We start from the raw sequence: 114205 nt of genomic DNA on the forward strand, positions 1-114205 counted from the left end.
GACGGGGAGGAGCGCAGCGGGTGACTTCACAGGGTCGGTGTCAGCTGCTCAATGTCAGAGGCATGATCTTACGACGCAGCCAGACGGTCTTGGTGCCTCCCACGGAGATCCGGGTCCGGGCGAGCTCCCATTTGCCGTACTCCGCCTCATCATTGAGTTCCTGGAGACTGACAGATCGTGGGGTTTCTCTGGAGAACGAGACCTTGCGAAACTCATAGGCCATGCTGGGACGCTGACGCTTCATAGGCCCACTGTAAACGATCTGGGCTAGTGTTGATCATATGCCCGTCATCGTTCTCCTCCGGCACGGCGTCTCCAGTGCGAATACGGCAGGGATCCTCGCCGGACGCGCTCCCGGCGTGTCGCTGACTGATCAGGGTGTCAGCGCTCTTCGCGACACCCTGCAGATGCTTCCGCAGCGCCACTTTTCCCGCCTGTTGCATTCGCCCCTCATGCGATGTGAGCAGACGGCTCAGATCGCGGCGTCTGCGGTCACCGCCGACTCTGTTGCCGCCGTCGATGACCTCATCGAACTCGATTACGGCGAATGGACCGGGCGGAGCCTGAAGGAACTCGGCAGCGAAGAGCTGTGGAAGACCGTCGTCGAGAGTGCTTCGCAGGCGCGTTTCCCCGGTGGGGAATCCATCGCCGAGGCGGCCGATCGTGCCGTGTCACAGGTGAGAACCGTCGTTGACGAGCTCCGCGCAGAAGAGCGCAGCGACGAGGAGAAGCGCGGCCACAGCACAGAGGATCGTGAGGGCAGGGCCGAACGTTGGGCGCTGCTCGTCTCCCACGGCGACATCATCAAGGCGATCATTGCCGATGCGCTGGCGATGCCTCTCGATGATTTTCAGCGAATAAGCGTTGCCCCGGGCTCCTTCACCGTCATCGACTTCTCGGGGCCACGGCCGGTGCTGACGGCGATGTCGGTCACCGCCGCCGGGCTCTCCGAAGGGAGCGCGCCCGGAGGCGGCGGACTGCGCTGAAGCTCAACCGAGCCAGCCAGCGCCGATCAGCCTGCGCCAATCAGGTGGCGGCGACCAGCCTGCGCGAATCAGGTGGCGGCGAGGACTCCTGTGCCCAGCAGGATGTAGAGCACGATGCCCAGTGCCACGCGGTACCAGACGAAGATCGCGAAGGACTTGGTCTTCACGTAGCCGAGGAACCAGTGGATGACGAGGAGTCCGAGTCCGAAGGCGATGATGGTGGCCAGGATCGTCGGTCCCCAGCCGATGACCATGTCGTCGGTGTTGCCGAGCGTCTGGAAGACGCTGTAGAAACCGGATCCCAAGACCGCTGGAATGGCGAGCAGGAATGAGTAGCGGGCAGCTGCAGGACGGTCGAAGCCCATGAAGCGTCCGGCCATGATCGTACCGCCGGAGCGTGAGACGCCGGGGATGAGCGCCAGCGCCTGGGCGAAGCCGTAGGCGATGCCCTGGCCCCAGCTCATGTCCTCAAGAGTGCGTTCCCTCTTGCCCACCCAGTCGGCGAGGCCGATGATGAGTCCGAAGACGATGAGCATGGTGGCGGTGATCCACAGACTGCGCAGGGCGCCCTCAATGGCGTCCTGGAACAGCAGACCGAGGATGACGATCGGAATCGAACCGACGATGATCAGCCAGCCGAGCCTGACTTCGGGGTCCTTGCGGTCGTGCTTGCCGACCAGCGCCTTGCACCATTTGGAGATGATGGAGACGATGTCGCGCCAGAAGTACACGACGACAGCCGCCTCGGTGCCGATCTGGATGATCGCGGTGAAGAACGCGCCCGGGTCCTGGCCCGGCAGCATGAACTCACCGACGATGCGCACATGCGCAGAGGACGAGATCGGCAGAAATTCTGTCAGTGCCTGAACGATTCCAAGCACAGCTGCGACCAGCCAGTCGTACATGCGTCTCCTTGAGAAAGTGGGGTGGGAACGAAACCACGGTAGTCGCCGAATCAGGTAACCTCAACAATCATGAAGCATCAACGCCTCGGCAGAACCGGTCTTGAAGTCAGCGATGTGGGTCTCGGCACATTCGAGTGGGGGCACCGAGTCGACGCCCCAGTCGCACAGCGACTCGTCGATGAGTACGTCGACGCTGGTGGGAACCTCATTGAGCTTCCCAGTTCGGGAGTGCACGCGGCTCAGGTGATGTCTCAGCTGAGCCTTCCTGAGCAGATCGTGTTGGTTGCCCGAGTGGGCGTGTCCATGAGTGAGTCATCCCACATCGAGGTGGGTCTGGGCAGGGCTCGGATCCTCAACCAGGTCGATGCCCTGCTCAATGCCACCGGACGCTCCCACATCGACATGCTCATCCTCGATGTCTTCGACGCTGAGGTGGAGAAGGCAGAGACCGCCTCGGCGATCGATACCCTGCTGACATTGGGCAAGATCCGCTACGTCGGCGTGTCCCACCACGCCGGTTGGGAGTTGGCGGAGATGCGCGGAGCAGGTCTGCCGATCGCCTGCGCGATCGCCGAATACTCCCTGCTCAACAGAGAGGCAGAGCACGATCTGCTGCCGGCTGCGAACTACGCAGGTGTGGGACTCATCGCCGGTGCCGGCCTGGGCAGGGGAGTGCTGAGTGACAAATATCGGCGGGGCACCCCACAGGACTCACGCTTCGCGGCGGGTGAACTCACCGACTATGTCGGGGCCTACCTCGATGACCGGGCGACACGGGTGCTGGCTGGAGTCCGCAAGGCTGCTGCGGCATTGGGAGTGACGACGACGGACATTGCGCTGGGGTTCAACAGATACCAGGGAGTCGCGTCGTCATTGGTCTCGGCCCGCACCCCTGAGCAGTTGGCTCAGCTGCTCAGCAGTGACATCGAACTCGAACCCGAGATCGCCGAGGTGCTCGACCAGATCTCCTGAGGTCGCGGCCGGTTCGCACCCGACTCAGTCGTCTTCGTCATCCTCGTCGATGGCGAAGTCACCGTCGAGTTCGTTGTTCTCGTCGTCCTCCTTGGCGTCTTCGACATCGTCGAAGAGCTCAAACGGAGTGACCTCGTCGTACGCGGTGTAGATCGCGTCTTCATAGATTTCGAAGGCGTCGGCCAAGGCCATGTAGGCGGCTTCGACACGGGGGTCTTGGTCTCCATTGCGGTGTGCGGATGCAGCGAAGTGTTCACCCACTGCTTCGAGGAATGCGTCCAGGGCCTCACGAGGATCAGTGCTCATGACTCAAATGTATCCCAGGGAAGTCGGACATGTAAGTCTTTGAACTAGGCTGAAGGCATGGCAGCTTTGTACGACCACCCCACCCCAGATCGATTCGTCGTCGGCACGATCGGTCTGCCCGGCGAGCGAACGTTCCTCTTACAGGCGAAATCCGGAACTTCGCTGACCACAGTGGTGGTCGAGAAGGAGCAGGTCGAAATCCTCGCCGATCGCGTCACCGAACTTCTCGATATGGTCATGGTCAAGGATCCCGCGGCGCGAGTGCCCCAGTCTGCGATCGACGAACGCATCGACAACGCTGGACTCAACGTCCCGATCGAACCTGAATTCCGGGTCGGCACCATGAGCCTGGGCTGGGACACGGTCGCCCATGAGCTTGTGGTCGAATGCTTCGAACTCACCGAGGAGGATGCTCAGACGGGCACCTCGGCAGAGCCGGATGACGATGAAGTCGAACGAGAGGTGCTGCGCATCGTCCTCGACGCCGCCGGCTCCCGCGAGTTCGCCCGCCGTGCCGATCAGGTCGTCTCCGCCGGTCGCGGCGACTGCCCCTTCTGCTCGCTGCCGCTGGAGCCCGAAGGGCACCTGTGCCCCCGTGCCAACGGCATCGCCCGCGTTTAAGAGAGTCATGCACGAAGCTTTCGTCCAGCAGGCCCTGGAACAGGGCACCTGCACCGTCATGGGAGCGATCCCGCGGGCCAGCAACGACACCCGTCTCGTGGTCGTCGACCACGTCGGCACCCACCTCAAAGCCGTCTACAAACCGGCATCGGGAGAGCGCCCGCTGGCAGACTTCCCACCGCATAGCCTCTCGCTGCGCGAGGTGGGGTCCTACCGGCTGAGCGCTCATCTCGACTTGAACGTGGTTCCGCCGACCGTCCTGAGGAGCGACCTGGGAGCGGGGCCAGGGTCGCTCCAGGCCTATGTCGAGGACGCCGGGGATGATGACGCCGTCGCCCTCACCGGGGTCGACTCCATCCCTGCCGATCACACTCCGATGTTCGCCCTGCGAACCGAGGACGGCACCGATCTGGTGCTGTCCCACGACACGCGGGAGGGGCTGCGGGCGATCGCCTTCTTCGACCTCCTCGCGAACAACGCAGACCGGAAGGCGGGCCACATCATCACCGGCAGCTACCTGCCGGGCAGCGGTGCGGCCAGCATCGGCACCTACGGCATCGACAACGGTCTGACGTTTCATGCCGAGGAGAAGGTGCGCACCGTGCTGTGGGGTTTCTCTCATCTGTCGTTCAGGGTCGAAGAGATCGACGCTCTCGACGAAGTGGTCCGAATGCCCACGGAGCTGCGGACCGTGTTGGATGAGTGTTTGGAAGAGACAGAGATCGAGAGCCTGCGCGCTCGGGCGGAGCGTCTGGGAGAGTCCGGAACGTTCCCCGATCCGCCGCAGGATCGGACCGTCATTCCCTGGCCGCCGATCTAGAGGCAGCACCGCCCGAGACCGGAGGTGCCGTTCTGCCATGACTCGGTTAGGCTGGTCTCCGTGAAGTCATGGTCCGAACCTCAGCTACCCCGCCTCACCAGCTCCGGAAAGGTGCCGACAGTCTTCGACACCGGAACCCGGAGCCCACGCAGACTCAAAGGGCGTGACCAGGCGGCCGGTCTCTATGTATGTGGAATCACCCCGTACGACGCCACCCATCTTGGTCACGCGGCGACCTATGTCGCCTTCGACCTCTTGAACAGGGTGTGGCGCGATGCGGGGCTCGACGTTGTCTATGTGCAGAACACCACCGATGTCGATGACCCCCTGCTGGAGAGGGCCGACGCCACCGGAGTCGATTGGCGTGAACTCGCGGAGTCCCAGATCGAACTGTTCCGCGAGGACATGGCGGCGCTGCGCGTGCTTCCGCCGCAGAACTACATCGGCGTCGTGGAGTCGGTCGAACAGATCGTCGCAGCCGTCGAGGACCTCGTTGAATCGCGGGCTGCCTACACCCTCGACAACGGCGACGTGTACTACCGCGTCTCAACTCCGATCAATCCGCCCTTCGGCAGCGTCAGCCACGATGACCGGGCCACGATGGCCAAGCTCTCGGCCGAGCGCGGCGGCGACCCGGAGACACCGGGCAAAGACAATCAGATCGATCCTCTGCTGTGGAAGGCCGCACGCGAGGGCGAACCGTCGTGGGACGGCGGGAAACTCGGGCCGGGACGTCCGGGCTGGCACATCGAATGCACCGTCATCGCCAACAACTACGCGGGACTGCCCGTCGACGTTCAGGGCGGCGGCAGCGACCTGGTGTTCCCGCACCACGAGATGAGCGCGGCTCACGCAGCGGCGTGGAAGCAGACACCGCTGGCCCGGACCTATATGCACACAGGCATGGTCGGCTACCAGGGCGAGAAGATGAGCAAGTCCAAGGGCAACCTGGTCCTCGTCTCGAAGCTGCGCGAACAGGGCGTCGACCCGATGGTCATTCGCACAGTGCTGCTGTCCAACCACTACCGCAGCGACTGGATCTTCACCGACGATCTGCTCGAATCCGCCTCAACGCGACTGCAGGCGTGGAAGCATGCGGCAATGTGCGAAGCCGAATGCCGGGAGGGACTGCGCGGACACATCATCGGTCTGCTGCGTGAGTCTCTGGCCGATGACCTCGACAGCCCCCGTGCGTTGGGAATCCTCGACGAATGGGCCGAGCACTATGCGGACTCACCCGCTGCCGAGACCGCACCGGTGTGCGGTGACCGGGTCGCGGACGCTGTCGATGCCCTGCTCGGCCTCGACCTGCACAGCTGAGGCGGAGCCCTCCACTTCTCGCGACCGTTACTTCTCGCGACCGCGTTTGCGCAGGTAGCGTTCGAACTCGGCGGCGATCGCATCGCCGCTGGCTTCGGGCAGCTCCGTGGAATCGTTGAGCTGTTCGAGTCCCTTGAGCAGCTCGACGAGGTGCGGGTTGTGTGCGACCAATTCGTCGGCACCGAGCTCCCATGCGCGGCTCTCCTCCTCAAGGATGGGAATGTCGATCTCGAGTCCCGTGTACTTCTCCACCGCTGAGGCCAGGGCCAATTCCGCCTTGGGCGAGGGGGAGTCGGTGAGATAGTCGGGCACACCAACCCAGAGGTTGATCGCGTGGCGTCCGCGCCTGTCGCATTCGACGCCGAGGAGGCCGAGGATGCCGATCGGTCCCGCATAGCCGTTGACGTCGATGTTGAGATCTGCGGCGAGCACTGCATCCTCTGTGTTCGCGACGACAGGCAGAGGACGCGTATGGGGGACCTCCGCGTGCAGACCTCCGAGCAGGACCACACAATCCTCGGCGGTGACCTGGGACAGGATGAGCGAGAGGAACTCGCGCCACTTCAGTCCCGGCTCATGTCCCTGGATGACGGTGACCGGCGTGCCCAGATGCTGCCCCCGGTGGACTTCGATTCCCGGCCACGCGATCGTGGCTCGGCCCGTTTCGTCCCGAACGATCTCAGGCTCTGAGAATCTGAACTCGTAGAAGCCGTCGGTGTCCAAGATCTCACTCTCGTCCAGGCGCCATGACTCGATGAGATCCTTGACCAGTGAACTGGCGGCCTCGGAGGCATCCGCGTCCTGTCCCTCGAAGGCGATGAACACGAGTGCCCCGGACCCTGATGGAAGAAAAGTCATGCTTCAACATTACGCTGGAATCATGACTAATCCTGCCGCAGTCCTCTGGGACATGGACGGAACTCTGGTTGATACGGAACCGTATTGGATCAGAGCCGAGACCGAACTGATGAACGCGCACGGCATCAGCTGGAGCGAAGAACAGGGTCTGGAGTTCGTGGGCAACGATCTTCTCACCTCCGCCGCGATGATGCAGGACGCCGGACTCGACCTTCCAGCCGCGGTCATCGTCGACACTCTCCTCGACGAGGTCGTCGCGAAGATTGAGGAAGCAGTGCCGTTTCGTCCCGGAGCTCTCGAGTTCCTCGCTGCGATCGTCACCGCCGGCATTCCCTGTGTGATGGTCACGATGTCCTACCGGCGACTCGCCGAGGCGGTCATCTCAGCATGTCCGGAGGGCAGTTTCGTCGGCCTCATCTCCGGTGACGAGGTCACCGCCGGCAAACCCGATCCAGAGCCCTATCTCAAGGGAGCGGCGCTGCTTGAGCTCGACCCGGGAGCCTGTGTGGCGCTCGAGGATTCGAAACCCGGCCTCGCCAGCGCAGAGGCGGCTGGCACCATCGCCATCGGCATTCCCCATCTGGTTGCGCTCGAGGAACGTCCCGGTCGGATCCTGTGGTCGAGCCTCGAAGGGCGCGGAATTGCTGATCTGAGAGAACTCACATCCCGACAATCCGTGTGATCTCCGGGGTCGGCGGGGGAGTGTTTCCCCACGCGGGGCACAGCGGTTTGAACGTGCACCAGTTGCACAGCGGTGACTTCTTCGGACGCCAGCGGTCCGCCTCGGCGGAGGCGATGATGTCCTTCCAGATCGATTCGATCTCGAACTGCGTGCGTTCGATGTCACTCATCGTGGGGTGAGACTTGAGGATGCTCTGCGACCCCAGGTACATGAGCTGGAGCGTGTGCACGAGCTCACCCGTGAGGCGATACTCGACGAGGGCGTAGAAGCCCATCTGGAAATGGGCCTCCCTGCCGTACTGGGGTTTGGGCTGCTTTCCGGTCTTGTAGTCGACCAGACGCTTCTCACCTCCCGGTGCGACATCGACGCGGTCGATGAAGCCCCGTAGCTCGAGGCCGTTGTCGAGTCGCGTGCGCACGTACTTCTCCGTCTCATCGGGCTCGAGGTGCTCCGGGAACTCGAGCGTGAAGTAGGCCTGCAGCAGCTTGCCCGCAGTTGTGAAGAATGTCTCCTTCTCGCTGTCATTGCCGAAGATCTCGAGCACAGCCGGGTCCTTCTCGACGAGCTCGTCCCAGCTGGGACGAAGCAGAGACTCGGCGACATCCTGCGTCCGCTGTGCGGCGGGACGTTCGAAGAGCTTCTCAAGGACGGAATGGACCACGGTCCCTCTGAAAGCGGCCTGCGAAGGCGGTTCCGGAAGCTTGTCGATGCTGCGGAATCGAAATTTCAAGGGACATTGTACGAAGTCGTTGGCCCGTGAGGGCGAAAGACTGATCAGCTCGGCCATGTCACCACTGTAACGACTTGGTCTGACACGACGCGTAAGACCGCGGTGGCGAGCCTGTCGCTGATAGGCTGAGTGGACCCGACCCCAAGCTAGAGGAACTCCATCGATGGCCGCGAAAAAACACCAGACCGGTGCCTCTTCGGGCTTGCGCCTGGGCACTGTTCTCGGCGCCCCGGTGATCCTTGCCTGGTCCTGGTTCCTCGCCGCCATCGTGATCACGATTCTGTTCGCCCCGTGGGTGAATACCGTCCGGCCCGACCTCGGTGTCTGGGCCTGGTTCGTCGCGTTCGCGTATGCGGTTCTGCTGTTCGGCTCGGTATTCCTCCACGAACTGGCGCACGGTGTCGCCGGACAGTTCTATGGACTCAAGGTCGCCGCGATCGAGCTCAATATCTGGGGCGGGTTCACAAGGTTCGAACCTCAGGCGGATAATCCGCGTGACAAGGCCGCGCTGACCAGCTTCGTCATCTCCATCGTCGGTCCGATCGTCAACATCGTCTTGGCCCTGTTGGGCTGGTGGTGTCTGAGCGCGGTCTCACCGACCTCGGTTCCGTGGCTCCTGCTCATCGCAGTCACTTTCGCGAACGTCGCACTCGGTGCCATCAACCTCCTGCCCGGAATTCCGCTGGACGGCGGGTGGGCGCTGCAGGCCCTGATGTGGCGCCTGACAGGTTCGCAGTACCTGGGAACGATCGTCGCCAGCTGGGTCGGTCGAGTCATCGCCATCGGCTTCATCGGCTGGTCTGTCATCACACCGCTGCTGGCAGGTGAGCGCCCTGACCCGCTGACCGTGGCGTGGATGTCGCTGATCGCCATCATGCTGTGGTTCTCCGCAGGGGACGCTGCGACTCATGCGAAGCGAGCCCGGAAGATGGAGACCTACGATCTCTCGCAGGTCATCCAGCCTGCCATCGCAGCAACCTGGGACGCGGATCTGGCCGACACACTCGACTATGCGAACACGCTGGGCAATGCCAAGGAACGCACCCTCATCGTCGTCCTCGACCAGAAGGGCCTGCCCTACGGGCTCGTCGACAGGCATGCGGCAGCCGGCCGTCTGGCCGAGTCGCTGGACCAGGTGCCGGCAGGCGAAGTAGCCAGGCCCCTGGCTGGGTGGATCGGAGTCCCTAAGGACATCACGGCACCACACCTGCTTGAGTCTCTGACCCATCGCCCCAAAGCACAGTTCAGCCTGGTCATGGACGAGAACACTCTCGTCGGCGTGATCGATCTGCAGGAATTCTTCGACGAGCTTCTCGCAGCCTGAACCGGGTGTGCTGAGACACTTCTCATCAGCGTAGAGTGGACGCATCATGACTGAGGCAAGCCATACCGAACCCGACCGGGCCCTGAAGATCGGCGAGAAGATTCAGCTCACCGACCCCAAGGGCAGAATGCACACGATCGTGCTGGCTCCCGGAGAGCTGTTCCACACGCACAAGGGACTCATCGAACACGATGCCATCATCGGTCGCACCGAGGGAATCATCGTGGCGAACACCGGGGGCATCGATTTCCAGGTCTTCCGTCCGCGCTACGAGGACTTCGTCCTGTCTATGCCCCGCGGGGCAGCGGTCGTCTATCCCAAGGACTCGGGGCTCATCGTCACCCTCGGCGATATCTTCCCCGGTGCAGTGGTCGTAGAAGCCGGCGTCGGCTCCGGAGCATTGTCCATGGCTCTGCTGCGGGCAGTCGGCCCCACAGGCAGGCTCCACTCCTTCGAACTCCGCGAGGAATTCGCCACCATCGCAGCCGGGAACATCGCAGACTTCTTCGATGGTCGACCCGAGAACTGGTCCGTCACCGTCGGTGACCTCTCAGAGGAACTCCCGCAGGCCTATGACGACGGCACCGTCGACCGGGTCGTCCTCGACATGCTCACTCCCTGGAATACTCTGGGAGCCGTGAGCGGGGCCCTGGCGCCGGGCGGAATCGTCATCGCCTACGTCGCAACCGTCCCGCAGCTCTCACGTTTCGTCGAGGCGGTGCGCAAGACGGGCTGCTTCAGCGAACCGGAGTCGATGGAGGCGATGGTCAGAGGTTGGCACGTCGAAGGACTCGCAGTACGACCGGATCACAGGATGATCGCTCACACCGGCTTCCTGGTCATGGCGCGCCGCATGGCTCCTGGGGTTCTTCCGCTGGAGAAGAAGAAGCGCCCCCAGGGGGCACCGGCATCGACAGAAGACGTCGACGCATGGACGCAGCCCGAAGTCACCGCCGAAGCTCTCGGCACGAGAGTCGCCAACGGCAAGAAGCTGCGGCGCGTGATGCGTGAGGCGGGAAAGCGTTTGGACCGCACCGAGCCCACCGAGGCCGATTCCAGCCGAACAGGATCCGCCGAGGCGAACGACGAAGAGCCAGCCAGCCAAGCCTCGAACACCCCCGGGTCGAAGGAGGACCAATGACCGAAACCACGACCGAAGTCAAGCGACTGCGCGAGGACACTGCGTCATTGCGCCAACAGCTCTTCAGCGCCGGGAAACGCAATGAAGCCCTGTCGAAGACCCTGCGCACAGCACGCGATGAGCTGAACCGGATCAAAGAGGAGGCCCGCCGACTGACGGAGCCGCCCAACAACTGGGGCACACTCATCGCTCTCGGCGAGTCGGGGCTGAGCGCCGACGTCATCGTCGGCGGCCGCAGAATGCGCGTCGCCGTCGGACCCGAGGTGGAGCCGGCACACCTGCGTGCCGGTGCAGATGTGCTGCTCTCGGAAGGTCTTGTCATCATCGGGACCGGGTCCTTCGCCCCGGTCGGCTCCGTCGTCAATGTGCGCGAATTCGTCGACGACACCCGGATCCTCGTCGGCGCTCCCGGCGACGACGAACAGGTCTTCATCCTCGGCGGGGACCTCGTCGATTCCGGCCTGCGCGTCGGTGATGCCGTGGTCGTCGATACCCGCACACACTATGCCCTGCAGGTCGTTGAGAAGCCGGAGGTCTCTTCGCTTCTGCTCGAAGAGGTCCCGGACATCACCTACTCCGACATCGGTGGACTGGCCGATCAGATCGGCCAGATCAAGGACGCAGTGGAACTGCCCTTCGAGCACCCGCAGCTCTACACCGAGCACGGTCTCAAACCGCCGAAGGGCATCCTGCTCTACGGCCCTCCCGGCTGTGGCAAGACCCTGATCGCGAAGGCCGTGGCCAATTCTCTGGCCGACCGGACCGGTGCCGGTCAGTCCCGCAGGACCTACTTCCTCAACATCAAGGGCCCGGAGCTGCTCGACAAGTACGTCGGCGAGACTGAACGTCAACTTCGTCTCATCTTCGCCCGGGCCAGGGAGAAGGCTTCGGCAGGATTCCCCGTCGTCGTCTTCTTCGACGAAATGGAGTCCCTGTTCCGCACCCGTGGTACCGGCAAGTCCTCGGACGTGGAGACGACCATCGTGCCGCAGCTGCTGACCGAGATCGACGGTGTCGAACAGCTCGACAACGTCATCGTGATCGGCGCATCGAACCGCGAAGACCTCATCGATCCCGCAATCCTGCGTCCGGGTCGCCTCGATGTGAAGATCCGCATCGAACGTCCCGATGCTGATGCGGCTCGCGACATCTTCGAGAAGTACCTCACCGCAGAACTGCCCCTGCATGCGAGCGTGCAGACCGGTCATGAGACCCCCGCCGAGGGAGTGTCGGCCCTGATCTCGTTCTGTGTCGATCGCATGTACGCACTGTCACCGGAGAACGAATTCGTCGAGGTCACCTATGCCGACGGTGCGAAGGAAGTTCTCCACTTCGCGGACTTCGCCTCCGGAGCCATGATCCACAACATCGTGGACCGGGCCAAGAAGAGTGCGATCAAATCGCTGCTGGAAACCGGTGAACGCGGTCTCCAGCCGAAGCACTTCGAAGAGGCCATCGCCGAGGAATTCAGCGAGCACGAGGATCTGCCCAATACGACGAACCCCGACGAATGGGCGCGGATCTCCGGTCGCAAGGGCGAGCGGGTGACACATCTGCGGATGATGCACCTGGACACGACGCGTGGAGCTCCTGCGGTTCCGCTCGAGAAGGATATCGCCGAGGTGTATCCGAACTCAGACCTGGTCTGAGCCGGCTCTCCGGCCCTGTCCGGTATGGCCCTGCCTGTTCGGTACGGCCCTGTCCGGTATCGATCAGTGTCGGCTGCGGATCAGCGGCGGCGTCGGCGAGGGCTGGTGCCGCCGCCGGTCACGGCCGTGGCGATGAGCCGCCACCCGACCAAGGTGATGAGGTTGAGGCTGGCAGCGACGACGATGAATGGTCCTTCTGTTCCCGCGCCCGTGAGCGCACGGAGGACCATGCCGACCAGCACAGTGATCGCCCACACGGCAGTTCCCGTCGCCAGCGGCGCAATCGGACGATCCCAGACAGCCGACAGCAGCCAGGCGATGCCGAGTCCGGCCAGGAACGGCCACGCTGTGGTCAGAAGCCCCTGGGGCTCGAAATTATGAGAATGTGTGTAATGACCGATGATGGTGAATAGGACAACCAGGACGAGGTCGACGATCAACGCGATCGGGAGATGAGATTTCTTCGCAGCCACGTCCCTAAGTCTAAACGTTAGAGGGAGTTCAGATGCTCAGTGTCCACCGTGTGATGGGTTCCGAAACCGAGTTCGGACTGAGCCAACCGGGCAATCCGGGAGCGAATCCGATGCGTGACTCGGCGCGCGTCGTCGACGCCTATGCGGGACCCCGCGGACTCAGGTCCTCACAGAACTTCTGGGACTTCGCCACCGAATCGCCACTCGCGGACGCACGCGGCTTCTTCATGAACGTCGCCGACGCCGACATCTCCCAGCTCACCCACATGCCCCAGGAATCCGTGGAAGCACAGTACCTGGCCAATGTCGTGACCGAGAACGGCGCCCGCTACTACGTGGACCATGCCCACCCCGAATACTCCTCACCGGAGGTGCTGACTCCGCGTGATCTCGTCACCTTCGATCGTGCGGGAGACCTGGTGGCACTGGCCTCGGTGCGCAGGTTGGAGGCCACGGATGAACCCGTCAACCTCTACAAGAACAACACCGATTCGAAAGGGTCCTCCTACGGCACCCACGAGAACTACCTCGTTGATCGGGCAGTGGATTTCGATGACCTCGTCGCCGGACTGATCCCGTTCTTCGTCAGCAGGCAGATTCTCTGCGGGTCCGGACGCGTGGGCATCGGACGCGAAGGTGAGACCGCAGGCTTCCAGATCTCCTCGCGCGCGGACTTCTTCGAAGCGGAAGTGGGCCTCGAGACCACACTGCGCAGGCCGATCGTCAACACCCGCGACGAACCCCACGCCGATCCGGCCAAATATCGTCGGCTGCACGTCATCATCGGCGATGCCACAATGGCCGAGCCGGCGACGCTGGTCAGATTCGGGTCGACCTCACTCGTGCTCGGCCTCATCGAGGCAGGACTCGTCCCCAAGCTCGAACTTGCCGATCCGATGCAGGCCCTGTGGGACGTCAGCCATGACCTGAGCCTGAGCACGAAGCTGCCCATGTCCGACGGCACCTCGATGACGGCTCTCGAGATCCAGAACGCCTATTACTCGGCCTGCCTCGAACACGCCGGCGATGACGCGGACACCACCGAGGTTCTCAGCGAGTGGAAGAGATTCCTCGACGGCTTGGCCACCGACCCCCGCAGCCTGTCCGACTCCATCGACTGGATTGCCAAATGGGTGCTGCTCGAAGGCTACCGGACAAAGGAGAACCTTGACTGGGACCATCCGAAGCTCGCGCTCATCGACGTCCAGTACCACGACGTTCGGCCCGAGAAGGGGCTGTTCTACAAGCTTGAGAAGGCCGGCCGGATCCGACGGCTGACGACTGATGATGAAGTCGAAAGGGCCGTGGTCTCCGCGCCCGACGGAACCCGGGCCTACCTGAGATCCCTGGCCGTGACCCGATTCTCGGACTCACTGGTGGCAGCGAGCTGGGACTCGCTCGTCCTCGACGCCGGAGAGTACGGAATCGTGCGTCTGCCGATGAGCGAACCGCTCAAGGGCAACCGTGAACTCCTCGAGGACAGACTGGCTGAAGTGCACGACTCACAGGCACTGCTGCAGGCACTGGGAGTGGATAGACTGACAACGACGAACGATGAAAGAGGTGCGAAATGAGTTCGCAGGAACAGGTTCACAGAGACCATTCGGCCGGCGGGGGAGAACCACCCGCCGAACCGCCGGAGGCTGTGCAGGGACAGATCAACACACAGAACGTGGATTCGATCCTCGACGAGATCGACGGAGTCCTCGAATCGAACGCAGAGGAGTTCGTGCGCAATTTCGTCCAGAAGGGCGGCCAATGAGATGTCAGGATTCTCTCCTGCATTTCTGAGTTCGACGAGCAATTCGTTCGTCGAACTCGCCCGGGCTGTGGCACCCGAAGCGCTGCCGACCATGGCCGGGCATGACCTGGGGCATCTGGCCCCGGAAGGCACGACGATCATCTGCTTCCGCACCGCCACAGGCATCCTCATGGCAGGAGACCGGCGCGCGACGATCGGGAACATGATCGCCTCCCACTCCATGGAGAAGGTGCGACCAGCCGACGATTTCTCGGTCATCGGCATCGCCGGAACCGCGGGACTCGCACTCGATCTCATTCGTCTCTACCAGCTCGAACTCGAACACTACGAGAAGATCGAAGGTGCCCGCCTGTCGCTGGGCGGCAAGGCTAACCGTCTGGCATCGATGCTGCGAGGAAACCTGAACTTGGCCCTGCAGGGGCTGTCCGTCGTTCCGCTCTTCGCCGGCGTCGACGAAGCGACTCCTGCCGGGCAGATCTTCAGCTTCGACGTCACCGGCGGCAAATACGAAGAGCATCGATTCCATTCGATCGGCTCCGGATGCGGCTACGCGCGTGGGGCGCTGAAGAAGCTGTGGCAGCCGGACCTTGACACCGATGCTGCGATCTCGGTGGCCGTTGAAGCCCTCTTCGATGCCTCCGATGATGACTCGGCCACCGGTGGCCCGGACTTCGTCAGGCAGATCGCACCGACGATCCTCACCGTTGACCTCGAGCACGGGGTCGTCGAGATCCCTTCGGCCGACGTGATGTCGATTGCCACTGAGGTCATCGATCGGCGGACCAGGAAGGCACAGTCATGAATGAGGCACGCCCATGAGCCAGGCACCGTTCTACGTCTCACCCGAACAGCTGATGAAGGACCGGGCCGACTTCGCCCGCAAGGGCATCGCCCGGGGACGGTCGGTCGTGGTGCTGCGCTACGACGAAGGCATCCTCCTTCTGGCAGAGAATCCTTCTCCGACGCTGCACAAGATCGCCGAGATCTACGACCGCATCGGCTTCGCCGCAGTCGGCAAGTACAACGAGTTCGAGACGATGCGCCAAGCCGGTGTGAGGTACGCGGATCTGCGCGGATATTCCTACCACCGCAGCGATGTCACCGCGCGGGGGCTGACGAACGCATACGCGCAGACGCTGGCCGGGGTCTTCACAACCGAGTCGAAGCCCTTCGAAGTCGAACTCGTCGTCGCTGAGCTCGGACTCACCGCCGAGACCGATCAGCTCTACCGGCTCAGCTACGACGGCTCCGTGATGGATGAGACCGAACATGTGGCGATCGGGGGACAGGCCGATGACATCACAGCAACGCTGAAGGACCTGTCCACCTCGGTGCTGCCGCTGCGAGAGGCCTTCGACCATGGTGTGCGCGCTCTTGCCACCGCAGCATCCGGCACATTGCCGACCCAGGACCTCGAGGCAGCCGTGCTCGATAGGAATGCGAGCGGACACCGTACATTCAAACGACTCAGTGACGCCATGATGGCGCAGCTGCGGGAGGACTGATGGCCAGAATCTACGGACTCGAAACCGAATACGGGCTTGCCCATTCGGCAGGCGAGGGTGACCGACGCATCGGTCCGGAGGAGATCGCACGCTATCTGTTTCGACCCATCGTCGAATGGGGACGTTCCTCTAACGTGTTCCTGCCCAACGGTTCCCGGCTCTACCTCGACGTCGGCTCCCACCCCGAATATGCGACCGCCGAATGCGATAATCTCAGCGATCTGCTCACACAGGACCGGGCGGGGGAGTCCTTGATGATCGACCTGTTGAACCAGGCACAGTCGAGCATCGAGGCCGATGGACTCGGTGGTCGCATCCACATGGTCAAGAACAACACGGATGCGGCGGGGAACTCCTACGGCTCCCATGAGAACTTCCTCATCCGCCGCAACCTCGATTTCAATCGTCTGACCACGGTGCTGCTTCCCTTCCTCGTCTCCAGACAGCTGCTGGTGGGTGCCGGTGCAATCATCCCCGCACAGTCGTCCTTCCAGCCCGACGTCGAGGCGAACCGAGCAGACATGATGTTCGGACTCTCGGCACGTTCTGATGTGATGTGGGAAGGACTGTCCTCGGCTACGACCCGTTCACGCCCGATCATCAACGCTCGAGACGAACCGCACGCAGATGCGGAGAAGTACCGTCGTCTCCATGTCATCGTCGGTGATTCCTCGATGTCGACAGCCACCTCGGCGCTCAAGATCGGCTCGGCCGTCCTCATGCTCGACCTCATCGAACAGGGCGCACGCATCCCCGAACACGGTCTGCGCCACCCCGTGCGCGACATCCGCCTCGTCGCCAGGGACCTCACCGGGTCGGTGCGGCTCGAGCGCACGGACGGGACGGCGATCACCCCGCTGAACCTGCTCACCGACTACCGTGACCGTGCTCAGGTGCTCGTGCAGAAGGGAGACCACAGCCTCGGCGACGATGGGATGGCCGAATACGTCATCGACCTGTGGACCCGGATGCTCGAGGCGATTGCAGCCCAGGACTTCTCCGCCGTCGACCATGAGATCGATTGGGTGATGAAGAAGACGCTCATCGACCGGGCGATGGCCCGCGGCATCGACGACCTCACGGACCCGCGGATCTCTCGCCTCGACATCGCCTATCACGACATCACCCCCGATACCGGCCTGTTTCCCAAGCTGGAACGCTCAGGTTTGGCGAAGAACCTGGTCGCCGCCGAGGCACGGGAGAAGGCGAAGGACGTCCCACCGGCGTCCACCCGGGCAGCCATCCGCGGAGAATTCGTCCGTGCCGCCCATGCCGCACGCCGCGACTACACCGTCGACTGGGTGCATCTGCGACTCAACGACGAATCCGGCCGTGCCGTGGCGCTGAAGAACCCCTTCGAGCCCACGCACCCGCAGGCTGAAGCTCTCATCGCGGGCCTGTAAGATTTTCGCTTGTAAGATCTCAGTGATCTGGTCTTGAACGAAAGGAACCACGTGCGCACCAAAGTGCTCGCCGTCATCGCGGCCGCCACACTTCTGCTGTCCGCCTGCGGACAGGGCGAGGAGGCGGAGGACACGACAAGCGCCCCGCCCTCGGTCTCGGCCGAGGACGCGAAGTCGACCAGCCTCGACGACATCACGGTCGAAGGCAAGGTAGGTGAGAAGCCGAAGGTCAGCTTCGACGCACCCCTGGTCGTCGACAAGACCGGAGACACCATCATCAGCGAGGGCAAGGGCGACAAGGTCGCAGACGGTGAACAGGTCACCGCACAGATGACCCTGGTCTCGGGCACGACCGGCAAGCAGATCGAGTCGAGCTACGATTCGAAGTCACCGGCCGGGTTCCCGATGGACAAGAGCCAGATCTCGGAGCAGCTCTACAGCGCACTCCTGGACACGAAGGTCGGATCGCGCGTGCTCATGTCGCTCAACGGCAGTGCGCAGGAGGGCCAGCCGGCGCAGACCCTCGTCTACGTCATCGACATCGAGAAGACGACGAAGCCCCTGACCCGTGCCGAAGGCAAGAAGGTCGATCAATCGAAGAACCCCGTGACGGTGAAATGGGCCGACAACGGTGAACCCTCGATCTCGAAGCCGAAGGGCAAGGCTCCGAAGGAACTCGAATCGTATACGACGATCGAAGGCGACGGGCCGAAGGTCAAGGAAGGCCAGAGCGTGGCCGTGCACTACTCCGGCTGGCTCTGGGACGACAATTCGAAGTACTTCGACTCAAGCTGGCAGGATGGACGCGGACCCTTCGCCGTCGACCCAGTGGGCCAGGCCCAGGTTATCGATGGATGGAACGAAGGACTCGTCGGCGCAAAGGTCGGCAGCCAGATCGTCCTCGTCATCCCACCCGACAAGGGATACGGAGAACAGGGCAGCCCGCCGAACATTCCCGGCAATGCCACCCTCGTATTCGTCATCGATGTCCTCTCGGCCCAAGGCTGAGGACCTCTCGGCCCACGGCTGAGATCACAGACACCACAGAACTACGACTTAAGGAGACACCATGAGCAAGCAGAAACCAGTCGTCGATTTCCCCGGGACTGAGGCTCCGACCGAGCTCGTCATCGTCGATGACATCATCGGTGACGGCGCCGAGGCTGGTCCCGGCAATACCGTGAGCGTGAACTACGTCGGCATCGCCCATTCGACCGGTGAAGAGTTCGACGCCTCCTACAACCGCGGCACACCGCTCGAGTTCCGCCTCGGTTCCGGCATGGTCATCTCCGGTTGGGACCAGGGCATCCAGGGCATGAAGGTCGGTGGCAGGCGCACCCTGCAGATTCCCCCGCACCTGGCCTACGGCGACCAGGGCGCCGGCGGCGTCATCAAGCCCGGCGAATCCCTGATCTTCGTCTGCGATCTGGAGAACGTGCGCTGAGACCAAGCCACTCTGCGCTGAGACGCAAGCAGTGAATCGGCTGCCGAGACTCAGATCTCGGCAGCCAATCTGCCCGCCGCGGCAGCAGCGAGAAATGCTGCTGCATCGGCGGGCAGTTTTCGTCCCATCGTCGACAGGCCCACCGGCGAGGACTTGAGCCCTGACCACAGACCCTCCAGGCTGACGCTGACCTGTTCATGCATGTGCAGCATCGGCAGCTGTGCGGCCGCGACCTCGGCCACGACGGAGGGGTCGGTCTCCATCTCAGCCCGGTCAGCCTCGGCGAGGGTGGAGAAGTCCGGAACCGGAATCGTCATTCCGGGGCGGGCGATCTCGGCCAGCGAGGTCAGAGAATGGTGGGAGACTCCGAAATGCCTGCCGCGGGCATCTGCATTGGACATGCGCAGGACGCCGATAGGGGTCCCACCCAGCAGAGCAGCCGCATTGAGGTGCTCACCGGTGACAAGGCCGGAATATCCGTATTTGGTTCCGGTTCCCAGATTTCCCGGCCCCTGCGCGACGATGGCGATATCGGCACCGAGGACATGTCTGGCGGCGAGCAGACCCGTGTGAATCGTCACAGCCTCAAGATCGGCGCCCCAGGATTGGCCGGTGCTGATGGATCCGTGCAGCCAGCCTGCGTCCTTCAGTCCGGCCGCTGCCTGGGAGAAGCTGGCGGGCAGAGCCGCACCGTCGCTGAGGACATAGGCGATGCGGAGCTCGGGATTGACCGTGCGGATGCCGGCGATGATGGCGGGAAGAGCCGAATGCAGATCCGCGACGAGCACGGGCATCCCACCCAGAGACTCTTCCCTTGCGAGGGTCTCATGGTGCTCAGATTCCTGATCATCGACGCCGAGGACCATTGTCTGCAGAGGGGAGTAGCGGTCCTTGACCAGATGCCCTGGCCCCTCAGCAGGGTCGGCCGGCAGTGCATCGGGCAGAGCCACGACGAGACCGAAACCACCGGTGCCCAAGCGTTTGGCCAGAGCCGAGACATTGAGCAGAACCGTGCCCCCGACCTGCGGATGCCCGACCGCCTCGGTATAGGCGACTGCCTTGATGCTGGTGATCGTCGTGCCCGGCAGAGCCTGGTCAATATCGGCCTCGACCTCTGTGTATCCTGGCCGGGTGGAGCGAATCGTGGTCACGGTTCCTCTGCGCCAATGAATCATGGTCCTAAGACTATCGCCCGCATTAGGTTACGGTGGAATTGTGAATACACCCCGCCCCAGCAGACAGAGACAGCAGACGGAACGTCTGATGAACCTGCTGATCGCTCTGAGAGCCGCCCGCGGATGGGTCTCGCGGAAGACTCTGATGAGCGCCATCGACGGCTATGCGGGACTTGACGACATCGCCTTCGACCGCAAGTTCTCCCGCGACAAGGAGCTTCTGCGGCACATGGGGATCACGATCGCCACTCGCGCCGAACATGACGCCTACTCGGATGTGGGGGAGACGGGCTACCGGATCTCAGCCGACGACTACGCGATGGACGACGTTGAGCTCACGCCCTCCGAAGCGGCCGCGGTGGCAGTTGCCGCACAGTTCTGGTCCGACACCGAACTCGGTGAGTCCAGTGCGCAGGCTCTGACGAAGCTGCGCGCCCTGGGCATTGACCTGACCGAGGCAGGACCTGGGCACGTCGAAGCCAATCAGGGGCCCGCAGCACGCAAGCTCGGCAGTGCGAACTTCGCCACTGCCCTCCACCACATCAACGCCCGTGAGGCGATCAGCTTCAAGTACCACAAGCCCGGGCAGAGCCCCCGCAAGGTCAAGCTCGAACCCTATGCGCTGCTTAGCCGCGGTGACAGGGTCTACCTGCTGGGCCACGACATCGACCGGCAGGCCCAGCGCACGTTCCGCCTCTCCCGGGTCGAGGGCAAGCTGACGAAGCTCGGCGGACGGGACCCCGGTGACTATGACATCCCCGCGGACTTCGCCCCACATGTGGCACTGAGCTCGAGCACGGAGATGGCTGTCGTCGCCGAGGCGAAGCTGCGCATCCGCGCCCACCGTGCGGACCCCCTGCGCCGACGACAGGTGCGCACGGAAGATGATGCCGTGATCATCGAGTTCACCGATGCCGCATCCCTGGCCGCAGAGATCGTGAGCTTCGGTACCGCCGTCGAGGTGCTTGCCCCGGTCGAACTGGCCCAGGCTGTCGATGACCGACGGCAGACAGTCAGAGAGTCCCTCGAACGACTCGGAGGTCGCAATGTCCTCAGCGCGTGAACGACTCACCCGGCTGCTCAGCCTGGTCCCGTATCTCGATGCCCACCCGGGAGCCGACCTGGAGGAGACCGCGGCCTACTTCAACATCGATTCGGACACCCTCATCGATGACCTGCAGCTCCTGTTCGTGACAGGTCGACCCGGCCACATGCCCGATGACCTCATCGACGCCAGCTGGGAAGGCGGGAAGATCTACATCTCCAATGCGGAAGAGGTCTCCGTCCCTGTCCGACTCAGTGCCGAAGAGGCCGGAGTCCTCGTGCTGGCCCTCGAACTCATCGACACCCTGCCCGGGCTCGACACCGAGGCGGTCCGGACGGCGGCGTCGAAGCTGCGACTGGCTGCGGGGGAGAACCTCCACACGCCCGTCGAGGTCAGCCCCATCCCCGCGGACGAGGAGCTGATGACGTTCCTCAAGCAGGCGATCGACACGGAATCGGCGGTCGAGATCGACTACTACGTCGGTTCCCGAGATGAACTGACCCGGCGGATCATCGCCCCCAGCAAGCTGGTACCCGGGGCGGACTGGTACCTGGACGCCTGGTGCTATGCCGCTCAGGCTCCACGCCGCTTTGCCCTGAGCAGCATTCGCTCCTGGACTCCGGCTGCACATCCGCCGCTGACCGTCAGCACCTCACAGTCGAGTGCGCGGGAGGTCACCATGACGCTGTCCGCAGCGGGTGCATGGCTCGCGGATGAACTCGAGCTGAGCGAGCGTGAATACTTCGCCAACGGTGAACCAAGTGTGCGAATCAGATTCCTGGTGCACTCCGTGGACTGGTTGAGTCGATTCCTGCTGTGCCATGCCGACGTCATCACCGACATCGACGACAGCGAAGCGGTGGACGCCGCACTGACGCGACTGGGCTGAAACCGGTCCTCGCACATCGGAACCAACAGTGCGGCGAGGATGAAAGGCACAGCCACACAGCGTAGAATCTTTCAGAGCAGACAATAGTCAAGGAGTCCCCATGAAACCGAGTTTCGTGCAGATCGCGATCGTGATCCTCATCATCGTGATCATTTTCGGCGCACCCAAGCTGCCGGCGCTGGCCAGAAGCCTGGGTCAGTCGATGAAGATCTTCAAATCAGAGGTCAAGGATCTCCGTGATGATGACGAGCCCAAGAAGACCGAACCGGGCGAGCTCAACCGCGAGGCAAGCGAGAACGACAATTCGTCGACCGCCGAGGCTGCCCGACAGCCTGAGCAGGCTGCACAGGAAAAGCAGGATCCGCAGTCTCGCGAGAAGTGAAAGAGCAGCACGACCGGCGATCGTCCTCGGCGCGTAAGAAGAACCCTGAGCGGAAGATGCCCGTTGTCGGGCATCTCATCGAACTCCGGAATCGTCTCCTTGTCGCGGCGATCGCGATCGCCCTCGGTGCCGTCGCCGGATGGTTCCTCTACGATCCGGTCCTCGACATTCTGCAGGAGCCGATCCGCAGCATCCGTGCCTCGGGTGACCGGACCGCTGAGATCAACTTCGCCGGAGTCGCCTCCCCGTTCGATCTGAAGATCAAACTGTCGTTCTTCATCGGCATCTTCCTGTCCTGCCCGATCTGGCTCTACGAAGTCTGGGCATTCATCGTTCCGGGGCTGACGAAGAAGGAGAAGCTCTACTCGCTCGGCTTCCTCGGTGCCGCGATTCCACTGTTCCTCGCGGGATCGACCATGGCCTTCTTCGCCCTTCCCAACGCAGTCAAGGCACTGACGTCGTTCACCCCGGCAGGCGGCACGAACATCATCCCTGCCCAGGATTACCTGAGCTTCGTGATGGTCATCATCGTGGTCTTCGGTCTGGCGTTCGTTCTTCCGGTGCTCATGGTCGGGCTCAACATGATAGGCATCCTCTCGGCCGCACGGATCCAGAAATCCTGGCGGGTGATCGTGATGATCGTGTTCCTGTTCGCGGCCATCGCCACCCCCACTCCCGACGCATTGTCGATGTTCTTCCTCGTGATCCCGATGATGACGCTGTTTTGCGTGGCATGGGTGATCTGCGTGTTCAGCGACCGGAGACGTAAGAAGAGGCTCATCGCCCAGGGCCTGTGGGTCGACCCCGACGAACCGATTGACTGAGAGAAGCATGACTGAATCCATGAGCCCGCTCGAACCCTCGGCAGACGCTGAGCCGTTGAGTCCGTCGGCGGCCTATGCCGACTATCGAGACAGGTCGAAGAAGGCGCAGACCCCCTTGGGGCGGTTCGCGGCCAGGACCGACTTCGATCTCGACGACTTCCAGCTCGAGGCGTGCACGCAGCTGCAGGAAGGCAAGGACGTCCTCGTCACTGCGCCCACCGGTGCCGGCAAGACTCTGATTGCGGAATTCGCTGTCGAGCTGGCCAGGGACGAAGGCAAAAGGGTCTTCTACACCACCCCGATCAAGGCGCTGAGCAACCAGAAGTTCAACGATCTCATGGAAGTCCATGGTGTCGACAACGTCGGGCTGCTGACTGGTGACACCTCGATCCGGCGTGATGCGCCGATCATCGTTATGACCACAGAAGTCCTGCGCAACATGCTGTACAACGACCTGTCGGGACTCTCCGACCTCGGGTTCGTCGTCCTCGACGAGGTCCACTACCTCGCCGATCGTTTCCGCGGTCCCGTGTGGGAAGAGGTGATCATCCACCTGCCGGACCGGGTGCAGATGGTTTCGCTGTCGGCGACCGTCTCCAACGTCGAGGAGTTCGGCGCCTGGCTGCGTGAGGTGCGTGGGCCCACAACCGTCATCTCCACCTCTCACCGCCCGGTGCCGCTGGTCAACCATGTCCTCGTCGGCCACCGTATGTATGATCTGTTCACTCACCACGACTCCGACCGGATCGATCCCGCCCTCAACCATGCCACCCGGACCCATGGTGGGCCCCGCTCGAAGCGCGAACGAGCCACCCGTGCCCGATTCCGCAGGCCCAGCCGAACACAGGTCGTGTCCTCTCTGGCAGAGACCGGCATGCTGCCGGCGATCATGTTCATCTTCTCCCGAAATGCCTGCGACGAGGCGGTGGAACAGTACCTGGCCTCCGGATTCGACCTGAACTCCCGTGAAGAGAAGGTCATCGTCAATGCCGCGCTGGAGAAGCTGCGCGATGAGCTGGCCAGCGAGGACCTGGGCATCCTCGGATTCCACTCGTTCAGGGAAGGCCTTCTGTTGGGAGTCGCCGCCCACCACGCGGGGATGATCCCGCAGTTCAAACAGCTCGTCGAGGAGCTCTTCTCCCAGGGCATCATCAAGGTCGTCTTCGCCACCGAGACCCTGGCCCTGGGCATCAACATGCCTGCACGCACAGTCGTCCTCGAGAAGCTCGTGAAGTTCAACGGTGAGGCCCACGTCTCGATCACGCCGGGGGAGTACACCCAGCTGACCGGGCGTGCCGGGCGCCGCGGCATCGACAAGATCGGCCACTCCGTCGTCATCTGGCACCCCAGCTTCGAAGTCAACGAGATCGCAGGACTCGCCTCCAACCGCTCCTACGCGCTCAATTCTGCGTTCGGACCCACCTACAACATGACGGCGAATCTGCTGTCGCGGATGAGTTCGGCGGAGGCAGCGAAGGTTCTTGAGACCTCGTTCGCACAGTTCCAGGCCGACAAGGCCGTCGTAGGGCTGGCGAAGAAGGTGCGCAAGAACGAAGCGACGATCGGAGCCTACGAGAAGTCCATGCAGTGCGAGCTCGGGGACTTCGCCGAGTATGCGCGTCTGCGGCAGGCCATCAGCGATACCGAGAAGCAGGAGACTCGCACCAAGTCGAAGAACCGGCAACGTGAGATCGTCGAGTCGCTGAGTACACTCAAGGTCGGCGACGTTGTCACCCTGCCCGCGAAACGAGTTGAGGGCACTGCCGTCATCATCGCGCCCATGAGCTCCCGCGACGGAGGTTCACGGCTGCCGACGGTGCTGACCGAACAGGGCAAAGTCTGGCACCTGCGTCCCCACGAGGTGACCGAACCGCTGGCAGCACAGGGACGGGTTCGTGTGCCGAAGAAGTTCAATCACAGGCAGGCGGGGGACCGGAGGCAGCTGTTGGGCATCCTCAACGATGCCAAACACGATGGCAAGGTCGATCCAGAGGCCCAATGGGAATCCTCATCCGGTGCTTCTGGTGTCAGCTCGAGCGTGTCGGAGATGACCGCGCAGCTGCGAGCTCATCCCTGCCATGAGTGCCCGGACCGCGAGATGCACGCCAGGTGGGCCAACCGAGCGGTCAAACTGGTCAAGGAGAACGATTCGCTCATCGCCCGGATCGAAGGCCGAACGACGTCGATCGCTCTCGTGTTCGAACGAGTTCAGGATGTGCTGCGCACTCTGGGCTTCGATCCCGAACAGTCCGATATGCTGCGTCGGATCTACGGGGAGCGTGACCTGCTGGTGGCGCTGACCATTCGCGCAGGGCTGTGGGACAACCTCGTCGAACCTGAACTCGCAGCATTCGCCTCGTGCTTCGTCTTCCAATCCCGGCGCGGTGACACCCTCCATCCGGATCGTGCCCCGAGCCGCGACCTCAAGGTCAACGGTGATGAAGCAGTGACTATCTGGCGCAAGCTGTTCCAACTTGAGGAACAGCACGCCCTGTCCACGACGCAGGAACCCGACAGGGGGCTGTTCAAGCCGATGTACCGCTGGACCGAAGGCAAGAACCTTGCCGACTCCCTGCGCGGTACGGACATCGCCGCCGGAGACTTCGTCCGGTGGGCCAAGCAGAGCCTTGACCTGCTCGGTCAGGTCGCGGAGGTGGCCGAACCGGAGACTTCGGTGCGCATCCGTCGCACAATCGAAGCGATCCGCCGCGGAGTCGTCGCCGACTCCTGATCGGCAGATCGTTCCGACCTCAGCAACGGGATCTGGCTCAGCAGCGGGATCGTGATGACAGCAAAATGGGCCCGCCTTCAGAAATGAAGACGGGCCCAGATGCGTCTCAGCGCTTGACCTTCTTGACGATGTTCTCGATGTCCGAGCCGAACGCGCTCTCCGTGGTCAGATAGGTCCATGTCGACGACGGACGCTTGAGTCCGTGCGATTCCAGATCGATTCCGGAATCCGTGAACTCTGCCTCTTCGACCGTCGACGCTGAATCCTCGATGACGTCGGACCAGAATGAGGAGAAGACTCGGATGGACTCCGTGTTGAATGCCTCATGCGGCTTTTCACGTGCGAAGGTGCGCAGATGGATGCCCTCACGCAGATCGTTGAGGAACGCGAGGTGGTCGACCCAGCGTGCGTCGAGATGGAACAGCATCACTTCGCGCAGCGTCGCGTCGACGAGCTCCTGCGAATGCTCGTCCGCCAGATCCTTCGCCACATCGCCGAGGCGCCCCTTGAGTTCGTCGATGGCCTCATCATCGACACGCAGCTCTTGGCGTCGAGCGAGGACGAGGTCACGCTGCTTGGCCATGAGCTCGTTGAACTTCCAGGTGTCGCGGTGCAGCGCCGTGTTCTGACCTTCAGCGACGCGCTGAGCGTGTTCGACGAGACTCAGCGCCCGCTTCGACTCGATCCACCCGGTCTCATCTCCTTCGGAGACGAAACGTTGGATCTCCGGGACACGAGTCAGCAGCTCATCTTCGAGGCTGGTGAAGAACACGGACGTTCCCGGATCGCCTTGGCGCCCGGCGCGACCGCGCAGCTGGTCGTCAAGACGTGAGGATAGGTAGCGCCCAGCACCGATGACTAGGAGCCCGCCGGCATCGGCGACGCTGTCATCGGCCAGGCGGATATCGGTGCCGCGTCCAGCCATCTGGGTCGACACCGTCACCGCACCGGGGGCACCGGCAGCCGCGATGACCTCAGCCTCGAGCGAATCGTCCTTGGCATTGAGAACGGCAACATCGATGCCGCGATCGATCAGCCGAGCTGCCAGCGATTCGCTTTCCGCCACCGAGGACGTGCCGATGAGCACGGGACGACCCTTGGCATGGTTGTCGGCAACCTCGTCGACGATCGCGCGTTCCTTCGACTCCTGATACGTGTAGAGCCTGTCAGGTTCGTCGTTGCGGATGACGGGCAGGTGCGTGTCGACGGGGACGATCTCAAGGTTGTAGAACTCGCGCAGGTCATCGCCGACAGCCAGTGCGGTTCCCGTCATACCGCAGACGGTCTCGTAGCCGTGGATGAGCTCTTCGACGGTCATCTGGTCGAGGATCTCACCGCTTTCAGTGGTGCCGACGCCTTCCTTGGCCTCGACGGCTGCCTGCAGTCCGTCTGGCCAGCGCTGCAGTTCGGCCACACGCCCACGGGAAGCCGAGATGAGTTTGACCCGTCCGTCGACGACAAGATAGTCAACATCGCGCTTGACCAGGGACTTCGCATACAGGGCGAGGTTGACCGCAGCGAGATCGGACGCGTCTTCACCGAAGAGCTCGACGTCGAGTTCAGCTTCGACGCGGTTGATTCCGTCGTCTGTGAGCGAGACCGCTTGATGATCCGGGCTGATCTCGTAATCGATGCCGGGCTCGAGGGTCTCGACGAGTGCCGCGATCGCAGCGTTGGCGTCTTCGACGCTGGCCGATCCGGCGAGGACGAGCGGGACACGAGCTTCGTCGATGAGCACAGAGTCAGCTTCGTCGACGATGACGACATCACGATCCGGGACGCGAATCTGGTCGTCATCGGTGACGAAGCGGTCGCGCAGCACGTCGAAGCCGACCTCCGTCACCGAAGCATAGAGAACCTCAGCACCATAGCCTTCGCGTCGCTCGGACTCACTCTGAGCACCGGAGATCGATGCCGACTTGACACCGAGGAGGTCGAAGAGGGGCTTCATCCAGGTGCGGTCGCGAACAGCGAGATAGTCGTTGACGCTGACCACGTGGACTCGACGACCCTGGAGAGCGTAACCGGCTGCAGCGAGAGCGCCGACGAGGGTCTTGCCCTCACCGGTGGCCATCTGCACGATATTGGCCTGCAGCAGTCCCACCAAGCCCTTGATCTGCGTGTCATAGGCGCGCTCGTCGAGAGACCGTTCGGCAGCCTCACGAGCCAACGCACAATAGCGAACGAGATTGTCCTGCGCGGAGCCTGAGGTGAAGATGTCGGCAGCGGCCTCTGTCAGCTCGCTGTCATCCATCTTCGCGTACTCACGACTCGCGGCCGCCATATCGTCAGCGGCCCTATCGAACCATCCCGTGGCTTTGTCGGCCTGTGCGCCGGGTCGGTTGAGCAGTCGTGAAAAGAAACCCATTATCGTCCTTCGTCGAGTGATGGTCGCAATTGATTCTATCGTTCAGGCCATGGGCCAGGAGCCATCGACGACGGCCTCGGCGTTGCCCTTTCTGCGCAACCAAGACTGCAGGTCAGCGGCCTGTGCGCGTTTCCAGTCGCCCTGGGCGGACATGATATCGGCCCGGGTCAGATTCGCGATTTGCTCCGAGCTCTCGGCCAACGCTCGGGAAATGTCCAGGGCGGCAAGGGCATCCGCTGCGGCGTCGTGGGCGTCGAGCAGGGTAACCTTCCACCGTTTGGCTGTCTCCGTGAGAGTCCGTTTGCCACGACGGAACTGCTCGATGCGCTTGTCCAGGACAAATGTATCGACGATCGTCGGCAGCAGTGCCGCAAAATCGATATGGGGCTGATGACGTTTGACTTCGGCCGCCATGACGCTGAGGTCATAGACGATGTTGTGGCCGACGACGACGGCGCCTTCCGATCTGAGATCTGACAGGACCGTGCAGAGCTCGGCGACCACCTCTGCCACCGGGGCGCCGTTGGCTTGGGCGAATTCGGTGGTGATTCCATGAACGGCTCGCGCCGGTTCGGGAATTTCGACGCCAGGGTCGGCCAGCCAGGTGCGTGAGTTGTCGACGGATTCGACGAATGCAGCAGTCACGATTCTGGCAGTCGACGGGTCGACACCGGTCGTCTCGAGATCGAAACCGACCAGCCGCGACTGCGACCAGGAATCGGCGGTGGATGAGCTCGGAACCGACGCGGCCGAAGGCTGCGGAGCAGGTGCCTGGATCGGAGCGATCGTGCTTGTGCCGGTGGCCATGGGGGAGGGCCGTCCCGATGCCTTCGCGCCCGAATCTGTGTCGGCGCTGCCGAGGGCCGCGATGAGGTTGTCGACCGAACGGCGGATGTTCTGGCCACGGGCTGCCATCTCCACCGCAGGGCGATCAAGTTCGCCGGGCACGGACTCGAGATCGAGTCCATGAGCGACATCGGTCAGGCATCGCATGACCTCGATGGTCTTGTAGAGCGTGTCCTCCTCTTCGATCAGCGTGGCCGCTCGTTTGGGGCTGAGACCACCGGTCTTCACACCGGCCTTTGCGGCCTTGATGATCGATGCGAGGGAACCGAAGTTCGAGAGCAGCGTCGCTGCGGTTTTCTCTCCGATCCCCGGTGCACCAGGCAGACCGTCCGAGGGATCGCCGCGCATCGCGGCGAGCTCACGGTATCGGGTTCCATCGGGCACACCATAGGCCTCGGGCAGATCTGCCTGGGTGATGGCCTCCCACTCTCCGCCCTTGCGTGGTCGAAGCACACTGACGTCTGCGGCCGCATCGATGAGTGCGAGCAGATCACGATCGGGGGAGACGACGACTACAGGGGTGCGCGACTGGGCGGCCATGGTCGCGATCACGTCATCGGCTTCGGTCCCGTCCACCTCGGCGATGGGGATTCCTGCGGACCGAAGAACACGAGTCATGATCGGCAGCTGCACAGCCAGCTCGGGCGGGATCTCCGTGCCTGCTTCGGCATCTTTGATCCGGGCCGCCTTGTATTCGGGCATGATCGCGGTTCGGAAGGCTGGCCGCCAATCCGCGTCCATGGTCGCCACGACTCGTGGGGAGTCGAATCGGCGGATCATCTGCGCGATCGCATCGAGGACGCCGCGCACAGCATTGACCGGCTGGCCCTCGTCATTGACGATCGAATCGGGGACCGAGTAGAAGGCACGGTAGTACAGGGCGGGCGTATCGATCAGAACCAAGGGCTTCACACTCGTTGACGATACCCGACACCCCTGACTCGAGTGCAAAGACGCGGACACGGAGGTGTAGCCTATCGGCTGTGACTATGTACTTTGGTGGAGATGTATACAGCAGTGTCGACCCCTTTGCGACCGCCTTAGGCACGAAGGACGGGAAGGTCTCGTTCATCGGTTCCGATGAGGCAGCACTTGCATCGGAGCCCGACGCAATCAACCTCGACGGGGACTTCCTCACCCCCGGTTTCGTTCACGCGGGGCTGACTCTTCGCGAGGGCGGCCCCGACGGTGACCAGCTCGTCGAGTCCGGTTTCACCCACGTGCACGTCCTCGGTACCGCTGAGGCCGTACGGGACTTCAGCGAACGCGCGCCCCGGACTCTGAGGATCGTCGCGTATCCCGAGATCGGCGCCGAGACCGCTCCAGCGGCGGACCCGACCACGGACAGAGCGAGCATCGCTGCGCTCGACTTCCTCCGGCTCGAGACGTTGCCGGAGATGGCCCTGTACATCCAGGTCGAGTCGAACCAGCGCCTCGGCGAGGTCCTGGACCGTGTGCGCGACCATGCCGCACTGGCACAGCGCAACGGATACCGTCTGCTGCTGAACTTCAGTGTCGACGAGGACTTCATCACGCCGCTGGGCTACTCCGGCATCGCGATCACCCTCGACCCTGCGCAGCCGCAGCCTTTGGCCCAGCTGCTGTCGGCAGGTGCCCAGGTGTCGTGGTCTGACTCACAAGGTTCACCGTGGGCGACTGTGCGCTCGGCCGTTGTCGGCGAGAACGGAATCGGAGCTCGCGCAGCGTTCAACGCAGCCACCCGGTTCGCTCACCGTGCCGCTGGCAACCCGGACGGTGGAGTCCTCGCCCCTGGAGCCGACGCAGACTTCGTGCGCTGGCAGGTCGAACGACTCGTCGTTCAGGTCGCAGATGCGCGCGTTGCCGCGTGGAGCACCGATCCGCGTTCGGGCACACCCGGACTGCCGGAACTCTCACCCGACGTGGTGCTGCCGACTCGCATAGCACTCAGCGACGATGCGTAGAGCCCGTCGACGCGGTGACCCTCGGCCCTGATCGCAAGATTCAAGACGACACGCCGAGAAGCGAAGTATTTTTATTATTCTGTCTTGCGTCTGACCTGGAGATTTGAACATACGCCCAGGTCAGAGCGATTTTGCAAAGATCACGGCAGCCACTAGATTCGTTGTTGACATTCCACAGCAGCTGGGATGGAGCCGGCACTCTCGTCATTAGATAACTCGTTTCCCAACGTGGTCCGAAGGCGAGGGTGTCGGCTCATATTTTCCGTCCGGCGCGGCGTATCGTTGTGGCCGTGGTTTCTAAGACTCTGGTCGTCATTCCGACCTACAACGAACGACTCGCTCTTCCTGTGACACTGGCCGGTCTGTTCGAGAATCAGCCCGACGTCGACGTTCTCGTCGTCGACGACGGCTCACCCGACGGCACCGGTGACTGGGTCGATGAGCAGGCGCGCACCGATCCACGTCTGCATGTTCTGCACCGCAGTGAGAAGTCCGGTCTGGGGATGGCCTACATTGCAGGATTCGAATGGGCGCTGGAGCGCGACTACGACATCATCTGCGAGTTCGACGCCGACGGATCTCACCGTCCCCTGGACCTCGGGCAGCTTTTGGCAGTGGCCCAGGCGGGACATGCCGACCTCGTCATCGGCTCGAGGTGGGTTCGGGGCGGGGCGATCGTCGACTGGCCCCGCTCCCGCTTCTTCCTCTCCCGCGGAGCCAACATCTACGTCAATGCGGTCATGGGTCTCGGGGTCAAGGACGCGACTGCAGGGTTCCGTGCGTATTCGCGACAGGTACTGGAGGGCCTCGATCTCTCCGGAGTGCAGTCTCAGGGCTACTGCTTCCAGATCGACATGACCTACCGCACGGTCGAGGCCGGATTCCGTGTGGCCGAGGTTCCCATCGTCTTCGTCGAACGCGAACTGGGCGAATCGAAGATGAGCGGATCGATCATCTCCGAGGCATTCACCAAAGTGGCCGGTTGGGGTCTGACCCGCCGCAGACGACAGGCTCGAGGCGTCATCGAGCGACTCGCTGCTCGCAGCTCGGCTTCCCGAGGGCGCTGAGTCAGCTCCGGGCAGTCAAGAAGGGCGGGGTGCAGGTCCGATGACCTGCACCCCGCCCTTTTTGCTCAGGTGTGCTCGTGCGATTCAGTGCAGAGGCCCTCAGGCCTGCGCAGGAACCTCACCGCGGCGAACGGCAAGTCGCTCATCGAGCAGAACCTGAAGTTCGTCGAAGGAGCGGCGCTCGAGCAGCATGTCCCAGTGGGAGCGCACATGCTTGCCCGGCTCGCCATCGGGCTCGTTCACGCCGACACGGGTGCCGACGCCGTGGATGCCCGAATCCCAGGTGGAGGGAACTTCGGCCTCGATCGAGAAGGGAACCTTGAACCGGGTTCCGTCTTCGCACTCGAATTCGACCATTTGGCGAGGCGCTGGTTCGACGCCCTCTTCCGTTTCCAGGCTGCGTGAGCCCAACTGTGTTCCGCGGAGACTGCGTTCGCTCATATCTCTCTCACCTTCCGACTCGACTGCAGACGTCTCATACGAAAGAACAGTCTACCGTCTGCGCCTATTCCCAGCACTCAGGTCCGAACTGCGAGCTCGCGCAGCCCCGCCGGAACGTCGTCGGTGACGATTCCATCGACATCGAGGTCGAGGAGGGCGCGCATCGACGCCGGGTCATTGATGGTCCATACATGAACCGCCAGACCCGACCGGTGAGCCCGGGACACGAAGTCCTCGGTGATGACGGGTACGCCCTTGAAGGACATCGGAACCTGCAGCGAGTCGAGGCCGACCGGCAGGGGACAGGGCCCGGACTCGGCCACACCGGGCAGCCCTCCCGCCGCAACCAGCGCGGATTCCAAGACTCCCGCCGAGGTTCGGACCCCCGGCAGGGCCTGTCGCAGGCGGCGCAGGGTCGAAGACGAGAATGAAGCAAGCCGGATTCTCCCTTCGGCGTTGAGGCTGCGGACGAAGCGAACCATCGGCGCAATGCTGCGTGCAGCCTTGACATCGATGTTCCACGCCGCCTCCGGAATCGACTCGAGGAGAGCAGACAGTCGGGGCAGATGACCACCGGCCAGGAGTTCGACGGAGTCGAGTTCGGTGGCGGTGAGGTCGTGGATGCGGTGCGGACGATCGGCAATGCGGTCCAGGTCGGCATCATGGGCTGCGAACAGGACGCCGTCGGCCGAGGCGTGGACGTCGGTCTCCATCCACCGCACACCTGCCCGATGGGCGGCGGTGAATGCCTCAAGAGTGTTCTCACTCATACCGGGCCACTTCCCGCCTCTGTGGGCGATGATCTCTGCCTGAGAATTCATGGTCCAATCCTATGTTGCTGTTGACCTCGGAGTCGGGGTCGACAACTATGGAGACATGAGCCGAACACAAGATCCGATCGAACCTGATTACGTCATCGATTCCACTAAGAGGACACCGACCGAGAAGGCGCGTTCGGCCGCCACCAGAGCCTACGGTGCGGCCAGCAGCAGTGTGAGGAACGCTCGCGAGGCGACGTCGGGTTCCCGCCTCATTGAAACGACCGAGGCGAACGTGAAGAAGGCGCTGGGCAATGTCTCCCATGCCATCGACGATGCTGTGCGCAGTGGGAAGGTCGAACGTGCTTTCGACAAAGCACAGGAAACAGTGACCACCGGCGCCGATGGCATGCGGAGACTGGTGACGCGCAAGTCGAAGTGATCTGATACCCATCAATATGGCACGCTCATGGAGCGTGCCGTATTGCTTTTGTAACAGTTTCTTAACTACACTGTCTTCAGGTAACGATCCGATAACTTGGAGCCAGTGTTGAGGTGCACTCGATCATTGAGTCTCCGGTTGCCGAAACACCGGCCAATGACTACGAGGATTCACTGTGGGAAAACACTCTTCGCCCCGTTCGACAACGACGGGCTCGCTCTTCTCTGCGCTCAAGGCACCTAAGAAGAAGTCTGGACGGCATTCGCCCCAACAAGCCGATAGCGCTGGCAACACCGCAGGGGGAGTACTGGCATCGGTGCGTTCACGCCCGGTCCTCTCCGCATTCATCGTTCCCACGGTGGCGACCGCCGCAGTCGTGGCCTCCAGCTTGGCGATGGTCCCCGACAGCACGAGCGGTGGCCAGCAGGTCGTTGCTGAGGCCCCCGTCGTCGCGGCAGCCGAAGCGACACAGTCCCCCGACGAGTCCCTGGCCAAAGCGAAGAAGCAGGCCAAGGAGAAGCCGGGCACGATCACTCTCGAGTCCAAGATCGAGACACCGAGCCCGACCCCGACCGAGTCCGCAACCAAGGACACCGAAACGAAGGACTCGGCAAGCAAGGATTCGACGAGCGAGGATGCCTCCACCGGCGGCTCAGACTCGAAGGAGCCGACGCCCGATGCCAACGACGATCCCTCGAAGTCCGGCGACTCCGCAGGTCAGTCCGGTACCTGCCCGATGTCGTACTACGGCGGAGGCGACGGATTCGATGGTCGAAAGACAGCCAGCGGCGAGCCATTCGATACCAACAAGCTGACCGCAGCGCATAAGTCACTGCCGTTCGGCTCGCAGGTGAAGATCACCAACACAGCCAACGGAAAGTCCGTGACGGTGCGCATCAATGACCGTGGCCCCTATCACGGCAGTCGCTGCATCGACCTGTCCAAAGCGGCCATGGAAGCGGTCGGCGGGGTCGGAGCCGGGCAGATCAACGGCAAGTACGAGGTTCAGTAAACGTCGTTCTGATTCCTCAGGAGCCGTTGCATACAGCTGTGCGACGTGCTTGCTCGCGCAGCGCCGTACGGACATCCAGAGGTGATATCACCTCGACCCCGCCAATGGTGATCAGCTGCGATACAGCGACATCCAATGGCTCCATCGGCAGGTCGACGACAATTGCTCCCTCTGCTGAGGAGGCACCATCTGCCATCGAGGCGGCCTCGATCGCCTCGTCCGTGATTCGACCGGGAACCGCACGTCGCAGATCGCCGAGGCTGTCGTTGGGTACCCGCAGTTTCACCGTCGCAGATCGGATCGAACGGTCGAATTCGATCTGAGACCTCGCCCAGTAGTCGCCGAGGTGGAAGCCCGGCGGGCGTGAGACTGAGACGTAGTGCAGTCTGATCTCAGTGATGCGCGAGACCCGGTAGGTCCGTGGCCTGCCACCAGGGGTCTGTGCGGCCAGATACCAGCGCCCTGCCTTGACGACGAGTCCCAATGGTATGACGGTGCGAATCAGGCAATCCCTGCCGTTTGCGTAGTCGAATCGCAGACCCCGGTGCGAACGCAGTGCCGCCACGATGACTGAAAGCTCATCCGGGCGCTCGTGTGTCATGAACCAATCTGGCCCGTCGATGAGCACATCCGATGAGAAGACTGAATCTGTCTCGGAGAGGATCTTCTCCCGAGCGGTCGCCAGCTCCCCGGAGTACCCGAGATCAGCCGCAGCGAAACCTCCGATGAGCACGGAATCCAGCTCATCACGGGTCATCCCCGACAGGGGAGAGGTCCAGGACCCGAGCAGACTGATACCACCGCCCGGACCGGACTCCGTCACGACGGGAACTCCCATCCGAGACAGATCACCGAGGTCGCGATAGACAGTGCGCTGCGTGACCTCGAGGCGAGTCGCCAGACACGCAGCAGTGATGGGCACAGACCGCTCGCTGAGGATGACGATCTCCGACACCAACCGTGCTGCCTTCATACCCACCAAGAATAATCATGGACACTGACATAGCGTGTCAGCGATTGCACGAGAAGGTGTCACCATGACTTCTCACAACGAATCGACCGCATCCCAGTCCGCTCCTCTCAACCAGCGGTCACTCCCCGACCGAGTGGCACTCGTCGCCGGCGCCACACGCGGTGCCGGACGCGCCATCGCTCGGGAGCTCGGTCGAGCCGGTGCCTTCGTGTACTGCACCGGACGATCAACCTCGACTCGGCCCTCCGACTACGGCCGGAACGAGACCATCGAGGGCACTGCCGAACTGATACGCGCAGAAGACGGCCGCGCCGAGGCGATCGTCTGCGATCACCTGCAACCGGCAATGATCGACGAGGTGGTCCGGACGATCGATGAGCAGCATGGACGACTCGACATTCTGATCAACGACATCGGAGGAGAGGCCTATGTCTCCTGGGGCGAAAAATTCTGGGACACCGACTTCGACTCCGGAATGCGGCTGGTGAATGCAGGACTGCTCACGCACCTGAACACGGCGCACGCCGCCTTGCCACTGCTCACTCGCAGACCCGGAGGTCTGCACATCGAGATCACCGATGGAACGTACGAGTTCAATTCCTCGCACTACCGGGAGAGCATCTATCTCGATCTGACGAAGACCGGCGTCAGCCGACTGGCATTCGGGCTCGGCCACGAACTGGCGGAATCGGGGTGCACAGCCGCAGCGATCACTCCCGGCTGGCTGAGATCGGAGATGATGCTCGATCTCTTCGCCACGACCGAACAGAGGTGGCTCGAGGACTCCCTCGACCCAGCACGTGAGGTGCCGCCTGCAGATTTCGCGATATCGGAGACTCCGCAATTCCTGGGACGGACGCTCGTGGCACTCGCATCCGATCCCGACCGACACCGTTTCAATACGAGAACCCTCAACAGCTGCGAATTGGGCGATCTCTATGATATCGACGATATCGATGGTTCCCGGCCGGATTCTTGGGCGTTCATGGCAGCCAAAGAGGCCGACTCGGGCGCGGACGCACGTGACTACCGCTGAAACCGATTTCGCACCGTGGCAGTCGATCCCGAACCCGCCTTGGCAGGGTGATGTTCCCTGGTTACTGTGAGCACATAAGCGGAACTTTCGAAGGAGTGCGGAATGTCGGATCGAACATGCGATGTGGTCATCGTCGGAGCCGGTCCGACCGGCCTGAGCGCGGCGAGGACGCTGCAGGCTGCAGGCAAAGACGTTCTCGTCCTCGAAGCAAGAGACAGGGTCGGCGGTCGCACCTGGACCGATCACATCGACGGGCAGATGTACGAAATCGGTGGCCAGTGGATCTCACCGGACCAGACGGCGCTGCTTCAGCTCGTCACTGAGCTGGGCAAGGAAACCTACCAGCGCTACCGGGAGGGCGACAGCGTCTACATCGCACCCGATGGCACACGCACCGTCTACAGCGGCGATATGTTCCCGGTGGGGGAGTCCACCCAAGCAGAGATGGAACGTCTGATCGCGAAGTTGGACGAGCTCGCCGTCCGCATCGGACCCACCGCCCCGTGGGAAGCCGAAGACGCGGCCGAACTCGATTCGGTGTCCTTCCACCATTGGCTCCGGAATCAATCCGACGATGAGACCGCGTGCGCGAACATCGGCATGTTCATCGCTGGGGGAATGCTGACCAAGCCCGCCACCGCATTCTCCGCACTGCAGGCAATCCTCATGGCCGCCTCGGCGGGATCGTTCACTCACCTCGTGGATGACCACTTCATCCTCGACCGCCGTGTCGTGGGAGGAATGCAGTCGGTCTCCGAGCAGATGGCAGCCGAACTCGGCGAAGGCGTCGTCCACCTGGACAGCCCCGTTCGCACAATCGAGTGGACCGACGACTCCGTGAGAGTCGGCACCGATGCGATGAACGTGTCGGCCGCCCGTGCCGTTGTGGCTGTCCCGCCGAACCTGTACTCGCGCATCAGCTACTCCCCGCATCTGCCGCGCCTCCAGCAGGTCTTCCACCAGCACCAGTCGATGGGCCTGGTGATCAAGGTCCACGCCACTTATCAGACACCGTTCTGGCGAGAAGACGGCCTGTGCGGAACCGGATTCGGTGCCGGGCAGCTGGTGCAGGAGGTCTATGACAACACCAACCACGGCGAAGAACAGGGGACGCTCGTCGGATTCATCTCCGACGTCAATGCCGATGCCATGTTCGCCCTCGACGAGGACACCCGCAAGCAGCGCATCCTAGAATCACTGGCCGACTTCCTGGGCCCGCAGGCCCTGGAACCCGAGGTGTTCTACCTGTCTGACTTCGGGGCCGAGGAGTGGACTCGAGGCGCCTATGCCACGAGCTACGACCTCGGGGGACTGCACCGGTGGGGACGGTTCCAGAACGATCCAGTCGGCCCCATCCATTTCGCGAGTTCGGACATCGCAGCACACGGTTACCAGCACGTCGACGGTGCGGTCAGAATCGGGCAGGACACTGCCGAAAAAATTCTGAGCACCTGAAATCACCCCTGAAAGGTTGAGCTGATGACCTCGGCAACTCCATCTCCCAGCCCGCCCGGAAGCCCGTCCGATGGCACCGGCTCGGGCCTGAGCTCCAAGGGGCTGTCCGCGGGCAAGGTCGGCGCCATCGGCGGTGCCATCATCGGCATCTCGTGCATTGCTCCTGCCTACACACTGACCTCGGGTCTTGGACCGACGATTTCGCAGGTCGGAGTCCACACTCCGGCGATTCTGCTGATCGGCTTCGTTCCGATGCTGCTCGTCGTCTTCGGATACCGCGAGCTCAACACTGCCATGCCCGATTCCGGCACCACCTTCACCTGGGCGACACGTGCCTTCGGGCCGTGGCTCGGCTGGATGGGAGGGTGGGGGCTGATCTCGGCCACGGTCCTCGTACTCTCGAACTTGGCCGCAGTGGCCGTGGACTTCCTGTTTCTGCTGCTGGCTCAGATCATCTCCGACCCCGGGATCGCCGATCTCACACGAGTGCTGTGGATCAACATTCCCGTCACCGTCCTCCTGACTGCGGGTGCCGCATGGATCTCCTACCGGGGCGTCGAAGCAACCCAGAAGATTCAGGTCTGGCTGGTGGCCTTCCAAGTCCTTGCCCTCGGCTGGTTCGTCATCGCGGCATTCGTCCACGTGTCCAACGGCACCGCCTTCGACGCGACACCGGTCGAACTCGGCTGGTTCAACCCCGCCGAGGCCGGCGACTTCTCGACCGTCGCGGCGGCGGTGTCCCTGTCGATCTTCCTCTTCTGGGGCTGGGACACCGTGATCACCATGAACGAAGAGGCGAAGGACCCACAGAAGACTCCCGGCCGCGCAGCAATGCTCACGATCGTGGCCATCGTCATCATCTACCTTGCCTGCACCGTCGCCGTCATCTCCTTCGCCGGAGTCGGCACAGACGGATTGGGGGCAGGGAATCCGGAGAATCAGGAATCCATCTTCGCGGCCCTCGCCGGACCAGTGATGGGACCCTTTGCGGTCCTCATCTCGATCGCTGTCCTCTCGAGTTCCTTGGCCTCGCTGCAGTCGACGATGGTCTCACCCTCACGCACGATCCTGGCCATGGGCCACTACGGTGCTCTGCCGAAGAGGTACGGCAACATCTCACCCAGGTACAAGTCACCATCGGTGGCCACTGTCACCTCGGCGGCGGCCGCGATCATCTTCTACGTCGTCATGCGGCTGCTGTCGGAAAACGCCTTGTGGGACACGATCACGGCATTGGGCCTTATGGTCTGCTTCTACTACGGTGTGACCGGTCTGGCCTGCATCTGGTACTTCCGCCGGTCGCTGTTTGCGGGGGCAAAGAACTTCTTCTTCAGGTTCCTCTTCCCCCTGGTCGGGGGAGTGACCCTGCTGGTGATCTTCGTGACCACCGCGATCGACTCTCTCGACCCCGACTACGGCTCAGGATCCTCGGTCTTCGGCATCGGACTGGTCTTCGTGCTGGGCATCGGCGTACTGCTTCTGGGCGTAGTCATCATGATCATCCACTCCCGCAGGCATCCCGGCTACTTCCGTGGTGAGACCCTGACCCAGGGAGTCCACGAGGGGTGAACACGTTCAGCAATGGCCATGTGCCTGTGCACCAGCTGGTCGTCCTGCGACGCGTGCGCGACCGGATCGACAGAGAGTTCGACCGTCCCCTCAATGTTGAGGAGCTCGCAGCCGGGGTGCACATGTCGGCCGGTCACCTCAGTCGCCAGTTCAGAGCCGCGTACGGTGAATCGCCCTATTCGTATCTCATGACGCGTCGGATCGAACGGTCCATGGCGCTGATCCGTCGCGGTGACCTGTCGATCACGGATATCTGTTTTGCCGTCGGATTCTCGTCGTTGGGCACTTTCAGCACCCGGTTCAGCGAACTCGTCGGACTCTCACCGTCTCGATATCGTGCCGGGGTCGTCCAAGGTGATCACGACTTGCCCACGTTCATCGTCAAGAATGTTCTTCGACCCGTCAGGAATCGAGAAGTGCCGCCCGGCGACCCGAACTAGGATGACGATCATGAATATCTCGATCAACGCCAGTTTCCTGCCCCACACCGATGCCGAGGCGTCATTGACCTTCTACCGCGACGTTCTGGGCTTCGAGGTCCGCCTCGATGTCGGATCTGGACAGATGCGGTGGCTGACAGTCGGACCCGAAGGCCAGCCTGACACCTCGATCGTGCTCACTCCCGCGATCACCGACCCGACCATCAGCGATGCCGAACGCGAGGTCATTGAGTCCCTCATGGCCAAGGGCAGCTATGCGGCCATCGTGTTGGCCAGCCCGAACGTCGATGAGGTCTTCGCCGAGGTGGAGGCCAGGGCAGCAGACATCGTGCAGGAGCCGATGGACCAGCCCTATGGTCTGCGGGATTTCGCACTGCGTGACCCGGCCGGCAACATGATCCGCGTCCAGCAGCGCGGCTGACCGGCATGCCGCATCAACCCGACAACCATGAGCTGATTCGTGTCCAGGGTGCTCGTGAGAACAATCTCAAGGACATCTCCGTCGACATTCCCAAACGACGACTCACCGTTTTCACCGGTGTCTCCGGGTCCGGCAAATCGTCCTTGGTCTTCTCGACGATCGCCGCCGAATCCCAACGTCTGATCAACGAGACCTACAGTGCTTTCGTCCAGGGGTTCATGCCCGCGATGGCGCGACCCGAAGTGGATGTGCTGGACGGCCTGACCACCGCCATCATCGTCGATCAGGAACGCATCGGAGCCAATCCGCGCTCGACCGTGGGCACGGTCAGCGACATCAATGCGAAGCTGAGAACGCTGTTCTCCCGGTTGGCTCAGCCGAATCTCGGGACGACCAATGCCTACTCGTTCAATGTGGCCTCGATCAGCGGCAAGGGTGCCGTGACCATCGACAAAGGCACCGACAAACAGGTCGAGCGGCGGACCTTCACCGTCAACGGCGGCATGTGCCCGCACTGCGAGGGAATGGGCACAGCCACAGACATCGACATCGCCGAGGTGGTCGACGAGTCGAAATCTCTCAACGAGGGCGCGATCACGATACCGGGATACAAACCCGGTGGGTGGACTGTGCGGTTCTACTCCGAGTCGGGCTATTTCGACCCGGACAAGGCGATCGCTGACTATTCAGAGGACGAACGGCACTATCTTCTCTATGCCGAGGGCGAGAAGATCGTCATCAACGGCACGAACATGACCTTCGACGGTCTCATCCCGCGGATCAGGCGTTCGTTTCTGTCCAAGGACCGCGACGCGATGCAGAAGCATGTGCGGGAGTTCGTCGACCGGGCGGTCGTATACACGCAGTGTCCCGAGTGCGCCGGCACGAGGCTGAACCCCGCGGCTCGGGGATCTTCGCTGGCAGGCCTCTCCATCGCCGACGTGTGTGCTCTGCAGATCTCTGACCTCCTCGACTGGCTGACACAGATCGACGACGGGGGAGTCGGCCCTCTTGTGAGGTCGCTGACGGCAGATGTGCAGGCCTTCGTCGACATCGGACTCGGGTACCTCTCCTTAGACCGTTCGGCTGGTTCGCTGTCCGGGGGAGAGGCTCAACGGATCAAGCTTGTGCGTCACCTCGGATCCTCGCTGACGGATGTCACCTATATCTTCGACGAACCGACGATCGGACTGCACCCGCACGACATCGCCGCGATGAACGGGCTGCTCATCGCATTGCGCGACAAGGGCAACACCGTCCTCGTTGTCGAACACAAGCCCGAGACCATCAGAATCGCCGATCACATCGTCGATCTCGGACCTGGGGCAGGAACGGCCGGCGGAGAGATCTGCTTCATCGGCAGCCTCGATCAGCTCACAGCCAGCGACACGCTCACCGGCAGGCACCTGAACGACCGATCCCAGGTGAAGAAGACAACTCGCGAACCCACCGGGCATCTCGAGATCAGGGGAGCGAAGACCCACAACCTGCGCGACGTCGATGTCGATGTGCCGCTGGGCGTGATCACCGCCATCACGGGAGTGGCCGGTTCCGGCAAGAGCACTCTCATTGCAGGATCACTGCGTCGCCGGGACGGTGTGATCATGATCGACCAGGCGGCGATCAAGGGCTCGCGTCGCAGCAACCCGGCCACCTACACTGGCATGTTCGAGCCGATCCGCAAGGCCTTCGCCAAGGTCAACGGCGTCAAGCCCGCTCTGTTCAGTGCCAATTCGGAAGGGGCCTGTCCGGTCTGCAATGGTGCCGGAATCATCTACTCCGACCTCGGAATGATGGCGGGAATGTCGGCTCCCTGTGATGTGTGTGAGGGCAAGGGATTCCAGGCAGAAGTCCTCGACTACACTCTGGCTGGCAAGAACATTCGTGAGGTGCTCGATCTGCCGGTGACTGCGGCGATCGGCTACTTTGCCGCAGGGGAGTCACGAATCCCTGCTGTCAGCAAGATCATCGGACACCTCGCCGAGGTGGGTCTCGGCTATATCAGTCTGGGTCAGCCGCTGACGACTCTGTCAGGTGGCGAGCGGCAGCGCCTCAAACTGGCTACGCATCTCTCAGGCAAAGCTGCGGACTCTGCACCTGTCATCATCCTCGACGAACCGACGACGGGCCTGCATCTTGCCGATGTGGAGAACCTGCTGGACATGCTGGATCGTCTCGCAGATGCAGGGAAGACGGTCATCGTCATCGAACACCATCAGGCGGTCATGGCCCACTCCGATTGGATGATCGATCTGGGTCCCGGTGCTGGTCACGACGGTGGCCGAGTTGTATTCGAAGGCACTCCGGAACAGCTCGTCGCCTCTGCTTCAAGGCCGAACACGACATTGACCGCTCAGCATCTGGCGGCCTATGTCTCAGGTGTTTCAGCCTGACGACGGGGGAGTCGAACTCAGTCAGGGGAGTCCGACCATAGTCGCAGCGCGTTCAGTTCGCGTTGTGGCTTCTGTGCGTCGATTCTGAGGGCTCAGGGGTGGATTCCGGTTCACTCCTTGCGTCAGATCCGTTACGGTGTATAACGGCTCGGTAACGACCGGGTTACAAAACCGAAATGCAATCGTATTACGGAGATGACACAGTGAACCTCTACAGCACAAGCCTCCGCAAGGTCGCCCTCGTTGCAGGAGCCGGCGCGGTTGCCGCCGCCGGACTGACGGGAATGAGCGGCCCGGCCCAGGCCTCCACAGGGGCTCAGTCCTCGGGCGGCGTCTGGGACAAGGTCGCCGAGTGCGAGTCCGGCGGTGACTGGCACATCAATAGCGGTAATGGCTACTACGGTGGCCTGCAGTTCTCGGAGCAGACCTGGAACGCGTTCGGCGGTGAGGGCATGCCTCACAAGGCCAGCAAGGCTGAGCAGATCGACGTTGCTCAGAAGACCCTCAAGGAGCAGGGTCCGGGTGCATGGCCGGTCTGCGGTGACGAGGCCGGCTTGACGAAGGCCAACGGCGCCGCAGATGACGGCGGCGGATCCAAGGATGACGGAAAGGTTGGACTCGGCGGCAGCTGAGTCGACAGCTGAGGCGAACGCGACTGGCTGACACTTGGTCAGCCTGACGCGCGTTCAGTAGTTCAGCACAATGACGGCCGCGGATGGCAGACGAGCCATCCGCGGCCGTCATTGATGCCTGGTTGATGTCCGATGGATCGATATGTTGGATGCGGGTGCGGCGGCTCTGATGAGTGTGCTGTTATGTGTGCTGTGGGACCGCTAGGTGCAGGCGTGTGGGTAAAGCCGATAATATACATTATGTTAAGTAAGCTCGTTCGCGACTACTCCTCGCGTCCTGCGCGAGCGCCTTCAATGATCCGCATCGTCTGCTGACGACTCCTACTGAAGCGGCTTCCGTTTGACCCCGACATTTCAGTACCAGTCGAGTGCCGGCAGCGCGTGTGTGCTGACAGTGCCGTGGTGACCGTGAGCGCCAAGTTGTCGCTGGTCAGCCATGTGCCCTTGGCCTGCTGTGCGCAGAGTTGTCGAACCCGGCGGGAACGTTCAAGCGTCGATTGACATTTTTATCGAACGTTCAATACTGTGTGTGTGATCGGCTCAACAAGCCCAAGGCCGATTGTCACGATAGTCACCACGACGCAAGGAAGCATCATGGTCTCATCCAAGCTCACCTCTCCCCCGGCCGCAGCTGCTGCACCTGGGACCGAATCGCGACGCAAGGCGTGGTCTCTGACTGCGCTGCTCGTCGTTCTGTACGTGGTCAACTACGGGGACAAAGCCGCATTCGGCATCATCGCTCAGTCCCTCAAGGATGAACTCGGCATCAGTGCAGCTCAGATCGGTCTCGTGGGCAGCCTGTTCTTCTTCGCCTTCACCGTCGGTGGATTCTTCGCCGGAGCACTGAACAAATGGCTGTCCCTGCGCACTGTTCTCATCGTCCTGTCTCTTGTGTGGGCCCTGGCGATGCTACCGTTGGTGCTCTCGGCCACGTTCGCAGTCCTAGTTGTGTCCAGAATGCTCCTCGGACTCGCCGAAGGGCCCAGTTCTGCTCTCATCCACACAGCCACCTACTCATGGCACACCCCGCAGAAGCGCGGCTTCCCCGGAGCCCTGCTGGCCAGCGCCGCCTCCATCGCCAAGATTGCTCTGGCCCCGCTGCTCGCCTATCTCTCGGTCACGTTCGGATGGCGCAGTGCGCTGATCACGATGGCTGTCATCGGTGTCGTGTGGTGCTTCTTCTGGACGCGGTACTGGGAAGTCGGCCCCTACATTCCGGCTAAGGCCGCGAAGCACGCAATCGACCCGAGTGAAGAACCGCGAGTCCCCTGGCGGAAGATTCTCCTGACCAAGACGTTCATCAGCGGTGCGCTGCTGGTCGCCAGCGTCTACGCATTGGTGACCGTGGTCCTCACGTGGCTGCCGTCGTATTTCGAAGTGGGTCTCGGCTACAGTCGCCTCCAGTCAGGTTCCATGTTGGCCATCCCGTCGATCGCCGGTCTGATCAGCCTCATCGGCGGAACTCTGCTCTCTGATCAATTGCTGGCCAGAGGCTGGTCGTCCAGGTTCGTGCGAATCATCGCGCCTTCCGTCTGCGTGGTACTCGGCGGTGGAATTCTCTGCTTCCTCCCCTCGATCTCGAACTCCCCCGGTGCAGTTGCCATCGTATCCATCGGGTATGGCGTCGGCGTCGTCGTCCTGCCACTGTGCAATGCGGCGGTCTCAGAGATCTGCCCACCCCGACAGACAGCGGGAACGCTGGGGATCTTCTTGGCGCTCATGGCCGTGGGAGGACTCGTCGGGCCCTATGTCACCGGACTCATCGTCGATGCGGCGCCGACTTCTGGTCTCGGCTACGCCACCGCGTTTCAGGCACTGGGCGTCGCCTCCGCCGTCTGTGCGATGATCACGCTCATCTTCGCCGACCCGGAGAGGGACAAATTGCTCGTACGCACCGATGGTCACGCATCGTGACACTCTGCTCAAGCGACATCAAAGCCGCTGCCGAGGAACTGTGACGCCCCCGACCGTTACTGTGGAGTAACCTAGCCTATGACTAGGGAACCATTTGAGGCGGGCCCGATGTCGCAGAATTCGACGGCCCGTACGACCGAAAGGACGATTCCATGACCGTCGACACCGCAGATTTTGGAAAGAATCTCCAGGCCTGGCAGAAGCTGCAGAAGCTGCCATTCGGCAAGTGGCTCTTCACTCAGGCCATGTGCTTCAAAGTCCCCTACTTCCGCACCGTTCATCCGCGGATCCAGGAGCTGCGCCCGGGACTGTGCCGTGTGAGTGCGCCGAACCGTCGCGGCGTCCACAACCACCTCGGCACCTATCACGCAATCGCCTCATGCAACATGGCAGAGATCGCCGGTGGCATCATGACCGAGGCAACGGTACCGCCCACGCATCGTTGGATTCCCGCCGGCATGACCGTCGAATACAAGGACAAGGCCACCACGGGCGTCACCTCGATCGCCCGGCTCGACACCATCCCCGAGTTCGGCGACGAGAAGATGGATCTGATCGTGCCGGTCGACGTCCTGGATGCTGACGGGAATGTGTTCGTCTCTGCAGAGATCACCATGTACGTCTCCAAGAAGAAGGCGCGGTAGATGGAAGAAGGCGCGGCAGGCTGGAGTCGGAGAGTGTGCCGGTCAGCGACGTGAGACGGTCAGCGGCCTGAGACGTTCAGAACTCGTTGCGCGTGCGAGGCTCCGGCGCCCGGCTCCGGCCTGGGCGCAGCGTATCCCCCTGCAGAACCCAAGTCAGCAATGAGCTCGCCGAGATGTGTGGAGATGTACTCTGCGAGCTCATCATCGATGGGCCACTTATCGCCGGTGCCGGCCGAAAGGTCGGCAGCATGGAGAGCCAGTTCGAGGATCCGCATTCGCACCAACTGGTGCCCCGTTATCCGTCCGATGCGGTGAGATACCTGAGCCCCGAGGTCGCACTCCCCCACGAGACGTCGGAATGCTCGTTCTTGTGACCAGAACGCTTCCAAGCGATCATCGCCGAGGTGGTTCTGCCCCCGTGTGGCCTCCACCTCGGCAGGTGAGCATTGGGCGAGCAGCTTCTCATAGCGCAGCCCACCGCCGATGAGGTGATTGATCAACTGTTCGTTGGTCCACTCACGGCATCCACTCGTCGAATGAAGGTTCGCACCCGAGACTCTTCTCAGCGCTGTCTCCCAGCAGATCTCTGCCCGGTCGAGATTGATGTCCACAAGCAGATCGTCCATTGCTCGATCCTTTCTCAGCGCCGATGACCTCATTTCCGACGATACTCATCGAATTCGTTGATGGCCGGCATTGAGAAGTCTATTCTCGCCAATCGGGAAGTCGCATGGAAGATCACCAAACGGAGCGCATCTCGGTATACGTTACTGACACAAGTGATGCGGACCACAACGACGTGGACCGGTCGCTGTGAGCAACTCCGACAAGGCAGTGAGGAGCCCCGCTATGGTGATGGCAAGTGGATCGGCCGATTATCTCGGCCTCGCGAATGCCCCTGTTCTCTGGATTCTGGCATTGGCAGTCATGGGTGTCGTCGTCGTCCAATCACTCATCTATATGAATGCGGTGAAGAAGAACGCCGAGTCGGCCGGCATGAGCCAGCAGGAGGTCAAGTCGGCTTTCAGAGCCGGTGGAGTTGCGGCGATCGGACCCTCGTTGTCCGTGGTCCTCGTCGCCATTGCCCTGCTGCCCCTCTTCGGCACTCCCCCGGTCGTCGTCCGCGTCGGTCTCATCGGCTCCGCGGCCACGGAGGTCGCCTCGGCCTCGATCGCAGCCGGCACCATGGGCTCGAGTCTCGGCGATGAGACATTCACCCGCGGCGTCTTCATCGTCGCACTCATGGCGATGAGCCTCTCGGGGGCCGGGTGGATGATCTCGACCTTGATCCTGACTCCGGTCTTCAAACGAAGCTCCCACAAGCTGGAGAAGGTCAATCCTGCACTGATGTCCATCATCCCCGGCGCGGCGCTGCTCGCGGCCTTCGCCGCGCTGACGTTCCGGGAACTCCCGAAATCCCCGACGCACGTCGTCGCGATCCTCGTCTCCGCCGTGGTGATGACGATCTGTCTCTTCCTCGCCAAGACCTTGAAACAGCCGTGGCTCAAGGAATGGGGACTTGGAATCTCACTTCTTGTGGGCCTGATTGCGTCCTACTTCGCCCACTATGCCGGTCTCGGCGCACCCGAAGCCTGAGGAGAACATCATGTCGAACATCATTACGTCACCCTCACACGCGGCCTTCGAGCGGACGACGACCAAGTGGGGCTCTCTCACGCTGTTCATCGGGTTCCTCATCGCCACCTCGGTGCCGTTCTACCTCCTGTTCGTTGCGGATGCGAACGTCAACCTCGGTGAGATCCTCAAGGGATTTCTCGCCGTGTTCGCCGTCTACGGTGTCTTCTACATCGTCGAGCCGCTGACCTACTTCCCGATCCTGGGGCCGGCCGGCATGTACCAGGCATTCCTGATCGGCAACATCTCCAACAAACTGCTGCCGTCGGCGATCGTCGCCCAGGACACCATCGGAGTGAAGCCAGGCACACGCAAGGGCGAATATGCCGCGACCATGGCCATCTGCGGCGCAGCGTTGATCCACGTGGCATCCATGGTGCTCTTCGTCGGAATCCTCGGCACCTGGCTGGTCTCGATCATCCCCGAGCCGGTGACGCTCGTGGCCAAGCTCTACATTCTGCCGGCCATCCTCGGCGGAGTCACGGTCCAGCTCATCGCCTCACTCAGACAGGTCAAATCCACGCTCATCGCTTTGGGCGCGGCCGCTCTCGTCATCCTCGTCCTCATTCCGCTCGTCCCGGTCTTGGCCTCAGGCGATGTTGCCATCGTCGTCATCGTGACGATCGCCATCACTTGGTTCACACGCAACAAGACCATGACCGACAAGACGGGGCCGAGCGACGGCGACAACGTCGGGATCAACTGACGATCACCTCAGCACTCAGCCCGAATACCTGAGATCATCGAAGACACCCACCGTGAAAGGACATCATGTCGCTCAATACCTCCCTCAGGGACGCCATTTCGGCCAACCTCGCTCAGACAGTCGCCGACTACAAGGACTTCCATCGCACGCCTGAGCTGTCCATGCAGGAGACTCAGACAGCCGCCACCATTCGTTCCACGCTCGAAGCACTGGGACTTGAGACCCACACCTTCGGCGGCACCGGCATCGTCAGCGTCATCGAGAACGGCGAAGGACCTGTCGTGGCCTACCGGGCCGACACCGACGGACTGCCGATCGCCGAAGACACCGGATACGACTACGCATCGACGGCGGAGGGAACACTTCCCGACGGGTCGACCACAAAGGTCATGCACGGCTGCGGCCACGACACGCACATCACCGTCGGACTGTATGTGGCCCGCTACCTCGTCGAGCACAAGGATCTGTGGTCAGGAAGCGTGGTCATGATCTTCCAACCGGGCGAAGAGACCGGCGAGGGTGCGCGGGCAATGCTCGACGATGGTCTCTGGGAATCGATCGTCAGACCGGAGGTCATCTACGGACAGCATGTGTGGCCCGGCAAGGCCGGACACATCTACGTGGCGAAGGAGACCGCCATGGCGATGTCCGACTGTCTCAAAGTCACAGTCAGGGGCAAACAAGCTCATGGCTCACAGCCTGAGAGCTCAATCGACCCGATCGTCCTCGGCGCCTATATGATCACTCGGCTGCAGTCCATCGTGTCGCGAGAGATCTCAGGCCGCGACATGGCTGTGGTCACAGTGGGCACCTTCCACGGCGGCCTGAAGGAGAACATCATTCCCGACTCCGCAGAATTCAAACTCAACATCCGGACCTTCAACGAGGAGGTGCGTGAGGTCGTCCTCAACCGCGTCGAACGGATCATCGTCGCAGAAGCTCAGGCCTCCGGAGCTCCCGAGCCGATCATCGAAGAGATGTACCGATTCCCGCGCTGTTACAACGACCCCGCAGCCACTGACCAGTTCCTCGACGTGCTCGGAGCCGAACTCGGTGAGGAACAGGTGCACCTGGACCGGGCCGTGACAGGCAGCGAGGATTTCGGAGCCTTCGGCGACGACATCGACGTGCCATATGTGTACTGGTTCTTCGGAGGGTACTCCCCCGCCAAATTCGACGGCGACGAACCACCAGCAGGAAATCACTCCCCATTCTTCGCCCCCGATGATGTCGGAACCACTCTGGAGACCGGCATTCGTGCGGGCCTGAGTGCCGTTCTCAGCACAGTTGGGAAGTGAGACGGTGAGCGAGGAACTGCGCTGGTTGTCCACGCGTGAGCTGGTGGCCAAGATCGCGAGGAAGGAGATCTCCGCCCGGGAGGCTCTCAACGATCATCTGGCCCGCATCGATGCCCTCAACCCGGCCATCAATGCGGTTATCACCCGTGATGACGAAGCCGCGCAGGCACGTGCCGGCGCGGCTGACGAGGCGTTGGCGAAGGGCGAGCCGATCGGGCCCCTGCACGGAGTGCCGATGACGCACAAGGACACACACGACACCGCGGGACTGCGCACCACCTGGGGCTCGCCCATCATGGCTGATCGCGTTCCGGACTCGGACTCGCTGATCATCTCTCGCCTCAAGGCTGCCGGTGTCAACACGACGGGCAAGACCAATGTTCCCGAATTCGCGGCGGGTTCCCACACCTTCAACCCGGTCTTCGGCACCACGGTCAACCCCTATGACACGTCCAAATCTGCGTCGGGTTCCTCCGGTGGAGTCGGCGCAGTCCTAGCCGCCGGCATCCAGGCCACTGGAGACGGCTCGGACATGGGAGGCTCGCTGCGCTCCCCCGCCTCATTCAACAATGTCGTGGGTTTCCGCCCCTCGAATGGGCGAATCCCGCACACACTTCCCGGCAACCCGTTCGCGTGGCTGGCACAGAGCGGTTTCATGGCGCGCACGGTCTCCGATGTGGCGCTGACGATGAGTGCGGCGGCCGGACCAGAGCCCGGTGGACCTCGTTCGATCGGCGAGCCGGGCAGCGTCTTCGATCTGCCCGAGTTCGGCCTGGGAGCCGATATCGAACCCGACCTCAGCGGTGTGAGGATCGGATTCAGCCCGGATCTGAACGGGCTGCTTCCCGTTGAGAGTGACGTGCACGAGATCGTGGCAGGCACAGCCGACGTGTTCGCCTCACTCGGGGCGGGCGTCGTCGACACGATCCCCAACCTCGGCGATGCCGATGAGGTCTTCAACGTCCGTCGTGCGCTGGATTTCGTCCATTCCTGGGGTCCTCTGCTCGAGAAGCATCCGGATCAGATCAAGGACTCCGTGGTCTGGAACATTGAGATGGGACTCAAGCTCACCGGCGTCGAGGTGGTCTCCGCCGACCGTGCTCGTGCCCGTCTGCATGGAGAGATCGAGCGGTTCTTCGGAGAGCACGATCTCCTGGTGCTCACCACCTGCCAAGTGCTTCCATTCGACGCGACGATCGAATATCCCACAGAGATCAACGGGGTCGGGCTCGAGAACTATCTCGATTGGATGCGGGCCCTGTGCCTCATCTCGGCCACTGGGTGCCCGGCGATCTCCGTGCCTGCCGGCTTTTCGACTTCAGGGCTGCCGGTAGGCGTCCAGCTCGTCGCGAAGCCGGGTGCTGACGTGGATCTGCTGCGCATGGCGCATGCCTTCGAAACAGCGACGCAGATCCATCGTCGCCACCCTCAGCTCTCGACGCCGATGCCCTGAGCCTGTGCGATCTGGGAGATCTCAGCAGCAAGATCGATGTCCTTGTCGGTGATCGACCCGGCATCGTGGGTGGTCAGGGAGATGTCCACGTGTGGGAACCGCAGGTCCACATCCGGGTGGTGGCCTGCGGCTTCCGCCGCGTCGGCGATTGCGTTGATGAACGCGACTCCGCTGACGAAGGATCCCGTCAGGAATCGTGCATAGAGCGCGTCGTCGGTTGATTGCCATTGCGTGAGTTCGTCGATTCGATCCTGCATGGATCCAGCTTGGCACCGGCCAGAGCTGCATGTCCATAGTCACGGCATCGGCAGACTCGCCGAATCTGCTGGGTCAGGTATGCCATGCCTCATCATTGTTTGCCGAGCCTTCCCACACTGGAACCATTCTAGAAAAGGTGTCAGGCTATGGAACATGAGGACGGAATGAATCCGTCTCGTATCGCGAAGGAGAAACATATGCACTTGAGCCCCGCTATGCAGAAGGTCCTCGGCGAGCAGGTCACCCTCGAACTCGAGGCGTCGATGGTCTACCTGCAACTGTCCATCCAGCTTGACGATCTCGACCTCCCCGGAATGACACGCTGGATGCGTGCGCAGTCTGAAGAGGAGCAGGTCCACGCCGCGAAGTTCATCCAGCACTGCCAGGATCGCGACTTCGCTCCCCAGATCGGTGACATCGCTGCTCCGAAGGTCTCGGGCTCACAGCCCATCGACTACTTCAAGGCAGCCTTGGCTCATGAGGAGAAGGTCTCCGAGTCGATCCGGAATCTGTACCGTACCGCGCAGTCGGAAGGCGACCTCGACGTCCTGCCGCTCCTGCACTGGTTCATCGACGAACAGGTCGAAGAGGAATCGACCATCTCGGAGATCATCGGTCGCCTCGACCATGTTGCAGACAGCGGATCCGGACTGCTCCGGATCGATTCCGAGCTCGGATCACGTCACCCTGAAATCAAGGCCGACAGCGAGTGACCGACAGATCCTGATCATTGACGAGTGACCGCTGGTCACAGTCGGACCTACTGAGAGCGGCCGGACCCAACTTGGGTTCGGCCGCTCTCAGCTCTCGTGGCTCTCAGCTCTCTGAGTGCGAAGTTGGTGCCTTCAGGCTCCGAGCACAGCTTGGGAGACGAGCAGGACAAAGGGAAGAGTCAGAAGCATGAGAACGGTCTGCACTGCTATGAGTGCGGCCATCAGCTCAGCATTTCCACCCAGCTGGCGGGCCATGACATAACCGGAACTTGCCGTGGCGATCGACTGGAAGATCATGGCGACCAGAGCAGGCGTGGTGGGAACGTCGAGCAGGACCAGAGCGAGCAAGGTCAGCGCAGGTAAGACGATGAGCTTGGTCACGGTGGAATTGACCATGGCGGCTACATGCGCCCGCAACGGGAACCGCCGCAGACCCGCGCCGACGCACAGCAGTCCGATCGGCAGAGCCGCAGCCGCCAGCGGAGACAGCACCGAGTCGACGACATCCGGTACTTGTGCGCCGGTGAGATTGAACAGTCCCCCGGCCGCGCACCCGATGACCAGCGGATTCGTCACGACGACGCGGAGGATCCCGACAGCGGAGCTGGGGCCGGTACGCAGAAACTCGAATCCGAGACTGGATATGATATTCACCGTGGGTACGAGGACGGCCGCGACGATGGCAGCCAGGGCACTGCCTTCAGCCCCGAACAGACTCGCCGATATCGAAAGTCCGATATACGTGTTGAAGCGAATCCCACCCTGCAGCACCGAGGTGAAGGACGGCAGGTCACGAGCCACGAACCGGCGCAGCACAATGATGAGGATCGACACGAGCACTGTCGGAGCGACGAGGCCTGCCGTCAGCCGCCAGAGCGGAACATGGGCGACGCTGACCTCGGCGACCGAGGAGAACAGCAGCACGGGCAGCAAGACGTAGTACGCGAGTTTCTCCGCTCCTGACCAGAATTCTGAATTCGTGAAACCTGGGAGTCGTTTGAGTCCGCTGCCGCCGATGATCAAGACAGCGACGGGAACAAGGGCGAGAAGAACCGGCACGAGACTCACGAGACTGAGAATTTCATGAGATGGGAATCATTTCAAAGTTGAGTGTGTTTGACTCAATGTAACGACCTAGTGAAAGGAAGCTCATGGCTACACGTTTTGACCCCATCCGTGACCTCGATCGATTCTTCTCGGAAGTGACTCGCACCCCGAATTCCACTTCGCTTCCCATGGATCTCTACCGCGATGGAGAGGTCTTCGTCGCTCGTATCGACATGCCGGGTGTGGATCCGTCCAGCATCGATGTCGACGTCGAGGATCGCACGCTGACAGTTCGCGCTCAGCGACAGTCTGAGGTCGCGGACAAGGATGTGAAATGGCTGACCCGGGAACGCACGACCGGCACCTACGCCCGTCAGCTCACCCTCGGCAACAGGGTCGCACTCGACCGGATCCAGGCTGACTACCAGGACGGCGTGCTGTCGCTGACAATCCCCGTGGCAGAGGAAGCTCGGCCACGCAAGATCAACGTCTCACACTCCAACCCGACCAGAGTCACCGAGGTCGTCGAAACCTCCCCCGCACAGGATGAGGATCCGGCAGGCGCCTGATCGACAGACTCAACCGTTGAAAGCGGGTCGCACCAGTCGGTGCGGCCCGCTTCTTCAGGTTCAGAGCTGTTGTGTCCTGAGTTTCGCTGTGGTTCGGCCGTGAGACCTGAGAACATAGGCCAGACACATGTAGGGCAGGTCAAGCTCACCGTCGAAAGGCTGTTCGACGGAGAAGTATTCATGCAGATTCGACTCGACCCGTGACCTCGTCGTCTGGTTCGAACGCAGCCAATAGGAACGGGTCCTAGCCAGGTCGACGATGCCCTCGAACGGGAGCGGCGTGGTGAACTCAACCAGCGCATGGTCGAGGAGGTCGAAGCCTGCAGGGCTCGGACGGTACGCGGGACGGTACACATCGCCGGCATGCATGATCCGACTCAGACGCAGCACCCAATCGATACGCACATCGAGCTGATTGATGAGGATGATCAGATGCCCACCGGGCCGTAGGATTCGGTCGATCTCCGCCGCAGCCGCCGCCTCGTCGAACCAGTGCCAGGCCTGTGCCACCGTGACGATATCGACACAGGCGTCAGGCAGACCCGTATCCTCTGCACTGCCCACGAGACTTCGTGCGGGATTGTTGGCCAATGCCACCTCGTCGGGATCGATGGCGATGACATTCGCACCGCGGTCGAGCAGCGCACTGCTGAGAATGCCTGTCCCCGCGCCCAGGTCACAGATCTCCAGATCGCTCCACTCGCTGCTCACCAGGTTGATGGCGGCATCGGGATACCGGGGACGCACTTCGTCATAGACGCCCGCCTGCTGGCCGAAGCTGCGTCCATGAGCTGCTTGCGCACGTGGTCTCACAGTTCGCCCACCCTGACTCGTGAAGTTGATCGATCCTGGTCAACTCTAACTTGTCGTCTTTTCCCTTCCGCCCGCGGTGCCGGCCCGCACCTCGACCAGGAAGTGACTAGGATGGTTGTACCGGTCAAACAACAGTGACAAGGAGCATCGATGTCCCCCACGTCCGAGCTGCAGGCAGAGCTGGAGAGCGCTTCTGGCGCCTATGAGGAATTCGCTTCTCGCGGGTTGAAACTCGATATCACCCGAGGCAAGCCGGCCAGCGCGCAACTCGACCTGGCGGCAGACCTTCTGACAGCCGTGACACCTGATGACGTCTTGACTCCCAGCGGAGTCGATACCCGCAACTATGGCGGTCTGGACGGAATCGTCGAGCTGCGTGAACTCTTCTCTCCGCTGCTCAAGGTCCCTGCGAACCAATTGCTGGCCGGCGGCAACGCCTCACTGACCCTCATGGCCCAGGCCCTGACCTTTGCTCTCCTGCACGGCACCGTCGGTGACTCGCGACCCTGGGGCCAGGGACCTCACAAGCTCATCTGCCCGGTCCCCGGCTACGACCGCCACTTCACGTTGGCCGAGTCGCTGGGCTTCGAACTCCTCAGCATTCCTATGGACTCCGAAGGTCCAGTCGTCGCCGAGGCCCAGCGTCTGGCAGAGGACGAGACGGTCAAGGGCATGTGGTTGGTACCCATGTACTCGAACCCGACAGGCATCACAATCACCGAAGAACGAGCGAAAGAGCTCGCGGCGATGCCGGCAGCGGCACCCGACTTCACGCTGCTGTGGGACAATGCATACGGACTCCACCATCTCCGGGACGAGCATCCCGAGGTTCTCGACATCCTCGACATCTGTGCCAAGGCCGGCCACCCGGAACGCCCGTGGATCTTCGCCTCGACGTCGAAGATCACCCATGCGGGTGCCGGTGTCTCCTTCTTCGGTGCGGGACCGGAGACGAGTGACTGGATCCGGGCGAATCTCTCGAAGATCTCGATCGGTCCCGATAAGGTCAACCAGCTGCGTCATCTGCGCTTCTTCTCCGATCCTGCGGGCGTCGAGGAGCACATGCGCCAGCACGCGAAGATCATCGCGCCGAAGTTCGATGCAGTGCTGGACACCTTGGAACGGGAACTGGGCGGAAGGGACCTGGCGCAGTGGACTGAACCGGACGGCGGTTACTTCATCACCCTGACGGCGCTGGAAGGCACCGCGGACCGGATCGTCAAATTAGCCGCCGAGGCGGGGGTCAAGCTGACCCCGGCCGGTGCCACCCATCCCTATGGTTTGGATCCACACAACAACGTCATCCGCATCGCTCCGACCATGCCGACAGTCGAAGACGTCGAACTGGCCGCGCAGGGCCTCGTGGCCTGTGTGAAGCTCGCCAGCTATGAGAAGCTCCTCGCCGGCTGAAGCCTCCGGCTCGCGATTTGCAGCCTGAATACAAAGAACTCCTGGTCGGTGCAATCACCGACCAGGAGTTCTTTGTCTGTGCTGGAGCCTCTGGTCTCAGTACTCGTAGAAGCCGCGACCGGATTTGACTCCGTGCAGGCCGGCATCGACCATGCGTGAGAGCAGCACCGGTGGTTTGGCAGCAGGATCGCCGGTCTCCGTATAGATGCTCTCAGCTGCGTACAGGCACGTATCAAGACCCACCATGTCGGCGAGCTTGATCGGTCCCATCGGGTGAGCGCAGCCGCCCACCATTCCGGCATCGATGTCTTCCTTGGTGGCAAACCCGGACTCGAGCATGCGAATTGCGCTGCACAGGTACGGGATGAGCAACGCGTTGACGATGAACCCGGGACGGTCCTGGGCCTGGACCGGATTCTTGCCGAGCACCTCGGCGACGAACTCCGTGACCGTCTCACGCACCGAATCGGAGGTGAGCACGGAGGAGACGACCTCGACGAGCGGCTGGACCGGGGCCGGATTGAAGAAATGGACCCCGAGAACGCGCTCCGGACGTGAGGTCGACTGCGCGAACCGGATGATCGGCATCGATGACGTATTCGAAGCGAGAATCGCCTCAGGATCTGTCACGACCTTGTCGAGTTCGGCGAAGATCGACTTCTTGATGTCCTCGTTCTCACTCGCGGCCTCGATGACCAGCTGACGATCGGAGAGTTCGCCGATGTCGGTGGTGAATCTCAACCTGCCGAGAGCCGCGTCACGAGCCTCGGAATCGAGTTTGCCCTTCTCGACTGCACGGGCCATTGACTTCTCGATGCGAGCACGGCCGGCTGCGGAGGCCTCGTCGTTGATCTCGCGGACGATGACGTCGAGGCCTGACTTCGCGAGCACCTCGGCGATGCCAGCTCCCATGAGTCCGCTTCCGATGACTGCGGTGCGTTGAATGCTCATCTGCTGCTCCTTCTGTTGAAGTATCTGTTCGTCATGTGTGTCACGGCTGCCTGGCGAGGAACCAATCGGAACCGCGAATGGCCTTCATCGCCTCTCGCCGACGTTCCTTAGGAAGGGTCTGAACGTAGACCTGACCGTCGAGGTGCGCGACCTCGTGTTGGAGCATCTGCGCGAAGACCTCCGTGCCGGAGAGCTCCACCGGTGAGTTCTCCGCGTCCACACCGCGCACACGAGCGAACTCGTAGCGCGGTGTGGGGAAGAACAGACCGGGAACCGAGAGACATCCTTCCTCGATGTCGCGCAGCTCACCTGCGACCTCGACGACCTCGGGGTTGACGACATACCCCGTGCGACCGTCGAGATCATAGCCGAATGCCCGCACGCCCACACCGATCTGCGGTGCCGCCACAGCGGCCCGCCCTTCCGGCAGAGACGTGTCCACGAGGTCTTGGGCCAAGGCCCTGAGCCCCTCGTCGAAGACGGTGACCGGTGCGCACGTACTGCGCAGCACCGGATCACCCCACAGGCGGATATCGCGCTCAGCCATCGATGACCACGACGAGGTCGCCGCCTTCAAGCTGCTGGACGTTGCCGATGGCGATTCGGGAGACGGTGCCCGCCGTCTGAGTGGTGATGGAGGCCTCCATCTTCATGGCCTCGATCGTCGCGACTGTCGCGCCGGCCTCGACCCGGTCCCCCTCTGCGACCTGCAGTGTGACTACGCCGGCGAACGGGCTGGCCACGTGGCCGGAGTTCGACGGATCGGCCTTCTCCGCGGTTTTGACGTCGCTTTCGACTGCATGGTCGCGAACCTGCAGCGGGCGCAGCTGACCGTTGAGGGTGAACATCACCGATCGCATGCCGCGTTCGTCGGTGCCGCTGATTGCCTGCACCCCGATGAGGAGGTCCTTGCCCTTCGACAGCTCCACCGCGTGCTCCTCGCCCGCAGTCAGACCGTAGAGGTATTCCGAGGTCTCAACGACGGACAGGTCGCCGTAGTTGGCTCGCATCTGCTCGAACTCCCTGGTCGGTCCGGGGAACAGGAGCGAATTGAGCTTGGCCTGACGTGCGGCGCCAGGCGTCTCCAAGGCAGCAGCATCCTCTGCCGGGAGGTCCTCGGAGACAGCCTTGTGTTTGCGCCCTGCCAGGGCCTTCGTGCGGAACGGCTCGGGCCATCCGCCTGGAGGATCGCCGAGGTCGCCGTTGAGGAAGCCGATCACCGAGTCCGGAATGTCGAACCTGTCCGGATTCTCTGCGAATTCCTCGGGATCGACACCGGCGCCCACGAGGTGAAGCGCGAGGTCGCCGACGACCTTGGACGAGGGTGTGACCTTGACGAGGTGGCCCAGGATCGCGTCCGCTGCCGCGTACATGCGTTCGATCTCCTCGAACCGCTCCCCCAGACCCAGCGCTACGGCCTGCTGACGCAGGTTGGACAGCTGTCCGCCCGGAATCTCGTGGCGGTAGACACGGCCGGTCGGTCCGGCCAGTCCGGATTCGAACGGGGCATAGACCTTGCGGACGGACTCCCAGTACGGTTCGAGGTCGCTGACCGCGTTGAGGCTGATCTGGGTGTCGCGTTCGGTGTTCTCAAACGCTGCCACCAGAGCCGACAGGCTCGGCTGGCTGGTGGTCCCGGCCATGGCGGCAGATGCCGCATCGACCGCGTCGGCACCGGCTGCAGCTGCAGCGTAGAGCGTGGCCAACTGGCCACCGGCGGTGTCGTGGGTGTGGACGTGGACGGGCAGGTCGAAGTTCTCCCGCAACGCCGTGACGAGTTTCGTCGCAGCGGCAGGGCGAAGGAGTCCGGCCATATCCTTGATCGCGAGCACATGGGCACCGGCCGCGACAATCTCTTCTGCGAGCTTCAGGTAGTAGTCGAGCGTGTAGAGCTCTTCTCGCGGATCGAGGATGTCGGAGGTATAGCACAGGGCAACCTCGGCGACGGTGGTGTTCGTGGCGCGAACTGCCTCGATGGCCGGTCGCATCTGTTCGACGTCGTTGAGGGCATCGAAGATGCGGAAGATGTCGATGCCGGTGCGCGCAGCCTCATCGACGAAGGCATCGGTGACCTGGGTCGGGTACGGAGTGTAGCCGACGGTGTTGCGACCGCGCAGCAGCATCTGGAGATTGATGTTGGGCACAGCAGAGCGCAGTGCTGCCAATCGCTCCCAGGGATCCTCGCCGAGGAAGCGCAGCGCCACATCATAGGTCGCACCTCCCCAGGCTTCGATGCTGAGCAGCTCCGGCGTCATCCGGGACACATGCCCGGCGACGGCCAGCAGATCACGGGTGCGCACGCGGGTAGCCAGCAGAGACTGGTGAGCGTCGCGGAAGGTGGTGTCCGTGACGGCCAACGGAGTCTGGCTCCGCAGTGCCTGAGCGAAACCGGTCGGGCCGACCTCGAGGAGTCGATCGCGACTTCCCGGCGTCGGATCCGTGTCGAGATCGATATCGGGAAGCTTCTCCCCCGGGCGAATGCGCAGGCGGGGCTCGCCATTGGGACGGTTGACGGTGACGTCGGCCAGGTAGTCGAGGATCTTCGAACCGCGATCCGCGCTGACCCGAGCGTCGAGCAGATGTGGGCGCTCCTCGATGAATGAGGTTGCGAGATCTCCGGCGATGAATGACTCATCTTCGAGCACGGCCCGCAGGAACCCGATGTTCGAGGATACGCCGCGGATCCGGAACTCGGCCAGGGCCCGTCGTGCACGAGAGATCGCCTGCTCGAAATCGCGACCACGGCAAGTGAGTTTGACCAGCATCGAGTCGAAGTGCGCGCTGACTACGGCTCCGGCGTGAACTGTTCCACCATCGAGCCGCACACCGGCACCGCCGGCAGAGCGGTAGGCAGTGATGGTTCCAGTGTCGGGACGGAAGGCGTTCGCCGGGTCCTCGGTGGTGATGCGGCACTGGAGGGCGGCGCCCTTGATTCGCATGTCCTCCTGAGCCAGGCCGATCTCAGCCAGGGTCTCCCCCGCTGCGACGCGCATCTGAGACGCGACCAGATCGACGTCAGTGATCTCTTCTGTCACCGTGTGCTCGACCTGAATGCGCGGGTTCATCTCGATGAAGACATGCTGACCCTTGCGCGGGCCGTCGGTCTCGAGGAGGAACTCGACGGTTCCAGCGTTCTGGTAGCCCAGTGCCGCAGCGAACTTCAGAGCATCAGCGTGCAGTGCGTCGGCGATGGCCGGGTCCAGGTTCGGCGCCGGGGCGATCTCGACGACCTTCTGATGACGACGCTGGACGGAGCAGTCGCGTTCGAAGAGATGAATCGCATTCGAGTCGTTGTCGGCAAGGACCTGGACCTCGATGTGACGCGGACGCTGCACGGCCTGTTCGATGAAGACCGTGGGATCTCCGAAAGCGCCCTCGGCTTCGCGCATCGCCGCCTTGAGCGCATCCTCCAGCTGTGAGGATTCGGCGACCCGGCGCATTCCGCGTCCGCCGCCACCGGCCACAGCCTTGACGAAGAGCGGGTACTCCATGGAGTCCGCGTCGGCCAGCAGCTGAGCGATGTCAGCGGAGGGACGCGTCGAGTCGAGTACGGGAATACCGGCATTGCGTGCGGCCGTCAGAGCCTGCACCTTGTTGCCGGCGAGTTCGAGCACGTCGGCCTTGGGGCCGATGAAGGTGATTCCTGCCTCCTGGCAGGCTCGCGCCAAGTCGGGGTTCTCCGACAGGAAGCCGTAGCCGGGGTAGATGGCGTCGGCTCCCGATTCCTTGGCGACGCGCAGCATCTCTTCGACGCTGAGGTACGCACGAACGGGGTGGCCTTCTTGGCCGATCATGTAGGCCTCATCGGCCTTCATTCGGTGTTCGGAGTTCCGATCCTCATAGGGGAAAACAGCGACAGTGGAGGCGCCGAGTTCGTACGCTGCACGGAATGCGCGAACGGCGATCTCTCCACGATTTGCCACAAGAACTTTAGAGAACATCTGTGTCTCTCACTTCTGTATCGATCGCCTAGAGGCGATAGTCGACGGGCTGTCGAGGAACAACTCTACTAAGTGACCCAGAGCACTCGAATACAGGGGGTCTGATTTCGACTCTGGTGCCACGCCCGGCGTGGTCGTGACTGCTCAGCCCGGTTGGATACGTTAACGTAGGAGGGTGCTTGTCCTAAGTATCAGCAGCCTCAAAGGCGGAGTCGGTAAGACGTCCGTGACACTCGGTCTTGCCTCGGCCGCATACAACCGTGGAATTCCGACCTTGGTCGTCGACATGGATCCACAAGCGGACTCGTCGACCGGCCTTGATGTCCCGACGTCGACACGTGTCGATATCGCCGATGTGCTCGCTGCCCCCAAGTCCCAGAAAATCCTGTCCGAGGCGATCATCCCCTCCGGGTGGGTGGGTGACAAGCTCGGCCAGCTCGACGTGATCTCCGGCTCCCCCAGAGCTGCGGAGTTCGATCGACCCTCATTGTCGGAAAGGTACCTCCGGCGCCTTGAAGACGCATTGAGTCGCGTCGCCAAGGGGTACCGGCTGGTTCTCATCGACTGTCCGCCAAGCCTCAACGGGCTCACACGCACCGCGTGGACGGCCAGCAATCGGGTTGCAGTGGTGACCGAGCCCAGCCTGTTCTCCGTGGCAGCCGCGGATCGTGCGCTGCGGGCGGCGGACGAACTGCGCCAGCGAGGAACCTCGGACATCCAGCCGCTGGGTCTCGTGGTGAACCGGGTTCGCGCCGGTTCGAACGAACATGACTATCGCGTCAGTGAGATGCGGGAGATGTTCGGGCCATTGGTGCTCAATCCGCCTTTGGCCGAACGTGCCGTGATGCAGCAGGCTCAGGGTTCTGCCCGCCCGATTCACACGTGGCCCGGGAAGCCGGCAGAGGAAGTTGCGACCTCATTCGACTCGCTGCTGGAACGCGCTCTGCGCTCGGAGAACATTCGTTCGCGCAACGCCCCGAAACAGTAGGACCGAAGAAGCAGCAGGCATCGAACGCCACGTCCTGTGACAGCTGGATCGTCCGCCGCTCTTCCTGCTCATTCCCTTCAGCCTCAGACTCTTCAGTCATAGGACTCTCGGCCCGTTCACGTTGGGGCATCGACAGATTTGGGCTACCTGAGGTGTTGGGATACCGATTCTGTTGTGAATCCGATTCTGCTGTGAAGCCGAGATGGCTGTCCGCGAAGTCTGATTCTTCTTGATGAATATGAGTGTGGCCCGTCCTCTCGGACGGGCCACACTCATCAATCCCCCATGGTGTCCCGGTCAGGGACTGCCCGGTATTCGGGCGATCAGCCTTTCAGCCGAGCTTCTGTGCTCTTCGCTGTGCGAGCTCATCCACTTCGACGACCGCGGAGTCATCTTCGGGAAGACGTTCGCTCGGCAGTTCGGAGAGACTGCCTTCGACCTCATTCCAGACACGCCCGACGGCAATGCCGAAGACGCCCTGTCCACCCTGCAGAAGGTCGACGACCTCATCGGGTGAGGTGCATTCGAAGACGCTGGCCCCATCGGACATCAGAGTGATCTGGGAGAGGTCCCGGACACCGCGCGAGCGCAGGTGGTCGACTGCAGTGCGGATCGACTGCAGTCCGACGCCGGTGTCGAGAAGCCGCTTGACGATCTTGAGGACGAGGATGTCACGGAAGCTGTAGAGTCGCTGGCTGCCCGATCCCGTGGCGTTGCGAATCGACGGAGTCACCAGGTCGGTGCGCGCCCAATAGTCGAGCCGGCGGTAGCTGATGCCGACGACTTTGCACACGGTCGGACCGCGGTAGCCGGCCTCTTCATCGAGGACTGGCAGATCGTCGTCGAACAACAGTCCTTGGGCGGCTGGTGGTATTGGCGTCGGCTCGACGCTTTCATGACTTGAGCGGTTCACACCGACTCCTCCTTATAGTCCCTGGGGGAAGCGAGGTCGCTTTGAAGAGCAGAGAACATAACCATTCTAGCTCTCTTCTCAGCGAACCTACAGTGGGATTCAACATCTCCAAGCTATTCTCCCGGGCCTTCCAGGACAAACACCTCAAGGTAACAATTTGTGCGTGTCGCCGTTATCGCAGTATTCGAACACGAGATTCACGCTCAGACGGACCGTTCGATATCCCTCCGGGAGTCCGCTCATTCGGTCTCGGGCTGTCCTTGGTCGTCCTTGGCGCCGGTGGATCCCTGCGGCTTGTCATCCTCAGGCTTCCGATCCTCGGCCTTTTTGGGCTTGGCGCTGGTCAGGAGCTTCGTTTTGACGGTCGACGCGTACTTGTCGACGTATTCCTGGCCGGAGAGCCGCATGATCTCGTACATGATCTCGTCGGTGACAGAGCGCAGCAGGAACCGGTCGTTCGGAAGGCCCTCGTACTTCGAGAAGTCCATGGAGGATCCGAAGACTATTCCGACGCGTCGGAACTTCGGGATCAGGCGTCCAGGGGGCTGGATCTTGTCGGTGCCGATGATCGCAACGGGAATCACTGGGGCACCAGATTCGAGGACCAGGCGGGCGACGCCCGTGCGGCCGCGGTAGAGCTTGCCGTCCGGTGAACGTGTGCCCTCCGGATAGATGCCCAGAGAGTTTCCCTCTCTCAGAACCTTGAGCCCAGATTCCAGCGAGGCTTGCGAGCCGGAGCCTCCGGCTCTGTCCATCGGCAGCTGGTTGTTGAGTTTGAAGAACCACCGGGTGACGGTGCCCTTGAGGCCGCGACCAGTGAAATAGTCCTTCTTCGCCAGATAGACGACAGGCCGAGGTGCCAGAAGGGGGACGAAGATCGAATCCATGAAGTGATTGTGGTTTCCCGCGATGATCGCAGGCCCATCAGACGGGAGGTTGTCCAACCCACGCACCCAGGGACGGAAGAGGATCCGCAGAATGGGTCCGGCCACGACTCGCTTGAGAAACCAGTAGAACACGAGCACCCTTCCCTGTTACGACTCTTTGTCGTCCTCGGACATCATATATCGACACCGTCAACGCACATTCATGCCATGCTGAACCTATGGAGATCGACTACTCACCACAATCGGTGCCGACTGCACCTTACCGGCAGATCGTCCAGGACTCTGCGTCTGCGGTGCTGTTTCTCCATGGGATCACCGGGTCTCCGGCCGCGTGGTTCCCCATCGCCCGGAGCTTGAGCCATCATGGATTCAGCGTCAGCGTGCCGCTGCTTCCGGGCCATGGCACTCGGTGGCAGGACCTCAATTCCACGCCCTGGGCCGAATGGCTCGACGCAGCGAAGGCGGAGCTTCAGGCACTGTCTCGAACTCATTCCCGGGTGGTGGTGGCCGGCCTGTCAATGGGCGGTGCCCTGGCCTTGGCGCTGGGCGCTGGGGATTCCCCTCCCGACGAGCTCGTGCTGGTCAATCCTGCCCTTTACATCGATTCCCCTCTGACACCGTTTCTGCCCGTCCTCAAGCATGTGGTTGCCTCTGTGCCGGCGATCGCCGGCGACATCGCACATCCGGATCGCTGCGAATATGCTTATGATCGCACCCCTGTTGCCGCTATCGCCTCGTTCGCTTCGGCACAGAGAACTCTCCGCGAGGACCTCTGGCGGATCGAATGCCCAGTCACTCTCTTCGTCTCCGGACGCGACGGCGTGGTCGGGCCGCGGACCCTCCGAACCTTGCGGTCGCGTCTGCCGCAGCGACCGACGATCCTATCTCTGCGTCGATCCCGGCACGTAGCCACCTTGGACAATGACGCGGGCATCATCGCCGAGGCGATCCTGGACAAGGCGACATCCGCCGATCGTTTCGCGGCAGGAACCCCCGGAACCGGGGAATAGAGACACCGAGAAGATTGCTGATAGAGAACATGGACGACGAGAAGAACGAGGACTGGCGTGATGAGGTTCCCGAGTCCGAGCGGCTCGGTGATTCTTCGCGCATCAGTGACAGTCACTGGGAGGATCTCGTCAATCAGATAGCCGAGCCCAGCGCCATGATGGGTGATATCCCTGTTGAAGAGGTCAGAGAGAGACTCGAAGAGGAAGAGGGCTGGGAGCCTGGGCCGGCGGAACCCATCGGCTGGCGCACCGCCTCACCGACTCTGATGCTCTCTGTGGTCGCGACGTTCGGCGCTGTCCTCCTGTTGGTTCTCGGTGTGATCTTCTTCCGCCCACTGCCCGGCTGGTTTCTGTTGATCGGCATTGCAGTCGGCCTCGGTGGGGCAGTCGGCCTGTTCTTTCATCTCCCGACGAACCGTTCGCCCGACGAGGACAACGGCGCCTCGGTCTGATGCCGCAGTCGAACTCCGGGCCGTCTCCTGTGTCATGGGCGAGTGAAAGACTGGGGCGCATGTCCACCCCATTCGACCGAGCGCCGTCAGCAATCGCCTCCTCGCAGCTGTCGTTCGACAGTCTTGGCACTCCCCTCCACGAGGTCACTTTCGTCATAGTCGACCTGGAGACAACCGGTACAACTGCCGGAAAGTCGGAGATCACGGAGATCGGTGCGGTCAAGATGCGCGGCGGTGAGGTTCTCGGAGAGTTTCAATCTCTGGTCAAGCCCGAGGAATCAGTGATCAGCCCGTTCGTGGCGCGACTGACCGGCATCACACACGCCATGGTCGATGATGCTCCCTCGATCCGCTCTGTGCTGCCGAGCTTTCTGGAGTTCTGCGTCGGTGCGGTCCTGGTTGCGCACAATGCTCCCTTCGACATCGGCTTCCTCCGCTCCGCGTGTGAAAAGCTCGACTACCACTGGCCTCAGCCGACCGTCCTCGACACCGTCACCTTGTCTCGGCGAGTAGTGAGTCGTGATGAGGTCCGCAATCACAAACTGTCGACTCTCGCCGCTCATTTCGGAACCGAGGTCTCCCCCGACCACAGGGCACTCTCCGATGCCAAGGCCACCGGAGAGCTGCTGCATCGGGTGCTGGAGCGATTCGGCGGCTATGGCATCACAACTCTCGAAGAGCTGGCCACGGTGCGCCAGTCCGGATGGGCGAAACGCCAAGCAAAATCTCATCTTGCCAAGGGAGTTCCGGCCGAACCAGGCGTCTACATGTTCCTCGATGGAACTCGCCGAGTCCTCTACATCGGCAAATCCGGAAATATGTTGCGCCGAGTCCGGGGCTATTTCAACGCTTCAGAGAACCGCGGTCGGATGGCTGAGATGATCACAGCAGCTCAGGAGGTCAGCTGTCTGCCATGCGCGCATGCGCTCGAGGCCGAGGTCAGAGAGATTCGCCTGATCGGAGAGCTCGCCCCGCCGTATAACCGTCGGTCGAAGAATCCCGAACGCAATTCCTGGATCGTTCTCAGCGACGAGACGTATCCGAGGTTGTCGGTCGTCCGTTCGAACACCGCATTGGAGAAGTCGCCAGCAACGCCGATGGGCCCGTTCCGGTCACGCAAGACGGCCCAAGCGGTGAAGGAGCTTCTCGACACCCTCTATCCCGTCAAACGATGCACGGCGAAGATCACCTCCGCCAATCTCGGATCGCACCGCCCGTGCGTGAGTTCCCAGGTCGGTCAGTGCGGAGGTCCCTGCGCCGGCGTGACCGACAGGCAGGCGTACCTGGCCGATATCAGCGATCTGTTCGCGGTCATGGACGGTGATTTCTCAACGCTGCGCAATCTGTGTACGCAGAGAATGTCGAGATTGGCCACCGAAGCCCGATATGAGACGGCCGCCGAGGTGCGCGATGCCATGCGTTCAGGTCTGGCTAACGCCGCACGGGCAGAGTCCGTTCGTGCTCTGCGAGATATTCCTGAGGTCCATGCGTACGCTCCGGGGCCCGAGGGAGGGTTCGATCTCGCCGTCATCCGACACGGGAAGCTGGCAGCCGCTGCACACTCCCATGGCTCGCGGGGAATCGACGAGGTCTTCGTTGCCATTCACGCGACCGCGGAATGGGTTCCTGCGCCAGGGAAGCTTCCGGCAGCATCTGACTCTCTGCCGGAAGAGACCAGGCTCCTGTCCCATTGGCTGCAGACGGCTACGCTGACCTCGATGCGGGGAGCTTGGTCGCTCTCCCGCACCGGGGCCAACTTCCACGCGCAGGAATCAGGGACGGTTGGTCTCGGCGACCCTGTGTGAGACCGCGATGAGTTGGTCGAGCTTCTGTGCACCGAGGCCGGCATCAACCGTTTCCTCTGCAATGGTCAGCTTCGCCGCCATTCGCTCAGTCAGGCTGCCCACAGCAGACTCATCGGCTGCAACAAGTGCCGCCGCTGTATTGATGAGTACGATGTCGCGCACCGCTGACTTCTCTCCGTTGAGCACCGATCGAGTGATCTCAGCGTTCTGTTCGGGCCCACCGCCACGCAGATCGTTCTTTGTGACACGTTCAAAGCCCAGGTCAAGGGCATCGAAGGTCATGTGTTCGACCTCTCCGTGACGAATCTCCCACACATCGTTGACATCGGTGTTGCTCAGTTCGTCCAACCCATCTCTGGAACGGAACACGACTGCCTGGTGACCGCGCTTGGCCAAGGTGCCGACAACCAAAGGCGCCATCTGAGCATCAGCGACACCGATCGCGGTGTGACGGGCACGGGCCGGGTTCGTCAACGGTCCGAGGATGTTGAACGCGGTCGGGACGCTGATCTGACGACGCACTGCCGCCACGAACTGCATCGACGGGTGGAAGACGTTGGCGAAGCAGAATGCCAGGCCGACTTCCTTCGCGATGATGCCCGTCTGCTCCGGGGTGATGTCGAAGCGGACTCCTAGAGCTTCGAGCACATCGGCGGAGCCGGATGCCGACGACGTTGCACGGTTGCCATGCTTGACGACGCGCCGCCCGCTCGCGGAGATGATCATCGCTGCAGTTGAGGAGATATTGGCAGTCTTCGCCCGATCGCCGCCGGTGCCGACGATATCGACCGAATCTTCAAGACCCGGCAGCGGCACGGCGTGGTCCATCATCGCGGAGACCAGACCGGCTATCTCGGCGACGGTCTCACCCTTTGTATGGTGTGCCACGAGAAATGCGGCCATTGTCACATCGGGCGTCTGACCCGACATGATCTGGTCCATTGCCCAAGCGGCGGCGGCCTCGTCGAGATCCTGCTGGTGCATGAGCGTCATAAGCAGATCGGGCCAGCTGTAGGTGGTGCCCTGGGGTGTGGTTCGGAGCCCGGAATCCTGTGTTTCCGGGCTTGTCGTACGCGGTGTCTCCGTCATCCGAATGAACTCTCCTTAAGGGACTTCCACCACCTCTGACTACGAGATGGAACTTACCTGCGGCATCCTATCCTGTCTTCGACACGCGGGGGCCAGGTACTCCGAATACGAGATTCCGGCACCAAATCAAGGTTTTCGCTACACCGTGTAGAAAAATATTCACCGAAAGCTGGGTAAAAGATGAAAACTCACCCCGAGACGAGTAATAATGGGGTTGTGTCAACTGCCACTGCATCTCAAACAGCGCCAGCACATCCGGTTGTCAATCGTCCGAATGTGACCACGGTGGGCTTCATCGTGTTCCTCGCGAGCGACCTGATGTTCTTTGCCGCGCTCTTCGCCATGTACTTCACCATTCGATCCGTCGTGCCGGAATTATGGGAGACCCAGACCGAGGTCCTCGACATTCCATACGCGCTCGGCAACACGCTCATTTTGGTGTCGTCTTCATTCACCTGCCAGCTGGGCGTCTTCGCAGCGGAGAAGTTCCGTCCCCGCCGGACGGGCTCTCTGTTCAACATCGCCAAATGGGGAATGGTCGAGTGGTTCTACCTCACCTTCCTCCTTGGCGCGGTCTTCGTCTCCGGCCAGGTGATGGAATACGCCACCCTGGTCAGCGAGGGCATCGCCATCAACAGCGATGGCTATGGTTCCGTCTTCTACCTGACCACCGGGTTCCACGGTATTCACGTGACCATCGGACTCATCTGCTTCCTGCTCGTGATCGGACGAGCATACGGAGCCAAGAAGTTCGGTCATCATGAGGCCACATTCGCGATCTGCGTGTCCTACTACTGGCACTTCGTCGACGTCGTCTGGGTGGGTCTCTTCGGAGTCATCTACCTCCTTCAGTAGTCGGCTCGAGATGCTCGGCCATTCGGACGTACAACATTTAAAGCAAAGGACGATCACGTGAAGCTTTTAGCAGATCGCCGCAGGCATCCAATGGCACTGGTTGTGCTGCTCTTGGTGGGCCTGCTGATGACTGGCGGAGCCTACGCACTCTTCACTCAGACATCGAGCGCTAAAGCAGATACTGCCAGCGCATCGGATGTCGACGAAGGCAAGAAGCTCTTCGCTGCGAACTGTGCAACATGCCACGGACTCAGCGGCGAGGGCTCGAAGGCCGGACCGGGTCTCATCGGAGTTGGTGCAGCAGCAGTTGACTTCCAGGTCGGAACCGGGCGCATGCCGCTGCAGTCCAATGGTCCGCAGGCACGCGTCAAAGAACCCCAGTTCGACGAAGAGCAGACAGCTCAGCTGGCTGCCTATGTCGCTTCGCTGGGTCCTGGCCCAGCCGTCCCTGAGGACGAAAACCTCGATGCGTCCAAGGGTGATCCTGCTGCAGGCGGCAGTCTCTTCCGCACCAACTGCGCCATGTGCCACAACGTGGTCGGCGCCGGCGGTGCTCTGACCCGAGGCAAATACGCACCGAACCTGGCGGATGTCTCCGAGAAGCACCTGTACGAAGCGATGCAGACCGGTCCGCAGAATATGCCAATCTTCAACGACGCGAACCTGACTCCCGATGACAAGCGCGATGTGATCGCCTATGTCAAAGAGGTGTCGGATACTCCCTCGCCCGGTGGTTTCAAGCTGGGGTCCCTGGGACCGGTGGCTGAAGGCCTCTTCATCTGGTTCTTCGGCCTCAGCGCAGTCATCGGACTGACAGTATGGCTGTCGTCCAGGGCAAAGTGAGTCAGTCAATGTCGTTCAGTAATCACCACGAGAAAAGACGGGGAATTCAATGACCTCGAAAGACCACTTCGGCGGCGGCAGCCAGCTCGAGGAGTTGAATGGGTTCACGAACCCTGGGCTGCCGGAACACAAGCCTCGGCTTGCTGACGAAGACCCGAAGGCCGCAAAGGTCGCCGAACGCCAGGTTGCGGCGTGGTTCGTGCTGTCGATGGTCGGAACCATCTGGTTCATCGTCGCCTACTTCCTGTTCTCTCCCGGCGAGACGATGCAGAGCATTCGACTCCACAACACCTCCATCGGCCTCGGCGCCGCGGTCGCGATGTTCTCCATCGGCGTCGGTGCCGTTCTGTGGGCGAAGAACCTCATGAGCGATCACGAGGGAATCGATGAGCGTCATGACATCGGTGGCAGTGAAGAGGATCAGGCAGTTGCCCTTGAGATCCTGCACCAGGCGAAGGAAGAGTCGGGAATCGCCCGACGTCCTCTCCTGCGCAACACGCTGATCGCGGCACTGGCCATCGCTCCCCTGCCCGCAGTCCTCGTATTCCGTGACCTGGGCCCACTGCCCGGGGACAAGCTGTTCCACACGCTCTGGGGCAAAGGCATCCGCCTGATCCAGGACCCGGGTGGCATTCCATCGGTGGAATCCGAGCGCCCGATCAAGGCAGACGACGTCACCATCGGATCGGCCTACCACGTACTGCCATCGGGCATCGGCGATGAAGAGAAGGCCGAACACCCGTTGGAGGAGAAGGCAAAAGCCGCCGTTCTCCTGATGCGCATCGATCCCAAGGAACTCAAAGAGGATCCGGATCGCAAGGACTGGTCACACGACGGCATCGTCGCCTATTCCAAGATCTGCACCCATGTCGGTTGCCCTGTCGCACTGTATGAGCACCAGACACACCACCTGCTCTGCCCGTGCCACCAGTCGACCTTCGACGTGACCGAACACTGCAAGGTCATCTTCGGCCCGGCCAAGCGTCCACTGCCGCAGCTGCCCATCTCGGTCGACAGCGAAGGCTATCTGGTCGCACAGTCGGACTTCCCTGAGCCCGTCGGACCTACGTTCTGGGAGATCAATCACCCATGAGTACTACACAACCCACAACCACCATCGGGAAGGCCGCGAACTTCGCCGAAACTCGAGTCGGGGCTTCAGTCCTCGTCCGCGAGTTCGGACGCAAGATCTTTCCTTCCCACTGGTCGTTCATGCTCGGTGAGGTCGCTCTCTACAGCTTCGTCATCGTTATCCTCTCCGGAACGTTCCTGACCTTCTTCTTCACCCCTGCAATGGGCGAGATGCACTATGAAGGTCCTTGGGCGCCGCTGCGCGGCGTCGAGATCTCAGAGGCATACAACTCGACGCTGGCGATCTCATTCGAGATCCGCGGTGGCCTGTTCATCCGTCAGATGCACCACTGGGGTGCACTGCTGTTCGTTGCGGCACTGAGCATCCACATGCTGCGCGTGTTCTTCACCGGTGCGTTCCGTCGCCCTCGCGAGCTCAACTGGATCGTCGGTGTGCTTCTGGTGATCATGGGAATGGCGGCAGGTTTCACCGGCTACTCACTTCCCGATGATCTGCTCTCGGGCAACGGTCTGCGAATCATTGACGGTATCGTCAAATCATTGCCGCTGGTCGGAACATATCTCTCGTTCTTCATCTTCGGCGGCGAGTTCCCTGGCACTGACATTGTCGCCAGGCTCTACTCCCTCCACATCATGATCGTTCCCGCGCTGCTGATCGCTCTGATCGGCATTCACCTGGTGTTCGTCGTCGTACACAAGCACACGCAGTACCCAGGCGCAGGCAACACCGAGAAGAACGTTGTCGGCGAGCCTGTTCTGCCGACATTCGCAGCCAAGGGCGGAGGCTTCTTCTTCCTCATCTTCGGCTTGCTGGCTCTGATCTCAGCTCTGTTCACGATCAACCCGATCTGGAACTACGGCCCCTATGACCCCTCACCGGTGTCTGCAGGTACACAGCCCGACTGGTACATCGGTTGGGCAGACGGATTCCTCCGCATTGTTCCAGGCTGGCTCGAGTTCTACATTGCCGGCTGGCCGATCTCGCTGAATATCAACAGCGCAGTCATTGTCATGGGCGGCGTGTTCGGAGCAATGTTCATCTATCCGTTCTTCGAGTCCTGGCTGCTCAAGGACAAGCGTGAACACCACATCCTCGATCGTCCACGCAACAACCCCACGCGTACTGCCATCGGTGTTGCAGGCATCATCTTCTACTGCAACATGTGGGCTGCGGCCTCGGGCGACATCATTGCCGTGTTCTTCCAGATGTCACTCAACGACATGATCTACATATTCCGCATCGTGTTCTTCCTCGGACCGATCATCGGCTACATGATCACGAAGCGGATGTGCATCGGTCTGCAGCGCAAGGATCGTGAGATCGCACTGCATGGTCGTGAGACGGCCAATATCATCCGTCTCCCCCACGGCGAGTTCCTTGAGCGTCACGAAGCTCTGCCTCCCCATAAGCTGTGGAAGCTGACAGCGTTTGAGTCGCCGACGTACACGCCTGCGGAGCCGAATGCGGACGGTAAGATCACCGGACTCGAGAAGTTCCGTGCGAAGCTCTCCAAGTTCTTCTTTGAGGACCGTGTTGCTCCAGTGACTAAGCAGGAGCTCGAAGCATCGCACCACGACCACGATTCGGTTGAGTCGAACACTCACAACCAGATCGGTCACTGATCGAGTCTGAGTTCAGATGACGTGATTCTGACGAGTCGACGGTATGACGGAGGGGCCCAACAGTTTATGTTGGGCCCCTCCGTCATACTGTCATCGTGTGCCGCTGAACATTCGAACTCAGTGTTTGAGCGGTCATCCTTCTGCGAGCCACAGTCGACCATTCGTGCTGTAGCCTTCACCATCACCGAGGTGGTGCTGGAGTGTTCCATCTGATTGAAGTCGGCCCAGATCGCAGACTTCTAGCCTTCGATCTGCCCCATCATTCCACGTGCGGCCAGGATCGACACCCGAACTGCGCTGCGGCCCACGAGGGAAGTTCCGACACCCGGCACCGGGCTCTGAATCAGCATCACCAACAGAGACGTCATAGGCTCCGCTCGCTCCTGCTCCCCCGTCGGTCCGATCAGGGGTCGTAGCAGTTTGAACGTGAGATCTACTCGGCGAGGTTCACCGGTGTGTCCTGGGCAGCACGAATACCAAGGTGCCCCCGACCAAACTGCTCGGGGGCACTCCCAGCTGCCGTGAGGATGTTGCGTCAGGTCAGCGTCGTGGACCTTATGCGAGAAGAATCCAGGCATCATTATCATCTGACCGATGCTGATCAACGTGGGGAACACTACGGTGTGCTCGATCGACGTGTTCGGACCGACTGTCGTGAACAACCACTGCCACCGCGTCTAGGTGTGTGCACCAGGTGTCAGCAAAGATCGCGAGCTGTGGCGGTCGTCGACGCGGGCGAAGATCGGTCAGGCCACTACGGTCCCGGGCAACGTGCCCATGTCGATGAAGATGAGGCTGCGTCTGCAGGTGCGATCATTGGGTGGCCGCAGGATTCAGCAGTGTGTGGTTCTGGAACGCGCCGCCGACGGTGAAGATCGCGTGGACCAACACGCCAAGGAGAAGGCTGGTCGAGGCGAGGAGTTGAGTACTGCACTCCGTCCGGCCTGGTCCTCTCAGAGCTCTGGAGACACTCATGGTTGCCAAGGTGGTGACAGCGATCTGGCGGGTCGACTGGCAGACCATTGCCACGGAAGAAGTCGTCGCTGGTGCCCGCGGCTCTGGGACTGATCCATGAGACTGCACGTGAGCACAGCGATGGCCCGAACTCTGATGAGTCCGGGCCATCGCTGTGCTATCTGATATCAGTGTTCGGTCTGGAACGAATCAGTGAGCGTGGTCCCCACGATCATGTTCGTACGACAGTCCGACCAGAGCCACCAGGCCGAGTACGGCACCGAAGGGGAAGATCCACCAACCCATGGCAATTCCGTAGAACGCCACAGCAGCTGCACCGGCACACGCGATCGGCCACCAGCTCCAAGGGCTGAAGAAGCCGTAGTCCGCATCAGCATCGGAGATCTCCGCATGCTCATTGTCCTGGGGCTGGCGACCGACTCGACGGTCTGTCAGCCACAGGTAGACGCCGATCATCAAGGACATCGCACCGACGAGGAGCAGTGCCGGGAATCCGACCATCTCCGAGAAGTCCGTGAAGAAGCCGTAGAAGACTCCAACGGCCGCGAAGAAGATGCCACAGATCACGAAGACATAGATCGAGGATTTCACTTGACATTACCTCCTGTGAGTTGCGGCTCTGCGGTCCCGTGCCCGGCGTACTCGAGCAGTTCCGGGTGGTTCACATCGAATGCCGGGCGCTCGGAACGGATGCGAGGCAGCGAGGTGAAGTTGTGGCGAGGAGGCGGGCAGGATGTCGCCCACTCGAGTGATCCGCCGTAACCCCAAGGGTCATCTACTGTCACCTTCGGTGCATTGCGAGCGGTGATCCACACGTTCCAGAAGAAGGGAACCATGGACAGGCCGAGGAGCATTGCGCCGACAGTCGACACCTGGTTCATCCAGGTGAAGCCGTCTTGCGGGAGGTAGTCGGCATAACGGCGGGGCATTCCGTCGACTCCCAGCCAGTGCTGGACGAGGAAGGTGCCGTGGAAGCCGACGAACAGCATCCAGAAGTGAATGTGTCCCAGCTTCTCATTGAGCATCCTGCCGGTCCACTTGGGCCACCAGAAGTAGAACCCGGCGAACATCGCGAACACGACGGTACCGAAGACCACGTAGTGGAAGTGGGCGACCACGAAGTAGGAGTCAGAGACCTGCATATCGAGAGCAGGGCTGGCCAGGATGACACCGGTGAGACCACCGAAGAGGAATGTGACGAGGAACCCGATGGACCAGACCATCGGAGTCTCGAAGGTGATCGACCCTCGCCACATCGTGCCGACCCAGTTGAAGAACTTCACCCCAGTCGGAATCGCGATGAGCATCGTCATGAAGGCGAAGAACGGCAGTGCGACGACGCCGGTGACATACATGTGGTGCGCCCAAACAGTCACAGACAGTGCCGCGATCGAGATCGTTGCGAAGACCAGTTCCTTGTAGCCGAAGACGGGCTTACGGCTGAATACTGGGAAGATCTCCGTCACGATGCCGAAGAAGGGCAGAGCAATGACATAAACCTCCGGGTGACCGAAGAACCAGAACAGGTGCTGCCACAGTATCGGCCCACCGTTGCCGGGGCTGAAGACGTGTGATCCCAATACTCGGTCAGCTCCCAACACGAGCAGAGCTGCCGCGAGAGGCTGGAAGGCCATCAAGACGAGGATGCCGGTGATGAGGGTGTTCCAGGTGAAGATTGGCATACGGAACATGGTCATACCTGGAGCACGCATCGTGATGATGGTGGTGATGAAGTTGACCGAGCCGAGGATCGTTCCGATTCCCTGCAGCGCCAAGCCGAGTACCCAGAGGTTTCCGCCGGCACCCGGAGTGAACGTTGTATTGCTCAGAGGCGCGTACGCGGTCCATCCGAACGAGGCAGCACCCTGAGGGGTGAGGAAGCCGGAAAGGGCGATCAGCGAACCGAAGAGGAACATCCAGAAGGCGAAGGCGTTGAGACGGGGGAAAGCCACGTCCGGCGCACCGATCTGCAGCGGCATGATCACGTTGGCGAAGCCTGAGAACAGCGGAGTTGCGAACATCAGCAGCATCAGCGTGCCATGCATGGTGAACAGCTGGTTGTACTGTTCCTTCGTCTCAATGATCTGCATACCCGGATCGAAGAGCTCGAGCCGGATGATGAGCGCCATGACGCCACCGACGCAGAAGAAGATGAACGATGCGATCAGGTACATGTAGCCGATCGTCTTATGGTCGGTCGACGTGATCCAGTCGACGATGACCTTTCCCTTGCTCCGAGGAACAACAGGGGCATCAAGAGCCGGCTGATTCATCGTTGCGGTCATTTTTCAGCACCTTCTTTCGGGTACCAGTTGCGATCGTACTCAGGACCGAGCTGACCCTTGTTGCCTTCGTCGCCGAGGGACTTGGTGTAGTCCTCGAATTCGGCCTTGGATACGACCTTCACGTTGAAGAGCATCTCCGAGTGGTACTCACCGCACAGCTCGGCGCACTTGCCTACGTACTCGCCTTCTTTCTCGGCGCGCAGATGCAGACTCTGGTCGTGACCAGGAATCATGTCGCGCTTCTCGAGGAATGCGGGGACCCAGAACGAGTGGATGACATCGCGTGAACGAAGTTTGATTTCGAGGTCGGTGTCGACCGGGAGGTAGAGGGTCGGCGCCTTCTCCCCCGGCTTCTCAGAGCCGTCGAGGTGAACCTGCGTACCTGCGTAGTACACGTCTTGATTGACGTAGTTGAAGTCCCACGCCCATTGTTTTGCGGCGACTTCGATGACCTGTTCACCTGGAGTGGTGTCGTCGGTGGTCTTCTCCATGACCTGGACGCTCTGGAAGAAGAATCCGAGAACCAGGATGACTGGGGTGACCGTGAACAGGATTTCGATCGGCATACTGTAGCGCAGCTGCACAGGCAGTCCGCGATCGTTCTTGCGGCGGCGGTAAGCGACCATCGACCACAGGATGAGCCCCCAGACGATCAGCCCCACGATCAGCAGGGCGATCCATGCGCCGTTCCACAGTGAGGTGTAAGCCTCGGTGTGGTTGGTGGCGCCCTTCGATTCGGCGGGGAAGAATCCTGTGGAGACTTGCTCTTTCGTGCAGCCGGACAGCAACGCCAGTACAGCGACGGCGCCCAGAGTGCCGAGCCGCTTCGCCCAGGACCTTCCCGGTCCTGCCTGATTCGGAGAATCCACGTGCAGCCTTTCACAACCTTATTCGTCCTCCGGGTGCCCGAAGAACGAATTCTTACTATGTCAGTTACCAGAGTACCGCTACAAGCGGTAGAAATTCACATGCAAATGATCATTTGTTGAGAATAACCTGACAACGATTCCCGCGGAGAGCGGAATCTAGCCGAGCGGAGTAGTCGAGACCGCTGATCTCCGACACGCCGAGGCTTGCCAGGTGTGATGTCTGCCACTGAGTATCGATGAGCCATCCATTTGCGTCGTCAACGGTGTCGACCGAGGTGGGAAGCGTTGGAGCCGTGATTCCATCGAAGAGGGAGACGAGGTGGACAAGTGCGGCTTTCGAGGCATCTCGCTGGGTATGGAACATCGATTCTCCGGCGAAGAACGAGCCCATGGCCACACCGTACAGACCCCCCACGAGGACGCCTTCTGATCTGACTTCGACAGAATGAGCCCACCCGTCAGCGTGGAGGCCCAAATAGAGGCCGATGATGTCTTCGGTGATCCAGCTGCCGGGCCTGCTCGGATCCGCACAGGCGCGAATGACCCGTTCGAAATCCGTGTTGACGCTGCACTCGAAACGGCGCATCGATTTGCGCAGGCTTTTGCTGACTCTGAGGTCTCCCGGGAAGAGCACACCGCGACGTCGCGGAGCCCACCATCCCACTCGTCCGGTGCCGCCGCTGCCGATGCCCATGGGGAACAGTCCGGCCCGGTACGAAGAGAGGACCTGGGGCTGCGTTGCCGTGTATGACACGGCGCGCAGATCCTCCAGGTCCATCTCAGTGACTTTCAGGTCTGTTTCAGCGGGCGGACATCAGTGGAACGAGTCGCCGCATGCGCAGGAGCCGCCAGCGTTCGGATTGTCGATCGTGAAGCCCTGCTTCTCGATGGTGTCAGCGAAATCGATGGTCGAGCCACCGAGGTAGGGCACGCTCATCCGATCCACGATGACCTCGACTCCGTCGAAGTCACGCACAGCGTCACCGTCGAGCTGACGCTCGTCGAAGTACAGCTGGTAGATCAGACCAGAGCAGCCGCCGGGCTGAACGGCCACACGCAGGCGCAGGTCATCGCGACCTTCCTGCTGCAACAGGCTGCGCACCTTGTCGGCCGCCGTGCTCGACAGCTCAACCTCGTGCGTGGCCATCGCTTCGTTCGTCACAGTCATGGTTACTCCTTATTTCGATCCTGCCTGTCTCCAGGCTACACCGCGCACAACGCTATCGACGATGAACCTATTCCCGAGTCGCCCTCAGCCGACTGCCAGTTTCTGCAGAAGGAGCGCCTCAGCGACGATTGCCGCCTTGAAATCGGGCAGATACAGCGACTCATTGGCGCTGTGTGCTCTGGCGTCCGGGTCCTCGACTCCGGTGACCAGGATAGAGGCCTGCGGGAACACCTCGAGGAGATCGGCGATGAACGGTATCGAGCCGCCGATGCCCATAGTCACGGACTCCTGCCCCCACGCTTCGGTGAGGGCGCGTTGGGCGGTATGCACCACGGGATCGTTCATATCGGCCTGCCACGGGCTGCCGCCTTCCGTGTCGCCGATGGTGAGGGTGGCGCCGAAGGGAAGATTGTCACGCAGGTGCGCTTCGACAGCCTGGACTGCGTTCTCGGGTGTGTCTCCTGGGGCCAAGCGGATCGACAGCTTTGCCCGCAAGCTCGACTGGAGAGTGTTCGAGGAGACGTCGACGTCGGGAATGTCGAGTCCGATGACTGTGATCGAGGGCTGGGTCCACAGTCGGGACGCCAGGGACCCGGAGCCGATGAGTGAAGTCGATTCGAGAACACCGGAGTCGGAGCGGATCGTTGACTCTTCGTAGTCGATGTCACTGTCGACCTGTGCCTTGAGTCCTTGCACGGCAACGGAGCCGTTGTCATCGTGGAGGCTGCTCAGCACTCGTGTCATAGCCAGCATCGCGTCGGGGACGATTCCGCCGTACATTCCCGAATGCACCGCGTGATCGAGCGTGGAGATCTCGAATTCGATGGCGCACATGCCCCGCAGACTCGTTGTCAGAGCTGGCGTGCCCGCCGCCCAATTCCCCGAATCCGCGACGACGATGACGTCGGCAGCAAGCTTGTCCTGGTAGGTCTCAAGGAAGTTGCGGAAGCTCGGGCTGCCGGCCTCTTCCTCGCCTTCGATGAAGAGAGTCACTCCTACGCCGAGGCGGTCTGCCAGGAGCCGCAGCGAGGTGAGGTGGACCATGATGCCGGCTTTGTCGTCGGCGGCCCCGCGACCGTAGAGCCGATCCCCGGTCCGGCTGGCGACGAAGGGTTCGGTGTCCCAAGCGTCGGGCTTGCCCGGAGGCTGGACGTCGTGGTGTGCGTAGAGCAGGACAGTCGGTGCCCCTGCCGGAGCCGGCACCGAGGCGACAACAGCCGGGTACCCGTCCGTTCCGTCCCCCTGTGCCGCGTTCAGGATGTCGACGTCGAGGCCCAGATTGCGGGCGAGGCCGGCGACTGCTTCAGCGCTGGCTCGAACGTTCGCGGGATCGAAGCTCGGCCAGGCGACCGAGGGGATCGCCACGAGATCGGTCAGCTGGTCGATGACCTCGTCGAAAATAGTGTCGAGTTCGGCATGCAATTGTGCACTGTCCAGTGCAGGAGTCGATTCGCTCATTCTCCAAAGGTAGTATTCATTAGGTGTTCGGAAGCAAAAAATCTCATGAGGATGCGCAATCCTCCGACAATCGACCGGTGAACGATGACGGTTCACACCCTGGTGCTGCCACGCAGCGTGAGGCTGAGCAGAAGAAAGGACGGCCGACGCCCAAACGCAGTCAGCAGGAATCGGTGCGCAAGCAGCCGCTGGTTTCGAAGGATCGCAAGGTGGCGAACCAGAGGGCCAAGGAACAGACGCGCAAGGACCGCGATCGGGCCCGCATCGGCATGATGAACGGTGAAGAGCAGTACCTCACACGCCGCGACAAAGGTCCCCAGCGTCGCTACGTTCGCGACTACATCGATGCTCGCTTCTCCATCGGAGAACTATTCATCCCCGCCGCGATTCTGATCTTGGTTGTGGCATTCACACAGCCGGTCGCCATTCAGCAGTACTTCACCTACGCGGTCTGGGGCCTGCTGGCGTTGGTCATCCTCGACGGCGTGATCGTCAACTATATCCTCAAGGGACGGTTGAAAGCCAAGTTCGGAACCGTCGAACGAGGCCTGGCCTTCTACGCGATCATGCGCAGCGTCCAGATTCGTCCGCTGCGCATGCCGAAGCCTCAGGTCAAGCGCCGCCAGTACCCCGAGTGAGCAGAGTCCGCGCACGCCTGGCGCGGATGATCCGTCCGGGCCAGAACGGTCCGGAGTAGATCATCTCCGAATAGGACTGAACAAGATCAGCGCCCGCCGCAAGTCGGGCGCTGACGTCATTGGCATCAGCGATTCCGCCGACCGAGATGATGCTCAAGTTCTCGCCGACGGTGGCTTTGACCAACCGCAGGACCTCCATCGACCGGCGAGCCAGCGGTCGGCCCGAGATTCCACCAGCCTGGCCGCGAGCGAAGTCCGCTTCCCGACCACTCAGCACGTCCCGATCGATCGTGGTGTTGGTGGTGATGAGGCCATCGACACCCGAACGCACAGCGAGATCACAGATCTCAGCGACATCGTCGTCGTTGAGATCGGGTGCGATCTTGACCAGCAGCGGCACATGACCGAGCGTGGAACGAGGAGTTGTGACCACCTCGGCGGCGGCAGAGCGCACGGCGTCGATGATGGGCTCCAGACTCGACACAGACTGCAGGTCACGCAGACCCGGAGTGTTCGGCGAACTCACATTGATGACGAGGTAGTCAGCCAGAGGCGCACAGAACCGCGCTGAACTCGCATAGTCCTCGACCGCATCGGCAGCGTCGACGACCTTGGTCTTGCCGATGTTGATCCCGATGATCGGACGCTGCGCAGACGGCAGGGAGGCAATCGACCTCCGCTGCTCTTCGATGTTGAAAGCGGCCTGCCGGGCACCCTGGTTGTTGAAGCCCATCCGATTGAGCAGTGCAATATTGTCGCGCAGGCGAAACAGTCGCGGCTTGTCATTGCCGGGCTGAGCATGAGCGGTGATCGTGCCGACCTCGATATGGCCGAAGCCCAGCGCAGACAGAGCGCGAATCCCCTCACCGTTCTTGTCGAAACCAGCTGCGAGTCCGAGGCGATTGGGAAAGCGCAGGCCCAGCACATCCACCTCATCGCGGGTGCCGCGGGCCAGAACCAGACGCAGCAGACGTCCCAGACCAGGGACGGAGTCGAGGATTCTCAGCGCTGTGAACGACACATGATGTGCCCGTTCGGCATCCATAGGGGCGAAGAAGAGTCTGAAGATAAGTGAGTACACACTCCCAGAATATGTCAGGTGAAAGATCGGCCGAAGTGCGGCACGGTTCGCAGACATCGAGAATTCACACAGATCCCTGCTCAGAACGGTCACCGTTTATCCATCCCCCGTGAAATGGCATTAGGATCGATTCAACGTTCAAAGACGATGAAAGGGAATATATGCCCAGTGCATCCACGCCCACCAGCTACTCTTCGACCACACTCGTGAAAGCCACCGCTTCTGTTCTGGTGTTGGGAGTCGCTGACGACAAGGTCCTCGGCCTCGACACTGCGAAAACCGCACGCACCGCTCTGGAGGACGTGGTCCGCGCCATCGAATTCAGCGGCAAGGCCGGATCCACAGCACGAGTAGCCGCGCCCAAGGGCTTCTCCTCCTCGAGTATCCTGCTGGTCGGTCTCGGCACCTTCGACTCCACAGCGCGCGGCACCGACGCCGCAGCGAAGTCGCACGAAGCCCTCCGCCGCGCCGCAGGCAGTGCCCTGCGTGCCCTCGACGGTGTGGATTCGATTGCCATGGGCCTGCCGGCCATCACCGCCCAGGCTGTCGAAGCCGTCACCATCGGCGCAGGCCTCGGCGCCTACCGCTACATCGACTACCGCAGCCAGGACGCAGACAAGGTGCCCGGAACAGTCTCCATCCTCGGGCCCAAGAGCAAAGAGCACTCGGCGGCACACGCCAGCGGCGCGATCATCGCCGCAGCGACGAACCGGGCCCGAGACCTCGTCAACACCCCTCCCCTCGATCTCTACCCCGAATCCTTCGCCCAGCGCGTCAAGGACCAGGGCAAGGAACGCAAGCTCAAGGTGAGCGTCCTCGGCGAGAAGGAACTCCAGGCCGGTGGATACGGTGGAATCATCGGTGTCGGCCAAGGTTCAACTCGCGGCCCGCGCCTGGTCAAGGTCGAGTACTCCCCCAAAGGCGCCGAACGCCACGTGAGCTTCGTCGGCAAGGGCATCACCTTCGACTCCGGCGGCATCTCCCTCAAGCCCGCAGCGAGCATGGAGGACATGAAATCCGACATGGCCGGCGCCGCAGCCGTCGTCCAGGCCCTGTTCGCCATCGCAGACCTGGGACTGCCCGTCCGTGCGACTGCCTGGCTGCCCCTGGCCGAGAACATGCCGGGATCATCGGCCACTCGACCCAGCGACGTGCTGCATATGCGCAGCGGCAAGACGGTCGAAGTCACCAATACCGATGCCGAGGGCCGATTGGTTCTCGCCGACGCATTGGCAGACGCCGACGCAGAGAATCCCGATCTGCTCATCGATGTGGCCACACTGACGGGAGCACAGGTCGTGGCCTTGGGCAATCGGACATCAGGCGTCATGGGTGCTGAGGCTGCACGCAGTCTCGTGACCGCCTCGGCGACGGAAGCCGGCGAAGAGATGTGGGCAATGCCGATCCCCGAAGAGATGCTCTCCGGTTTCGACTCCAACGCAGCCGACCTGAAGAACTCCGGACCGCGCCCCGGCGGTATGCTCGCCGCCGCCGCATTCCTCCAGGAATTCGTCAGCGAGGACGCTAACTGGGCCCACATCGACATCGCCGGACCGAGCTTCAACACCGGGTCCGCGTTCGGCTACACCCCAGTCGCCGCCACCGGCGCGGCAGTTCGGACCCTCATCCAAGCAGCGAAGCAGGTGAACTGACACAACAGTTTCTACACACTGTCGATCTTGACGTGATCATCACCACCTGTGTCCAAACAGACAGCGTGTGCTTTCGCCCTTGGCGAGAAAAGTGGAAAGATAGAAGGAAAGCTGCGTAAGGCAGGCTTATTCACAGCTACGAGGAGTAATCCGTGAGTGACTCATTGACCTACGACCTTGTCGTTCTGGGCGGCGGAACCGGCGGCTACGCTGCCGCGCTGCGTGCTGCAGAGCTCGACATGAAGGTTGCTTTGATCGAACGCGACAAGGTTGGCGGCACATGCTTGCACCGCGGTTGTGTTCCGACGAAGGCGCTTCTGCATGCTGCAGAAGTCGCCGACACAGCGAAGGAATCGTCCAACTTCGGCATTGAGGTCGAATTCAAGGGCATCGACATCGAGAAAGTTCTCGACTACAAGAACAATGTCATTTCTCGTAACTACAAAGGCCTGCAGGGTCTGGTCAAGGCACGTGGAATCGACACGTACTTCGGCACCGGCAAGCTCGTCGGCAAGGATACGGTCGAGGTCGAGGGTGAAGACGGCAAGCACACCGTCACCGGCACCAACGTTCTCCTGTCAACGGGTTCGACGTCGAAGACCATCGGCCTCGACATCACCGAGCGTGTGATCACGAGCACCGAAGCCCTCGAGCTCGACAAGGTCCCCGGCTCGGCGATCGTTCTCGGCGGCGGCGTCATCGGCGTCGAGTTCGCCAGCGTGTGGTCGTCGTTCGGTGCCCAGGTCACCATCGTTGAGGGACTCAAGCACCTCGTGGCCAACGAGGACGAGACGATCTCGAAGAACCTCGAACGTGCCTTCAAGAAGCGCAAGATCGGCTTCAAGCTCGGTACCATGTTCAAGGGCGTCGAAGAGACCGCCGACGGAGTCAAGGTGACTCTCGAAGACGGTTCGGTCCTCGAAGCCGAGTACCTTCTCGTAGCTGTCGGCCGTGGCCCGGTCACCGACGGCTTCGGCTTCGAAGAGCAGGGCATCCCCATGGACCGCGGATTCGTCCTGGCCAACGAGCGACTCCACACCGGCGTCGGCAACATCTACGCCTGCGGCGACATCGTTCCCGGCCTGCAGCTGGCCCACCGTGCCTTCGGTCAGGGAATCTTCATCGCCGAGGAGATCGCTGGACTCAACCCGGTTCCTGTCTTGGAGTCCGGTATTCCTCGCGTGACCTACTGCGAACCCGAGATCTTCTCTGTCGGACTCTCGTCCAAGCAGGCCGAAGAGCAGTATGGAGCCGACAGCGTCGAATCCATCGAATACAACCTGGGTGGCAACGGCAAGTCCGTGATCCTGAATACCACGGGTCTGGTCAAGGTCATCCGTGAGAAGGACGGACCCGTCGTCGGCGTCCACGGCATCGGCGCTCGACTGAGCGAACAGGCAGGCGAAGCCCAACTGATTGTCAACTGGGAGGCATTCCCAGAGGAAGTTGCGCAACTCATTCACGCTCACCCGACGCAGAATGAAGCACTCGGCGAGGCCCACCTGGCCCTTGCCGGCAAACCCCTGCACTTCCACTCTTAAGATCCGAGGAGACGAAAGACATGTCGAATTCCGTGCAGATGCCGGCTCTCGGTGAGTCGGTGACCGAAGGAACAGTCACCCGCTGGCTGAAATCCGTCGGTGAAGAAATCGAAGTAGACGAGCCGTTGCTCGAGGTGTCGACCGACAAGGTCGACACGGAGATCCCCAGCCCGTACGCAGGTGTCCTGGAGAAGATCTTGGCCGACGAGGACGATGTCGTCGAAGTCGGTGGAGACCTTGCCTACATCGGCGACGGCAGCGGATCCGATTCCGCAGACTCGACCGAGGCAGAGGACACATCCGATGAGGACTCCTCTGAAGCAGCCGAGGAATCCGAGCCCGCAACGGCAGAGGAAGCCGAGGAGCCAGCCTCTGACTCCGCAGACGAATCGGCTGCTGAAGCACCGGCCTCATCGGGTTCCGAAGGCGAGGGCACGGAGATCACCATGCCAGCGCTGGGTGAGTCCGTGACCGAAGGCACCGTTACTCGCTGGCTCAAAGAGGTCGGCGAAGAGGTTGAGGTCGACGAACCTCTGCTCGAGGTGTCCACCGACAAGGTCGACACCGAGGTCCCCTCCCCCGTGGCAGGCACAGTTCAGGCACACCTGGCCGAAGAGGACGAGACTGTCGAGGTCGGCGCACCGTTGGCTCGCGTCGGCTCAGGTGCTCCCGCCTCCTCCGACTCGGGATCCTCCGATTCGGAGTCGGCTGAGGCAGATTCTTCCGCCGCTGAAGAGGAAGCTCCGGCCGAAGAGCCTGAGGAAGCACCTGCCGAGGAGCCAGAGGAAGAAGCACCTGCCGAGGACGAGGAGTCCGCACCCGCAGAAGAAGCACCGAAGCAGGAGACCTCTGCCCCGGCCGCTTCGAAGCCTGCCGCGGCGAAGTCCGAGAGTTCGGCATCTGCTCCCGCCGCTGCTGACACCGTTGGTGAGAATGCCGCATATGTGACTCCTCTCGTGCGCCGTCTGGCACGCGATGAGGGAGTTGATCTGAGCTCGGTCACCGGCACCGGTGTGGGCGGACGCATCCGTAAGCAGGACGTCGCCGCCGCGGCCGCGAATCGTGGTTCGGCAACGTCGGGTTCGGCAGCTCCGGCAGCCGGCGGTGCGAAGGCACCGTTCAAGCTCGAGATTCCCGAAGAGGCCGCGAAGCTTCGTGGCACCACGGAGAAGGCTTCGCGAATCCGGCAGACGATTGCCAAGCGGATGAGCGAGTCCCTCGAAGTATCGGCTCAGCTGACCCAGGTGGTCGAGGTCGATATGACTCAGGTCGTGAAACTGCGCAAGGCCAACAAAGAAGCCTTCCAGTCAAAGCACGGCTCGAAGCTGACCTACCTGCCGTTCTTCGGAAAGGCCGTCGTCGAGGCGCTCAAGCAGCACCCGAAGGTCAACGCACAGTACGATCTGGAATCTCAGCAGATCACGTACTTCGATCATGAGCATCTGGCGATCGCGGTGGACACTCCTCGTGGACTCCTCGTGCCTGTGATCAAGGACGCTGGCGACCTGAGTATCGCTGGGATCTCGAAGGCCATCGACGATGTCGCAGACCGGACTCGCAACAACAAGATCATGCCTGATGAGCTTTCGGGTGGAACGTTCACCATCACCAATATCGGTTCGGTGGGAGCTCTGTTCGATACTCCGATCATCAACCAGCCGCAGATGGGCATTCTGGGCACGGGTACGATCGTGCGACGTCCGATCGTCGTCAAGACTGCAGACGGGGAAGAGTCCATCGCCATCCGCGACATGGTCTACCTGCCGTTGACCTACAACCACCAGTTGGTTGACGGTGCGGATGCAGGACGATTCCTGCAGACGATCAAGGCACGTCTGGAAGAAGGCAACTTCGAGGCGGATCTCGATCTCTGATATGTTCCAGAATCAGTTCCTGCGGTGAGTCGCCAGATTCTCCAGGGAGATGGGAAGGCCGGTCACGGATGTGGCCGGCTTTTCTCATGCCTTCGGGCCTCTCCCCCAATCAGCCGGCGATGTCCGTGACTGCGAGAATCTTCCAGCCGCTGCCATGAGGCACCAACTCGAACTCGACGTGGGTGGGTTCGAACCCTGACTTCTTCCCTTGGGCCGTGACGCTCGTCGACATGCGGGCCTGGACCCGGATGTGGTGGTCCGTCTGCTCTCTGACGACCGGATCATCCAATTCGATGGCGTAGTCATTGCCGACGAAGGCATGGAGGTCGAGCAGCTCATCGGCTGCTGCAGCGGATGAGTCGGGGACGGTCAGTGCCGCCAAGGCCTGTTCATCACCGGCGCTCAACGCCTCTGAGCGCTTTAGACAGAGGTCATCCAGCAGGGCAAGAATCTGGCTGTCCGACATCCTCCCGGGAACTCTGTCCGGCTCGCTCGTTCCCGGCTCGCTCGTTCCCGGCGCTGAGCTCTCTGCCGAAGACGGGCCCGTGCCCTCTGGCGAACTCACCGAGGCTGCACTTCCCTCCGTACTCCACGACCTGACCAGGACGACCCCGCCGAGGATCGTCACGAGAACTGCAAGGAGAGCCCAGGCTCGCGGCCCGGTCATCAGCTTCTTTGGCCGTCGTTCCATAGTGTGCAGCCGATCCAGCAGACTGCGACAGCCCTCACCGAACGTCGATGACAGACGAGTCAGCACGTTCGGACTCACTCGGCCTCGGCGATGTCCCCGTCCTCGCCGACGATCACCTTCGCGGCTGGCTGCCCGCAGCCGTCCTGCGGCGCCTGTGGCCTCGGATCGACGTGACGCCTTCGCAGCATGGGGCGAACGCACAGGCGTAGGTGACCTGGCGGCTCGCAATCGCGCCGTCAGGGCCTGTCCGGGGTCGAGGTCGGGTTCAGCAGGCAACAGCGGGAGCGCACTGGCGGCCCCTGTTCGACGCAGTGCCGCGCTGACCTCGTCAAAGGTGTCGTTGAGACTGGAAACGGCGCACGAGTCGTCCAGCAGCTGTGCCACCAATGTCTGCAGCGGCTGGGAACAGCTGGCCAGTGCGACGGAGACCGGAAGGGGACTCTGCTCCCACGGACGACCGTGCGCCGCGTGGTAGATCAACTCTCCGACCGCGCCCCGGGTCGAAGCTGGCGATGTCCGGCTGATTCCGGGAATGATCCGGGGGTGGCCATCGGCATCGAGGCCGATGCTCTCAAGGCAGAGACGGGATTGCGCATCGCTGCTCCCCCGCAGCTCGTCGACGATGCCGAGGAAGAGCGTGCTCAACTCCCCTTCCACCAGCCCCTGGTAGGAACGGACAGCGTCGAGGACGAGGCCACCGGCAAGTGGTTCCACGAGGAGAAGCGAGGTGCGGCCGGTAGGCAGGTCGACCTCGGCGATGCCGAGAGCGTCCGGGTGATCTGCGTCGAAGCCGCCATGGGCGACTCCCCAGAGCGTCTGCCCCTGAGCATTCACCAGTCGATGGATGTCATCAGAGACCGGTGCTTGGAGTTCCCACGTCATTGTTCGTCATCTCCGTCGATGGATTACGCGGCATTTATAGTGCTAGATGATCATGTTTGCTTCTCTTTAATACTGTTTGATATCGTGGGGTATGTCAACAGGGTTCGCGCACCCAGAGGTGTCGAGGCTCATCTTCAATGAAATTGAACCCCCGGGACAAGAGACATAGTCTGGAGGCATGCCTCTGGTCACCGAAACACTGGGCTTCGCACCCGTCTACTCGGACTACCTGCGAACCTGGGACTTGCAGAAGAAGTATCACGAAGAAGTGCTTGCTGGGGATCGCAGCTCAACGATTCTCCTGCTCGAACACCCGCCGGTCTACACTGCCGGAAAACGCACGGAAGACCACGAGCGGCCGACCGACGGCACAGAGGTCGTCGATGTCGACCGTGGAGGGAAGATCACCTGGCATGGACCGGGTCAGCTCGTCGCCTACCTCGTGTACAAGCTCAACGACACCAAAGAGGTCAGACTGTTCGTCTCTCAGCTCGAGGATTCGATGATCGAACTCCTCGCTGAATACGACATCGAAGCCACGACCGTCGAGGGACGCGCGGGTGTTTGGATCCTCGGAGACGGAACCCGCCGTGACCGGAAGATCGGCGCAATCGGCATCCGCATCCACGAAGGCGTGACCATGCACGGTCTGGCACTGAACTGCAGCAATGACCTCGCTGCCTACGAATCGATCATCGCCTGCGGGATCGCGGACGCCGACACCACGACCATGAGTGCAGAACTCGGCCGAAGCGTGACACCTGAGGATGTCGCGAGCCGCCTTGACGAGATCCTGCACCACCACATCACAGCCTAGGAGAATGACGTGACCATAGCGCCAGAAGGCCGTCGCATGCTCCGTGTCGAAGCACGGAACTCAGAGACGCCGATCGAAGACAAGCCAGCCTGGATCAAGGCAAAGGCCCATATCGGCCCCGAATACACGTCTCTGAAATCACTGGTTCGCAAGCAGGAGCTGCACACTGTCTGCGAGGAAGCCGGCTGCCCCAATATCTTCGAATGCTGGGAAGATCGCGAAGCGACGTTCCTCATCGGTGGCGAACAGTGCACACGACGCTGTGACTTCTGTCAGATCGATACAGGCAAGCCTGCCGACTTCGATGCCGATGAACCTCGCCGTGTTGCAGCCTCCGTCGGAGAGATGGGCCTGCGCTACTCGACGATCACCGGAGTTGCCCGCGACGACCTCGACGACGGCGGTGCATGGCTGTATGCCGAGACCGTACGTCAGATCCACAATCTCGACAGCACCGATGGAAGCGGTACGGGCGTCGAACTCCTCATCCCTGACTTCAACGCTGAACCCGATCAGCTGGCCGAGGTCTTCTCCTCGCGTCCGGAGGTGCTGGCACACAATGTTGAGACTGTCCCCCGCATCTTCAAGCGGATCCGACCGGCCTTCCGCTACGAGCGGTCCCTGTCCGTGATCACCCAGGCACGCGACGCCGGCCTCATCACGAAGTCCAACCTCATGCTGGGCATGGGTGAGACGAACGACGAGATCATCGAGACTCTGCGCGACCTGCACGAGGCTGGGTGCGATCTCATCACGATCAACCAGTACCTGAGGCCCTCACCGCGCCACCATCCCGTCACTCGGTGGGTCAAGCCGGCCGACTTCGTGATGCTGCGCGATGCCGCACAGGACATCGGGTTCTCAGGCGTCATGTCCGGTCCCCTGGTGCGTTCCTCGTACCGTGCCGGCCGCCTGTGGGCGACCGCGATGCGCCATCGTGGGGAGCAGATCCCCGCCCACCTGTCCCACCTTGACAAGCACACTCCTGCCAAGCAGGAGGCTCAGGCCGTCGTGGATACATTCGGTCCGGGCGAAGAGGTAGACTTGACTGCTGAGCAATGAGAGCGCTCGAGGCCCGGCCTCGACGCCGATACGCCATTCAAGAGCAAGTGAGAGCATGAGCGAAGAACCGCGCAAGGGACTTTTCCGCCGGAAGCCCAAAGACCCGAACAAGAAGCCAGGACGTCTGGCGCAGATGAAGCAGGTCTACGAACTGTCGGCCAAGCACAACAAGGCCACCCCGTGGCTGTTGGCCGCGGCGATCCTCGGCTGTACGCTCGTCGGCCTGCTGGCCGGTCTTCTGTTCGGCGGAGCGGTCTTCACAACGATCCTCGGCTTCATGGTGGGTCTGCTGCTCGGCATGTTCATGCTCGGCCGATTTGCCGAAACCGCAGCCTTTGCACAGATGGACGGACAGCCCGGAGCCTTCGGTGCCGTCCTCAACACCGCCCGCCGCGGTTACCTGATGGACGACAAGCCGATCGCCATCGACCCGAAGAGCCGCGACCTCGTGTTCCGCTCGACCGGCCGTGCGGGAGTCGTTCTGCTCAGCGAAGGACCGAAAGGTCGCAGCGCGAAGCTGCTGGCCAAGGAGCGCAAGCGCCACGAGCGCATTCTGCCCAACGTCCCGGTTCACACGTTCCAGGGAGGCAACGAGGACGGCCAGCTGAAGATGAAGCAGGTCGTGCCGGCCGTGCAGAAGCTTCCGCGCAAGCTCAATAAGAACGAGGTGCTTGCCGTGCGCAATCGCCTCGCCGCTCTCGGCACTCAGGGGACTCGTCCTCCGATCCCGAAGGGCATCGACCCGAACAAGGCTCGCCCCAACCACAAGGCGATGCGCGGACGCTGATCCCTGCGGTCACACACCGACGCAGTACAGCAGTCGCAGTAGAAGCAGTGGGGCACCGACTCGATCGAGTCGGTGCCCCACTGCTCTGCAGCTTCGCGTCTGTACGAACAGCTCTCAGCCAAGACGACCGGTACTCAACCGGGAAATGCCTCAGCGTTTGAGAATGAGTGTGCCGGCAGCCAGATCGTGGAGACCGCGATTGTCGCGGTTGAAGATCAGCGCGGGAATGACGAGGACGACCAGAGCAGTGCGGATGAGTGCTTTGGCAAACCCCGGCACATGACCGTCCAGGCGACGGACCTCGATGCCGAAGATCCTATGACCGATCGTGTATCCGAGAGTGGACACGAGCAGGAAGTGCTCCAGGGCGAAGAGACCCGGAGCCAGGAACGGATTGGACGAGCCGATCAGGTTTGCGATGGCCAGGCACAAGAACCAATCCACCAGGAGCCCCAGCAGTCTGCGCCAGGCGGGAGCGAGTGAATGTGAGCCGGTCTCCGGCAATCCCAGGCGCCTGCCCGGCCAATCGCCGTCTTCTCGCTCAATCTTGGGCCCTTCAAGCCAGGATCCGAGGTCATCACGATTAATCACGGACCCAGTTTACCCAAATCCAACCTGGACGAACCCTCAGGAAACATGCCCGAAACATGGACGTCATCAGCACTTCACCTGCTTGCAACTAAGATTGGGAATGGTCAAGACAAACGACCACCATAATCTAACTAGGAGACTAAGTGTTCTCGTCTGCTGAAGAACTCGTCAACTACATCTCGGAGAACGACGTCAAATTCGTTGACGTCCGTTTCTGCGACCTCCCCGGTGTCGTCCAGCATTTCAACCTTCCTGCAGCCTCGTACGGCACGGAAGAGATCACCGAAGGTCTGCTCTTCGACGGTTCCTCAATCACGGGCTTCCAGGGCATCCACGAGTCGGACATGAAGCTGCTCGCCGATGTCTCATCGGCCTACATCGACCCTTTCCGTGAGGCCAAGACCTTGGTCATCACGCACTCGATCGTCGATCCCTTCACCGATGAGCCCTACTCTCGGGACCCTCGCCAGGTTGCGGCCAAGGCCGAGGCCTACCTCGAGAGCACCGGCATCGCCGACACCGTCTTCTTCGGCGCCGAGGCGGAGTTCTACCTCTTCGACTCCATCCGCTACCAGAACACCCCGGGCAGCAGCTTCTATACGATCGACTCCGAGGAAGCTGCCTGGAACACGGGCGAAGACGAGCCCGGCGGCAACCTCGGCTACAAGACCCCGTTCAAGGGCGGATACTTCCCCGTCTCCCCCCAGGATAAGTTCGCCGACATCCGCGATCAGATGTCGCTGACGCTGGAGCAGATCGGCTTCGAGATGGAGCGGGCCCACCATGAGGTCGGCACCGCAGGACAGCAGGAGATCAACTACAAGTTCAAGACCCTGCAGCATGCCGGCGATCAGCTCCTCGACTTCAAGTACGTGATCAAGAACACGGCCTACGAACTCGGCAAGTCGGCCACCTTCATGCCCAAGCCGCTCTTCGATGACAACGGTTCGGGCATGCACTGCCACCAGTCGCTGTGGAAGAACGGTGAGCCGCTGTTCTACGACGAGAACGGCTACGGCGGTCTCTCAGATCTGGCTCGCTGGTACATCGGCGGCCTCATCGAACACGCCGGCGCAGTGCTGGCCTTCACCAACCCGACGATCAACTCGTACCGTCGCCTCGTGCCCGGATACGAAGCTCCCGTCAACCTGGTCTACTCGGCTCGCAACCGCTCCGCCGCGATCCGCATCCCGGTCACCGGCAGCTCACCGAAGGCCAAGCGCCTCGAGTTCCGCGTTCCGGACCCGTCGACCAACCCCTATCTGGCCTTCTCAGCCCAGCTGATGGCCGGCCTCGACGGAATCCGCAATCGCATCGAGCCCCCGGAGCCCATCGACAAGGACCTCTACGAGCTCCCACCAGAGGAAGCCAAGGACATCAAGCTGGTCCCCGGCTCCCTCGATGAGGCGCTCATCGAGCTCGAGAAGGACCACGACTTCCTCACCGCGGGCGACGTCTTCACCTCCGACCTGATCGAGACGTGGATTCGGATCAAGCGTGAGAATGAGATCGACGTTGCACGTCTGCGTCCGACGCCGACAGAATTCGAGCTCTACTACGCACTCTGAGCCACAGTCCTAGGGCTCGCGGACTGCTCCAAGGCGTATGTGCCAGCAGCTGCAGGGAATACAGTGGGGGCGTCACGGGTTGTCACCCGTGGCGCCCTTCAGCGCTTCTGACCAGGGCGGCCTTCTATGGTGACCACAACTGACACAGGGATGGACAATGACGCATTTCGATCTCCTTCTGATCGGCACAGGCTCGGGGAACATGTTCCTCGACGACAGATTCTCCGGCCTCAACGTGGCGATTGCTGAGGAGTGGCACTTCGGCGGAACCTGCCTCAACGTCGGGTGCATTCCGACGAAGATGTTCGTCTATCCCGCCACGATCGCCGAACAGGCTGCCGACGCGAAGCACTACAACCTCTCTACAGAGTTCAACAGCGTCGACTGGCCGGCGCTGCAGAAGCGCATCTTCGACCGTGTCGACGCCATCGAAGCCGGAGGCCGGGACTACCGCAGCGGCGATCGCCAACCCAATGTCACTGTTCTGGCAGAACACGTTCACTTCACTGGTACCAAGACGGTGCGCACCGCCTCGGGCCAGGAGATCACTGCCGATCGCATCGTCATCGCGGCCGGCGCCTCCCCTGTCATCCCCGCAGCCGAAGGCCTGGATCCGCAGCGTGTGGACACCGACGGCTATCCCGTGTTCACGTCGAACTCGATCATGCGCATTCCTGAGAAGCCCGAACGGCTGGTCATCATCGGATCCGGCATCATCGCAATGGAGTTCGCCCACGTCTTCGCCGGGTTCGGCACCGAGGTGACGGTGATCGCACGTGGCCCCCGCCTGCTCGGCAACATCGACGAGGAGGTCTCACAGGAGTTCACGGACCTCTTCGAACGCACCCATACGGTTCACCGCGGAGCCGAGGTCGCCTCATACAGTTTCGACGACGACCAGGTGTCGGTGACTCTGAAGGCAAGCGGCCGCCTCGGCGATGTCGATCTTCCCTCGCAGATAGACGCGGATGCGGTTCTCATCGCCACCGGACGGACACCGAACACCAGAGGTCTGAATGTGGTCGAAGCCGGCTTCGACGTTCTCGATGATGCGCGTCTCAGCGTCGATTCACGCCAGCGTGTCCTCGCCCACGGGCAGCCGGTCCCCGGCGTGTTTGCCCTCGGCGACATCAGCTCCCCGCACCAGCTCAAACACGTCGCCAATCACGAGGCCGCTGTCGTCGGTGACAATCTCGCCGTCGACGTGGCGGCCGGAGCGCCGGGCAGCGCCGCCGAGGCGGATCTGCGGGAGGTCAACCATCACGCGGTTCCCGGTGCTGTGTTCACCTCACCCCAGGTTGCCTACGTCGGTATCACAGAGGATGAGGCCCGGCAGGCCGGTCACGATATCAGTGTGAAGGTGCAGAAGTACTCCGACGTGGCGTACGGGTGGGCGATGGCCGATGACCCCGGCATCGTGAAGCTCATCGCGGATACGTCGACGCATCAGATCCTGGGCGCCCACATCGTCGGTCACGAAGCGTCGATGATCGTCCAGCCGCTGATCCAGGCGATGGCGTTCGGACAGCGTGCCGACGAGGTGGCAAAGCGGCAGTACTGGATTCATCCGGCTCTGCCCGAAGTCGTTGAGAACGCACTCTTGGGCCTTGAGTTCGATGAGGACTGACCGAGTTACTCAGAAGCCGTAGAAGTGCTCTTCCATGATGTTCCTGGCATGGCGGGTGGTGCGCAGATAGTCGTCTTCGAGTTCGTGACCGCCGCCCGCCGGATATCCGAGCAGTCGGGCCGTGGCCTCCAGCTCGAAGTGCTCCTCCGGCAGCGATTGGGCTGTGCGTCCCCGATACAGCATGACGGCTGATCGCACATCGGTCGCCAACTGCCATGCGGCCGCGAGCTCTTCGGCATCATCCGTGGGGATGAGCCCTTCTTCGGCTGCGACACGGAGAGCTGCCAGTGTCGAGGTTGTCCGCAAGCCCGGAATCTGGTGGGCGTGCTGGAGCTGCAGGAGCTGGACCGTCCACTCGACGTCGGAGAGACTCCCCCGACCCAGTTTGAGGTGTCGCCGTTTGTCCGCATTGCGAGGCAGACGCTCATCCTCCATCCGCGCTTTGAGCGTGCGGACCTGGGTCAGCGCCTTCGTCGTCATCTCCACCGGATACCGCAGCGAATCGATGAGTTCGGTGAAGTCCTCAATGAGGCCGGAGTCACCGGCGACCGGACGCGCCCTCAGCAGCGCCTGCGCCTCCCAGGGCTGAGACCACTTCGCATAGTAGGCCCGGTAGGACGACAGGGCTCGGACCAGCGGCCCGTTCTTACCCTCAGGCCGCAGATCCGCATCGAGATCGATGCCCTGGGCAGCGTCGCTGGCCTTGAGTCGGCTGCCGAGACCGAGTGCGAGCTTGCTGACGTGCTTGCTCAGCTTCGCCTTGTCCTCAGCCCCGAGCTCCTCACCGACAGAGCGGTAGACGAACGTCACGTCGGCATCGGAGAAGTAGCCGATCTCGTTTCCGCCCCACCGGCCCATTGCGATGATCGCGAACTCGTACGGCGGCGTCTCAGGCTGGTCGATGTCCATGCGGACGGCCTGCAGGGCGCCGCTGACTGCCAGATCCATCAGTGCCGAAAGGTCGCCGGGGACCGTCGCCCGGTCCCCGACATCGAGGACGTCACGCAGAGCGATGCGCAGGAGCTCACGGCTGTAGGTCTCACGGATCGGTGTGATCGCAGATGCCGCATGTCGTTTGAGGAGGCCTCCGACTTCGGCCTCGAGGGCCTTCGGATCGCGGGGTGTGAGGTTGTCGAAGTTGTCCAACCAGGCGACCGCGGCGGGCTGGCGCAGCAGCAGTTCACTGGCATAGCCGGACAGCGAGAGCACGTCGGCCACCGACTTCGCGGCCAGACCGGAATCACGGAGCATCTTGAGGAACCAGCCGGAGGATGACAGCGAGTCTGTGAGCCGGCGAAAGGCCAGGAGCGCGGCATCGGGGCTGACTCCGTCGGAGAACCAGTCCAGCAGCGCCGGCAGCACCTGTTTGATGACAAGTGCCGTGCGTGACATGCCCGACGTCAGCGCCTTGATGTGGGACAAAGCGCCTTGCGGGTCGCGGTAGCCGAAGGCTTGGAGGCGGTCGGCGGCAGCCTGCATGCTGCTGCCCCGGTTGTGGGCGTCGACGACGGCACCGTGCACTCCGACTGCCGCGTCGAGGATGGGTCGGTAGAAGATCTGATCGTGGAGACGGGTGACCTGCTTCGCATAGTCCTTGCGGGTCTCTTCCAGCCGGGATCCGCTCCGTGAGCCGGAGGTGAAGACCGATCGGGCGAGGATGCGCAGCTTCTCGTCGTCGTCGGGAATGAGTGCATTGCGCAGCATCCGCGGAATCTGGACTCTGTGTTCGACCACACGCATGAACCGGTAGGCGGCGGAGAAGACGAAGGCATCCTCTTTTCCGATGTAGCCGTGCTCGCCCAGCTCTTCCAGAGCCACGAGCGTGTTCGGTGTGCGGATCTCCTCGTCCGTGCGACCGTGGACCAGCTGGAGCAGCTGTGCGGAGAACTCCACATCGCGCAGTCCTCCACGTCCCAGCTTGATCTGCCGGGGCGCCTCGGCTGCAGGGATGAGGTCGACCACGCGACGGCGCATCGAGCGGATGCCGTCGATGAACCCCTGACGGCTGGCGGCCTCCCATACAAGCGGCAGGAGCGTCTCGACGAATTCCTCGCCCACCCCGACGTCACCGGCCACTGGCCGAGCCTTGAGGAGAGCCTGGAACTCCCAGTTCTTCGCGATGTCCGCATAGTAGCGGGCGAATTCCGACATCGTGCGCACCAGTGCCCCGGCTTTGCCCTCGGGACGCAGCGCCGTGTCGACCTCCCACAGTGCAGGCTCCGCGCCGGCATCGGAGAGGATGCCGCGCATCCTCTGGGCAACCTCCGTGGCGAGATCGCGCTGCTCATCAGTCGTCGACGAATCGAGGACGAAGACCACATCGACGTCGGAGACGTAGTTGAGTTCGCGCGCCCCGGTCTTGCCCAGGGCGATCACAGCGATGCGAACCGTTCCCTCGGGATCGAGCTCTGCCCTGGCGATGGCCAGAGCGGCATCCATGGCAGCAGCCGCCAGGTCCGAGAGTACGGCCATCACATGATCGACGATCTCCTCGGGCGCCTCGGCGACGAGATCATCGGCGACCAGCCGCAGCTGTGCATCGCGATAGGTGCGACGGAGATCTTTGATCGCCTCCTCGCCGAGGTGGTCCGCAGTGGGTGCCGGATCATCAGGATCGGCTCCCACACTGGCCAGCAGATCGTTGCGCAACGATGCCGCCGAGGCTGCTGGGGTGGAGATCATCAGGAACGGTGACCGCTCCACCAGCTGCGGCAGAGACTCCGGATGCCGCACAAGGTGGTCGACCATCGCCTCGGATGTGCCCATGACTGCGAGCACCCGTCGCAGCAGAGCGCGGTCGATCTCATCCTCGGCGAGATCTGCCTCGGTCCCCGAACGGATGGCATCGAGGAACTGCGGCGCAGACTCGCCTGCGGCCTCCAGGACCCGCAGCAGACCCAGGGCGGCCGCGTGCGGATCCGGGGTCGCTTCGAGGAGATCGATGAAGCGTGAGTCGGTGGCCAGGGGTTGGCCGAGGAGTTCATTGATCTCGTCGAGGAAGCGAGCGGCTGACTCGGTGACGACCGAGGTGCGCGAAGTGATTCGGGCCATGAGACTACATCGAGGTGAAGTGTTTGCTGAGCTCGTACGGAGTGACCTGAGCGCGGTAGTCGTTCCATTCCTGCCGTTTGTTGCGCAGGAAGAAGTCGAAGACCTCTTCGCCCAGCGTCTCCGCGACGAGATCGGACTGCTCCATGATCTCTAGGGCGTGGGACAGGCTGGAGGGCAGTGCTTGGATCCCCATCGCACGGCGCTCGGTGTCCGAGAGCTGCCACACGTTGTCCTCGGCTTCTTCAGGCAGCTCGTAGTCTTCTTCGATGCCCTTCAGCCCGGCCGCAAGCATGAGGGCATAGGACAGGTACGGGTTGGCAGAGGAGTCAAGAGCCCGGTATTCGATGCGCGCGGAGGAGGACTTCCCCGAGTTGTACTGCGGCACGCGGATCAGGGCCGAACGATTCCGGTGTCCCCAGGAGATGTATGACGGGGCTTCGTGACCTGTCCACAGACGCTTGTACGAGTTCACGTGCTGATTCGTCACCGCAGTGATCTCTGCTGCGTGGGTCAGGAGGCCGGCGATGAACTGCTTGCCGGTCTTCGACAGCTGATACATGGCTCCGGGCTCGAAGAAGGCGTTGTTCTCCCCCTCGAAGAGTGAGACATGGGTATGCATTCCGCTGCCCGGATGATCGTTGAGCGGCTTGGGCATGAAGGATGCGTAGACGCCCTGAGAGATCGCGACTTCCTTGATCACCGATCGGAAGGTCATGATGTTGTCGGCCATGGTCAGCGCATCGGCGTAGCGCAGGTCGATCTCGTTCTGCCCTGGGCCGGCCTCATGATGGGAGAACTCGACGGACAGTCCCATGGCTTCAAGCATGGTGACTGCGGAGCGGCGGAAGTCGTTGGCGGTGCCGCCGTTGACATGGTCGAAGTAGCCGGCAGTGTCGACGGGGATGGGCCTGGTTCCTTCGAAGATGCCGGTGCCGGGATCGAGGTTGTCGGTCTTGAACAGGTAGAACTCGATCTCCGGGTGAACATAGAAGGAGAAACCCTTCTCCGCGGCCTTCGCCAGCGTCCGTTTGAGAACATTGCGCGGATCAGCCTGCGCCGGCTCTCCCCCGGGCACGTGGATATCGCAGAACATCCTCCCGGTGGGTTCCTTCTCGCCACGCCATGGCAGCAGCGAGAACGTTGAGGGATCGGGTTTGAGGACCATATCGGCCTCATAGACTCGTGAGAGCCCCTCGACGGCGGACCCGTCGAAGCCGATTCCCTCGGAGAAGGCTCCTTCAAGCTCTGCCGGAACCACTGCGACCGACTTCAGCCCGCCGAGGACGTCGGTGAACCACAGGCGGATGAAGCGGACTTCACGGTCTTCAACGGTGCGAAGAACGAATTCTTCCTGACGCGACATTCCTCAGCCGTTCCACTTCTTGTCGTCTTCTTCCCACTCTTCGTTGCGGGCCTGGGCCCGCTCGAGGGCGGCTCGAGCCACTTCCTCTGTCTCGTAGGGGCCCATGCGGTGGTCCGCATCGCTGACCAGGCCACGCTCAACCGAGTTGGTCTTCAGATTGAAGTAGTACTTCGAATCGGCATCGTCGATATCTTTGAACAGTCCCATGTCGAACCCTTCATCGTGGGTGTGGTGAATCCCTGACAAATTTCAGCTTACCGGTTCTGCCCGTCGCCGCCAGGACCTCACCGCACGACTTCGCTTGCGCACGCCTGTGACCTGCAAAAAATGGACCGCTTCTGTGCCTGAACGCGACAAAATATGGTTTTTCCGTGCCCGTGTGGTCGATATTCCACCGAATCCGCAGACAATTGCACGAATCCTGCCGATAAAGGTTTGCCCTGCAGACCTTCAACGGAATACAGTGGGATGTATCCTCAGCCACAGTTCGATCTGGCTGGAACTGCCCATGGGCCAACATCATGGGGCAACATGAGAGAAGGAAAGCTATGCGCATTTCAGTGCCCACAGAGGTCAAGAACAACGAGTTCCGCGTCGCCATCACCGCTGCCGGTGTCCACGAGCTCGTTTCACACGGACATGAAGTCACGGTTCAGGCCGGTGCCGGAGTAGGGTCATTCATCACCGACGATGAGTACACCGAGGCCGGTGCCGCGATCGCTGCGGACGCGGCGTCCACCTGGGCCGCCGGGGACATGGTCCTCAAGGTCAAAGAACCCATCGCCGAAGAATACGGTTTCCTCCGCAAGGACCTGATCCTCTTCACCTATCTGCACCTGGCCGCCGATGAAGCGCTGACTCAGGCACTGATGAGTGCGGGGACCACCGCGATCGCCTACGAGACGGTTGCGCCCGACGGCGGAGGCCTGCCGCTGCTGGCACCGATGAGTGAGATCGCCGGGCGGCTATCAACGCAGGTCGGCGCCCACAGTCTGCTCAAGGCTTCGGGCGGTCGCGGCATCCTGCTCTCAGGCGTGCCCGGTGTCGAACGGGCAAATGTCGTCGTCATCGGCGCAGGAGTCGCCGGCACCAACGCCGCTCGTATGGCCCTGGGCCTGGGTGCTGCCGTCGAGGTCATCGACATCAACATTCCCCGCCTGCGTCAGATCGATGAGACCTTTGCCGGTGCGATCGCGACGAAGGTCTCGAACAAATACGAGATCACGAAGTCCCTGGCCTCTGCCGACCTGGTCATCGGTTCGGTGCTCATTCCCGGCAAGAAGGCACCGAAGCTCGTCACCGACGAGATGGTCGCGGGCATGAAGCCGGGCTCAGTGCTCGTCGACATCGCCATCGACCAGGGCGGGTGCTTCGAGAACTCGAGGCCCACCACCCACGATGATCCCACCTTCGAGGTGCACAACTCGATCTACTACTGTGTGGCGAACATGCCCGGTGCGGTGCCGAATACGGCCACGGCGGCACTGACGAACGCGACTCTGCCGTTTGCGGTCAAGATCGCCAACCAGGGATGGCACGCAGCGCTGTCGAAGGACTCGGGCCTGGCACGTGGACTCAATATCCACAATGGGCACGTCACCAACGACAACGTTGCCGAGGCCTTCGGCCTGCAGGCCGTCTCCGTCGAGCACGCCTTGGCGAACTGAGCGCACGAGTTCGGGTGAACCTCGCCTGAAACACAGATGCGCAAGGCCGACACCCTTTGTCCTGGTGTCGGCCTTCCGCCTTGTCCCAGGGCGGTCCTGATTGCTTCAGAGCAGTCCTAGACGCGTGGGAGACGGGCGCGGGAAGCCGCGGCCGAGCCGGAATGAGCTCAGCTGGCCGGCGGCATCGTCGTCGACCGGAAGTGCTCCTCGCACAGCTGGCCGGCGGCCTGCGCATCTTGGTCGGCGATCGCCTCGACGATGGCTGCGTGATCGGCCACCGCATGGTCGAAGAGCTTGTGGGAGAAGGGGTCGTGGCGGAAGCCTGCGTTGATCCTGGTGTCGATGTCGATGGCCATGCGTACGAGCTCGGGATTGTGCCCGGCTCGAGCGATGGCGAAGTGGAACTGCGCGTCGGCTGTTCTGGCCACACCCGCCTCGGCGCGTTCAGAGTACCTCTGTGCCAACTCCCGGAGCTCCGTGAGCTCTTCCTCAGTACGCCGCAGAGCCGCAGTCGCGGCCAGACTGTTCTGGAAGATCGCACGGGCATCGAGAAGATTTCTGCGTTCGGCATGGAACTCACCGATGCGACCGGCCATCGGGGCCAGAGCCGTCGGTTCCGCGCTGGACACGAAAGTTCCGCCGCCGCGCCCACGCCGCCGTTCGACGACTCCGAGACGCTCCAGCCGCAGCAGTGCCGCGCGCACACTCGAGCGTGAGACCTGAAGATCGGCGGCAAGGGCTCGTTCACCGGGCAGCAGTGTGCCCTCGGGAAGCGCGCCCACAGCGATGCCGGAGAGGATGTGGTCAGCGATCTGCTGGGGTGCGCTCGTCAGACTCACCACATCGCTGAGACCGGAGAACTCGGGACCGACCGAGGCAGTCTGCTCGTTCATCATTTCCCCTTCCGTTGCCTCTCGTCCATCGTGGCAACCTGTCGTCGCACACGCAGGCGACAATACCTGTCTCCATTCTAATTCCTCTCCGATGGCCCCCTCACACCGACAGGCAGCGCAATTGTGGAACATCTGGGCTCAACCGCTCTAGAATCGGAGTCACCATGACTGATACGCCTCGCCTGCTCACGCCCGGAACCATCTCTCCTGAACTGGGTGTCCCCCAGAACATCACCCGACCTGAATACGTCGGCCGCGCCGATGCCGACGAAGGCAGGGGCAGCAACTTCTACTCCGCCGAGGAGATCGAAAAGGTCCGTGCGGCGGGCAGGATCGCAGCGAACGCACTGGCCGCTGTCGGTGACATGATCGAACCCGGAGTGACCACCGATGCGATCGACCAAGTCGCCCATGAGTACATGTGCGACCACGGTGCCTATCCTTCGACGCTGGGCTATCGCGGATTCCCGAAGTCCGTGTGCACGTCGCTCAACGAGGTGATCTGTCACGGCATCCCCGACTCGACGGTCATCGCCGATGGGGACATCGTCAACGTCGACATCACCGCCTACATCGACGGCATGCACGGAGACACGAACTACACCTTCTATGCCGGCGAGGTCGATGACGAGTCCCGTCTGCTCGTGGAGCGGACGTGGGAGGCCACGATGCGCGGAATCAAAGCCGTCAAACCGGGCCGCGAGATCAACGTCATCGGTCGAGTCATCGAGAAGTATGCCAAGCGCTTCGACTACGGAGTCGTCCGTGACTACAGCGGACACGGAGTGGGACGGGAGTTCCACACCGGCCTCATCGTTCCCCACTACGACGCCGCGCCCGCCCACGCCGAGGTGATGGAACCGGGAATGATCTTCACCATCGAACCGATGCTCAACCTCGGAACCGTCGCCTGGGACGTCTGGGACGACGCCTGGACCGTGGTCACCAAGGACCGGAAGCGCTCCGCCCAGTTCGAACATACACTTGTCGTCACCGAGACCGGTGCCGATATCCTCACCCTCCCCGATGCCGATGCAGCCATCGCTGCGGGACCGAATCGACAGGACTGAGATGACAGACGATCAGCAGGGACGCTTCGCCATCGGAGTCGACGTCGGCGGAACCGGCATCAAGGCCGGCCTCGTCGACACAGAGACGGGAAATCTCGCATTCAAGCGGGTCCGCGTCCTCACCCCCAAGCCGAGCACTCCCCCAGAGGTCGGTGCGGCGATGGCCGAACTCATCGAGCTCCTCGTCTCCACGGCACTCGAACTGGGAGTCGTCGATGACCGGTCGGTTCTCGACGCCCTGCCGATCGGCTGCGGCTTCCCCGGGGTCGTCCGTGACGACCATGTGGACTATGCAGCGAACCTCGACCAGACCTGGATCGGATCGAACATCACCCGGATCCTCGCCGAGCACACAGGGCGCCGCTTCTTCATCATGAACGACGCTGATGCAGCGGGGCTGGCGGAGATGACCTTCGGCGCTGGGCGCAAGCACCGGAAGAAGACGGTCTTGCTGACTACCCTGGGCACCGGCATCGGTACGGCGCTGTTCACCCAGGGCCGGTTGGTGCCCTACACGGAGCTGGGACATTTCGAGATGAACGGTCGGGACGCCGAGACTCAGGCCGCGGAATCGGTCAAGGTGCGCGAGAACCTGAGCTACGAAGAGTGGGCAGGACGGCTGCAGCAGTACTACTCCCAAGTGGAGCTTCTCGTGGCCCCGGATGTGATCCTCATCGGCGGAGGGATCTCGAAGTCGCACACACAGTTCCTGCACCTGATCCGCACGCGCGCGGAGTTGAAGCCGGCGAAGCTGCTCAACAACGCGGGAATCGTCGGCGCCGCCATATTGGCCGCCAATAACGGCAAAGCCAAAGTGAAGAAGGGCTCTGCCTAGATCTGACTCGACAGCCGGACGTGAGGTGAGGACAGGCCACCGATACGCCGGGTTCTGTCATCGAGTCGGTTGCCCTTCTCGACGGACGGTCATCTATCTGGGACCGATGTTGCCACCGGCCTCAAGCAATCCACCCGACGACTCGGCGAGCAGCCTCGAACGTCGCCTGTCTGATCTTGCTCCGGATGGGGTTTACCCAGCGGCGCCGGTCACCCGGCACCCTGGTGGTCTCTTACACCACCGTTTCACCCTTACCCAGTCGAAACTGGGCGGTCTGCTCTCTGTTGCACTGGCCCGCGGGTTACCCCGGGTGGGTGTTACCCACCATCCCCGCTCTGTGGAGCCCGGACGTTCCTCAGCCCTCGTGAGAGAGCCGCGACCGTCTGGTGACCTGTCCTCGAGTACAGAAGTCTACCCTCATCACCGGGCCCCTTCATCGCAGCCTCGAGCCAGCAGTGATGAAACTAACGTGGACAGCGATTCGAGGCCCAGGGCTTGGGACCTACGATGGTGAGGTGAAGATCCTATTGCCGCCCTCAGAAGGTAAGACTCCCGCGAGCTCGGGTTCCCCACTCGACCTCCCAGAGCTTTCGGCGCCGGATCTCAACCCGCAGCGCAAGAAGGTCCTGAGTGCCCTGCAGAAGGTCTCCAAACGAAAAGACGCACTGGATCAGCTGGGTGTGGGAGCCTCACTCTCAGCCGACGTCGAACGCAATGTCAGTCTCGACACCATCCCCTGCGCCCCGGCCCTGCAGACGTACTCCGGAGTCCTCTACGAAGCGATGGGCGCCCCGGACCTCGTTGCCGATGCCATGGCCGACGAGACCCTGGCACAGCGGCTGCGCAACGTTCACGTGTTCTCAGCACTCTTCGGCCAGGTCAACGGTCTCGATCCGATCCCCGCCTATCGGCTGGCGATGAAGACGGACCTTGGTACCCTCGGAAAGCTGTCGTCGTGGTGGAAACCGGTCTTGGCCAAATCTTTCACGGTCGACCCCGCCGAGGTGATCCTCGACTGCCGCTCCAGCGATTACCGAGCCGCTTGGCCGGGCCCGCATGAGCAGGTCGTGACCCTGGGAGCAGTCAAGGTCAACGGCACCAAACGCAGCGTGGTCTCCCATTGGGCGAAGTACTATCGCGGCGAACTCGTCGGCCGACTGCTCGCAGACGAGCGTGAGCTGCCGACCAGCTCTGCGGATCTGCTCTCACGGGCAGAAGAGTCCTATGAGGTCGAGTTCACCCCACCTGCCAAGAGCCGACCGGCGGCGCTGACAATCGTCCTGCGCGACTGAGCCCCTGCAGCTCTCAGAGGTCAGTCACAGTCCGTGGGCCCACCTCAGCCCTTGCGCAGCAGAACCGCCTCGCACTCTTCGCACTCATAGGTCTGATTCGGGTCCTCGAGCAGCATGGACTTCCACGCCATGCCGCTGATCTCCTGGCCACAGGCCTGACAGTTCGGCCCGTTCAGGATCGCGGCTCCGGGCCCGCCCGCAGCGACATTCTGGTCAAACTGTCGAACCAATGTCTCGGGCAGGTCGGCCTTCAGCTTCTGAGCCGAGGCGCTGTTGGCCTCAAGCTCCGCGGCCAACTCCGCTTTGCGGTCCTTGATGGCCGTCTGCATGGTGCGGCCGGATGCGATCACCTCGGCGAGGGAGGACTCCACCTCTGAGAGCGCGGCCTCAGCGGATTCGAGTTCCTCCATGGAGCCGAGCTCAGCCTCCTCGAGTTCAGCGACCCGTTCCTCATGGCCGGAGATCTCGCCCTGCAGGTTCACGAGATCTCGGCTGGTCAGTCCGGTGCCGTCGTTGAGTTCGACCGTCTTCTTCTTGATCTGGCCATTCTGAGTCTCGATGGACGCGGCATGCTCGGCAACCTCGGTACGGAACTTCTCCACCACCTCGGCGGCCTCGGTCTTCTTGGTCTCGAGCTCCTTGTGCTGAGACACGAGGTCTTTAAGCTCCGACGCTTGGGTGGGATTGTCGTGCTCGTGCCGCAGCGCGCGTCCGTGGGAGGCGAGTTCGATGAGTGACTCGAGTTCTGTGCGTTGTTCGGCGGTGATCAGCATTCTGGGTTCCTTGTCATCGAGGCGTCGGGGGTCGTGTGCAGCGAGTCAATAGCGTTCGACCCAGGGATCGGTGTTGACCGCCGAATGCTGCAGTGCGACGCTGAGTCCGCGCTCGGTGAATTCCGTCTCCAGCGCTTCGGCGGCCGCGGTGAGCCAGACGGTCTCCGAAGCCCAATGGGAGACATCGATGAGCTGTGGTCGACCTCCCTGCCTGTTGGCGGTGTCGCGGGCCTCGGTGGCGGGATGGTGGCGAAGGTCAGCGGTGATGTAGACCTCTGCGCCGCTGGCCCTGACCTCGTCGAACAGGGAGTCCCCCGCTCCACCGCAGACGGCGACTCGTGTGACAGCCGCGGCCGGGTCGCCGGCGATGCGCACGCCGGTCGTTGTCCGCGGCAGACGGTTCGAGAGAGTGCGGGCGATATCGCGGACGGGTGTCGGCGTGGGGAGGTCTCCGACGCGGCCGATACCGGTGGTCGATCCCTCCGCATGAGGGACGAGTGGCACTGCGTCCTCGATGCCGAGCAGGGAGATGAGCGCATCTGAGACTCCCCCGCGCGCGGAGTCCGCATTCGTGTGGGCGTTGAACAAGGCAATGTCGTTGCTGATCAGGGTGTGAACGGCGCCGCCCTTCAGGGTTGCGGCGTTGACGGACTTCACGGGTTTGAGCATGAGCGGATGATGGTTGAACACGAGATCGGCGCCCAGCACCACCGCCTCGGCGATGACCGCGTCCATGGGGTCGAGCGCGAGCAGGATCGAACGCACCTCGGCATCGGGGTCCCCCACGGACAGACCCACAGAATCCCAGCTCTCGGCCAGGGCCGTCGGCCACAGTGTTTCGAAGACGTCCACACATTCACTGACCTTCGGGTATCTCATGCCACCACAGTATTACATCCGGACGGTCACGGTCAGACAGATACGCCCGGAGCGATCCTGCGATCGAGGGGGCCAGCGGTGTGAGGATCGTGGGACGCGCCAGAAAAGTGTGCGACGCGGTTCACCTGACGATCGTTCAGCTATAGATTTGGGTCATGACTACGAATGCGACGAATACAGACCACACAGACTCGGCATCGCCCGATCTTCACTTCTCCTCCACCGTCGCCGACATCGTGCGTCGCAGCGCCGAACGCTTCCGCACCGACATTGCCGTCGAGTTCGCCGATCGCACGTGGAACTATCGGGATCTTGACACCGCCGTGACCGCCGTTGCACGTGAACTGCTGAGCCTCGGAGCGCGGAAAGGCGATCGGATCGCCGCGTATGGCAAGAACTCCGACCTCTTCCTGCTCCTCTACCTCGGCTGTGCTCGCGCCGGACTGATCCATGTGCCCGTCAACTACCAGCTGAAAAACGAGGAACTGGACTTCATCCTGGAGAATTCTTCAGCGACGATCGTCTTCGCCGACGGCGACCTCCTCGACGCGGTCACCGCGACACCGACCGGGGCCGGTGCTCAGGTCAAAGACTTCTCCACACTCCTCGCGCCCGCGACTGCCACCGGCATCGCACCGGTGGCGACGGGAGAATTCGACCTCGCCGATACGGACGTCGCACAGCTGCTCTATACATCAGGGACCACCTCGGCACCGAAGGGCGCGATCATGACACATCGTGGCCTCGTCCACGAATACATGTCGTCACTGATGAGCCTCGACCATTCCGCCTCGGATCGGGTCGTCCATGCACTGCCCCTCTACCACTCGGCACAGATGCACGTCTTCCTGCTGCCGCTGTTGGCGATCGGTGCGCACAACATCATCGTCCCCGCCCCGGTTCCCGAACAGCTGCTGGCCATCTTCGAAGAACGCGAGATCAACTCCTTCTTCGCCGCTCCCACAGTGTGGGTGGCACTGGCCAACAGCCCTGATCTCGACACACGCAATCTCGACAGTCTGCGCAAGGCCTACTACGGTGCCTCGATCATGCCCGGGCCGGTGCTGACGAAGCTGCGCGAACGACTGCCGCAGCTCGGTTTCTACAACTGCTTCGGTCAGTCGGAGCTGGGACCGCTCTGCTCGGTGCTGCGGCCAGAGGAGCATGACGACCACCCCGGCTCGGCAGGACGCCCAGTGCTGTTCGTGGAGACCCGGGTCGTCGACGATGACGGCAATGATGTTGCGATCGGTGAGCAGGGTGAGATCCTCTACCGGTCCCCACAGCTGTGCGAAGGCTATTGGAACAGGCCCGAAGCTACAGCCGAGGCCTTCGACAACGGCTGGTTCCATTCAGGTGACCTGGTCAAACGAGATGACGCAGGCTTCATCGAGGTCATCGACCGGGTCAAGGATGTCATCAACACCGGTGGCGTCCTCGTGGCCAGCAGGCAGGTCGAAGATGCGATCTTCGAACTCGCGCAGGTCGCCGAGGTGGCGGTTGTGGGCGTCGCCGATGAGAAGTGGATCGAGGCGGTCACCGCCTTTGTCGTCGTCAAACCTGAGCAAGGTGAGCTCACCGAGGCGGACGTGGTCACCCACGTCAAGAGCCGTCTGGCTGGATTCAAGGTTCCCAAACGCGTCGACTTCGTCGCCGAACTGCCGAAGAACTCGGCAGGCAAGATCCTCAAACGCCAACTCCGCGATATCTGAACAGCAGTTGGGTCAGCATATTCGCGGTAGGAGGCCGCCACTGGGATCACGCCCCGGTGGCGGCCTTCCTTCGTTTCGGTCTCCGTCGTCTGCGGCCTCAGGCGTTGGCTGTCTGCTGTGTCCCTGCGCCGCGCCTCCTCAGCGTGGGAGTCGCGGCCGTGGTCGGGGTGTCCACTTGCCCGATGATTGTGAAGCCGTTGTCGCGGATGAGTGCGAGGTCCTCCTCGGCGGCCTGTCCCTCTGCAGTGAGATAGTCACCCAGGAAGATGGAGTTCGCGAGGTGCAGAGCCATTGCCGGCAGGGACCGGAGATGGATCTCGCGCCCGCCGGCGAGCCTGATTTCCCTGTCGGGGCAGACGAATCTGGCCATCGCCACGATCTTCACGCATTGAGTCGGCGTCAGGTTCCACTGGCCTTCCATCGTGGTGCCGTCGAATGGCACTAGGAAGTTGATCGGGATCGACGCAGAGTCGAGGTCTTTGAGCGCGAACAGGGCCTCGACGATCTGTTCGCTGCTCTCACCCAGTCCGACGATGAGGCCGCTGCAGGGAGAAAGACCCGCCGCCTTCGATTTGGCGATCGTGGCCGTGCGATCGGAATATGTGTGCGAGGTGACGATGGTGTCGTGGAAGGATTCGGCGGTGTTGATGTTGTGGTTGTACGCGTCGACTCCGGCATTGCGCAGTGTCTCTGCCTGTCCGTCTTTGAGCAGGCCCAGGCAGGCACAGACCTCGACCTCGGGATGATCGTCCTTCAACTGGGTCACGATATCGGTGACGCGATCGATGTCCCTGTTGCCGGGTCCCCGGCCACTGGCCACAAGGCACACGCGAGAGGCTCCACCGTCAATTCCGGTGTTGGCCTGTTTCACCGCTTCATCGGTCTTCAGCCACGAATATTTGAGGATCGGTGCCTGGGAGCCGAGCGCCTGGGAGCAATAGCTGCAGTTCTCCGGGCACAGCCCCGATTTGAGATCGACGAGGTAGTTGACCTTGACTGTCATTCCGAAGTGCCGGCGCCTGATCCTGGCACCTGCATCGACGAGTGAGACGAGGTCATCGTCGTCGGCGGTGAGAAGTCGAAGCGCCTGTTCTTCGGTGATCGCGTGGCCGTCGAGCACGGATTCGGCAAGGTCGTAGAACCAGCTGGTCATTGGTGGTGCTCCTTCATAGGTGCGGCGCAATGGGCGCATGCAGTCTGCTGCGGGGAGGTCGAGCACGGCTGTATCGGACAATGCCCGGCCACCTCGTCGTGAACGGTGTTCAATAGCGTATCAAACCTGTTGCCTCCCCGCGGCCGCCTCGACGAATGCCGGAGGCGAATAGACTGCTCTCGGTGACGAACGAACGACGACAGGCTGGAAGCCGCCGCAGGGCGGTCGGATGAGGGGACTGATGGTGGAATCGCGCAAATCGATGAGCGCAGAGAACGACTCGACGGACGGCCGCAAGGGGTGGAAGCTGCATGGGGACGGCAAGACAATTCGTCCCGGTGAGACGGTCCTTCCGGAAGAGCGGCTGAGCTGGCCGAGGACCGTGGGCATCGGAGCACAGCACGTCGTGGCGATGTTCGGAGCGACGTTCCTCGTGCCGCTGCTCACCGGGTTCCCACCCTCGACGACACTGTTCTTCACCGCCATCGGGACGTTGCTCTTCCTCCTCATCACGAAGGGCATGATGCCCTCTTATCTGGGGTCGTCCTTCGGACTGCTGGCGCCCATCGGTGCCGTCACCGGGTTCGCAGCCACCTCGGGTGAGGACCTCGACTCCCATGCCATGGCACTGGCACAGGGCGGCATCATCTCCGTGGGCGTGACTCTCGCGCTGGTGGGTATCGTCGTTCACTTCGCCGGAGTGCGGTGGATCGAGGTCACCATGCCGCCGGTGGTCACCGGTGCGATTGTCGCGCTCATCGGACTCAATCTGGCACCCGCCGCCTGGGACTGGGTCAAGGAGGCGCCGCTGACGGCAGTCATCACGATTGTGACCATTCTGCTCACCACTGTGCTGTTTCGCGGAATGCTCGGACGACTGTCCATCCTCATCGGCGTCCTCGTCGGCTACGGTGCCGCATGGGTGCAGGGACAGATCGACTTCTCGACTGTTGGTCAGGCTGGTTGGGTGGGGCTGCCCGAATTCCACACTCCGGCCTTCGACCTGGGCTATCTGGGACTCTTCCTCCCCGTCGTCTTCGTCCTCATCGCCGAGAACATCGGACACGTGAAATCCGTGTCGGCCATGACCGGACGTGACCTCGACAAGCTCACCGGCCGAACCCTCTTCGCTGACGGATTCTCGACGATGCTCGCCGGATCCGGCGGAGGATCAGGAACGACGACCTATGCAGAGAACATCGGCGTCATGGCGGCGACCCGGATCTTCTCCACGGCGGCCTACCTCTGCGCCGGCATCATCGCCCTCATCCTGAGCCTGCTGCCGAAGTTCGGAGAGATCATCGCCACCATTCCCCCAGGCGTCCTCGGCGGGGCGGCAACCGTCCTCTACGGCATGATCGGAATGCTCGGCGTGCGCATCTGGGTGGAGAACAAAGTCGATTTCTCCAACCCCATCAACCTCAACACCGCCGCTGTCGCGCTGATCGTCGCAATCGCGAACTTCACCTGGACTCCCGGCAATCTGCAGTTCGAGGGCATTGCCCTCGGCTCCGCCTCGGCGATAATCATCTACCAGGTGATGCGCGGCATCGCGAAGTGGCGCGGCACCGATCAGGACGACATCGTCAGCCCCGGCCCCGACGTCGACAGCACCGACAGGGACGGCACTGGTCCCGATATCGACACGGATCACGAACTCGAAGGGCGAACACCACCCGGATCACCGTGAGCGCAGTATTCTCGACGGAGACGTAGGCCCTTCCCCCAATGATGAGAATCCGACTAAGAGGAGAGGAATCATGAAACCTGCAACTGACCGATCACGTCGAATACGTCGAGGGCTGGTGTCCGGCTTTGCCTTCGCGCTCGTCGCTGGTCCAATGTTCACCGGCACAGCCGCCCAGGCGGCCGGTGGCCTCGGGGCGGGCCTGGTCGACGGCAATGCCGGAGACAGACCATCGCACCTCGGCGAGGAATGTTCGGTCCCCTCAGCCGCAACGGCGGACAAAGTCATCACGGTCAAGGGCACCGGAGGCGCTGACGCCACGGTCATGGCCTGCGAAGAGTGGGACGGTGAGTATTATTCGGCGCTGAGCACCGACGGTCATGTCGGCTCCAACGGCATCGCTGCGCCGGGTGAGAAGCGCGAGGGTGACGGCATGACCCCGTCTGGCCTCTTCGGCATCGGCTACGGCTTCGGAGTCGAAGCGGAACCCGAGCAATTCGGCGGGTCGAAGTATGTCCAAGTCACGGAGGACGACGTCTGGGTCGACGGCGACGCAGTGGAGAACTACAACACAATGCAGAAGAAGTCCGAAGGCTACAACGGCGAGTCGATGTACCAGACCCCGGCGTACAACTACGGACAGGTCATCGACTACAACGAGGCTGGGACACCCGGAATGGGCTCCGCGATCTTCCTCCACGTCAACACCGGCAGCGGCAAGACCGCAGGCTGCGTATCGGTGTCTCAGGAGGATCTGCTGAAGATCCTCGACTGGGAGGATGACGGCCCGGTTGAGATGGCGATCAGCAGCTAGGTCTGCAGCAAGGACCGCGCTACCATGGCACACGACTAAGAGGCGGTCAGGGGACACTGCGGAGTGCCCTCTGACCGCCTCTCCATGCGATCCGTGCTTCTGACTATTCCTTGATCAAGGAGAGCTCGAACTCGAGGGTGATCTTGTCACTGACGAGCAGGCCGCCGGAGTCCAAGGTCGTATTCCACGTCACGCCCCAGTCCTTACGATCGATGCGGCGCTTGCCCTCGAGACCAGCTCTCAGATCACCATTCTGGTCGCGGTCGACTCCCAGCAGCTCGAGGGGAACAGAGACAGGTCGGGTGATATCGCGAATCGTCAGGTCGCCGTTGACGATATAGCTTCCTTCTTCGACCTCATCGACCCCGGTGGACTTGAATGTGATCGTCGGATAGTTCTCGACACCGAAGAAGTCGGCGCTTCGCAGGTGAGCATCACGATCGGGGGTCCGGGTGTCAACGCTGTCAACGTCGATCGTGATGGTGATTTCGGCATTCGAGAGGTCCGCAGCGTCGATGACGGCTTTGCCTTCGACGGTGTTGAAAGCACCACGGATACGGGTGACCATCGCGTGACGGCTCGAGAATCCGAGGCGAGTATGTGCGGGGTCGATGACCCATGTGCCGGTCAACTGCTCGTCGGTTGACATGATGGTGCTCCTTTAGGCCGGACGTAGATCATGGACACTCGGTGATGAGGGCCCAGGGCAGCACTGTGAGAGTACTGGCGTACAGACGCGTTCAGCGTATCGGCTTTTCGACTGTGCTGTCATGTCCGATGCCCACTAAATGGACAAAGTCCCTTGCGGCAATGAAATCGGCGCATTGTGCAGTGGAAGACGGCGGGGAAACCTGGAGAAGGCAGACGCTGCCGTGGCTGATCGGGAGCGATATCCGCTAAAGATCTGAAATGGAACGAAAGCACTGGGCAGGTACTGCGGTGGGCCCAGAGGGACTTGAAATCTTTCTACGTCCCAGGTGGGGGGTGTGGGCCTTGAATTCTAGGGCCACAGTCATCACGTTAGCACCTCTGAAAACAGGGGTTTGAGAAGAAATTGTGGGCAAATTGTGGGCAGATCAACCCGCCGGTCTTGGACCGTGTTTTAACAGTGGCTGAAGCCGAACGACAGAACCGCGCTACTAGATCTCTCAGCAACTCTGGATCTTGTCCCCAGCGCGACCTGGAAGGGATCGTATCAGAGCCCTCAATCGAACTCGGTCCTCAAGGAAGTCTCAGGGCTCAGCGCCACATGAAGAAGCTCATCGACGAGCGCAAGGCTGAGCTCGCCAGCAAGAAATAGACGAACCCACAACAAAGGGCCTCGACACTGAAACAAGTCAGCGTCGAGGCCCTTTGTTATGTGAGCGCGGCAAACGTTGCCCCGTTTCGCGGGTACGGATTCTGTCTTGTCGCGGTCGCCATAGTGCTTCCTGGACGAATGAAGTGCTGTCGTTGAATAGGCAGGTGGGGTATCGAGCCGTCTCGATTCCCCACCTGCCTATTGATTACTTCAACGCTTCGCTCGACATAAAGCCATGCGGTCGCAAATGTTGCTTAGCTGATTGCTGTCCGGGCGATCTCGGCGTCCTGCTCCGGAGTGCCACCCGAGACTCCGAGCGCACCGATGAGCTGTCCGTCGTCGTTGACTATCGGGACTCCCCCACCCATAAGAAGGAGCCCTCCGTTCGTATGGTCAAAGTGTGGGAATGGCTCTCCAGCCTGTAGTGGCGAATTCAGAGCTTCGCTCGGTGCTTCGAACATGACCGAGGTCCGAGACTTCGCCAGTGCAAGATCGTTGGACGCTAACCAAGCTCCGTCCATTCGTTGGAAGGCGACGAGGTTCGCTCCGCCATCGAGGACTGCAAAGACGGCGTTCAGGCCGAGATCGCGCGCCTTCTCTTGCCCGGCGTCGATGATCTTGCTCGCGGCTTCCAGGGTGATCGTGGGGCGTGACATATTGTTCAAATCCTTTCTGATGATGACTGGCCTCAGGCCTTCTGCGTCCACTCAGTTTCCTGCCACTGCTTGGCGGCCTCGATGGTCTCCAGCGGTCTCATCGTCCGGTAGTCCGGGTCATCGGAGATGACTGTCTCGACCATTGCATCGACCATCTCCTGTGGATCCGCCTGATCCGCCAGCGAGGGGCCAAAATCGGGCATCGGAACGTGTGCGGTGCCGGCATCGTGCCACTGCACGTAGCTCTCGGCGCCAGTGTCGTTGAACCCGGTTCCGAAGACACCTGGATTGACTGTGGCAACCTTGATTCCGAATTGCTCGAGCTCGGCCTTCATCGAACCTGCGACAGCTTCGATCGCGTGCTTGGTGGCACAGTAGGCACCAAGGAATGGCACGACGAGTATCCCGCCCATGGACGACGTCCACACGATTCGACCACTCTTGCGGGCGATCATCTTCGGCACAATTGCCTGGACCAGTTCGAGGTGCCCGAACAGATTGATGTCGAACGATTCCCGCACGCGCTGAATCGGAATGTCGACGACGGCTCCGCCCTCCATGACTCCAGCGTTGAGAACGAGCACGTCCACGTCGAATGTTCCTGCATGTGCGACATCGATACTGTCGAGCAGGTTGAGCTTGATGACTGTCAGCTCGACTCCAGCTGCGACAGCATCAGCACGAAGGCTTCGGACCTGGGGCCAAGTCTCAGCTGCTGCGATCACCTCGTTGCCCTGCCGGGCGAGTTCAAGTGCGGCTCCCTGACCGAATCCGCTGCTGGCACCGGTGATGAGGATCTTCTGGGACATGGCTACTCCTTAGGTAACTATCTGGATACTTAC

Annotated in this window: 108 protein-coding genes and 1 other RNA gene (1 of these 109 running past the window's edge); 65 read left to right on the forward strand and 44 right to left on the reverse strand. The window is 62.0% G+C overall.

Annotated features, from left to right (window positions below; translation table 11 throughout):
- Window positions 1-30, reverse strand: partial view of a DMT family transporter gene (locus HU144_RS19440; protein WP_235351594.1) — the start only. Its footprint begins 948 nt before the window's first position; only the first 30 of its 978 coding nucleotides appear in the window; it begins with the start codon at window positions 28-30; its stop codon lies beyond the left edge, outside the window.
- Window positions 31-40: 10 nt separating this feature from the next.
- Complete coding sequence (locus HU144_RS12525; RefSeq protein ID WP_232488267.1) at window positions 41-244, reverse strand: DUF5703 family protein; 204 nt, start codon at window positions 242-244, stop codon at window positions 41-43.
- Window positions 245-281: 37 nt separating this feature from the next.
- Between HU144_RS12525 and HU144_RS12530 the strand changes: the two genes are divergently transcribed.
- The gene (locus tag HU144_RS12530; protein WP_235351595.1) at window positions 282-986 is read left to right on the forward strand and encodes a histidine phosphatase family protein; all 705 of its coding nucleotides are present in this window, start codon (window positions 282-284) and stop codon (window positions 984-986) included.
- Window positions 987-1054: 68 nt separating this feature from the next.
- Here the strand turns inward: HU144_RS12530 and HU144_RS12535 are convergent, their stop codons facing one another.
- Window positions 1055-1891 (reverse strand): undecaprenyl-diphosphate phosphatase, encoded by an 837-nt coding sequence (locus HU144_RS12535; protein WP_235351596.1) that lies wholly within the window; start codon window positions 1889-1891, stop codon window positions 1055-1057.
- A 69-nt stretch (window positions 1892-1960) separates the two neighbouring features.
- Here HU144_RS12535 and HU144_RS12540 point away from each other — a divergent pair, with 69 nt between their 5' ends.
- Window positions 1961-2863, forward strand: coding sequence for an aldo/keto reductase (locus tag HU144_RS12540; protein WP_235351597.1), 903 nt, complete (start codon window positions 1961-1963; stop codon window positions 2861-2863).
- A gap of 24 nt (window positions 2864-2887) precedes the next feature.
- On the opposite strand, the gene HU144_RS12545 is transcribed toward HU144_RS12540, so the two are convergent.
- Window positions 2888-3169, reverse strand: a complete 282-nt coding sequence (locus tag HU144_RS12545) for a hypothetical protein (protein WP_198396201.1) — start codon at window positions 3167-3169, stop codon at window positions 2888-2890.
- A gap of 57 nt (window positions 3170-3226) precedes the next feature.
- On the opposite strand from HU144_RS12545, the gene HU144_RS12550 reads away from it, so the two are divergent.
- The 3 genes from HU144_RS12550 to mshC are packed head-to-tail and all read left to right on the forward strand — an operon-like array spanning window position 3227 to window position 5930.
- Complete coding sequence (locus tag HU144_RS12550) at window positions 3227-3790, forward strand: DUF3090 domain-containing protein (RefSeq protein WP_143921690.1); 564 nt, start codon at window positions 3227-3229, stop codon at window positions 3788-3790.
- 7 nt (window positions 3791-3797) lie between these two features.
- The gene (locus HU144_RS12555) at window positions 3798-4610 is read left to right on the forward strand and encodes an SCO1664 family protein (RefSeq protein ID WP_235351598.1); all 813 of its coding nucleotides are present in this window, start codon (window positions 3798-3800) and stop codon (window positions 4608-4610) included.
- Between the two features lie 60 nt (window positions 4611-4670).
- Complete coding sequence (gene mshC / locus HU144_RS12560; protein ID WP_235351599.1) at window positions 4671-5930, forward strand: cysteine--1-D-myo-inosityl 2-amino-2-deoxy-alpha-D-glucopyranoside ligase; 1260 nt, start codon at window positions 4671-4673, stop codon at window positions 5928-5930.
- A gap of 27 nt (window positions 5931-5957) precedes the next feature.
- Here mshC and HU144_RS12565 read toward each other — a convergent pair whose 3' ends face one another.
- Window positions 5958-6788, reverse strand: coding sequence for a proteasome assembly chaperone family protein (locus HU144_RS12565; RefSeq protein ID WP_235351600.1), 831 nt, complete (start codon window positions 6786-6788; stop codon window positions 5958-5960).
- 22 nt (window positions 6789-6810) lie between these two features.
- Between HU144_RS12565 and HU144_RS12570 the strand changes: the two genes are divergently transcribed.
- Window positions 6811-7470 carry an HAD family hydrolase gene (locus HU144_RS12570; RefSeq protein WP_235351601.1) on the forward strand — a complete coding sequence of 220 codons (660 nt, stop codon included), beginning with the start codon at window positions 6811-6813 and terminating at the stop codon, window positions 7468-7470.
- Here HU144_RS12570 and HU144_RS12575 read toward each other — a convergent pair.
- On the reverse strand, window positions 7448-8200 hold the full coding sequence (locus HU144_RS12575; protein WP_442862657.1) for a RecB family exonuclease: 753 nt from the start codon (window positions 8198-8200) through the stop codon (window positions 7448-7450). The two genes, HU144_RS12570 and HU144_RS12575, sit on opposite strands and share 23 nt — an antisense overlap.
- Before the next feature lie 163 nt (window positions 8201-8363).
- Between HU144_RS12575 and HU144_RS12580 the strand changes: the two genes are divergently transcribed.
- Genes HU144_RS12580 through arc form a run of 3 tightly spaced genes read left to right on the forward strand, consistent with a single transcriptional unit; the run spans window position 8364 to window position 12314 of the window.
- Window positions 8364-9524: a site-2 protease family protein gene (locus HU144_RS12580; protein WP_198396195.1), complete on the forward strand. Its 1161-nt coding sequence runs from the start codon at window positions 8364-8366 to the stop codon at window positions 9522-9524.
- A 46-nt stretch (window positions 9525-9570) separates the two neighbouring features.
- The gene (locus HU144_RS12585; RefSeq protein ID WP_235351603.1) at window positions 9571-10665 is read left to right on the forward strand and encodes a tRNA (adenine-N1)-methyltransferase; all 1095 of its coding nucleotides are present in this window, start codon (window positions 9571-9573) and stop codon (window positions 10663-10665) included.
- Window positions 10662-12314 (forward strand): proteasome ATPase, encoded by a 1653-nt coding sequence (arc, locus tag HU144_RS12590; RefSeq protein WP_235351604.1) that lies wholly within the window; start codon window positions 10662-10664, stop codon window positions 12312-12314. Before HU144_RS12585 ends, arc begins: the two co-directional genes overlap by 4 nt.
- Window positions 12315-12394: 80 nt before the next feature.
- Here arc and HU144_RS12595 read toward each other — a convergent pair whose 3' ends face one another.
- Entirely contained in the window at window positions 12395-12787 is a 393-nt protein-coding gene (locus HU144_RS12595) for a DUF3054 domain-containing protein (RefSeq protein ID WP_235351605.1), read from the reverse strand.
- Window positions 12788-12819: 32 nt separating this feature from the next.
- Here HU144_RS12595 and dop point away from each other — a divergent pair, with 32 nt between their 5' ends.
- The 7 genes from dop (at window position 12820) to HU144_RS12630 (ending at window position 18901) form a co-directional block, all read left to right on the forward strand.
- Window positions 12820-14361: a depupylase/deamidase Dop gene (gene dop, locus HU144_RS12600; RefSeq protein WP_235351606.1), complete on the forward strand. Its 1542-nt coding sequence runs from the start codon at window positions 12820-12822 to the stop codon at window positions 14359-14361.
- Window positions 14358-14549, forward strand: coding sequence for a ubiquitin-like protein Pup (locus HU144_RS12605; RefSeq protein ID WP_235351607.1), 192 nt, complete (start codon window positions 14358-14360; stop codon window positions 14547-14549). The genes dop and HU144_RS12605 overlap by 4 nt, the downstream gene beginning before the upstream one ends.
- Before the next feature lies 1 nt (window position 14550).
- On the forward strand, window positions 14551-15351 hold the full coding sequence (gene prcB / locus HU144_RS12610) for a proteasome subunit beta (protein ID WP_235351608.1): 801 nt from the start codon (window positions 14551-14553) through the stop codon (window positions 15349-15351).
- 13 nt (window positions 15352-15364) lie between these two features.
- Window positions 15365-16054, forward strand: a complete 690-nt coding sequence (gene prcA / locus HU144_RS12615; RefSeq protein ID WP_235351609.1) for a proteasome subunit alpha — start codon at window positions 15365-15367, stop codon at window positions 16052-16054.
- Window positions 16054-17457, forward strand: a complete 1404-nt coding sequence (pafA, locus tag HU144_RS12620) for a Pup--protein ligase (RefSeq protein WP_235351610.1) — start codon at window positions 16054-16056, stop codon at window positions 17455-17457. Before prcA ends, pafA begins: the two co-directional genes overlap by 1 nt.
- A gap of 51 nt (window positions 17458-17508) precedes the next feature.
- Window positions 17509-18465 (forward strand): FKBP-type peptidyl-prolyl cis-trans isomerase, encoded by a 957-nt coding sequence (locus HU144_RS12625; RefSeq protein WP_235351611.1) that lies wholly within the window; start codon window positions 17509-17511, stop codon window positions 18463-18465.
- Between the two features lie 61 nt (window positions 18466-18526).
- Complete coding sequence (locus HU144_RS12630) at window positions 18527-18901, forward strand: FKBP-type peptidyl-prolyl cis-trans isomerase (protein ID WP_204235663.1); 375 nt, start codon at window positions 18527-18529, stop codon at window positions 18899-18901.
- Window positions 18902-18951: 50 nt separating this feature from the next.
- Here the strand turns inward: HU144_RS12630 and HU144_RS12635 are convergent, their stop codons facing one another.
- On the reverse strand, window positions 18952-20076 hold the full coding sequence (locus HU144_RS12635) for a DUF3866 family protein (protein WP_235351612.1): 1125 nt from the start codon (window positions 20074-20076) through the stop codon (window positions 18952-18954).
- Window positions 20077-20164: 88 nt separating this feature from the next.
- Here HU144_RS12635 and HU144_RS12640 point away from each other — a divergent pair, with 88 nt between their 5' ends.
- The 5 genes from HU144_RS12640 (at window position 20165) to HU144_RS12660 (ending at window position 25947) form a co-directional block, all read left to right on the forward strand.
- Complete coding sequence (locus HU144_RS12640) at window positions 20165-21139, forward strand: helix-turn-helix transcriptional regulator (protein WP_235351613.1); 975 nt, start codon at window positions 20165-20167, stop codon at window positions 21137-21139.
- On the forward strand, window positions 21123-22010 hold the full coding sequence (locus HU144_RS12645) for a WYL domain-containing protein (protein WP_235351614.1): 888 nt from the start codon (window positions 21123-21125) through the stop codon (window positions 22008-22010). The genes HU144_RS12640 and HU144_RS12645 overlap by 17 nt, the downstream gene beginning before the upstream one ends.
- A 100-nt stretch (window positions 22011-22110) precedes the next feature.
- Complete coding sequence (gene tatA / locus HU144_RS12650; RefSeq protein ID WP_235351615.1) at window positions 22111-22392, forward strand: Sec-independent protein translocase subunit TatA; 282 nt, start codon at window positions 22111-22113, stop codon at window positions 22390-22392.
- A 56-nt stretch (window positions 22393-22448) separates the two neighbouring features.
- Window positions 22449-23216 (forward strand): twin-arginine translocase subunit TatC, encoded by a 768-nt coding sequence (tatC, locus tag HU144_RS12655; RefSeq protein ID WP_235352699.1) that lies wholly within the window; start codon window positions 22449-22451, stop codon window positions 23214-23216.
- 7 nt (window positions 23217-23223) lie between these two features.
- On the forward strand, window positions 23224-25947 hold the full coding sequence (locus HU144_RS12660; RefSeq protein WP_235351616.1) for a DEAD/DEAH box helicase: 2724 nt from the start codon (window positions 23224-23226) through the stop codon (window positions 25945-25947).
- Between the two features lie 106 nt (window positions 25948-26053).
- On the opposite strand, the gene secA2 is transcribed toward HU144_RS12660, so the two are convergent.
- Window positions 26054-28315 (reverse strand): accessory Sec system translocase SecA2, encoded by a 2262-nt coding sequence (gene secA2 / locus HU144_RS12665; RefSeq protein ID WP_235351617.1) that lies wholly within the window; start codon window positions 28313-28315, stop codon window positions 26054-26056.
- 42 nt (window positions 28316-28357) lie between these two features.
- Window positions 28358-30064: a 5'-3' exonuclease H3TH domain-containing protein gene (locus tag HU144_RS12670; protein WP_268825889.1), complete on the reverse strand. Its 1707-nt coding sequence runs from the start codon at window positions 30062-30064 to the stop codon at window positions 28358-28360.
- An 86-nt stretch (window positions 30065-30150) separates the two neighbouring features.
- Here HU144_RS12670 and HU144_RS12675 point away from each other — a divergent pair, with 86 nt between their 5' ends.
- Together HU144_RS12675 and HU144_RS12680 are read left to right on the forward strand one after the other, a co-directional pair.
- Complete coding sequence (locus HU144_RS12675; protein ID WP_235352700.1) at window positions 30151-31104, forward strand: metal-dependent hydrolase; 954 nt, start codon at window positions 30151-30153, stop codon at window positions 31102-31104.
- A 284-nt stretch (window positions 31105-31388) separates the two neighbouring features.
- Window positions 31389-32171, forward strand: coding sequence for a polyprenol monophosphomannose synthase (locus HU144_RS12680; RefSeq protein ID WP_235351619.1), 783 nt, complete (start codon window positions 31389-31391; stop codon window positions 32169-32171).
- A 99-nt stretch (window positions 32172-32270) separates the two neighbouring features.
- Here HU144_RS12680 and HU144_RS12685 read toward each other — a convergent pair whose 3' ends face one another.
- The gene (locus HU144_RS12685; protein WP_143921669.1) at window positions 32271-32612 is read right to left on the reverse strand and encodes an RNA polymerase-binding protein RbpA; all 342 of its coding nucleotides are present in this window, start codon (window positions 32610-32612) and stop codon (window positions 32271-32273) included.
- A gap of 77 nt (window positions 32613-32689) precedes the next feature.
- On the reverse strand, window positions 32690-33433 hold the full coding sequence (locus HU144_RS12690; RefSeq protein ID WP_235351620.1) for a glycerophosphodiester phosphodiesterase family protein: 744 nt from the start codon (window positions 33431-33433) through the stop codon (window positions 32690-32692).
- 55 nt (window positions 33434-33488) lie between these two features.
- On the opposite strand from HU144_RS12690, the gene HU144_RS12695 reads away from it, so the two are divergent.
- Together HU144_RS12695 and HU144_RS19445 are read left to right on the forward strand one after the other, a co-directional pair.
- Window positions 33489-33812, forward strand: coding sequence for a hypothetical protein (locus HU144_RS12695; RefSeq protein ID WP_235351621.1), 324 nt, complete (start codon window positions 33489-33491; stop codon window positions 33810-33812).
- A gap of 175 nt (window positions 33813-33987) precedes the next feature.
- Complete coding sequence (locus tag HU144_RS19445) at window positions 33988-34824, forward strand: septal ring lytic transglycosylase RlpA family protein (protein WP_235351622.1); 837 nt, start codon at window positions 33988-33990, stop codon at window positions 34822-34824.
- Window positions 34825-34840: 16 nt separating this feature from the next.
- Here the strand turns inward: HU144_RS19445 and HU144_RS12705 are convergent, their stop codons facing one another.
- The gene (locus HU144_RS12705; protein WP_235351623.1) at window positions 34841-35797 is read right to left on the reverse strand and encodes a helix-turn-helix transcriptional regulator; all 957 of its coding nucleotides are present in this window, start codon (window positions 35795-35797) and stop codon (window positions 34841-34843) included.
- Window positions 35798-35861: 64 nt separating this feature from the next.
- On the opposite strand from HU144_RS12705, the gene HU144_RS12710 reads away from it, so the two are divergent.
- From HU144_RS12710 to HU144_RS12750, 9 genes are all read left to right on the forward strand, one after another.
- On the forward strand, window positions 35862-36833 hold the full coding sequence (locus HU144_RS12710; RefSeq protein WP_235351624.1) for an SDR family oxidoreductase: 972 nt from the start codon (window positions 35862-35864) through the stop codon (window positions 36831-36833).
- Between the two features lie 102 nt (window positions 36834-36935).
- Window positions 36936-38288, forward strand: a complete 1353-nt coding sequence (locus HU144_RS12715; protein WP_235351625.1) for a flavin monoamine oxidase family protein — start codon at window positions 36936-36938, stop codon at window positions 38286-38288.
- 24 nt (window positions 38289-38312) lie between these two features.
- On the forward strand, window positions 38313-39857 hold the full coding sequence (locus HU144_RS12720; RefSeq protein ID WP_235351626.1) for an APC family permease: 1545 nt from the start codon (window positions 38313-38315) through the stop codon (window positions 39855-39857).
- A complete protein-coding gene (locus HU144_RS12725) occupies window positions 39854-40297 on the forward strand; it encodes a helix-turn-helix transcriptional regulator (protein WP_235351627.1) in 444 nt (147 codons plus the stop codon). The genes HU144_RS12720 and HU144_RS12725 overlap by 4 nt, the downstream gene beginning before the upstream one ends.
- Window position 40298: 1 nt before the next feature.
- Window positions 40299-40718, forward strand: coding sequence for a VOC family protein (locus tag HU144_RS12730; RefSeq protein WP_235351628.1), 420 nt, complete (start codon window positions 40299-40301; stop codon window positions 40716-40718).
- 5 nt (window positions 40719-40723) lie between these two features.
- On the forward strand, window positions 40724-43111 hold the full coding sequence (locus tag HU144_RS12735; protein WP_235351629.1) for an ATP-binding cassette domain-containing protein: 2388 nt from the start codon (window positions 40724-40726) through the stop codon (window positions 43109-43111).
- A 176-nt stretch (window positions 43112-43287) separates the two neighbouring features.
- Complete coding sequence (locus HU144_RS12740) at window positions 43288-43743, forward strand: transglycosylase family protein (protein WP_235351630.1); 456 nt, start codon at window positions 43288-43290, stop codon at window positions 43741-43743.
- A gap of 594 nt (window positions 43744-44337) precedes the next feature.
- The gene (locus tag HU144_RS12745; protein ID WP_096158732.1) at window positions 44338-45657 is read left to right on the forward strand and encodes an MFS transporter; all 1320 of its coding nucleotides are present in this window, start codon (window positions 44338-44340) and stop codon (window positions 45655-45657) included.
- A 152-nt stretch (window positions 45658-45809) separates the two neighbouring features.
- Window positions 45810-46301 (forward strand): hotdog fold domain-containing protein, encoded by a 492-nt coding sequence (locus HU144_RS12750; RefSeq protein ID WP_235351631.1) that lies wholly within the window; start codon window positions 45810-45812, stop codon window positions 46299-46301.
- A gap of 59 nt (window positions 46302-46360) precedes the next feature.
- Here HU144_RS12750 and HU144_RS12755 read toward each other — a convergent pair whose 3' ends face one another.
- Complete coding sequence (locus HU144_RS12755; protein WP_235351632.1) at window positions 46361-46927, reverse strand: maleylpyruvate isomerase N-terminal domain-containing protein; 567 nt, start codon at window positions 46925-46927, stop codon at window positions 46361-46363.
- Window positions 46928-47150: 223 nt separating this feature from the next.
- Between HU144_RS12755 and HU144_RS12760 the strand changes: the two genes are divergently transcribed.
- The 4 genes from HU144_RS12760 to HU144_RS12775 all read left to right on the forward strand — a co-directional run bounded on the left by HU144_RS12760 (window position 47151) and on the right by HU144_RS12775 (window position 51393).
- On the forward strand, window positions 47151-47897 hold the full coding sequence (locus HU144_RS12760) for a DUF5058 family protein (protein WP_235351633.1): 747 nt from the start codon (window positions 47151-47153) through the stop codon (window positions 47895-47897).
- A 10-nt stretch (window positions 47898-47907) separates the two neighbouring features.
- A complete protein-coding gene (locus HU144_RS12765) occupies window positions 47908-48642 on the forward strand; it encodes a hypothetical protein (protein WP_235351634.1) in 735 nt (244 codons plus the stop codon).
- Between the two features lie 65 nt (window positions 48643-48707).
- Complete coding sequence (locus tag HU144_RS12770; RefSeq protein WP_235351635.1) at window positions 48708-49940, forward strand: amidohydrolase; 1233 nt, start codon at window positions 48708-48710, stop codon at window positions 49938-49940.
- A gap of 4 nt (window positions 49941-49944) precedes the next feature.
- Window positions 49945-51393, forward strand: a complete 1449-nt coding sequence (locus HU144_RS12775; protein ID WP_235351636.1) for an amidase — start codon at window positions 49945-49947, stop codon at window positions 51391-51393.
- On the opposite strand, the gene HU144_RS12780 is transcribed toward HU144_RS12775, so the two are convergent.
- A complete protein-coding gene (locus HU144_RS12780; RefSeq protein ID WP_235351637.1) occupies window positions 51369-51650 on the reverse strand; it encodes a 4a-hydroxytetrahydrobiopterin dehydratase in 282 nt (93 codons plus the stop codon). The two genes, HU144_RS12775 and HU144_RS12780, sit on opposite strands and share 25 nt — an antisense overlap.
- Before the next feature lie 198 nt (window positions 51651-51848).
- Here HU144_RS12780 and HU144_RS12785 point away from each other — a divergent pair, with 198 nt between their 5' ends.
- Complete coding sequence (locus tag HU144_RS12785; RefSeq protein WP_198396160.1) at window positions 51849-52364, forward strand: ferritin; 516 nt, start codon at window positions 51849-51851, stop codon at window positions 52362-52364.
- Window positions 52365-52496: 132 nt separating this feature from the next.
- On the opposite strand, the gene HU144_RS12790 is transcribed toward HU144_RS12785, so the two are convergent.
- Window positions 52497-53432 carry an AEC family transporter gene (locus HU144_RS12790; RefSeq protein WP_235351638.1) on the reverse strand — a complete coding sequence of 312 codons (936 nt, stop codon included), beginning with the start codon at window positions 53430-53432 and terminating at the stop codon, window positions 52497-52499.
- 83 nt (window positions 53433-53515) lie between these two features.
- On the opposite strand from HU144_RS12790, the gene HU144_RS12795 reads away from it, so the two are divergent.
- Window positions 53516-53980, forward strand: a complete 465-nt coding sequence (locus HU144_RS12795) for an Hsp20/alpha crystallin family protein (RefSeq protein WP_235351639.1) — start codon at window positions 53516-53518, stop codon at window positions 53978-53980.
- Between the two features lie 60 nt (window positions 53981-54040).
- Here HU144_RS12795 and HU144_RS12800 read toward each other — a convergent pair whose 3' ends face one another.
- The gene (locus tag HU144_RS12800; RefSeq protein WP_235351640.1) at window positions 54041-54793 is read right to left on the reverse strand and encodes a class I SAM-dependent methyltransferase; all 753 of its coding nucleotides are present in this window, start codon (window positions 54791-54793) and stop codon (window positions 54041-54043) included.
- Window positions 54794-54943: 150 nt separating this feature from the next.
- On the opposite strand from HU144_RS12800, the gene HU144_RS12805 reads away from it, so the two are divergent.
- A complete protein-coding gene (locus tag HU144_RS12805) occupies window positions 54944-56203 on the forward strand; it encodes an aminotransferase class I/II-fold pyridoxal phosphate-dependent enzyme (protein WP_235351641.1) in 1260 nt (419 codons plus the stop codon).
- Between the two features lie 96 nt (window positions 56204-56299).
- Here the strand turns inward: HU144_RS12805 and HU144_RS12810 are convergent, their stop codons facing one another.
- From HU144_RS12810 to HU144_RS12820, 3 genes are read right to left on the reverse strand one after another with little or no spacing between them, the layout of a single operon-like run.
- Entirely contained in the window at window positions 56300-57154 is an 855-nt protein-coding gene (locus HU144_RS12810; RefSeq protein WP_198396155.1) for a 3-hydroxybutyryl-CoA dehydrogenase, read from the reverse strand.
- 40 nt (window positions 57155-57194) lie between these two features.
- Window positions 57195-57701 carry a peptide deformylase gene (locus HU144_RS12815; RefSeq protein ID WP_235351642.1) on the reverse strand — a complete coding sequence of 169 codons (507 nt, stop codon included), beginning with the start codon at window positions 57699-57701 and terminating at the stop codon, window positions 57195-57197.
- Window positions 57694-61095: a pyruvate carboxylase gene (locus HU144_RS12820; protein WP_235351643.1), complete on the reverse strand. Its 3402-nt coding sequence runs from the start codon at window positions 61093-61095 to the stop codon at window positions 57694-57696. The genes HU144_RS12815 and HU144_RS12820 overlap by 8 nt, the downstream gene beginning before the upstream one ends.
- Window positions 61096-61270: 175 nt before the next feature.
- Here HU144_RS12820 and HU144_RS12825 point away from each other — a divergent pair, with 175 nt between their 5' ends.
- Window positions 61271-62083, forward strand: a complete 813-nt coding sequence (locus tag HU144_RS12825; protein ID WP_198396152.1) for a ParA family protein — start codon at window positions 61271-61273, stop codon at window positions 62081-62083.
- Window positions 62084-62414: 331 nt separating this feature from the next.
- On the opposite strand, the gene HU144_RS12830 is transcribed toward HU144_RS12825, so the two are convergent.
- Window positions 62415-62996, reverse strand: a complete 582-nt coding sequence (locus HU144_RS12830) for a MerR family transcriptional regulator (RefSeq protein WP_328284292.1) — start codon at window positions 62994-62996, stop codon at window positions 62415-62417.
- A 239-nt stretch (window positions 62997-63235) separates the two neighbouring features.
- Window positions 63236-64015, reverse strand: coding sequence for a lysophospholipid acyltransferase family protein (locus HU144_RS12835; RefSeq protein ID WP_235351644.1), 780 nt, complete (start codon window positions 64013-64015; stop codon window positions 63236-63238).
- 86 nt (window positions 64016-64101) lie between these two features.
- Here HU144_RS12835 and HU144_RS12840 point away from each other — a divergent pair, with 86 nt between their 5' ends.
- The 3 genes from HU144_RS12840 to HU144_RS12850 are packed head-to-tail and all read left to right on the forward strand — an operon-like array spanning window position 64102 to window position 67150.
- Complete coding sequence (locus tag HU144_RS12840) at window positions 64102-64893, forward strand: alpha/beta hydrolase (RefSeq protein ID WP_235351645.1); 792 nt, start codon at window positions 64102-64104, stop codon at window positions 64891-64893.
- Window positions 64894-64922: 29 nt separating this feature from the next.
- The gene (locus HU144_RS12845; protein ID WP_235351646.1) at window positions 64923-65345 is read left to right on the forward strand and encodes a hypothetical protein; all 423 of its coding nucleotides are present in this window, start codon (window positions 64923-64925) and stop codon (window positions 65343-65345) included.
- Between the two features lie 59 nt (window positions 65346-65404).
- The gene (locus HU144_RS12850) at window positions 65405-67150 is read left to right on the forward strand and encodes a DEDD exonuclease domain-containing protein (RefSeq protein WP_235351647.1); all 1746 of its coding nucleotides are present in this window, start codon (window positions 65405-65407) and stop codon (window positions 67148-67150) included.
- On the opposite strand, the gene trpD is transcribed toward HU144_RS12850, so the two are convergent.
- Window positions 67118-68239, reverse strand: coding sequence for an anthranilate phosphoribosyltransferase (gene trpD / locus HU144_RS12855; protein ID WP_235351648.1), 1122 nt, complete (start codon window positions 68237-68239; stop codon window positions 67118-67120). The two genes, HU144_RS12850 and trpD, sit on opposite strands and share 33 nt — an antisense overlap.
- Window positions 68240-68455: 216 nt before the next feature.
- Between trpD and ctaE the strand changes: the two genes are divergently transcribed.
- From ctaE to qcrB, 4 genes are read left to right on the forward strand one after another with little or no spacing between them, the layout of a single operon-like run.
- Window positions 68456-69094: an aa3-type cytochrome oxidase subunit III gene (gene ctaE, locus HU144_RS12860; protein ID WP_442862658.1), complete on the forward strand. Its 639-nt coding sequence runs from the start codon at window positions 68456-68458 to the stop codon at window positions 69092-69094.
- 57 nt (window positions 69095-69151) lie between these two features.
- The gene (gene qcrC, locus HU144_RS12865; protein WP_198396145.1) at window positions 69152-69937 is read left to right on the forward strand and encodes a cytochrome bc1 complex diheme cytochrome c subunit; all 786 of its coding nucleotides are present in this window, start codon (window positions 69152-69154) and stop codon (window positions 69935-69937) included.
- 49 nt (window positions 69938-69986) lie between these two features.
- Window positions 69987-71030 (forward strand): cytochrome bc1 complex Rieske iron-sulfur subunit, encoded by a 1044-nt coding sequence (gene qcrA, locus HU144_RS12870; RefSeq protein ID WP_235351649.1) that lies wholly within the window; start codon window positions 69987-69989, stop codon window positions 71028-71030.
- Window positions 71027-72652: a cytochrome bc1 complex cytochrome b subunit gene (qcrB, locus tag HU144_RS12875; RefSeq protein ID WP_235351650.1), complete on the forward strand. Its 1626-nt coding sequence runs from the start codon at window positions 71027-71029 to the stop codon at window positions 72650-72652. Before qcrA ends, qcrB begins: the two co-directional genes overlap by 4 nt.
- A gap of 239 nt (window positions 72653-72891) precedes the next feature.
- On the opposite strand, the gene HU144_RS19250 is transcribed toward qcrB, so the two are convergent.
- The 7 genes from HU144_RS19250 to HU144_RS12905 form a co-directional block, all read right to left on the reverse strand.
- Entirely contained in the window at window positions 72892-73020 is a 129-nt protein-coding gene (locus tag HU144_RS19250; protein WP_268825894.1) for a hypothetical protein, read from the reverse strand.
- A gap of 796 nt (window positions 73021-73816) precedes the next feature.
- Window positions 73817-74218 (reverse strand): cytochrome c oxidase subunit 4, encoded by a 402-nt coding sequence (locus tag HU144_RS12880; protein ID WP_198396142.1) that lies wholly within the window; start codon window positions 74216-74218, stop codon window positions 73817-73819.
- Window positions 74215-75912, reverse strand: a complete 1698-nt coding sequence (gene ctaD, locus HU144_RS12885) for an aa3-type cytochrome oxidase subunit I (protein ID WP_235351651.1) — start codon at window positions 75910-75912, stop codon at window positions 74215-74217. The genes HU144_RS12880 and ctaD overlap by 4 nt, the downstream gene beginning before the upstream one ends.
- Window positions 75909-76781, reverse strand: coding sequence for an aa3-type cytochrome oxidase subunit II (gene ctaC / locus HU144_RS12890; protein WP_198396140.1), 873 nt, complete (start codon window positions 76779-76781; stop codon window positions 75909-75911). Before ctaC ends, ctaD begins: the two co-directional genes overlap by 4 nt.
- Window positions 76782-76890: 109 nt before the next feature.
- The gene (aat, locus tag HU144_RS12895) at window positions 76891-77559 is read right to left on the reverse strand and encodes a leucyl/phenylalanyl-tRNA--protein transferase (RefSeq protein WP_235351652.1); all 669 of its coding nucleotides are present in this window, start codon (window positions 77557-77559) and stop codon (window positions 76891-76893) included.
- Window positions 77560-77595: 36 nt separating this feature from the next.
- Window positions 77596-77949, reverse strand: a complete 354-nt coding sequence (locus HU144_RS12900; protein WP_101618722.1) for a HesB/IscA family protein — start codon at window positions 77947-77949, stop codon at window positions 77596-77598.
- A gap of 84 nt (window positions 77950-78033) precedes the next feature.
- On the reverse strand, window positions 78034-79407 hold the full coding sequence (locus HU144_RS12905) for a dipeptidase (protein ID WP_235351653.1): 1374 nt from the start codon (window positions 79405-79407) through the stop codon (window positions 78034-78036).
- Window positions 79408-79484: 77 nt separating this feature from the next.
- Here HU144_RS12905 and HU144_RS12910 point away from each other — a divergent pair, with 77 nt between their 5' ends.
- The gene (locus tag HU144_RS12910) at window positions 79485-80045 is read left to right on the forward strand and encodes a DUF3043 domain-containing protein (RefSeq protein ID WP_235347010.1); all 561 of its coding nucleotides are present in this window, start codon (window positions 79485-79487) and stop codon (window positions 80043-80045) included.
- Here the strand turns inward: HU144_RS12910 and HU144_RS12915 are convergent.
- Window positions 80020-81126, reverse strand: a complete 1107-nt coding sequence (locus HU144_RS12915; protein ID WP_235351654.1) for a quinone-dependent dihydroorotate dehydrogenase — start codon at window positions 81124-81126, stop codon at window positions 80020-80022. The genes HU144_RS12910 and HU144_RS12915 overlap by 26 nt on opposite strands.
- A 161-nt stretch (window positions 81127-81287) precedes the next feature.
- Here HU144_RS12915 and HU144_RS12920 point away from each other — a divergent pair, with 161 nt between their 5' ends.
- The 3 genes from HU144_RS12920 (at window position 81288) to sucB (ending at window position 86193) form a co-directional block, all read left to right on the forward strand.
- Window positions 81288-82778 (forward strand): leucyl aminopeptidase, encoded by a 1491-nt coding sequence (locus HU144_RS12920; RefSeq protein WP_235351655.1) that lies wholly within the window; start codon window positions 81288-81290, stop codon window positions 82776-82778.
- Window positions 82779-82930: 152 nt separating this feature from the next.
- Window positions 82931-84319, forward strand: a complete 1389-nt coding sequence (lpdA, locus tag HU144_RS12925) for a dihydrolipoyl dehydrogenase (RefSeq protein WP_009884655.1) — start codon at window positions 82931-82933, stop codon at window positions 84317-84319.
- A 20-nt stretch (window positions 84320-84339) separates the two neighbouring features.
- Complete coding sequence (gene sucB / locus HU144_RS12930; protein ID WP_235351656.1) at window positions 84340-86193, forward strand: 2-oxoglutarate dehydrogenase, E2 component, dihydrolipoamide succinyltransferase; 1854 nt, start codon at window positions 84340-84342, stop codon at window positions 86191-86193.
- A gap of 109 nt (window positions 86194-86302) precedes the next feature.
- Here the strand turns inward: sucB and HU144_RS12935 are convergent, their stop codons facing one another.
- Complete coding sequence (locus HU144_RS12935) at window positions 86303-87766, reverse strand: hypothetical protein (protein ID WP_235351657.1); 1464 nt, start codon at window positions 87764-87766, stop codon at window positions 86303-86305.
- Between the two features lie 178 nt (window positions 87767-87944).
- On the opposite strand from HU144_RS12935, the gene lipB reads away from it, so the two are divergent.
- From lipB to HU144_RS12950, 3 genes are read left to right on the forward strand one after another with little or no spacing between them, the layout of a single operon-like run.
- Complete coding sequence (gene lipB / locus HU144_RS12940) at window positions 87945-88583, forward strand: lipoyl(octanoyl) transferase LipB (protein WP_198396132.1); 639 nt, start codon at window positions 87945-87947, stop codon at window positions 88581-88583.
- 9 nt (window positions 88584-88592) lie between these two features.
- Window positions 88593-89645 carry a lipoyl synthase gene (gene lipA / locus HU144_RS12945; protein WP_198396131.1) on the forward strand — a complete coding sequence of 351 codons (1053 nt, stop codon included), beginning with the start codon at window positions 88593-88595 and terminating at the stop codon, window positions 89643-89645.
- 55 nt (window positions 89646-89700) lie between these two features.
- Entirely contained in the window at window positions 89701-90432 is a 732-nt protein-coding gene (locus HU144_RS12950) for a DUF4191 domain-containing protein (protein WP_235351658.1), read from the forward strand.
- 150 nt (window positions 90433-90582) lie between these two features.
- Here HU144_RS12950 and HU144_RS19450 read toward each other — a convergent pair whose 3' ends face one another.
- Window positions 90583-91023 carry an RDD family protein gene (locus tag HU144_RS19450; RefSeq protein WP_092108433.1) on the reverse strand — a complete coding sequence of 147 codons (441 nt, stop codon included), beginning with the start codon at window positions 91021-91023 and terminating at the stop codon, window positions 90583-90585.
- A gap of 143 nt (window positions 91024-91166) precedes the next feature.
- On the opposite strand from HU144_RS19450, the gene glnA (HU144_RS12960) reads away from it, so the two are divergent.
- Both glnA (HU144_RS12960) and HU144_RS12965 read left to right on the forward strand, forming a co-directional pair.
- On the forward strand, window positions 91167-92591 hold the full coding sequence (glnA, locus tag HU144_RS12960) for a type I glutamate--ammonia ligase (protein ID WP_092108435.1): 1425 nt from the start codon (window positions 91167-91169) through the stop codon (window positions 92589-92591).
- 157 nt (window positions 92592-92748) lie between these two features.
- Window positions 92749-94218 carry a mycothione reductase gene (locus HU144_RS12965; RefSeq protein ID WP_235351659.1) on the forward strand — a complete coding sequence of 490 codons (1470 nt, stop codon included), beginning with the start codon at window positions 92749-92751 and terminating at the stop codon, window positions 94216-94218.
- Window positions 94219-94227: 9 nt separating this feature from the next.
- On the opposite strand, the gene HU144_RS12970 is transcribed toward HU144_RS12965, so the two are convergent.
- Genes HU144_RS12970 through HU144_RS12980 form a run of 3 tightly spaced genes read right to left on the reverse strand, consistent with a single transcriptional unit; the run spans window position 94228 to window position 98839 of the window.
- Window positions 94228-97269 (reverse strand): bifunctional [glutamine synthetase] adenylyltransferase/[glutamine synthetase]-adenylyl-L-tyrosine phosphorylase, encoded by a 3042-nt coding sequence (locus HU144_RS12970; protein WP_235351660.1) that lies wholly within the window; start codon window positions 97267-97269, stop codon window positions 94228-94230.
- 4 nt (window positions 97270-97273) lie between these two features.
- A complete protein-coding gene (glnA, locus tag HU144_RS12975) occupies window positions 97274-98632 on the reverse strand; it encodes a type I glutamate--ammonia ligase (protein WP_235351661.1) in 1359 nt (452 codons plus the stop codon).
- 3 nt (window positions 98633-98635) lie between these two features.
- A complete protein-coding gene (locus HU144_RS12980; RefSeq protein ID WP_143921611.1) occupies window positions 98636-98839 on the reverse strand; it encodes a hypothetical protein in 204 nt (67 codons plus the stop codon).
- A gap of 341 nt (window positions 98840-99180) precedes the next feature.
- Here HU144_RS12980 and ald point away from each other — a divergent pair, with 341 nt between their 5' ends.
- Complete coding sequence (ald, locus tag HU144_RS12985) at window positions 99181-100299, forward strand: alanine dehydrogenase (RefSeq protein WP_235351662.1); 1119 nt, start codon at window positions 99181-99183, stop codon at window positions 100297-100299.
- A 167-nt stretch (window positions 100300-100466) separates the two neighbouring features.
- Here ald and HU144_RS12990 read toward each other — a convergent pair whose 3' ends face one another.
- The gene (locus tag HU144_RS12990) at window positions 100467-101192 is read right to left on the reverse strand and encodes a FadR/GntR family transcriptional regulator (RefSeq protein WP_235351663.1); all 726 of its coding nucleotides are present in this window, start codon (window positions 101190-101192) and stop codon (window positions 100467-100469) included.
- Between the two features lie 164 nt (window positions 101193-101356).
- Between HU144_RS12990 and map the strand changes: the two genes are divergently transcribed.
- Together map and ppgK are read left to right on the forward strand one after the other, a co-directional pair.
- Window positions 101357-102262 carry a type I methionyl aminopeptidase gene (gene map, locus HU144_RS12995; protein ID WP_235351664.1) on the forward strand — a complete coding sequence of 302 codons (906 nt, stop codon included), beginning with the start codon at window positions 101357-101359 and terminating at the stop codon, window positions 102260-102262.
- A gap of 1 nt (window position 102263) precedes the next feature.
- Window positions 102264-103097, forward strand: a complete 834-nt coding sequence (gene ppgK / locus HU144_RS13000) for a polyphosphate--glucose phosphotransferase (RefSeq protein WP_235351665.1) — start codon at window positions 102264-102266, stop codon at window positions 103095-103097.
- 27 nt (window positions 103098-103124) lie between these two features.
- Here the strand turns inward: ppgK and rnpB are convergent.
- Window positions 103125-103492: RNase P RNA component class A (gene rnpB / locus HU144_RS13005), an RNA gene on the reverse strand.
- 120 nt (window positions 103493-103612) lie between these two features.
- Between rnpB and HU144_RS13010 the strand changes: the two genes are divergently transcribed.
- Window positions 103613-104389: a YaaA family protein gene (locus HU144_RS13010; RefSeq protein WP_235351666.1), complete on the forward strand. Its 777-nt coding sequence runs from the start codon at window positions 103613-103615 to the stop codon at window positions 104387-104389.
- 44 nt (window positions 104390-104433) lie between these two features.
- Here HU144_RS13010 and HU144_RS13015 read toward each other — a convergent pair whose 3' ends face one another.
- Window positions 104434-105162: a zinc ribbon domain-containing protein gene (locus HU144_RS13015; RefSeq protein WP_235351667.1), complete on the reverse strand. Its 729-nt coding sequence runs from the start codon at window positions 105160-105162 to the stop codon at window positions 104434-104436.
- Window positions 105163-105207: 45 nt separating this feature from the next.
- Window positions 105208-106041, reverse strand: coding sequence for a Nif3-like dinuclear metal center hexameric protein (locus tag HU144_RS13020; RefSeq protein ID WP_235351668.1), 834 nt, complete (start codon window positions 106039-106041; stop codon window positions 105208-105210).
- A 155-nt stretch (window positions 106042-106196) separates the two neighbouring features.
- Here HU144_RS13020 and HU144_RS13025 point away from each other — a divergent pair, with 155 nt between their 5' ends.
- Window positions 106197-107753, forward strand: a complete 1557-nt coding sequence (locus tag HU144_RS13025; protein ID WP_235351669.1) for a fatty acyl-CoA synthetase — start codon at window positions 106197-106199, stop codon at window positions 107751-107753.
- A gap of 97 nt (window positions 107754-107850) precedes the next feature.
- Here the strand turns inward: HU144_RS13025 and bioB are convergent, their stop codons facing one another.
- Complete coding sequence (gene bioB / locus HU144_RS13030; protein WP_235351670.1) at window positions 107851-108906, reverse strand: biotin synthase BioB; 1056 nt, start codon at window positions 108904-108906, stop codon at window positions 107851-107853.
- A gap of 241 nt (window positions 108907-109147) precedes the next feature.
- On the opposite strand from bioB, the gene HU144_RS13035 reads away from it, so the two are divergent.
- Window positions 109148-110596 carry a uracil-xanthine permease family protein gene (locus HU144_RS13035; RefSeq protein WP_235351671.1) on the forward strand — a complete coding sequence of 483 codons (1449 nt, stop codon included), beginning with the start codon at window positions 109148-109150 and terminating at the stop codon, window positions 110594-110596.
- Between the two features lie 70 nt (window positions 110597-110666).
- Entirely contained in the window at window positions 110667-111407 is a 741-nt protein-coding gene (locus HU144_RS13040) for a L,D-transpeptidase family protein (RefSeq protein WP_235351672.1), read from the forward strand.
- A gap of 103 nt (window positions 111408-111510) precedes the next feature.
- Here the strand turns inward: HU144_RS13040 and HU144_RS13045 are convergent, their stop codons facing one another.
- The 3 genes from HU144_RS13045 to HU144_RS13055 form a co-directional block, all read right to left on the reverse strand.
- Window positions 111511-112056: a YceI family protein gene (locus HU144_RS13045; RefSeq protein ID WP_235351673.1), complete on the reverse strand. Its 546-nt coding sequence runs from the start codon at window positions 112054-112056 to the stop codon at window positions 111511-111513.
- A gap of 905 nt (window positions 112057-112961) precedes the next feature.
- Window positions 112962-113363 carry a GlcG/HbpS family heme-binding protein gene (locus tag HU144_RS13050; RefSeq protein ID WP_235351674.1) on the reverse strand — a complete coding sequence of 134 codons (402 nt, stop codon included), beginning with the start codon at window positions 113361-113363 and terminating at the stop codon, window positions 112962-112964.
- A gap of 32 nt (window positions 113364-113395) precedes the next feature.
- Complete coding sequence (locus tag HU144_RS13055) at window positions 113396-114172, reverse strand: SDR family oxidoreductase (protein WP_101574955.1); 777 nt, start codon at window positions 114170-114172, stop codon at window positions 113396-113398.
- Window positions 114173-114205: the final 33 nt, after the last annotated feature.

It is taken from the genome of Brevibacterium sp. UCMA 11752 (assembly GCF_021532235.1).
In the GTDB taxonomy this organism is placed as follows: Bacteria; Actinomycetota; Actinomycetes; order Actinomycetales; family Brevibacteriaceae; genus Brevibacterium; species Brevibacterium antiquum.

Excerpts from the sequence above, each read along its gene's own strand:
- HU144_RS12525 (WP_232488267.1), bottom strand. The coding sequence starts at position 244 with ATGAAGCGTCAGCGTCCCAGCATGGCCTATGAGTTTCGCAAGGTCTCG.
- HU144_RS12530 (WP_235351595.1), top strand. The coding sequence starts at position 282 with ATGCCCGTCATCGTTCTCCTCCGGCACGGCGTCTCCAGTGCGAATACG.
- HU144_RS12535 (WP_235351596.1), bottom strand. The coding sequence starts at position 1,891 with ATGTACGACTGGCTGGTCGCAGCTGTGCTTGGAATCGTTCAGGCACTG.
- HU144_RS12540 (WP_235351597.1), top strand. The coding sequence starts at position 1,961 with ATGAAGCATCAACGCCTCGGCAGAACCGGTCTTGAAGTCAGCGATGTG.
- HU144_RS12545 (WP_198396201.1), bottom strand. The coding sequence starts at position 3,169 with ATGAGCACTGATCCTCGTGAGGCCCTGGACGCATTCCTCGAAGCAGTG.
- HU144_RS12550 (WP_143921690.1), top strand. The coding sequence starts at position 3,227 with ATGGCAGCTTTGTACGACCACCCCACCCCAGATCGATTCGTCGTCGGC.
- HU144_RS12555 (WP_235351598.1), top strand. The coding sequence starts at position 3,798 with ATGCACGAAGCTTTCGTCCAGCAGGCCCTGGAACAGGGCACCTGCACC.
- HU144_RS12565 (WP_235351600.1), bottom strand. The coding sequence starts at position 6,788 with ATGACTTTTCTTCCATCAGGGTCCGGGGCACTCGTGTTCATCGCCTTC.
- HU144_RS12570 (WP_235351601.1), top strand. The coding sequence starts at position 6,811 with ATGACTAATCCTGCCGCAGTCCTCTGGGACATGGACGGAACTCTGGTT.
- HU144_RS12580 (WP_198396195.1), top strand. The coding sequence starts at position 8,364 with ATGGCCGCGAAAAAACACCAGACCGGTGCCTCTTCGGGCTTGCGCCTG.
- HU144_RS12585 (WP_235351603.1), top strand. The coding sequence starts at position 9,571 with ATGACTGAGGCAAGCCATACCGAACCCGACCGGGCCCTGAAGATCGGC.
- arc (WP_235351604.1), top strand. The coding sequence starts at position 10,662 with ATGACCGAAACCACGACCGAAGTCAAGCGACTGCGCGAGGACACTGCG.
- dop (WP_235351606.1), top strand. The coding sequence starts at position 12,820 with ATGCTCAGTGTCCACCGTGTGATGGGTTCCGAAACCGAGTTCGGACTG.
- HU144_RS12605 (WP_235351607.1), top strand. The coding sequence starts at position 14,358 with ATGAGTTCGCAGGAACAGGTTCACAGAGACCATTCGGCCGGCGGGGGA.
- prcB (WP_235351608.1), top strand. The coding sequence starts at position 14,551 with ATGTCAGGATTCTCTCCTGCATTTCTGAGTTCGACGAGCAATTCGTTC.
- prcA (WP_235351609.1), top strand. The coding sequence starts at position 15,365 with ATGAGCCAGGCACCGTTCTACGTCTCACCCGAACAGCTGATGAAGGAC.
- pafA (WP_235351610.1), top strand. The coding sequence starts at position 16,054 with ATGGCCAGAATCTACGGACTCGAAACCGAATACGGGCTTGCCCATTCG.
- HU144_RS12630 (WP_204235663.1), top strand. The coding sequence starts at position 18,527 with ATGAGCAAGCAGAAACCAGTCGTCGATTTCCCCGGGACTGAGGCTCCG.
- HU144_RS12635 (WP_235351612.1), bottom strand. The coding sequence starts at position 20,076 with ATGATTCATTGGCGCAGAGGAACCGTGACCACGATTCGCTCCACCCGG.
- HU144_RS12640 (WP_235351613.1), top strand. The coding sequence starts at position 20,165 with ATGAACCTGCTGATCGCTCTGAGAGCCGCCCGCGGATGGGTCTCGCGG.
- HU144_RS12645 (WP_235351614.1), top strand. The coding sequence starts at position 21,123 with ATGTCCTCAGCGCGTGAACGACTCACCCGGCTGCTCAGCCTGGTCCCG.
- tatA (WP_235351615.1), top strand. The coding sequence starts at position 22,111 with ATGAAACCGAGTTTCGTGCAGATCGCGATCGTGATCCTCATCATCGTG.
- tatC (WP_235352699.1), top strand. The coding sequence starts at position 22,449 with ATGCCCGTTGTCGGGCATCTCATCGAACTCCGGAATCGTCTCCTTGTC.
- HU144_RS12660 (WP_235351616.1), top strand. The coding sequence starts at position 23,224 with ATGACTGAATCCATGAGCCCGCTCGAACCCTCGGCAGACGCTGAGCCG.
- secA2 (WP_235351617.1), bottom strand. The coding sequence starts at position 28,315 with ATGGGTTTCTTTTCACGACTGCTCAACCGACCCGGCGCACAGGCCGAC.
- HU144_RS12675 (WP_235352700.1), top strand. The coding sequence starts at position 30,151 with ATGTACTTTGGTGGAGATGTATACAGCAGTGTCGACCCCTTTGCGACC.
- HU144_RS12685 (WP_143921669.1), bottom strand. The coding sequence starts at position 32,612 with ATGAGCGAACGCAGTCTCCGCGGAACACAGTTGGGCTCACGCAGCCTG.
- HU144_RS12690 (WP_235351620.1), bottom strand. The coding sequence starts at position 33,433 with ATGAATTCTCAGGCAGAGATCATCGCCCACAGAGGCGGGAAGTGGCCC.
- HU144_RS12695 (WP_235351621.1), top strand. The coding sequence starts at position 33,489 with ATGAGCCGAACACAAGATCCGATCGAACCTGATTACGTCATCGATTCC.
- HU144_RS12705 (WP_235351623.1), bottom strand. The coding sequence starts at position 35,797 with ATGAAGGCAGCACGGTTGGTGTCGGAGATCGTCATCCTCAGCGAGCGG.
- HU144_RS12710 (WP_235351624.1), top strand. The coding sequence starts at position 35,862 with ATGACTTCTCACAACGAATCGACCGCATCCCAGTCCGCTCCTCTCAAC.
- HU144_RS12715 (WP_235351625.1), top strand. The coding sequence starts at position 36,936 with ATGTCGGATCGAACATGCGATGTGGTCATCGTCGGAGCCGGTCCGACC.
- HU144_RS12720 (WP_235351626.1), top strand. The coding sequence starts at position 38,313 with ATGACCTCGGCAACTCCATCTCCCAGCCCGCCCGGAAGCCCGTCCGAT.
- HU144_RS12730 (WP_235351628.1), top strand. The coding sequence starts at position 40,299 with ATGACGATCATGAATATCTCGATCAACGCCAGTTTCCTGCCCCACACC.
- HU144_RS12735 (WP_235351629.1), top strand. The coding sequence starts at position 40,724 with ATGCCGCATCAACCCGACAACCATGAGCTGATTCGTGTCCAGGGTGCT.
- HU144_RS12740 (WP_235351630.1), top strand. The coding sequence starts at position 43,288 with ATGCAATCGTATTACGGAGATGACACAGTGAACCTCTACAGCACAAGC.
- HU144_RS12745 (WP_096158732.1), top strand. The coding sequence starts at position 44,338 with ATGGTCTCATCCAAGCTCACCTCTCCCCCGGCCGCAGCTGCTGCACCT.
- HU144_RS12750 (WP_235351631.1), top strand. The coding sequence starts at position 45,810 with ATGACCGTCGACACCGCAGATTTTGGAAAGAATCTCCAGGCCTGGCAG.
- HU144_RS12755 (WP_235351632.1), bottom strand. The coding sequence starts at position 46,927 with ATGGACGATCTGCTTGTGGACATCAATCTCGACCGGGCAGAGATCTGC.
- HU144_RS12760 (WP_235351633.1), top strand. The coding sequence starts at position 47,151 with ATGGTGATGGCAAGTGGATCGGCCGATTATCTCGGCCTCGCGAATGCC.
- HU144_RS12765 (WP_235351634.1), top strand. The coding sequence starts at position 47,908 with ATGTCGAACATCATTACGTCACCCTCACACGCGGCCTTCGAGCGGACG.
- HU144_RS12770 (WP_235351635.1), top strand. The coding sequence starts at position 48,708 with ATGTCGCTCAATACCTCCCTCAGGGACGCCATTTCGGCCAACCTCGCT.
- HU144_RS12780 (WP_235351637.1), bottom strand. The coding sequence starts at position 51,650 with ATGCAGGATCGAATCGACGAACTCACGCAATGGCAATCAACCGACGAC.
- HU144_RS12785 (WP_198396160.1), top strand. The coding sequence starts at position 51,849 with ATGCACTTGAGCCCCGCTATGCAGAAGGTCCTCGGCGAGCAGGTCACC.
- HU144_RS12795 (WP_235351639.1), top strand. The coding sequence starts at position 53,516 with ATGGCTACACGTTTTGACCCCATCCGTGACCTCGATCGATTCTTCTCG.
- HU144_RS12805 (WP_235351641.1), top strand. The coding sequence starts at position 54,944 with ATGTCCCCCACGTCCGAGCTGCAGGCAGAGCTGGAGAGCGCTTCTGGC.
- HU144_RS12810 (WP_198396155.1), bottom strand. The coding sequence starts at position 57,154 with ATGAGCATTCAACGCACCGCAGTCATCGGAAGCGGACTCATGGGAGCT.
- HU144_RS12815 (WP_235351642.1), bottom strand. The coding sequence starts at position 57,701 with ATGGCTGAGCGCGATATCCGCCTGTGGGGTGATCCGGTGCTGCGCAGT.
- HU144_RS12820 (WP_235351643.1), bottom strand. The coding sequence starts at position 61,095 with ATGTTCTCTAAAGTTCTTGTGGCAAATCGTGGAGAGATCGCCGTTCGC.
- HU144_RS12840 (WP_235351645.1), top strand. The coding sequence starts at position 64,102 with ATGGAGATCGACTACTCACCACAATCGGTGCCGACTGCACCTTACCGG.
- HU144_RS12845 (WP_235351646.1), top strand. The coding sequence starts at position 64,923 with ATGGACGACGAGAAGAACGAGGACTGGCGTGATGAGGTTCCCGAGTCC.
- HU144_RS12850 (WP_235351647.1), top strand. The coding sequence starts at position 65,405 with ATGTCCACCCCATTCGACCGAGCGCCGTCAGCAATCGCCTCCTCGCAG.
- trpD (WP_235351648.1), bottom strand. The coding sequence starts at position 68,239 with ATGACGGAGACACCGCGTACGACAAGCCCGGAAACACAGGATTCCGGG.
- qcrA (WP_235351649.1), top strand. The coding sequence starts at position 69,987 with ATGACCTCGAAAGACCACTTCGGCGGCGGCAGCCAGCTCGAGGAGTTG.
- qcrB (WP_235351650.1), top strand. The coding sequence starts at position 71,027 with ATGAGTACTACACAACCCACAACCACCATCGGGAAGGCCGCGAACTTC.
- HU144_RS19250 (WP_268825894.1), bottom strand. The coding sequence starts at position 73,020 with ATGACGTCTCTGTTGGTGATGCTGATTCAGAGCCCGGTGCCGGGTGTC.
- ctaD (WP_235351651.1), bottom strand. The coding sequence starts at position 75,912 with ATGACCGCAACGATGAATCAGCCGGCTCTTGATGCCCCTGTTGTTCCT.
- aat (WP_235351652.1), bottom strand. The coding sequence starts at position 77,559 with ATGGACCTGGAGGATCTGCGCGCCGTGTCATACACGGCAACGCAGCCC.
- HU144_RS12900 (WP_101618722.1), bottom strand. The coding sequence starts at position 77,949 with ATGACTGTGACGAACGAAGCGATGGCCACGCACGAGGTTGAGCTGTCG.
- HU144_RS12905 (WP_235351653.1), bottom strand. The coding sequence starts at position 79,407 with ATGAGCGAATCGACTCCTGCACTGGACAGTGCACAATTGCATGCCGAA.
- HU144_RS12920 (WP_235351655.1), top strand. The coding sequence starts at position 81,288 with ATGCCCAGTGCATCCACGCCCACCAGCTACTCTTCGACCACACTCGTG.
- sucB (WP_235351656.1), top strand. The coding sequence starts at position 84,340 with ATGTCGAATTCCGTGCAGATGCCGGCTCTCGGTGAGTCGGTGACCGAA.
- HU144_RS12935 (WP_235351657.1), bottom strand. The coding sequence starts at position 87,766 with ATGACGTGGGAACTCCAAGCACCGGTCTCTGATGACATCCATCGACTG.
- lipB (WP_198396132.1), top strand. The coding sequence starts at position 87,945 with ATGCCTCTGGTCACCGAAACACTGGGCTTCGCACCCGTCTACTCGGAC.
- HU144_RS12950 (WP_235351658.1), top strand. The coding sequence starts at position 89,701 with ATGAGCGAAGAACCGCGCAAGGGACTTTTCCGCCGGAAGCCCAAAGAC.
- HU144_RS12965 (WP_235351659.1), top strand. The coding sequence starts at position 92,749 with ATGACGCATTTCGATCTCCTTCTGATCGGCACAGGCTCGGGGAACATG.
- HU144_RS12970 (WP_235351660.1), bottom strand. The coding sequence starts at position 97,269 with ATGGCCCGAATCACTTCGCGCACCTCGGTCGTCACCGAGTCAGCCGCT.
- glnA (WP_235351661.1), bottom strand. The coding sequence starts at position 98,632 with ATGTCGCGTCAGGAAGAATTCGTTCTTCGCACCGTTGAAGACCGTGAA.
- HU144_RS12980 (WP_143921611.1), bottom strand. The coding sequence starts at position 98,839 with ATGGGACTGTTCAAAGATATCGACGATGCCGATTCGAAGTACTACTTC.
- ald (WP_235351662.1), top strand. The coding sequence starts at position 99,181 with ATGCGCATTTCAGTGCCCACAGAGGTCAAGAACAACGAGTTCCGCGTC.
- HU144_RS12990 (WP_235351663.1), bottom strand. The coding sequence starts at position 101,192 with ATGAACGAGCAGACTGCCTCGGTCGGTCCCGAGTTCTCCGGTCTCAGC.
- map (WP_235351664.1), top strand. The coding sequence starts at position 101,357 with ATGACTGATACGCCTCGCCTGCTCACGCCCGGAACCATCTCTCCTGAA.
- ppgK (WP_235351665.1), top strand. The coding sequence starts at position 102,264 with ATGACAGACGATCAGCAGGGACGCTTCGCCATCGGAGTCGACGTCGGC.
- HU144_RS13015 (WP_235351667.1), bottom strand. The coding sequence starts at position 105,162 with ATGCTGATCACCGCCGAACAACGCACAGAACTCGAGTCACTCATCGAA.
- HU144_RS13020 (WP_235351668.1), bottom strand. The coding sequence starts at position 106,041 with ATGAGATACCCGAAGGTCAGTGAATGTGTGGACGTCTTCGAAACACTG.
- HU144_RS13025 (WP_235351669.1), top strand. The coding sequence starts at position 106,197 with ATGACTACGAATGCGACGAATACAGACCACACAGACTCGGCATCGCCC.
- bioB (WP_235351670.1), bottom strand. The coding sequence starts at position 108,906 with ATGACCAGCTGGTTCTACGACCTTGCCGAATCCGTGCTCGACGGCCAC.
- HU144_RS13035 (WP_235351671.1), top strand. The coding sequence starts at position 109,148 with ATGGTGGAATCGCGCAAATCGATGAGCGCAGAGAACGACTCGACGGAC.
- HU144_RS13040 (WP_235351672.1), top strand. The coding sequence starts at position 110,667 with ATGAAACCTGCAACTGACCGATCACGTCGAATACGTCGAGGGCTGGTG.
- HU144_RS13045 (WP_235351673.1), bottom strand. The coding sequence starts at position 112,056 with ATGTCAACCGACGAGCAGTTGACCGGCACATGGGTCATCGACCCCGCA.
- HU144_RS13050 (WP_235351674.1), bottom strand. The coding sequence starts at position 113,363 with ATGTCACGCCCCACGATCACCCTGGAAGCCGCGAGCAAGATCATCGAC.
- HU144_RS13055 (WP_101574955.1), bottom strand. The coding sequence starts at position 114,172 with ATGTCCCAGAAGATCCTCATCACCGGTGCCAGCAGCGGATTCGGTCAG.